The following is a 92,897-nucleotide window of genomic DNA, read 5'->3' on the forward strand; positions in this document are numbered from 1 at the left end:
TTGATGGTCTCGTACTGAGGGTTCGTCTTGGCGTGGTCGCTGACTTGCGCCGGGTTCACGTAGTACGTGATTGAAGAAATCCAATGCTCTGTGCGCGGCTGCTGCGAATGTTGCGAGGAGTAGATGCGGTCGAACGTCACTAGCGCCGTTCCACGCGAGACGACTGCATTAGAAATTCGCTCTTGCGTCATCGAAGTGATGGTCACGTTATTAACCTGCACTTCGCTCGGCTCTAGCTGGCCGCCGATCACCTGCGTCGTAAGGTGATTGTTGTTGTCGTCATTGATGAGCTGCGAAGCAAGCGGGCCGGATAGGAAGTAGTAGTTCATCGGGTATTTCTTCGCGATGGTCTCCCTGTTGAGGGTGTGCCGGTAATTGATCCAATCGGTGAGGTACGTTCTGATCTCCCCCTCGCGCGGGCTGTAGTTCAAATCGCTGTACTGGATGGCCTGGGCACGGCCCGCGTCATCGATTCGGACATAACGATTCAAGGTGGGGCGGCTTGAAATCAGGACGATGCCAGCAGTGAGAGCAAGAGAGAGAGCCGTAAGAGTCCCGATTGCCAACCTTGCGATGCTCCGCTCCCTGTAATGGGCTGCATATACCTCGTTGGCGATCTGGTCGGCCTCGACGTGCTGCCGGAGTGTGAGTGAGCTAATTGACTGGGCTTGTGTGGACATTTTGCCTCCTCGAATTCATGTTGTTGTTGTGAATGAGTACCCCTGTATGCACGAGGCTTTCGATAACGAGTCCGGCGAAGAAGATCACCATGAGGATCTTGAACGGACGGGGAAGACGCTTGTAGAGGTACCAGAGAGCGATCATGACGACTCCTGCGAGTTTTTACTTCAAAATTGCGAGGGATTCGGCGAGCTGTGCCACTTTTCCGGCTGCGCCCGCACCGCCTCCGAAGATCGTTTGAGTGATTGTGGGCACCAGTACCAGATTCAAGATGAACGCAACGAAGATGGCTAGGAACGGGATGAGGTTAGCGATCCAATTGGCGATGCTGTAGTTACCCTGAAAGGTCTGGTTGATGAAGTTGATGAGGAATTGAGACCACACGTAGATGAACGCGGCGGCGACGGCACGAATCATCGCGAAGCTCGCCAGGACCTCCACGAAGTGCAAGAACTTGCCGCGAAAGGTTTCGGTGAGATAGAGCGGGATAATTAGCGGGCCAAAGAGTGCGGTGACGGCATAGAAGATGAAGGCGCTGCAATTGAGCAAAAAGAGCACGCCGGACGCCAATCCCAGGAAACCCTCGACAAGCATGTAGACGAACGCTTCGACAGGTGACGTGATCGATGGAACCGGGGTGTTGTGCCCCGCTGTGTTGATGATGGCGTTGAGTTGGTTGAGGGCGTTCTGGTCAAGAATCTGTGCGATCTGTGCTCCGATATAGGAGAACATCCGGTTGAATCCGAAGCTCGCGCCTGGCAGGTTAGTCGTCCAGTAGTGTTCGATTACGAGGCAGAAGAGGAAGCGAAAGAGAAACACTTTCACTTCATCCAAGCTGACCGATGCGTGACCGCCTAAATGAGCAGACCACGGAGACATCCGCACTGCGATTCCAATCAGAATCATCGTGGCGATGAACGTAAGCAGCAACATCCCGAAGTTGGACAGTGCCCCGCCGTTCTGCAAAGTAAGGTCTGAGATGCTTTGAGAGAACTGGCCCAGCCAATCTACAAATCCGGGTGTGGTGTTCATTGGGGTTGCTCACTTTTCTTGGTGTGGAATCGCCGTTTGGTCGGCTTAATGCGTCTTCGTTGCTTCAAGCTGTCTGCGGTAGTCTTCGTCGTCCTGCTGAATTTGCTTTTGTTCGCGTAACTGTTTCGCCTGGTGTGCCCGGCTGATCGAAAGATGGACAAATCCGGCGCTGGAAACTGCCAGCGCCGCAAGAAGGAAAAACAAGAGCTTCATGCTGAACGGCTTCATTGGTCTGCTCCGGTCAGTAGTAGGTTGTCCACGTCTGCGAGCCGCCACCGATATACGTCGGGTTGTTGGCCTGCTGAGTGATGCGGAAGTTGGCGTCGTTGATCGTCTGTGAGGCCTGGTTCCGCTTGTCCATGTTGGCGACGGCGGACTGCGCTGCGAGGCAAGCCTGGAGCTGGCCCTGTGCTTGTGCCTCCTGCAGCTGGTGCGAGTTGGACATTGTGAGGAGGTTGAGTTGCTCAACCTCGCTGTTGGTGAGAACGGACGTATCGTAGATCGAGTTGTCGAGCGCCGTATTCGCTGCCGTGGCATTTGTTCTGGCCGCGTTGTAGGCTCCCACCGCTCCAAGACACTGCGTCGATGCCGCGTCCATCGCCTCAATGTGCGCCAGCGTCGACAGACGGTCACTGGCTCCTACGATCTGGTTCCCCCAGAAGCTCGACGACGTACCGGAGATCGCGAGATTCATGATCTTCCATACAGTGCTTGCGTTCTGGGATTGGCCGTTCAACTGTGATTGCAACCCACTGGTCTCGCCATACGTGTTTTGCACGGACGAGTTCATGAGGGCGTTCTCTGCGGTCCTCCAAATCTGCTTCGAATTGAAATACTTCAGGTTGTTGAAAATGGTGTTGTAGGTCGTGATGGACTGGTTGTAGATCTTGAGTGCAGTCCCGGCCATCTGAATGTCCTGCGTGAGCTGCTGAGCGAGCGTTAGGTTGGTTTGAGACCCTTGCGCGATCCTCGTTGCCTGGTTGCTGAGTCCCTTTGCCTCATTGAAAATCTGCTGTGTTGCGTGGGCTGACTGAGTTGGATCGAAGACGACACCGCCAAACTGAGCGTGTGCCGGGACCGAAAGGGACATGGCTCCCATCGCTGCTGCAATGGCGATCCATCTTCCGTAGATGAGCCGTTTCATGGGTGCTCCTAGAGGGTCGGGTTGACGCGATGCTCCGCGTAGGAGGGGATGAGAATGTCTTTGCCGATGTACACACGCGCACGAGTTCCCTCTTTAAGCGTGATAATCGGTAGCCGATTGAGGAAGTGATTTAGGATCTGTTCGCTCTCCTGGCTGGTTTGCGAGGAGATGCCGTTGCGGATTTGACTATCTGGGGTTAGAACGCTGCCCGTGTTGCCGATCTGCGCGAGTCCTCCCAGGCCCCCGATAGCGGCGGCTGCGGCAAACGCTTGAAGATAGCCGTGGTCAACCTTGGTTGCGAGGCCTGTGGTGCCGATCTGGTCGAGGCCTGCGTATTTGTCGATGTCGATCGAAAATCCATCCGGGCATACAGCACGATGGAAGACGACCGCGAGTTTATGCTGCTGCTGGCTACTGACAGCCTGCACCTGGCCGATGAGACGGGTGCCTTGGGGCAACAAGAGCTGCTGATGGTCATGTGAGTAGTAGTCAGTGGTGAGCATGATGAGAACCGGCCCAGCCATCCCGCCGTCTGCGTGGTTGGTGACGACGCCCTCAAGAACTGTTCCCTCGAAGACGCGGTAGAGCTTGCCGCCGTACTCGTCGAAGTCGTAAGCAGCCATCGGGTCTTTGGCTTTGGCTCCTGCTGCCTTCGGCTCCGGGGTTTCGCCATCGGCTACATCGGTGACATTCTGGGTAGCAATTACTGTCGGCCCGCTGACTGTCGGTGAGGTGCCGCTTGGTTTCTGCTCGTGCGTCTGGAAGTCAATGGCTACTGTGTCGCTGTTGAGTGCGTCGACGCGGCGCTTTTCCCTTTCGGCGGCCTGTTGCTTGGCTTGTGCCCTGGCCTCCGCCTGGCCGGATGTCTGGTTGGGGGCGTTTGGACTGTTGCCGTAGATGGCCCGGCTCTGTGCTGGCGTCATCGGGGCGCTTGAGTCTGCCTCTGGGGTAGGAACCGCCCTCTCTTGGGCCTGCAGAGCATCAAGAGCCTGTTTTAGCTGGGCCTGGTCTGCATCGCTCTTTGCGATCATCTGCTGTTGCTTCTCAAACCCTGATACTTGTTGCGGGTCGGCTGTGGCGGGCCTAGCCTGAAGCGTGCTCTTCGTGGCTTCCTTCTTGTGGCCGCTACTCATGGCGTTGTAGGCGGTCGATACACCAATCAGCAGTACAGCACCGGTGAGGGCGATGACGATCGGCAGGGTCTTAGAAATGGGCGCTTTCGAAATGGGCTGCTGGGGGACGGTTTCCATTAGTTGGCCTCCTCGCGATGAAACTCAACCTTGGACTTGCCGATCGCGACGTACCCGTTCTGGAGGAGCTTCGGCACTGTGTAAAGACCGTTAGCGAAATCGAAGTTGATGATTGAGCCCTTCTTGTCCTTCAGCTCGTAGACCACAGGCGGCTCTTCGAACTTGCCCTGGATGTAGGTGAATTTCCCGTCGTCCCAAATCTGCCTGACACCAAGCGCCTTGGCCTTCGACTGGTCCCAGCTATAGTCAAAGTGCAAATTGCTCGGATACGTGCTGGCGTACTTCTCCTGCGCGTCCTGAGCCGTCTTGTGATCGGCACTCGCCTTCGCTTGGGCCTCGGCGAGTTCCTTCTCTAAGCGGTCCTGCTTTTCCTTGACCTCCGCGACCGGAACGAAGACGGGGGCCTCGGCCAGCTTCTTCTGAGCCTCTTTGTCTGCGGGGACTAGGAAGACAGTGGAATCAAAGCTCGCGCTCGGGTCGCCCGAAACCTCTTGCAACTCCAGTGTGTAGTCGTTTCCGTGGTCAGAGATGATGTGGACGTTCGTCGTGCTTTTTGCGGCGGCGGCCTTCGGTTTCACGCTGATAAAACGGCTGGCGACGTGCCCGGCGTTGAAGATCCAATCGTCGGTGTTTCCTCCGAACACCGTTGCGACCTTCTCTTCGGCGGGCAGCTCCAGGAGCGTCGATTCATTGAGGCTCGTTCTGATGATTGGCGGGGCGGAGGTTGCGCTCACTTCGACCGTACGAGGAGCCTTCTGTTGTGCTGTGGCCGGGGGCGCAGCATGGGCGGTGACCGCAAGCGTGAGGCTCGCGGCAATCAAGAGTGGTGTTTTCATTAGGTCGGTCTCCCTGGATGAATAAAAGCTGTGGTCGTCAAGCAGTCCGCTAGCGCGGAACTGCACTATGCGTCTTCGCCTGAAACAAAGCGGGTAATTCCCTCGTGTAACCCCCACTTCTCGATGAGCCTTCCCCGCCGCGCCTTGTCTTTTGGTTTGGTCGAGAACATCGCATAGCTGCGGGGATCGAGATTGAGCGTGACAACTTTGGTCACGCCGTCACGCCGCATATAAAGGGCCTCACGCTGGCGTAGGCCCTCGAAAAGGGTGAGCTGCTGCTCATTCATCTTGAAGAGCTTGCCGTAAAAGTCCCGGTTGAACGTCGCATCGGGAAGTAAGAGAAACGACGTGCAGGAGTTGACGATGCTGTCCGCGTTCACTCCAAGATCGTTGGCAGACTGAGCGATCATGGTGACGCCGCCGAGGTTTTTTCGAACCTGCTTGATGCTGGCGAGCGCACCCTCCAGCAGCTCTTTGTTCTGGAGGTTCGAGAAGATCTCTTCGATGACAACGTGCTTGGGGACACCTAGATTCTTCGGGTCATACAGAACGTCGTCGATCCGGCGCAGCAACCAGACCATGAGGGGCTCGATCAGGTCGGGGTAGTCTTTTGCCACGCCCGCAAAATCCCAGCACTGGATCTGCGAAAGTCTAAGCGAGTCCTCAACGTTGTCGAAAATGGCGTGATAAGCGCCCTTGTCTATCCATTTAGCCAGGTATCGGCTTAGATGTTTAGGCAGGAGCAGGTTTGAGAGTCTGCGGTTCTGTGGGTCAAGGTGATACATGCCCTGAACCTCTTTGAACACCGTGTCCTCGTCCTCTGGGCTCAACGTCGCGCCGCCGTTGGTGAGCAGCATCTTGACGAAGTTGTAGAGAAACTTCACATTTTTCTCAGTGGGCTCTAGCGCAAATGGGTTGACGCGCGGGCCGTCCAGACCAACCTTGTCCACCCTGCCGCCATACAGCTCGACCATGCTCTCGTAGCTATTGCCGATGTCAAAGATGTAGACGAAGCCGTTGTATTTGCGCTCCAGCGCGAGCATCTGGTTTGTGTGGACGGATTTGCCCTTGCCCGGTGGCCCTATCGTGAGCTGGACTCGCACACCCTCAACAAAGACATCCTGGAAGAAGGGGGTTCCCTGCCTTGTCTCCAGAACATTTAGATACTCATCGTCCAAATCGTCAGAGACCAGATGCCCGATGTGAGGCGCAAAGACTGGTGACAGTCGGGCATGATGATCTTCGCCCAGCCACAGTGGATAAACGCTGTATCGGTGATTGGCCGGAAACATCGCATAGAACGCGGAGAGATTGCCTAAGCTTTCCTCAATGATGTTGGCCTGAGCATCGACGAAGATCCGGTGCACAACCGGAATGTTGTCGTGTAGCTCGGCGGCGCTACGGGATGACAGTAGGAGCCGGGCGGTGTACTCGCCCTGCGCCTTCTTATTCAACTCGGAAACGATCAATCCGAGATCATCAACGCCATCGGTCGCAGCCTTTGCACCCACCCCCTCATTGAGTGCGGCGAAGTTCTTGCCAGCCATCAGGCGTTGAAAAATTCCTACCTTGAAGAACTCAATCCACTTCTCTTGTGCCCCAATCTCCTTACGGACCGATGAAGTCGACTTCGGACGCCACGTTGTGCAGAACACGCTATCGCATGTCAGATTGGTGAGCCCATTGAACATGCAAGGCTGTGACGTTGCGGGTGTGCTGGAAAGCGAAAACATCTGGACGTACCGCTTCCCCACTCGCAGATGGTCGGGCTGCCATGAAACCGCACTATTGGCGATCTGCTGATCGACGCCCATGTCTGAAACAAGCCGGGTGTGCCCCGCCCACTCCTCCAGATTGAAAAGCTCACAGAAGAACTTGAAAGTCTGGTCTTTCTCAAGAAGCTTGATACCGATCTCCTGGCTCAAGTGGGTCTCGAGGATGGACGCGGCCTTCTGCAACTGCCCCAACAGCCTTCCGTTCTCGCTAGCCTGGTCTTTCGGCTTCGTCGCGAGTGGGTTGATTAGCTCGGGCTCGAACGTTAGGCACCAGTGAAGGTCGATGCGTCTGAACTTTGCCGTCTTGTCGAGGAAGTCCAGCCGATCGTCGACGAAGGACTGAGTAACAGGATGCTTGTAGTTCTTCTTCCTGGGAATCGCAAAACCGGATGTCACCCGCATGTATTGATAGAGGCATGAACCCTCTGGAAGCCCACGCAGTCCGCCCTCGATCGCGCGGACTCGTGCCTCGACATCGGCGTCCGTAAGGCCTTCGTCGTCGATTCCCTCAACTGAGAAGAGGCATCCGTAACCTCTCGTCTTTGTTGCGAACACGGTTGGGCTAACGAAGCGGGCGATAGGCACGATGCTGTTTGCTGCCTTCGCATCGGTGAACCATTGATTAGCGTTTGCGCGGGTCATAGTAGCTCTTCTGCGTGAAGCTCAAGCCCCACAGTTGAAACATCTTTGGGTGTTTGCGGACGATGAACCAGCATCCGGCAGTGATGACAATGAAGATCGCGATTGAGAGAAGATAAAACCGAAGGAGGAGAACCAGAATCGACACAATCACAATGAACATCCAGATGGGCAAGCTGAGACCCAGCTTCTCTCGGGGTTTGTTGAGTGCCTGATTGATCGCTAGTGGTTCTCCTCGCTTCGTTATCTGCATGGTTAGGCCATCACCTTCGTTGCGTGGGCAATAACCATGGAGAGGGACTGCCCGGTGAGTGATCCGACCCACTGAGGGGCGAACCCGATAACGATTCCGGCAAACAGGCCGCCCGCGATGGAAATGAATCCGGCGGAGATGTTCCGGCCCATGAACTGGAACACGCCCACCACGATGCCGATGACGACGGCGATTGAAGCTCCAAGCAGGCAGGATTTCTCGACGGTTGACATTGCTGTCGTTACGCCGCTGAGATCGACCGTTCCTTGTGCGTGGGCAGCAGTCGAAGCGGCTAAGGAAACAAGGAGTGTAAGAGCGCGGCGGACAACCGTTGAGAACGCAGGTTTAGAGTGGAGAGTCATAGATTAAATTGAGCTCCTTCGTTAGTTCCTAAGGTTTGGCGTCTGCCGAGGCGTCCGGCAGTCGCAGTTGCTGGAGTTGGAGACGCGGTTCCGCGACCCGGAGGCGTGTCCGGATCAGGTTGCTGTGTGTTGTTCGATCGTTCGCTGCAACGGTCCGCTTAGAAGGCTTTACGCCAAACGTGACCAGGGAGTCGGGTTACCTGCGAGGTTTCAGGATTCGTCATCCTGCGGTTTACATCGTGTTGACGGGCGCCTTTTGCCAGCCAATGAACGTGAGCTTAGGAGCTCAGATGGTCTATGTCCAATGACCAATTTTCATAACAGGACCAGCCCTTTCAATCATTTCCTGTAAACAAGAACACGCCTCCCAGCGCATCTGGAGGCGTGACACGAGGCCTGCTTATGTTGACATCTACGATCTTGGTGGAGATCGTGAGACGTGGAATGGCTTCCTCTTGAGCGTGCGTTCCAGACGCATCGCCCAAACTGATGTGCTGCGGCTTCGTAGCGACGGGAGGTAAAGGAGGGCTGTGTCTAAAGTCCACTTGAGTCGCGAGAATGGCCGCGTGACTAGACCTTTCGGGATATCGCTATGCTCTCGAACGAGAGTCAACCCGAGACCCGCCTCAACCATCTCGAATTGTCCGTTGATGGATGAGGCGAACAGGGGAGCGCCAGTATCTACTCCTTCCCGTTCAAGGAACTTCATCAAGTTGAGATGGGCTTTCGAGTGGGCGCCCACCGGTTGAAAGACCCTGAGACGGCCAGTGATCTGCGAAGCCTCGATAGCGGAGCTTGCCGCTAACGTATCGTCCGATCTCATGCACACCAACATGCGCTCTTGAGCGAGTGTCACGACTCGGGTGGCTGGTTCAGCGGAAGGTAGCGTGACGATGGCAGCATCGATTTTGCCAGATGCGAGGCGCTCCAGTATCTGCTCTGTCGGTGCGAAGACAGTCTTAACGCCGGAAGTCGGATATAGCTTGTGATAGACCCGTTCTGCGATCGCCACAATGCGCTTATCAGCAGCCGTCTCGCAACCTACCAGCAAATCTCTGGGCTCCCGACCGTGCATTCGTCGAAGCTCCTGTAGCGATTCCTCGTGGAGTTCAAGGATTGGTTGAGCGTAATCGAACAACTGAAGCCCACTCGCAGTCGGGCTGACCCGATCGGAATGCCGGAAGAACAACGGTGTTCCGAGCCGATCTTCAAGCTCACGGATCCCTTTACTAATCGCGGATTGGGACACATACAGTTTGCCCGCCGCTCGAGTGAAACTTTGATGACCGAAAACTGCAACGAAGTAACGGAGGTGCCGGAACTCAATACTATGCATGAAAACGGACTCCAGGTTGACTCAGCGTGAGTGGTTCGAGGTGCCGAATTGCTTTCGCGTTACGGAAGATGCACAGAACGCCGTTCGCGAGGTGGACTTCAGTAATCGTGTAGGCATTGCAATAATTCTTGGTACCTAGATTTCTAGGGTACCTAAGTTCTACTGAAGAATGCCGGAGAAGTGCGCCTCGTGTCAAACATTGGCCAAGGAACCACGATTCGTCACGCAGCCGTGGTGACGTCAAGGGACTTCTCACCTGTCGTGTGCTAAACCATAGAAGGGATGTAACAAACTGTTCCAGGTGGCCGATGCAATACACGTACGAATTGTTTTTGAAAGAGCTGGGCGCGAGACTAAAGCAGATGCGGAAGGAGCGCGGCTGGACGCTAAGAACGATGGTGGTTGAACACAAGTTCCACGCCACGCATTGGCAGAGCTTTGAAAGCGGAAAGGCGATCTCCGTTCCGTCGCTGCTGAGAGCGTGCGAAGCCTTTGACGTACCTCTTGAGGATCTCGTACGCGGCTTAGGACGTTTCGGGACGCCCGAGACACAATCAGACCAAGAGAGCTCGGTTACCGCACCGACCCCAGCGAAGAGATCCGATCGTTCCAAACAAACGGCGAGAGGCAAGAAGCGAGACTAATCGTCTTCCTCTGATTTCAATACTTCTTCTCGAACCTCGTCAGCGTTGTCGACTTCCTCGGCCTCAGTGGAGATTAGGCCACAATCGAAGATCGGGATGCGGCTTATGACGAAGCCATCGATGAGTTTATTGAATTCCTTATTCACGGTTTCTTCGTCGGTTTTCTCAATCAACACAAATGCAGCAACTCGTAATAAAGACATCAATTTTGGGCCCGCAAAACTCTTCACATTAGCGTTCTGCCCCAGGATAGCAAGTTAGGTTCCCTTCCAGAAATCGGTAAGCGCGAGAAATACGATCGCTCGTAACGAAACTGCCTTACCTTGGTAAGCCAAGCAAATCGGTAGGACTCTTACTGCGGTCCGCTACCTACGTGTGCACGCCTGAACAAGCCGAAGTGGCAACGCTGCGGGCGACGCACTCAACTCGCCCGGCTCTGCATAGAGGGCGGGAAATTCTATTTGCTGTGTCGATATCGATTGGCAAGCCGACCTTGTTGACAGAGATCAAGGTACTTTAAGACCGTTGGAATTTGGTTGCGCGATCTAATGGCAGATTTCGGAGCGCACTGTTCTCCTGCTTCAACCCTAGATCCGTCCGCACGCTTCTTGTGCTCCCAACCCAGAATCTCCTGCGGGCGACTTTATGAGCGAACGTTCAAGGAGATACCTGTTGCGAACGACTCGTGGGCATATTGGTGGCAGGCGAGGTGGTCCGTTCCACGGCGCAACGCCACGGGTCGTTCCGGCAGGATTACGCCATGACGGGGGATCGTACGACGTGCTGTGCGGTCGATGGCCTCGGTTGCCACTAATTCGTCTGGCAGTGTAGCCGTTTTTTGCCGATCGGCCTGTAGATAAATGCGCAGCGCTGGACACGATGACGGGACATCGGGACGTGGCTCTGCCTGGCACAAACACCTTTCTTCTCGTCCCGTCTTCCCCTCGCTAAACGCAGAAGACAGCGCGTCATCGAGGTCGACATAAGAGGTTCTATGGCATGTCGCATGAATTCGGCGGGGCGGTTGGCCAAGATCTCATTCTTCCGCGTCGACGCATAGTGAGCTTCTTGATCGCTCCTGCTTTCGCAACTTCTGAGGGACCGAAAGTCCTGTTGGGATGTGGGGCAAAGTGTGTTTGAGCTGGACAACCGTCCTATTCTTAGCGTGGTGAACGATCTGTCCTTGTTCAGCTTTTGTATTCTGGCGACATGTTTGGTGCTTGGCGGTCCGCACAGAGATGGAGCCATTAGGGGGTAATTTGCCAAAGGGACTGGGTCTCTAGAACAGATCGCCCTGGGGGTTCGCTGTGCTCCATTCCTCGAGACCAGAGAGACGAAGTTCTTGCGCGACCTCGCGGCGAAGGCGGCGGGTGAGCTCGGCGAGGCGGGCTGCTGGGGTCAGGCGCTCGAGAAAGTTGGCCGTGTCGGGATCTTTCCGCAGACGACTGGAAATCCGTTTGAGACGGGCGTTCATCTTGTTTCCCGGGAATTGCTCGGTGAGTGATGCGTCTACCTTAGACGCGGTCCAGCGTTCGTACTCTGCCTGGAGCTGCATCTGGGCTAGATTTCGGGAACTCTCCTGGTCGGCTTCGCGGGCGCGGCGGCCCTCTTGCGCGAGGCGATTCCTTTCATCGGCAAGCTTCTGACGACGGGTACGAAAGGTGGCGGGAATCTGTTGCTCGGCCTCGACGAAGGTGAGATGAGGTAGCCGGCGGGATTCTTGATGGAGCCCCTGGAGTCGGACTCGATCTGGTAGGCCACGTATTCGACCCGTTCGAGGAGACCGATGGGTTCCAGCTTGCGGGCGAGTTCGGCGGCCTTGGCTTCGCTTACTCCGTTTTCCACGCGAGCTACGCGGGTGAGTTCCCTTGAATCCGACAGAGGGACATCGTTGGCGGCGGCCGCGAAGGCGAGCTGCTTGCGCTGGGTAAGGACGAGGACATCCTTCATGGCGCGGGCCGGCGTAAGAACGAGCTTGTAACCCTGCTTAGAGCTCATCGGCTTGATGTCCCAGCTCTTGAGGTAGCCGATGGAGACGAGTTCGTTCGGGGAGAGACCCATCGTCACGCGGATCTTCGAGACGTGTTCATAGCTGCGGATATTGAGCAGAGCGCAGAGCTCGGCGTAGTCCTTCTCCACTTCCCTGCCCTGGCTGGCGTAGAACCAGAGATAGAGATAGACGAAGATACCCTTGGCAGTGGGGCGGGTGAGCTTGCGGTACATGTTGAAGTCTTCGGGGACGACGAAGGACTCGTTGAGATTTCAAGGAGCCAGTCTTCGAGCTCGACCTCGAACATGTCGACCTTGTTTGAGTTATCAAGATTGCTGGAACCGAGGCGGGTGAAGCTGCGAAAGACGTGGACCGTCTTGTTCTGTAGTGCTTACGGAGCGAGGAGTAGATGACCTGCTCCGAGGTGATGGTGGTGTCCGCCATGCGCATGCCCCAGCTATTGAGGGCTTCGTAGTTTTCGCCGGAGTCGCACTGGCCAAGGATGTTGAGGAGGCTGTAGCCGGAGAAGCGGATGGGATTCGAGATGGCGCCGGTGCGGAGCTTCTGCTCCATGGCGAGCTTCATGAAGGCCATGTACTTATCGCGGTCGGAGGTTGAGGGGAGACCGAGAGCATCCGAGGAACGAAATTTGGCAGAGACCTTATCTTCTTGCCGTCGCGGTTCATCCACTGCTCGATGCGGCGGCGCGAGCTAAGGGCTTTGCCACGGCGCTCGTGGGCGCCGAAGAAGCCGATCTGGAGAAGATTTTCTCGAAGCGGATGAGATCAACGGCATCAGGCATGGTGACGAGCTTGGCCTGGGCGGACATTTCGAATTGGTGAGAAGTTTCCCATTGCTCAGGAAAGTCGAATGCCACCAAAGTTGCGCGCCTCATGACTTTCTGAGCACAACTCCGTGGAACTTGCGCGCCGTGTACTCGGAAGGACGATACGAAAGGTCGGAACCAGCTATGACCATACTCATGGCTCGACGATTCTGTACCTGGAAGAACGTTGTCCACGTGCCCGGAAGGACGACTGTTGTGTACTCGGAAGAACGACAGATAATACTTTGACAGTGATGTGGGACAAGTGGAGGCTGATTTTTTCTTCGTTTCTCGGAGAGCTATAGGCCTGTACCCGGAAGAACGATGTTGCTCGCCAAAAAACAACTCAACTGTACCCGAAGGAACGACAGGTACATACCAGGAAGGACGATTAACTTGGGTGCCGAGGTTAGGTAATGCGTACCCGGAAGGACGACGGAGGTATCAAGCAAAAATACCGAAACCGTACCCGGAGGAACGAAACTACATGGCTTATTGAGGGTCGTAGCGTACCCGGAAGGACGAATTTATCGTACTCGGAAGGACGACGAAGATTGTCGAGCGCAGACGGAGTGTACCCGGAAGGACGATTTCGGACGACTGGCCTGGAGACGAACTGTGCGTCCATCATTCAGAGGCATATCTCGCCCGCTCATCTACCACCAATTTTCTGATGTCGATCAAGTGCTGCTATACCATCCAGTGGGACGGAGAGGCCATCTGCGAGGCTCCGTGACTGAAAAAGAGTAGGGTTTGTTCTATAGGACTCCTGGAGCGTCAGGTAGAGCCCATCTGAGCATCCAGTGAGAGGCTGTATCCAAATTATTTAGTCTTTGCGATCCACACTTTTTATCGTTCATACAGTCTTGCTTAAATCATGTTCTTCTTGAAAAACATCTTGAAACATCTTGCTTCCTTTAAGCAGTCTGTTTTTGTACCCGGAAGGACGAAAGAATATACCCGGAGGAACGTTCGTAATACCCGGAGGAACGAATGCCCAGACTCGGAAGAACGTCGAACCGTACCTGGAAGGACGCCGGTGCTTGTGGATTATGGTTGTTGACCCAATCACCCGATCCGCCTAGCTGCCTTACCTTGACGAAGAAGATATGTACCACCTGTCGGGGGCGCCACCTTCAGTCCGGCCTTTGTGACTTCTGCATTTAGCTCCGGCCATATCTGGATGAAGAACTTAATAGCATCGGCGAAGCGTTGCTTAATCCGACGCGGATTGGAGTCGCTGCTCCCGAGTTGCTCCCGGATCGATTCCCAGGGAATGACCGAAGGGCTATTTGCCGAGAAGCACCGCCAATAGAGAAATGTGCAGATGTCTTGCAGCTGAGCATTCCCACGTGTTTGGATCAGTAGTTCTGTCGGAACAGGTACGTGATGTTTGATCAGATCGTTAAACAAGCCCTCCCCGATCTCAATTCCGTACTTGCTTTTGTTCGGCAAGGGGAGCAGTTCTTGTCCGACGTTTTCAGCGTTCAGGTCCATGCTGGAAGGTAGACGGGTTGAGCTAAACGCCGACATGTTCGCAGTATCGTTCCGACCGGCACCTTTCCTCGAAACAAAGATCCCCAACGCACGGAGCCTATCAAAGCGATGGCGGAGGTCAGCGTACGCTTTACCGCCGGTTCCGGTCATACCCAGGTCGGTCATAAACTGTTTCGCGGTGTCCCAGCTCACGTAGCGGCTCCCGGACTTGACAGCCTTATCGAGCAAATAATGCAGCAACAAGCGGTCTGACCCGAAGGGCATGTCGGTCGAGGCATCTTGTGCAGTGAACGTTACAGTGACCGTGCTGCCATCTCCCAAGCGAGCTTTACGTGAAACTTGGCGCTCAGCAGTGCGCGAATATGGCAAGCCACACATAATCAGGGCTTGGGCGAGCTGCATTACGTCAGTTTCGTCCGACTGAAGGGCGATTCGAGTCTCGGCACTCTTCATCGCGCGACTGCTCCTCGCGCTGATCACCTCAGCTTTGTGGTCTCTCTTCGGCTTCTGCGGAGGGTTGCTATGTACAACAAGCTCCTGATCGACCGGCACGAAACGGCCTTCCGCGTCTGCGCGGACTGCTACCCGCTTCCGGGTCCCGGCGAGTACTAGAACTCCCATGTCGTTTTCACGGAACTCGCTTATTGTCATCAGTTCTCTGGCTTCAGGCTTCGTCATCTTCTGTCCTTCTCGACCTCTCACTGCTCTTTCAGCAAAAAACAAATATCGTGTCCAGCAAACTCGCCGTTAGTGCATACCCACTCTCTAGCGGCTTTGCTCATCCAATTTGATTCAGTATGATAGTCATACTGTCACACTGAATCACTCGATTTTCAGAGATCGGTGGCCCAATTATCAACACCTACGAGGTCGGGAACCTGGTGGAACGCTTTGTCGTTGGTGACGAGGACGGCTCCCAGTGAAATTGCATGAGCGGCAATCTGCATGTCGAGGGGACCGAGGGTCTTTCCCATCGCCTCTTGTCTGGCCCGCAAGGGTCCGTACGCCGCAGCCTCTTCCCTCCCCCACGGCTGGACGGCGACGAGCAGAAGAAACCAGTTCAAAAGTCGCATCCGCTGTTCCCCTATCCCAGATTTTGCGATGCCATAGAGCATCTCCGCCTCGGTCACTGCGGAAATGCAAGCCAGCTCGCCTACCTGAAGAGACAACATGCGCTGGCGCGTAGCCGGTGACTTACCTTTGAGAAGATAGCTCGCCATGTTCGTGTCGAGCATGTAGAGCTGGCTCATAGCTCTTCACGAATCTCGGCGGTACCTTGTGCCCGATTAGTTAGGAAGTCATCGGGAAATGGGTTCTCGTCAATGGCAGCGAAGAACTCGTGCCAACCTCCGGGAGTTTGCGAGAGTATAAGATCCCCGGTTTGGGGATCACGGCGCACGAAGACCTCTTCGGCTGAAAAGCGGTACTCGGCTGGAATCGTGACGTGCTGACTGCGTCCGCTCATGAAGACTCGTGCTCTGGCAACTTGGAACATACATTCACCTCAAACTGCTATCCATCATTGCTATACAGCGGAAACATGTCAAGGCTGAAGACTATTCGTGCGCGTAAACGCATTAATTCCGTGCGGCTAGAAGTGCATTCTTGCTATTGATAGCATGCGTTATTCGAGATCCGTACACCGTACTCCTCTTCGTGAAAGCGCGACCAGGCAATTCTCGCTGTTCTCTTCCCACTGTTCTTCGTCGGCGACTAGTCCGACCGTCAAGTCGCGCCGATGCATCAACGAGCCGGTCAATAGGTCTATTAGCTCGTAGTAAGACGGAACGGTCCGCGTATCAGCCCTTCAGGAAAGGTGCGGCCGGCGATCATGGAGTGATTGGTGGCTTCGCACATTGTCCAAGGCTCAGTATTCCGACGTCGAAAGTTTCGATCGGCAAAAGTCTGGAGAAAGTGAAACTCATACTGTCACACTGTCGGCGGCTAGCGATCAGAAAACCTCTATGCCGCTAACGCTCGGCGAATCTGCGCACCCGTTCGCCGAGCAGACGTCTTCTGTTCGGAAGAGCTGCGATAAACCTGATCGCACGCCTACAGTATGACTGTCCTACTTTCTTGTGGCATGCGTAGAAGTCCGCTATAAGTCATGAGAAGGCTAGTGCAGCAACCTCCAGATCTCTCCATCCAGAAACTCATACTGTCATACTCTCTTCACTGAGCAGCGAGCGATCGAGACAGCAGCTGACCATCCAAATACGGTGCCCGAATCAATGGGTAGGGATGACACTCCTACAGCCAGATTATCAACGGACGAACCGCCTCATGTGTGCTCCTACTGTCCTACTCTCATACTCTCAAATGGAATGGCCGGTGGCCTGCGGATTGTCTAAGACTCAATATCCCGCCATCGAAAGTTTGGATCAGCAAAGTCTAGCGACGGTGAAACTCATACTGTCACACTTTGCGCTGCTGTGATTAGACAAATCAGTTCCGCTAGTGCTCGACGAAATGCGCATTTTTTGCCGATCAGTGGGGCTTCGTTAGAAAAGCCGCAACAGATCTGTCCCAAAACTCCTACAGTATGACAGTCCTACTCTGCTACAGCGCGGAAGGAAAGCCGCTATAGGTAAAATGAGAAGCAAGTAAGTGCAATAATCCCAGACATGCCAATCAGAAACTCACACGATCTTGATTGACGGCGCTTAATCGAGACAGTGCCTGATCGTCTAGACATTGGGCCTATATTGATGGTTAAGTATGACACTCCGACTGTCACACATCACAAACTAACTGGCGGTATTCGCACCTACTCTCATACTCTCATACTTAATAGTCAACGAACGCAGGTTAGAAGTCCCGCTGAGACTTCATCCGAAATCTATCGGACAGTGTGATAGTAGGTACTCATCCAAGTGCATTGTTAGGAATCCATGCTTATCGCCCGGTGTATGAGAGTATGAACCTAAGCGTTTAGGAGAGTATGACTTGAAAATAGCCTTCTTGGCCAAAAAGGGTGGGGCAGGGAAAACCACCTCAAGCCTCCTCGTGGCGGAAGCCTTGAGGCAGGCTGGTAACCACGTAGCCTTACAAGATTTTGACAAACAGGGTTCAAGCACAAAGAGCATTCGGCACTCAAGATCCGAAGTAGAAATAGCTGTGCCGAAGAACCAGTACACCTACATCGTCTTCGATACCCCTCCTAATCTCGAACACGCGGCTAGTTTGGTTGCGGTTCAACAAGCGGACGTAATTATCATTGTGACCGGACAGACAGTCGTTGACTTCTGGGAGGTCAGCGAAGCGGTGGAGTTTGCAGAGAAGACAAATCCCCGGGCAGCGGTCCGCGTCCTCATCAATCGGGTGAAATCAGGAACCATTCTGGCTCGCAGCGTAGACGACTCAGTGGCGGCCCTAAAAATCAAAGCACTGAAGACCCAAATACCGGACCGGCAGGTCTTCGCTCATTTCGTCGGTGGAGGAGGCTGGAACGTACTCGATCGCAGCGCTCAAGCGCTCGCGGGTCAATTGGCTTTGGAGATCGTCAGTCTTCCACAAACTTCTCTGGTGCAGGGAAGCAAAGAACGAGCGAGGGCATAACCGGTACCCATGGCAAAAGCAAAATATCACCCGCTCCAAGCCATCAAAAACGACCCACTCGCCAGCCTCAAAGCGGCGACTACCGAACGAGTCGACTCTGAGATGTCTTTGACCCAGCAAAATCCAGGAACTCCGGATGGCAATCTAGCGCCGCGGAATAACGGTCCAGCCACCATCCAAGCCCCGCCGTCCCAAGCAGCCCGGCCGCAGCTGTCGAGTGCGCCCGTCAAACCGCTCTCTTCATCACTGAAGCCGTCCCGAAATACGGTTTATCTCTACCCGGAGGATTTGACCAAACTGCGGCAACTCAGCGGCTACGCGTCCACTGAGCATGGAGTTCGAGCCAATGACAGCATGATCGTGCGCGCTGCACTTTCCCTTATAGAAGCCGACGTTAGGTTTCTCCATGCGCTTAGAGATGCCGAGCTATCCGATCGAAGGCGGACTTCCAGGCGAGGTTAGGAGAAAGACCGCATCGGTTTGGACAGAACCACATGGACCAGTCTCGAACACGGTTGCTCTTGTGCTAGGAATAGCTGCGCGATCCCGCACTAACGCCTCTAGGCAATTCTGCGGAGATGCTGTTATTGCACCCGATAATCACGTTATCGTCACATTATAGTTGAGTGACACTTCAAATCAGCATCTGGCAGGGAAGTGACGAAAATGCCGCTGCAACGGAAGCGCGGCTGATGGACCTGGTGCTCGACGGGGTCACCTCCGGGCACTCCCGTCGGTCCTACCGCACCGGGCTGGCACGATTCTTCGCCTGGATCAGGGTCGCAGGGCAGGGGACCGGCTTCACCAAAGCTGTCGTCCAGCAGTACCGGGCAGCGCTGATCGCCGACGGACTCTCCGCGTCCACCATCAACCTCCGCCTTTCGCCCATCCGGAAGCTGGCACGTGAGCTGGCCGACAACCAGATGCTCGACCCGAAGGTCGCTTCGGCGGTCGAGCGTGTGCCTGGAGTCGAGAAGCGGGGAACCCGGATCGGAAACTGGCTCATGAAGGATCAGGCCAACCAGCTGCTCAATGCTCCTGACGCCGAGACGCTGGCTGGTAGGCGTGACCGGGCGATGATCGCTCTCCTGCTCGGTTGTGGTCTGCGCCGAGGGGAGCTGCTCCGTCTCGACGTCGGAGACCTCGAGCAGAGGGAAGGGAGGTGGGTCATCCCGGACATGCTCGGGAAAGGCAACCGGGTCCGGACCGTCACCGTCCCCGCAGGAGCCAAAGCCCGCATCGATCTCTGGCTTGAGGCGACGGGGATCACCGCCGGGGCGGATCTTCCGGCCGGTCAACAAGAGCGATGTCATCATCGGAACCGAGATGAAGGACGACAAGGCGGTCTGGAGGCTGGTCCTGCGCTATGCGAAGCAGACCGAGCTGGGTAAGCTGGCTCCTCACGATCTCCGCCGCACCTGTGCAAAGCTTTGCCGCAAGGCCGGTGGCGACCTCGAGCAGATCCAGATCCTGCTTGGTCATGCCAGCTTGTTGACCACAGCGGCCTACCTGGGCACGGAGCAATCCCTGGTTCATGCCGTCAATGACGCGATCGGACTCGAAATGCGGTAGAAGCGTCCGGTTTTAGCTTCGGGACCGCGCGGTTCCAGACAGCACTTCGGGGTCGAAATTGGTCAAAACGCCGTTTTGGGCGCGACGGGATCACTGACGACACTGCGACTTACGGAGACTGACTGATCTGACTGCTGTTCAGCGGCTACTTCTTTGGACAATCGCTGCAATCAGGCCAGCTCTCGCGATGTTGGTTCCACCAAGCTCGCGCTCTGAGCGTCTGAAGTGTCGGTAAAGAGGTGGGGCCTTCCCGAGTCGGCCCGAAACTCACTCCGGTCAGTTCCTCCAGAGCAGTAGCGGCGATATCTTGAGGTACCCAATCAGGATCTTCGAGATAGCCCGCGATCGCGGGGACATCGCTTCTGTCACCCAGGCTCCCAAGAGCTTGAAGGAGCCATAGGCGGGTCTGCCCGGTGAACAAGGGAAGTTTGGCTCGTATGGAGGGCACCGCCGCTTTGATCCGAAGAGTTTTGAGGGGTAACGAGGCTTGTTCGACGGCCCCAGGATCTTGTTCTGCCACAAACATCGTTAACAGGTCCGGAACCGCTGATCGAAAGCCAAGGTCTCCGATGACTCTGGCCGCATTAGAACGGACTAAGACATCTGGGCTTCTCAAACTGTCATCTAGAAATCGTGCGCAGCCAGCAAAATGTACGTCCCTCATCCCTCGCATCGCCATCCAGCGTGTGTCCGTCGAGCGGGTACTCTCCGCTAGGTGCAAAAGAGCGGGGCCAGCATTTGGATATCGCTGAGTGATACTCAGCAAATCTTGCTCTTTCTTTGCAAGGTCGTGTTCCTGGTCAAAGCTCCTCAGAGCCGTAGGTAAAGTCCGCATTGACTGGCTAAGCAAGGAGCTTTGGGCGGCAGTATGCTGGGCGGCATCCTCGAGAAAGCCAAGAACGGACGCCGCGCGCAAAAGGCCGATTCCCGACAGTGCGACAACAAAAACAACACATTTCGAGCGGCTCGACATGCCTTTAACTATCCTCCTTCCGCTTAATTGGACGAGGGCTGAGCGCTCGGGGGAGCCATAGGTCCTGATACAAAACGCCGTCATCGTCACCTGCGCACCGACGCTCCCGCAAACTCGCGTTTTCGGCAACATCGGCGATTTGGTCGTACTTGACGAGTCGAAGTTTCCCATAACCCCGTTGTTCAGGGAACGGCAGGTGCTAACTGGCTTTAGGAACCTCCCATAGCGTATTCAAGTGCGATCGTCGTCTCGACCTCCACTGGCACTCCATTGATGAGATAAGGTTTATAAACCCATTGCTTGACGGCTTTCGAGAAGCTCGTTTGCAGTAATTCGGGTCCACTGATCACCCGTAGCTTTTTGACTGTCCCATCCGTACCAATGATGACTCGCAGTACTACAAGTCCATTGATTTTTCGCCTTTTCGCTTCCTTTGGGAACTGAGGATCAACCCTTTTTACTAGATCTTTTGCCAGTACGCCGCTTGAAACTCGCACCGGCGCATTTACCGTCGGCTCCTGCATAGGGCACGGCATAGTCAACACGAAAGTCAATAGCAAAGCGAGCGCCGTCATTTACTGACGAATTCTAAGCCCTGGAGCGCTGCTTGGGAATATGGCGAGCAGGCCCGCTCCCGGAAAGTCGGGGCGGTCTCAACCGGTCGATGCAACACCATCTGATTTAGATCATTTCTCGGAGGTGGTGTTGATGAGACGAGGAAGACAGTTTGGCCTTTCTGCGGAGCAGAAGGCGGAGATCTGGCGGCGTTGGAAGGCAGGGGATTCGTTGCATGAGATTGGTCGAGCCTTCGACAAGGACCATGGCTCGATTCAGTTCCTGTTATCGAAGCACGGAGGGATTGCTCCGGCGGTCCGTCGCCGGTCGCAGCGTACGCTCACGCTGGCCGAGCGGGAAGAGATCTCGCGAGGCATGGCTTCTGGCTCGTCGATTCGTGAGATAGCCAGGGGTCTCGAACGGCCAGCGTCTACGGTGAGCCGGGAGGTGGCGCGTCATGGTGGCCGTCTGATGTATCGAGCCAGTGAGGCTGATCAGAGAGCCTGGGACTCAGCACTTCGGCCTAAGAGCTGTTGGCTTGCCCACCACAGGAAGCTGAGCTTGGCCGTGGCCAGTAAACTGATCCTGGACTGGTCGCCGGAGCAGATTCCCGGTTGGTTGAAGAGACGATACCCCAACAACGAGAGCATGCGCGTGTCCCACGAGACGATCTACCGCAGCTTATTCATTCAGGCTCGAGGAGTGCTGAAAAAAGAGCTGATGCAGCACCTGCGCTCCAGGCGGCAGATCCGCCGCTCGGTTCATGCCAAGGCTGCCGGCCAGTCCCGAGGTCAGATCGTCGATGCCATCTCTATCAGGGAACGACCTGCAGAGATCGAAGACCGAGCCATCCCTGGCCACTGGGAGGGAGACCTGCTCAGCGGCTCCGGCAACAGTCACATCGCGACCCTGGTGGAACGGCACTCGCGCTTCACCATCCTGGTCAAAGTATCCAGCAAGGACACGGCGACCGTCGTTGCCGTGCTCACTCGGCAAGTTCGGAAGCTGCCCGCTTCGCTGAGGCGCTCGTTGACCTGGGACCGTGGCCTCGAGATGGCCAAACATAAGACCTTCACAGTGGCCACGAAGGTGAACGTCTACTTCTGTGATCCGCAGAGCCCGTGGCAGCGCGGCACCAACGAAAATACCAACGGACTTCTAAGACAGTACTTCCCCAGGAAAACCGACTTATCCGGCTACTCCCAGGCAGACCTCAACAAGGTAGCCCTGCGACTCAATCAACGCCCGCGCAAAACGTTGGACTTTGAAACTCCGGCTAGTAAACTTCATGCCAGTGTTGCATCGACCGGTTGAGACCGCCGGTGTTATCGGCAACTTCGGTCATCGGGACACCCCGGATGGGTCGAGGCTGGTCAAAATGCCGTTTGCGAGCGTCTAGATCGGGTGCCGACGACGATTTTGACGCTGCCTGCCCATTTACCACTACAACGTTGCTTTTGAATCCAGCCGCTTTCCAACACACCCGATTGTTTCGCGCTTCTGGGAGGTTTGGATTGATCGACAGCGCTTTCCCGAACTGGTATGTAGTGGCCTATCGCCATGCTGACAGCATAATGGAGCGAAGGGGGCCTTCTGTGTCTCCATGAAATCACGGTCTTGGCATTCTCGGTCGTAGGGTAGCGATCGAGTTCAGGAAGAGGCGGACAGCGGTCGAGGTTTCCAACAATGCTTCTGCTGGCTCAAGACACCTTGAAAGACATGCAGAACTGACAAAGGTTTGACAATTGCAACTCCTCACTCGTCTTTAGAAGACCCGACTAGCCTATAAGCTGGCAAGAGACGTAGGAGGACCGTATGAAGTTCGACACAGCACAGTCAGCCGTCGCGCTCGTATTACTTAGCCTCGTCTCGTTGTCGCCGCTTATGACCTGGGCGGAAGATGCAGATTTGCGCTACGCTATCGGCACCGTCTATTACGCTGAGGGAAGTGAATTCAAGGCTGTTGAGAAGGAAGCAGCTCCACAGAGCGGACGGGGTATTTATTCTGCGAAGGTGAAGGGAGCGCACGCGGCGCTCCGCCTTCAGGCAGAACCGCATCAGGTATTTCGCGTATGCGGCGTCGATCCCACCCGTTACAAGCTTTATAGGTTCAGGTCAGATGCAAAGACCCGGATAATCACAATTGCGACCAATACACTGCTAGGTGGTTACAAGGTGGTACTTCCAGAGTCAGAAATCCAGATAAAGATCGAACAGGCAGATAATGGCTGTTTTACACTCACAACACAAGAAACTCTGAAAGATGGCGAGTTGGGCTTCAGTCCTGTGGATTCGTTGGATGCCTTTATGTTTGGAATCGGAAGGGTACCAGAATCGAGGTAGCGGACAAGACCACTAACTCCAGCGAGGTCGCATTGTCGGCAATCACGCATGATGAACCGTCCAATCGGGTTGATGTTGCCCGGCTACGTGTCGAGCGGAGGGTACTCGGAGTCATAGGAGTCCCGGGAGCCCCTTCGAAAGGCCAACCCGGGGGAGTCTCTGGCCCCATCCTCACCGAGGGGAATGCAGCCAGGCCGAAGCGTGCTGCCGCAACGTAGGGAATACAGCCGATGGCCATCCGGGCGAACTTGCCGCCTATGACTGTAAGACCAAGGTGTTCATCCAGCGATAGAAGTCGAAGCTGCCGATAACGCCGTTTTCATGGAACGAGCGCTCCTTCGCGTTCACGGCTGGATCAACATTTCTGGTGAGTTAATCAACACGCGAGTAGGGCTGACTCGGACTGCCCGGGGCAGGTTCCTGTTCCCACTTTGCCGCTTGTAATCCAGCTCTACGGTGCAGATTCTTGTGTGTGCATCCTCATTCGCATGCCAACCTCGAATATAGGTGAGCGCACCAGAACGCAAGAAGTCTGGTCCCTTCACAAAGGAGATTTTGCCTAGACTTCCATCGCGTAAGAAGGTGACCTTCACGAAGACCGGACCTTGTACGTGGGCTGCATAAGCGATGGGCGGATACAGTGGTTCTGCTGTCTCCGTGACTGTCATTGAGCTGCACGCCTTGTCCTGAGCCCTTGCAGAGGCCGCTGTGATACTAAGCGCGAGGACCACAAGTATCCGGAATGGTAAGTGCAGTTGGAGCTTCATCGGTCCACCTCGAACAGAATGAACGAAGTATAAATCGGCTGCAGGAGGTACCTCCCGCAAAGTCGGGGTTTTCGGAAACGTCGCTAGGATTGCTCATCGTGCAGGCTCATCCTTTTCGAGAAGCCAGAGAGAATACTGACCCAAGGTCATACCTCCGGGGTCATCGATCCCTTTCCTGTTGGGTCGCGTACTCAGCTCGTCTTTTATCCCGCTGAGGAGATCGTCTGGAAGCTCCTCAGCCCCGTGCTTCTCTACCTGCACCCCTGTGTTGTCCTCGTAGACGATAGCGACGAGATCATATCGCTCGTTGCAGACCTCCGCCTCTAGGCGGCCAGCTTCAGGGTTGCCAGTGAGAACGACTTCCATCATTCCGCCAATGCTACCTCAAATGACAGTCGCTCCTCCGAAGTCGGTTTTGTCTGCAAGTTCGGGAGCTCTGGGTGTCCGGAAGCGGGTCGGATAGGGTCGGAAGGGGCGAGGTTTCCTAGAACGTCGTTCAGGGCCACACTCAACGGCGTCGATTGTTGGTGCCGACGTTTGCCATGGCCGCACACCCTATGCTCGCGACGACGAAGAGTAAACTCTCGTTGTCAGCTATAGCATTCCGAAGTCGAAGGTCTTCGCCCCACGGGCAATGTCCAGGGTTTCCAGCGAGCCCAAACGGCGCTCTTGGAGGGAATCTTCGTGGCCCCGATCTCTGCATGCAATAGGCTTCGAATATCCTATTCCAGAGGCCTAGGAATGTCCCGACGTCATCCGTTGAAGCCGATTGCAAGTAGTTCACGGGCTAAAATTCAGCGACTGATGTCCGATGCTCTTCAACACCACAACGCAGGTCGACTCGATGATGCGGCCAAAATCTATCGTGAAATCCTCGCGCTCGATGATCACCACGCCGACAGCATCCATCTTCTTGGACTTATCTATAGTCAGGCCGGTCTGAAGGATCGGGCAGTCGAGCTGATTGAGATGGCTATCTCTCTCAAACCTCATGTGGCCGCTTACTTTTGCAACCTTGGAAATGTCCTGCAAGATCAAGGGCGATGGCAAGATGCAAAGAGAGCATACGAACGCGCACTGGCGTTAGATCCAAGTTCAGCTGAGATTTACGTGAGTTTAGGACATCTCCTTGCAAGTCAAGGAGACCCGGGCGAAGCCATCATGCATTATGAGAAGGCGCGGTCCCTAAAGCCTTTGTTGCCTGAGATCTACTGCAATTTGGGATCTGCGAACCAACAGATGGGTCGTCTACCCGATGCTCTGGAACAATTCACACGTGCGGTCCACCTCAAACCTGACTTTCCACAAGCACTCTACGGTATGGGAGCGGTTCTGCATGCGCAGGGGCGGCTACAGGAAGCCAAAAAGCTATACCAAGACGTCGTAAAGATCCATCCGACGATGGCTGAAGTCTACAACAATCTCGGTAACATCTTAACGACGGAAAAGCTCTATGATGACGCTGCCCTTAATTTTGAGCGGGCCCTAACGATCAACCCTCACCATGCAGAAAGTTATTATAACTACGGAAACAGCCTTCAGGCCCAATACAAGATGGATCTGGCCATACTGCAATATGAACGTGCAATTGAACTCCGGTCTGATTTTGTCGAGGCCATCTTCAACCTTGGTAAAGCTCTTGAGAAGCAGGATCTGTCTCGTGAGGCCATCGCTCAGTACAAGCGTGCACTAGCGTTAAAACCGGACTATATCGAATGCCTCACTAGTCTCGGGACCGTCCTGAGTGGTCAGGGAATGTATTCCGAGGCTCTCGAACAGTATGCCAAAGTGCTATCGTCCGATCCCAATAACGCTACAGCCTACTGTAACTTGAGTGACCTGCTCTTGGTGATAGGCAGTTTTGATGAGGCTGTCGTCTTCCACGAGGAGGCGATTTCCAGGCGCCCAGACTTTGCGAATGGCTATTGTGGACTTGGTTCTACCCTATTCAGAAAAGGGGAGATCGCCCGGGCCAGAGAGTCTTTCGAGAAGGCCCTGATTCTGGATTCCAATCATGCCCAGGCGAAGCTCAACCTCTCCATGCTTCAATTGCTCGTGGGAGATCTCCAGAACGGTTGGAAGAATTATGAAATTCGCAAAGAGCTGCGGCAGTATAGGTCGCAGCATTTCATCCAGCCTCAATGGGACGGGGAAGCTCTCGATGGCACTCGAATTCTCATTCATGCCGAGCAAGGGCTGGGGGATACCCTGCAGTTCCTACGCTATATCCCCTTGGTTGTCGCGGCAGGGGGCACGGTCATCCTCGAAGTTCCAGCAGCACTGCGGGATTTAGCGGCCAACATTCCCGGAATCACCGAGATCCTCTCGGTCGGTGATCCTTTACCGCCCTTCGAGATACATTGTCCTCTTATGAGTCTGCCGTTGGTGTTCAAAACCACACTAGAGACCATACCTGCCACAGTTCCCTACTTGTCTATTGGGGCTGAAGATCGCCTACAGTCCGCTTCCTATGCGTGGCCTGCTGATGGGCTACGAGTTGGCATTGTCTGGACGGGCAATCTGAAGAACCTTACCAACAAGGATCGATCGCTTCCTCTTTCCGCCCTGGATCCCCTTCGCCACATTCCTGGGATCCAACTTTTTTCACTTCAGCTCGGCCAGGACTTAGCCCCGCAAAGTGGCAGTGAAGGCAGACTGACTGACCTCGCGTGGCTCGCAAGCACCATGCCTAGTACGGCAGCCGTTATGGAGCATCTTGACCTTGTGATCTCAGTCGACACGTCCCTCGCTCATCTAGCGGGCGCTCTTGGCAGGCCGACCTGGCTTTTGCTGCAAGCCGCAAATGATTGGCGATGGCTTGAAGGAACTTCCGATAGTCCCTGGTACCCGACGATGCGTCTTTTCCGACAGCGAACCCTCGGAGATTGGGGAGAAGTCATTGAAAGAGTTTCAGATGAACTCAAAGATCTGGTGTTCCACAGAACAACATAGGAGGATACGCAGTTCCATTACCAAGGCTTGTTTCCGACAACGCCGTTTTGCGGGAGCCTGTTATCTGACCATCCAGGTAGTCAGGCATTCCAGGTCGGGCTTTGCATAAACGCCTCCGTCCTTCCAATGCCGAAGGATGCGCTCAACGGGAGGGCGAAAGAGGGCCGTATCGGGCGAAAGAGAGATATGCTCAAGTCCCGACACGGTCATCTCTCCTCCCGGACTGGTATCGACCACCTTCAGCACAAGGCGCATAGGCGCGGAGGTCCAGACTTCGCGGACTGAAATCTCTGGTTTGTCAGTTCCATGGAGATGGATCGTTGTCGTCCTCACCCCGTTCGCACGGATTCCCTCAATGTCATGCTCACCGATGTCCTGGACGCTGATGCCAGAATCCGGGTCGTCTCTTGGAGTATCCTCCAGGACCGAGGTGAGCCGCTCCGCCTCTGCGACCTGGCCGCTTTGCAGATCGACCTTCACGTACTGTGTTTTGTCGCCGATCTCACCATCTGTCCAGTGCCACATTAGCCCCGCTATCGGATCGAAGAGTGATGTAAACCAGTAGTCACAACGTGACAACTTCCCGAGGATGGAAGGTCGCAGTGCTCGTCGAAGGAACGGGTACCACTTAGGAAGATTCGGCCCTCAGCATCGCGGGCCAAGAGTGCATGGCCTTTTTCTTCGATGTTCTGAGTAGTGCCGTCTTTCGCAACCCGTATCGTGCGGTTGAACCTGACAGCGGAAAATGGATGCTGACTAACAATTGTGGCGGAGGAGAGACTCTGGGCAGGCTCTCTGGATTGAGCAGACGCGGCGCCCCCGAACGCAGCCAGCTTCAAGACACAGACGAAAAAAGCCAACTGTAAAGGGTGTCTTATGCGCCGCAACTTAAGGGTGAAGCTGGTTCCCCGCATTCTGGTACTCCGGTCGTCTGAGGGTAGTGACGGTTGGACTTCAGAAAAGTCGTGTTGTCGGCAACTTCGGTCCTAGCGGCACCAGGGTAGCTTGAAGTTGGTCAAAACCCCGTTTTCCATGCACAAGTCGCCTAATTAGTAGGCGAACAGGCTCCTCTTGCATGATGCGAGGGCGTCCGATTGAAACGCAAATGATCAGACTCCAGCGGACTCTTCGGAAAAACGACTCCTGCGTTTCGCAGCATATCCTCGTCGGCTTCCGGCATCCCGGGTGGAATGTACGAGGCCCAATATTCGGAAGCTGCCGCATTTGTCGTGAGCACGAGGTTGTTCATCAATGAAAGGCTTTCTCCAGGGCGAAGAACCTTCCATTCCTTAAGCCGATCTAGTATCGGCTGATAGCCGAAGTCTTTGAAGCATCCGGAACCAAGAGCGCTCCCGGCAGAGTTGGAGTACTTCAATTTGAAGCGCAGTGAAACAGTCCCGTGTGGAACGTCGCCGCAATTGAGGGATGGCATAGGAAGGCGAACTTCATGACTACTTTTGTTAAGGATCACGACTTCGAAAGACTGCGGGATCTGCTTGTGAACCGAATCAGGCTGAATGCGCAGTTCCAAGTCGGTCGCAGGGGTATTGGTCTGCGTACGTGCGACGCCGAAAGGAATTAAGCTAAGGGCCAAAACAGCTTCGAAGATGCTCAACATCTTCATGCACTGGATCCTCCTCAGATGGCGTTGAGAAATGATAGCGCTGGCATAGAGTCGAAGCGCCAAGACGACGGTCCTAGAAAGTCGATGTTGTCGGCAACGTCGAGGTTCGGCTGTTGGAACGCTGACGTAACCGGCTGAAAGGTCCATTTCAGGAGTAAAAGCCAACCCGTGAGTTTTCAATGTGCTCGTTTCAACGGCATCGCTATAGTTCTTGCCAGCAGATAAATGGATCAGTAGGTGTGGATCTGAGATCGCGAAGAAGATCGTATGTCATTGCCACCATTGTGCAAGAGCAGGTGCGAAAGCCACTTTGGCAGCCCGATCCCCACCTGTAGACCGTTCAAAAAGAATCGCAGCCAGGAATGCAGAAGCAAGACCGCGAAATGGAAAAACCGCGCAGCAGGTCTACCGTCTCCAACCGCGCTACCGCCGCGCCATTGCTGAGTCATACCTTTTACAGCGCTGGTTCCGCCCGCATTCGCTCTTCAGCAGAGCGGCTTGATCTGGATTCGACCATATCCCTCAACTGCATAAATGGGCGCTCGATCAGTAAATGCAGTACACCGGCAGCAGCGAAGCAGGTTGTAAGAAAAACAACGCTCGCTTCAAAGCTTCTCCCAACAGTGAGCGTGGGAAAGTAAATCTGGTCCATGTGGACGATCTCTTTATGGGTGAGATAGAGACTGAAAGCAAGTGTCGCCAGCAACTGTGTACCCGGTATTCGGTAACGGTTTAGCAAGCCTTCAGTGCTCAGGCTAGATGCCACGATGAGACCTAAGCCGCACGCAAGAAGTGGGTACCCGACCACCGTTCCCCACGCGGGAGATCCGGTCAATTTTCCAAGACCATTATTGCGGAACATCCACATGACGGCGAGTACGAGAACCATACCCGAGAGGAGAGATGCGTGGCCATGCCGGCTAAGCGACTTCCACCACTGCGGACGAAAGTTCTTCACGAGCGCCAGAGTGACACCTACGGAAAGCCCATCGAGACGCATGTACGTCTGGTAGTAGATACGAACGAAGTACCTGTCTGTGATGTGCGTGATCGCAACCGCACGAGCCGCTAGGCCAAACGCAACTACAAAGGCTAGTAAGTAGGACGTTCGTCGGAACGAGCGTCGACGCATCATCGCCATCACGAGTAAAGGAAGAATCAGATAGAAATGTTCCTCAACGCAGAGGGACCATGCGTGTGAAAACGCTCGGTACTGAGGTTGAAAGAAAATGTTTTCAGTGAAAGTGAAGAATTCCCAGGCAGGTGCAAGGCCCGGTTCTTCTCGCCAAGCTGGAACCCACAGATAGAGCAGCAGCACGGCGACGTAAGCAGGAACGATGCGAAACATCCGCCGCTGGTAAAAAAGACTTATGGAGAATTTCTCCCCGTTTGCGTAAGACTTGAGTAGCTGATTCCCGATCAGAAAGCCGCTTAGAACGAAGAAAAGGTCGACACCCATCCAGCCGTATTGCTCAACAAGGACCATTTTCTCAGGGAGAACATCCTGGAGATGAAAGAGCATCACAGCTACGATTGCGACAGAACGAAGAGTGTCGAGGCCATGGAATCGCGCGGACTGGAGTGGATGCATTCAGCCTCTCGTATGAATCGGTTAACCAGCCCGGCGTGTGAGGCCCAATGCGTAGACAAGCTAGAGTCTAGGCCCGCTGCCTGTTATTAAGCTCCAAGATCCCGTGCGAACCACTCTCGGCAACAGTGTGCACAAGGAAGGACCTGCAGGTCGTTATCGCTCACGTTCAAGGCGGGATGAAAGGGTGCAGTCCTAGCGGCCCAAGAAGCGTCGGTCGGGCTTCAAGCTGCCGCCATTCGATGGGAGAAATCACACACGACTACTCCGGTTGTCAGAGATGATTGCCGAAAACGCCCCGTTTTCCTTGAATCTTGTGATTGACGACAGAGCAGTCGGTAAAATCAGCAACGTGATCTCGATCCTGCATGAGCGTGAATACAAGACTCTCGGCGACATCGAGATTCGTGAGACGGACTGGCAGAGAATTCGAGAGCGCGGGCGGCTGCGGTTTATGGCCGATTGCTGTCGGTCATCCATATCGGGCAGGGTCGGGCTTGTGCTGATGCTCTCATCGGTGGAAGGCCTACACAGCTTGCACTCCATTGATACATCAGCTTGGCTCCTGCTTCTGTTTGGTGCGTATGCACTCTCAGCGAGCATCATCTACTCGGCCCGTGCTTGGGGCCGTCTTGAGCGTAGGTTTGATCGAAGTTGGCGATAACCCCGTTTGCGGGGAGCAAGTTGAAGAGGGCCTAGTATCTTGGTTGTAGCCGACGATGACCAACCAGCGCATTAGGACCAACAGTAATGGTTCGGAGTTGATTAGAGCGCGCTTTGCGCTCCGCCTCTCTGAGATTGGCTTTATCCGCAACGGAGACTGGTTTGTCCTTCGGCTGAGCTCTGATCTACGCGGCTTGGTCTCCTTCAACTTTGCCGCGCACCGTGAAGACCACTTATTGGGCGTTTGTCCCATCGTCAGTCTGGAGTTCTGCTCCATCGCTAAGAAGCTCAACGAGCTCACAGACAACCCTCTCAGCAAAGTTCAACCGTCGCTCAGCTGTGGCTTGGGATACCTGATGCCGGAAGGCCGCTGGCTCGAGTGGCTGTTCAATCCTGCTTCCGCCGACGTCGATGAGAATGACCACATTGCCCAAATATGCGAAGCAATACATACCTACGGGCTCCCCTTCTTCGCTGATAACCGATCGGTGGACACTCCGATAGAGAACCTGATCCATCATCGTTTTTCATTTAAGGATCGTGCGTCGTTCCACTTGCCTCTGGCATACAGCCTGAGATTTCAGTGGTCATCAGCGTTAGACCTAGTAAGGAACACACAGTCCGAGATGTTGGGCCGAACCGACGAGGCGGCGAAGTCGTTCCGATCCTTCGCGCAAAGATTTATCGATGAAATTTCGATTATCGATTTGTGAAACTCTTTGAAAGTCGGTGTTGTCGGCAACTTCGGATGCCGATAGCTGGCTAGCTCCTCCGTGGTATTGCGCCTCCCTTGGGTTCACCTTAGCCTGTTGTGGTATGCAGAACTCTGTCCTCCCTCCAGGCCTCAAAGAGCAAGCAGGAGAGCAAACTCGAGAACTCTTTGGGCCGGGCTACACCTCTTCCTCGTGGGATGTCTCAGGTTCAAGCGAAGATCGCTCCCCGCAGTCTCGGCCGCCGGACTCCTCTGTTCGCAGAAGGCTTCGTATCATCATGGGCGGAATTGTGATTGCATTCGGGATCGGCGCTTCGGGATATCGAATGATGAACCACGGCTCGAGCTCACGACCCAGGCCGTGGAGTCACGGCGGCGCGGTTGCGCTGCCGAGCGAACTCTCCGGGACAGGACGAATCTATCTGCTCCAACTCGGTTCCCACAAGGATCCATATGCCGTTGTCGAGATGGCGAGTTGGCTTCGTGGGACCTACTCGCTCGACACCCAGGTGCTACCGCCAGAGCCGCTGAGCGATGCCACCTATGATCACTCTCGTCACAGCTACGTCGCAGAGCGAATCAACGATCAGATCAAGCGCGACCACCCTGGCCTGGCGGCAGATCCGAATGCTGTTCTCATCGGGTTCACCGACGATAAAATGTATTCGGTGACGGAACGCTACAGCGACACCTTCTCGCAACGCGACCACCGCACCGCCATCATCTCCTCCGAGGGCATGCAATATAAGACGTGGTTCGGTCGGGGGGCAAACTGGAAGACTCCGACTTCGGTGCTGCTGCAAAACCGTCTTCGGCGCATCCTTCTTAAGGACGTCGCAGTCCTGTTCTGGCATCTGCCGCTCAATGATGACCCTGGCAGCCTCCTCTACTACCGCCTTAATCCGAATCTTCCCGGCAACGACGTCTTCGAGTCCGATCTTGATCCAGTCCATTCACCCTGGGGCCTGTACGTCGCCGATCCTTGCATCGTCTTCACTCATAGCCCGGAATCGTCTCTGACGATCACAAATCCACTCATCCAGCAGTGTGATTATGCTGAGAGCGCTGGTTCGCTGCAATCCGCCCTCGCCACGCCGGATCATCCGCCGGACACCTCTGAGGAGCGCATCGAACTCCGTCTTGCCAATGGACTGCTCACCGAAAAACATACCGATTTTTTCCTGCCCGGCGCTATTCCAATTAGGCTGGAACGTGCCACCAGCAGTCGCTGGCAGATGGCATCGGCTTTCGGTATGAGCGGCAGCCATAACTACGATCGCTATCTCGGCTCCTTCGACGGAATGCGGCACATGGTAATCGCGAGCGCTGGAAGCAGCGATGTCGGACTCACGCGACATCCTTCGTGGCTGCCTCTGCTGCTGCTCAACACATGGGTTGATTCAGATTTGTCGGGCAGTGCGCTCAAGCTGCGTTGGGTAGCCAGTCCGGCAGAACACTTCGATCTGACCCGCTACAACGGTGAGGTTGACTCCTACCTGCCCTGCACCGACGTCGAGGTCTGCTACCTCAACGCCTACGAGGATGCGACCGGACAAAAGCTCATCTTCGAGCGTGACTCGCAACGCAACCTGCTGAGTCTTCGCGCCTCCAGTGGAAGCTGGGTGCGGCTGACCCACGATTCAAATCCCGAAGTAAAGATCCGTGTCACGGAGATAAGCGATAGCCAGGGGCGCAAGGTGAAGTATGCCTATAACCAGAGAGGCCAGCTGTCGGAGGCGGCCTATCCCTCGGGCGAAGTGCTGAGCTATGAGTACGACGGCGCCCAAAACCTGCTCAGCGTAGCGTCTAGTCTCGGCGGCGGGCCGAAGCTGCCACTCATCACCAATCGCTACGAACGCGGCCATCTGGTCGCTCAGACGTTGACTGACGGACATACCTACAGGTACGCCTTCCTGGAAGTCTCAAACGGTGTGATCGCCCGCGCTCAGGTCACAGCTCCAGACGGCACGCTATTTCAGATCGCGTTCGGCCGGGATGGAGCAGCCATCCACGCGGATGAGCAAGGGTCGGAGCATTCGCTTACGAAGGTTGCGCGTACGAGTTTCGGGGCGCTGCCGCAGACCGAAGTGACGACACCTCTCATACGGATGTAGGTTCGTTGTCTCTTGCAGCAATCTCGACACATCCAACGGCGATAGCCGGCCGCAGTTGGCCACAAAGCCGTTGTCAAGGCGTTGGGAGCAATGGCTCAGACACTGCGTCCCTTGGCCTTTGGTATCATCTGCCACATGTCGCGAGTGAAGAACGGGATTGCTGAGAGCTACCCCTCTCTGGCAACAAGTACAGTCTTCCTCCCAGCTGAAGAATCATCGGATCTGCGGTTGATGGGCGAACTCGCCGCCCATGCGATAGATCTGTTCGAGGCTGGCGACGTGGAAGACGTTCGACCCGCATTCCACTTAGCCGAGCTGTTCCTTGCTTCTACTCTTGAGGCAGAACGTGATGCAGCAGCACTCGGCTTTCTCGAGACCATTCAAAACATAGCGTCTCATCGAACCTATGGGATGGCAGCCTTTGAACAGTTCTTGGGTGCCGAATCCCAGGTTGCGTTGGCTAAACTCATGGAAGTATGGCGAGGAAAGGCAAGTCTTGCCGAAGCGAACTTCTCCGAAGGAGTTGTTGGAGAACGTGGAAAACCCAGAGTTGCACAAAATCATCGAGCAAATGACTCGCGAGTAGCGTTCCCGCAAAAGTCTTAGTTGTCGGCAAGTTCGCCTCCCAGAGGGCTGTTTAGGTTTCTGGGCAGAACTTAAGGGTCGAAGTTGGTGAAAACGCCGTTTTGCATTCGGTTCCTTAGGTCAGGATGAGCTGCAACTTGAGAACGAGCATCCTTGAACGTTCCAAGGTAGTGCTAACGGCCCGATCAAATGTCATCGCACTTGGAAATCGCGCGTACTGAGGCGGTTGGCTATCGGGATTTCAGCTGGTCGATGAAGGCAATGACCGAGGGGGCAGACCAGTCGGCAGCGGCGGTGTGTTTGGCTACCATGCGACCGTCGCGGTCGTATAGGAAGGTTGAGGGGAATTGGTGGAGCTGCATGCTGGGTGGGATGTCGTCGTCGTGGGTCAGATAGAAGGGCAGGTTGAGATGGTTACGGCGTGCATAGGAGCGGACGGCGGTCGGTGAGTCCATGCGGGACACAATGAGGAACTCTACATTGGGATCGTTGCGATAGTGGTCGTACAGCTTCTGGACTGTGGGCATTTCGGCTATGCACTGGATGCACCAGGTCCCCCAGAGATCGAGGAAGACCACCTTGCCCTTCGTGGAGGAGAGGTGAAGGGGCACGCCATCAAGGGTACGGTAGACGAGGTCAGGAGCGGATTGCGGATTGTAAGCGAGCTGGGGAGGCTGCTCGTTGGAGGCGATCTTGTGTACAACAAATTTAAGAAAGACGAAGCCGATGATGATGCTGAGGACGGTGAGCGTCAGGAGAGCGAGTACCACTCTGCGTAGAATCGTCGGCACGGCTCATCTCCTGGTCGAGATTAATGTACATCTGCGGGTGGGCGTAGTTGAAGCCTTTATTCGGAAGACCGAAGTTGGTCAAAACCCCGTTTCCAGGGCAGATGCCAGCGACAACGCGACTTGTGAGTCTTTGACGGGTCATAGGACGTGTGCGCTGCTCTAGCCAGACGAGTTCGGGCCAGCAAACTTCTTTGAGATTTTCTCAATGTTCTTCAGCTTGCTTCAGAGATCCATCCGATTGTCAGCCTTCTTCCTTCTTGCGGTTACCGTTGGGGAAGCTCAGAGCAAGGAAGCTCCGCTCCCCCCGGACGTGCCTGCGCTGGAATGCAGGCCCCCTGCCGTGTTCAACTTCGACGGCCTGCGTGTCTTCAGCGGCACAGCCCCGGTCCTGATGACGTTTCACTGCGGGGACAAGGGCAGTGAAGCCGCCGCCTGCCACGCCGAGTATCTCGACCCAGCCAGGCCTGACGAATATCAAGGCGATCTCATCGCTCCCGGTGCGACCCAGGACCGTTGGACGTGCGCCATGGTGGGCGGATGGTCGGGTTGGATCCCAACCGATCGGCTGGTGCCCGTCCCGTCGACTCCCGCCATCACGACGGAACAGTGGCTCGGAACCTGGGTCACCGGCCATGCACGCATGCACAGTGACCGGCTGGTCGTTACGCGCAGTGCCGAAGGCCACGGCAAGATCCACGTCGAGGGCAGGGCGTATTACACCAACATTGCGCACAATGTGCATACCGGCCAGGTGAGCGGCGACGCCGTCGCCATGGGGCCATTTCTCCACATCCTCGATCACGGCGAGTTGCCAGATTGCGTCCTTGATCTGAAGTACGACCTTGCCAGCAAAACCTTCCGTGCCGTCGATAATCAGCTATGCGGCGGTTTCAACGTCACGTTCGATGGAACCTGGCATCAGGCGAACTCGAAGAACTAGCTTTGAGCAAGAGCATTCTGCTTCCAGCGCGTGAGTTGCAGAGGTCTGGAGTCATCGGGACCCAGAGAACGCATTGAGTGTGACTGATCCCGGCTCCTGGAGCAGTTGGTTTCCCATAACTCCCGTTTTCGAGGCGGGCGTTGCTGTAGCAGCGGGTAAACTGTCAGCGAGACACTGATACACCCCACGCTGCCATGAAAAATCTCTTCGATCCTGCTCTGCTCAAAGACATAAAGCAACGCATAGGCCGTCTAGACCCCGACAGTGAACGGCAATGGGGTCAGATGCCGGTCACTCAAATGCTTTCGCATTGCACTGCTGGCCTTCAGATGGCCATGGGCGTCATCAATCCGAGGCGGGCGCCCTTTCCTGGGAATATAATCGGCCCACTCATCAAACCGATGGTTTTCGGCAATGATAAGCCGATGCGGCGTAACTCGCCCTCTGTGCCGGAACTTTTCTCGGAGATCTCCACAGCAAGCGAGTTCGACCGGGAGCGGAACGAACTTACCGAAACCGTCGAGAGATTCGCTTCAATGGGCGAATCGTGCTGCTCGCAACATCCACATCCTTTCTTCGGGCAGCTCAAACCACATCAGTGGGCGATCCTCATGTACAAGCACCTTGACCACCACTTGTCGCAGTTCGGTGTCTAGGTAGTCGGCTGCGGCACCCCGCAGGCAGCTCTTTCCTTGAAAGTCGTTTCAGGGAATACAAGCCAACCCAAGACACCTTGAAGCGTGCGGCTTCAGCGATTAGGGGATGTGCTGGAACTTGGCCGACTGCTATTCCGATGAGGCAACGGAAGAGAGGAGCCTTGCGGGGTAGCCTTCAAATAACCTGCATCGACGAGGTCCTCCAACGTCTGCGGAGATCGGCCCAAGTCTTTCAGATAATTCTGCATAGCCCCGAGCACGACTCGGTTATCCTCTTGACGAACAGCTTCCTTCGCTCGTTCGACCGCTGCACTTACCAGTCGAAGACTGGCAGCGATCGCTCCCAAAGCAATTAAAGAAACACACAAAACGAGGCAAAGCTTCGTAACACGCGGTTTCATGAACAGATCCTCTATCTTGTTCGACTATGGCGTTACCCACGACAAATCCGGTTGTCGTGAGGGAGACGTCCGAAAAGTCGGGGTTGCCGGCAACTTCGGTCCTAGCGGCACCAGGGTAACTTGAAGTTGGCCGAAACACCGTTTTTTTGGGGACCGCGTCCTTCACCTCGGCGCGTGTCTACCTTTTTGCATCTGCAACGCGGATTTATTGTTCTACTGTACTGTCATGCCGACTTTCTACAGACCGACGCAATCGCGCCATAAGCGTGTGATCTATCGGTCGATTGACCCGGACGAGCCGCGAAGACGAACCATTACGCGCGTTATCGTCGCGGTTTTGATGTTCTTGTCATGGTGGAAAGGCTAGTTGCTCAAAGCGCCGTTTTCAAGGAGCTCCGCAGGAGTTCAGCCGCCCGGAGTATTCGGGACTCTTACAGTCCAGATGCGTGAGTGCGTTTCAGGGAAAGCTTGATCGTTCATGCGATCGAAGATCAACATCGCTGGATCGAGCCATCGTAGATCGAGTGTCGTGTCTCGTGTTGGTTGTGTGACCCGGATACTCTCGTTCTGCCCTCGGTGGATGACCCAGACAGAGGCTTCTCCCCAGAAGGTGAGATCCGGCCTGACGCTCATCGGCTGACTAAGGAAGGTAACGTAAGCAATCGAACGACCGTCAGGGGAAGGCACTGGCAGATAGCCGGACACCTTTCTTCCTACTTCTTCGACGCGTGCACCATCGGGGGATGTGACATAAATAGATCCGCCCGTAGAGAAGCACAACGCCGAGCTGTCGGAAAACCACGGATTCCAAGATGGTTTCATATAGTCCCAGTTGGCGTCAGGCGAAATCTGTATATGACCGAGCGCCACGCTTTTCATGGTGCTCACGTTATAAATCGCAAGCTCCCCACCATTGCTGGCTATAGCGATGTATTGCTCGTTTGGGGAGGGCACAACAAGACTGTCCAGCGGGACTTTGACTCCCAACTTTCCCAAGGGTCCTCGTGGGGTTTGAAGGACGCTACTTCCGTTTACTTCATCAAGCCACACAAAAGTCCGCTGTGTTGCGAGATAGGTGACCCTCTCCGCAGGTTGCGGACCGTTCTCAAGATCAACCTTGAGAGAGCCGTCTTCTCTCAAGCCCTGATCATTACAGAGCCCAAAGTGCCAGTCGCGAGTCCACCATCCCCAACGAGCCGTGCAGGATGCCCATCGCTGAAGCTTGAAACGATGATCGGTTTCACGGACGTGCCGCAGCCCATGGCCCGCGTCATGCCGGGGAACTCTTGCCCTGCGTGAAAGTACAAATGATCACCAGGTTGAAACTGGTGTGAATTCACCGCTGCCATAGTTTGCCAAGCATGGGAGGGTGACTGACCAGAATGCGTGTCTTTGCCGTCTCTCGCGTCTACATAGAAAGTGTGACCAGAGGTGGCATTCGCACTTGAAACGGGTGCCAAGAAACACGCGAGGATGTAGCCGATAGAGACTCTACAAGGCAGCATTGGTATCTCCAACCTTTCATGTGAACAGCAGAAAGCGTCATATCTGAACGCACAAAGTCGAACGCCAGAAGGTTATGACTCGAATGAACGAGACTTCCAAGTTCATGTTGAGCGTGCCCTCAAGCTCAAAGGGTTAGAAAAACAGACGGGCTGACGCTTGCATCTCGCGGTTGGGATTCGTTCTTGTGATCTTGCCATGGTCACCGTGGATGAAAATGTAATGCGTGGCGCTCCGGTCGTTGCCGGCACTCGAATCCCTGTTGCCGCCCTATGGGAAATGCTTGCCCAAGGCGCGACTGCTGAAGAGATCGCGGACGGTCATCCGTCTTTGAGCGCCGAACAGGTTCGACTGGCTCCTGTTTACGTCGCTGCTCATCCTCGTCGGGGCCGGCCAGCGTCCCGGCCATGGGCAGAGAACTCGACCCAAATTAGAAAGACCCTGGTTCCGATTGGAGCGGCAAGGGAACGATGACCTTTCTGATCGACGAATGCCTTCATCTATCCCTCGTGGGCGTGGCGGAAGAGCGGAACCACCAAGCGCATTACCTTGTTTATCTAGGAATGCAGGGATGGAAAGATCCCGATGTGTTGAAAAGGGCTGCCGAGCGGGACTGCACGCTCGTGACCAACAATGCCGCAGACTTCCGTCGTTTGTATGCGGAGCTGGATCTCCACGCAGGGCTAATCATCATTGTTCCGAACGTGACACCGAAGCGGCAACAGTCACTTTTTGAGGCAGTCTTAGGTCATCTGGGTAAGCGAGCTTTGGTGAACACCGTAGTAGAAGTTGCGTTTGAGGAAGATCAAATTGCCATCATTGAGTACGACTTGCCAGATTAACGGTGATGTAGATGAAGGGAGAGGCGAACTGATCTTTTGCAGACCAACGAGCTGCGTACCCAGTTCGTCACCCAATCGTTCGATGGGTGGCGAACTGAATTCTTTTTGCCGGAAGAACGGTAGCGGTCCTGGTCGCAGCGTCCACTCGCCGGGTTTTAAGAACGTCATCTGGCACGCTGATGCGTTACGGGCCGCAATATCCGGCAGGATGATCGTTTGTAGGCGCAGGTACATCTGCATCAGGGATGATGTGCCTCGCGATCGCACGGCGTGTCAGGTTAAGGCCTCGCGGCTCAGGCCGGCTTCAAGCCGGTTTATAGAGGTGGAGGAAACCACGTTGCAAGCCCACTACGACTGCCTGCGTACGGTCATTCACATCAAGCCTTGTAAGGATTACGCTGACGTGGCACTTCACCGTCGATTCTCGTATTCCCAAGGCAAGCCCAATCTCCCTGTTGGATTTGCCTTGGGCAAGCATCTCCAGAACTTCGCATTCACGTGGGCTCAGACACGTCTCGGCCGTTCGCTCTGCCAAAGACTTTGACAACGGTACAGGCACATATTTCCCGCCTCCATGCACTTTGCGTATCGCGGCCACAAGCGTCTCCGTCGGCAACCCCTTGATCAGATAGCCTCTCGCGCCGGCCTTCAGGCTGCGATGGACGTCTTCGTCACCTTCATAGGTGGTGAGGATAATAACCCGCGTGTCAGGATGCTTGCGACCGATTTCCAAGAGCGTCTGCAATCCACTTATTCCAGGTAAACGCAAGTCAAGAAGGACGATGTCGACCGGCTGACCAGCCAGATACTTTAATCCTTCCTCGCCAGTGCCCGCAAAGGCGACCGCTTTCATGTCTTTGCAATGGGCCATCATGGCTGCTACGCCAACCCGCATAATGGGATGATCATCGATGATTAGAACCCTAATCTCCATTGCGAACTGCTCCTGTGTGCTTTGACGCGAAAGTGTAGCATGCGATTCGGGCTTGGTTAACATGCCTCAAAGCTTGGTTAGCACGCCAGTAAGTGGAAGTGTGATGCGGACCACAGTTCCCGCTCCCAATGCACTTTGAATCTGCAGTTGGCCGCCGAAACCGGAAATCCGCTCCCGCATGCCCTGGATGCCAAAGTGATCCTGTGGTTGCACAGCTTGGGGGTGAAATCCTAAGCCATCGTCCGCAATGACGATCTCCAGGATGGTCGGCAGAAAGCGAAGAGTCACCTTGATGGATTGGGGACGCGCGTGCAGAATAGCGTTGAAGATAGCTTCCCGCACCGACATGGCGAGCGAATGGGCTGCTCGTGGCCCTAACGAAAGCACCTCTCCCTCCACAAGTAAGGACGTCTCTACCCCGTGCTCCCGCGTGCTTCGTCTCGTCATGTCTTCAAGAACAGAAATCAATGCGACGCCCTGCTGCTTGTCCGTCCTCAAGTCCATAATTGTCTGACGAGCCTCATCCATGGTCGCCCTTAGTTGAGTCGATGCATACTGAATCATGTGAAGGCGGGATTCAGTGTCTTCAACGTCGCCGCTTGAGGCTGCATGCAGGAGAGCAGACACACTGGCACATCCTTGTAAGACCGTGTCATGCATCTCTTGCGCGATACGTGTTCTCTCCGCAACGACTATCTGAAAGTGCTTATGCAACCGATTAAGCCGCGTATAGTAAGCCAGAACAAGAAGGCCTGCGAGGGCCAGAATACCGACGGTGCGAAACCAGACAGTATCGTAAACCGACCGTTCCTTGAAAACGCCGAGGGCCGCAGCCACCTTCGATGAATCCCGGCCACCGCCCCATAGCTCGACATGAAACACATAGTGCCCAGGTGGGACGTTTGTATAGGTGGCAATCCGCTGATCGGGTTTCGCCAGGATCCAGTCTGGGTCGAAACCATCCAGCTTGTAGCGAAATCGCCATCGGTCCTGCGGGTGAAGGGAAACCAATTCGTACGAGATTTCCACTCTGCCGTTCCTCGCGGGTAGTCTTAGAAACCCTTCCGGAACCACAGTTTTGCCGTCCACGGCAACTGAATCGATATGCAAATGGGCTATGGCTGGTTTTGCGTCCTGGTCTGGCTGGATGCTCCACACCCCGTGCGTTGCGGGAAACGCAGCTCCATCACCGTGCAAGAGTACACCCGAAGGCTGTGTGCCGCCGTATAGCTGCGCGATGCCGGAAGCCCGATTCGCAGTGAAGGTGCGGACGGAAATCAAACTGTGCGCCGAAGTTGGTTCATGGGTCAATTCGTCACGATCCATCAGCATTACGGCGTATGGGCTGCTGAGCCACAATCGCCCACGGTTATCCTGAAGAATGCAATAAATCGTGTCGCTGACTAAACCTTCGGCTGTTCCGAATCTAGTAACGTTGCCAGCCGAGTACCAGTAAAGCCCCGCGCCAGCCGTTCCGAACCACATACCCTCAGAATCCTCAAGAATCGACCACACCTTTGCTTGTGCCAAAGCTAGTGTGGCGGTGTCACTTAGGAACGCGCCGCTCCTCATGTGACTGAGGCCATGGTCGGTTCCAATCCAAATGTCTCCACTACGGTCTTCCACAATGGAACGGATGCTGTTGAATGTCAGCCCATTACTTTCCTTAAACGACCGAAACACATCATGACTTAGGTGTGACATCCCGCCGTCAGTACCGATCCAAATGCTGCCGTCTCGTGCTTCTGTAACGCACCGGATGTAGTTATTGACCAAGCCCTGGCTGGTGTCATAATGAACGGTTCCAATCGAAGTTACATGGTAAAGCCCGCTTCCGTTGGTCCCGATCCACATGGAATGATCGCGGGCGTGGTACACGCCGCGGATCAGAGAACCCCTTACGCCAGCAATGCGGCGGCGCGTGACGTTATCTCCATGGACATGAAAGAGTTCGGAGGAAGGTGCCCACAGATCTCCCCCAGCATCCATTGAGATTGTCCCAAAGTCGGAGTCGGCGTTAGCAGGAAATTGAAGCACACGCATAGAAGACGCGCTAAGACGCGTCAGGCCCTTCCGGGTACCAACCCAGATGCTGTGTTCACTGTCTCCTGAGATCGACAGGACTGTATTGTCTATGTGCGTCTTGGTCTCGGCAAGACGTGCAACCTTCCGATCGCGGATAATGTAGACCCCATCGGTGATAGAGCCTGCCCACAGGTCGCCGCTTTGGTCTTCATACAGCGTGCGAATCGTTCCCCGTGGTCCGTTGATGCGGATGAACTCCAAAGCTCCGGGAGGAAGGCAAAAGAGACCTTCAATGGTGCCTGCCCATATTGAACCGTCATGGGACTCCAGCAGCGCCCGAATATGAGTACGGCTATCTTTCGGATCAAGAACAAATTCCCGCGCATGCCCTTGGATGCTGGCGAAGAGTTGCGATCCACCAATCCATATCCGGCCGGAACGATCTTCTAAGACTGCATCCACAGCGGAACGATCTTTCGTGGCCTCAGTAGACGAGACTGCGGGCACGCCCAGCTCCTGGTTTGCAAGGACAAGGTGATCATCTTGCACTCGGAACAGGCCTGCGTCCGTAGAGACCCAGATGACTCGATCAGGGCTTTCGTACAGCCCAAGCACGAAGGCGCTCCCAGGGATGCTTCTCGAGATGTAGCTGCGAAAGTTACCGCTGCTGTATTTAACCACTCCTCCGCCATCCGTTCCAATCCATATGCTTCCATCGCGGGCGACCAACAGGTGCCGAATGTTGTCGTCGGCTATGGCTGGCGTGTTCGCCCGGGTGAAGTTGCGGAATCGGGTGCCATCAAAACGCGCCAACCCGCTGTCAGTCCCAACCCACAGGTATCCGTCCGGCGATTCGACAACGGCATTTACCGTCTGGCCAGGAAGTCCGTCGCCCCTCTGCCACGAATCAACCGAGTACGTGTGTTGTCCGTTCTGGAATCCGAACTCAGCGAGCATGTTGCCTGGTGTCTTCTTCTGCGCGGCAGAAGAGAGAAGAGCAAATAAGCAGAGCCAGCAGAGATGAAGGACTGGACTACTTAAGGAAGCGCGACGCGTTCTTTGTGCCCAACCGATTCGAGCAGAGCGAAACACGAGGATGGACAACAAATACTTCTGCATGCACGCACGTTCGTCGTCACATGCGTCGGACCCACAAACGCTATCGGTGGGTAGCACATGCATATTGGTGCAACATCTTCTCACGAAACCTATTCGCTTGACCAGCATCGGCATCCGCGAATGAGTCCCGATTCTGCAGACACAGTTGAACGCCATTCTGCTCCAAAGCCAATGCGGGCACCGTTGATGTGCCTGGACCGCCGTTTGGGTTAATGTTCTCAGAAGGGGAGGCTCATGTAGTACTTTCGGCGGATACATGGCAGGTCGAAGGTGCGTAGCCTGATACGGATGAATAAGTCGAAAGAGACTGCGCAATCTGAATTAACCCGACGCGAGTTTATGAGTGGTGCGGTTATGGCTGTGGCCGCTTCCAAGGTGCCTTTCGACTTTGGTTCTGCAAGGAACGTTGAACGTGAATCTTCGTCTCGCAGAAGTAGCTTCGACAGTGACTGGCGGTTCGTAAAGGGAGACGTACAGGGCGCACAGTCTCCAGACTTCCATGATGAGCCGTGGAGCATCATCAGTGTGCCTCACGACTGGAGCATCGAGGGCGAATTTCGTGAAGATGCCCCAGGTGCCGGCTTCTGTGCCTACTTGCCCACCGGCATTGGCTGGTATCGCAGACACTTCGCGGCTCCGCCTGTTTCCAAGGGCGGAAAACTCATCCTCCAGTTCGATGGGGTGTATCAGCGCAGCGAGGTGTGGATCAACGGCCACTCCTTGGGAATGCGTCCGTATGGGTTTATCAGTTTTGCGTACGATCTCACGCCCTACTTGCATGCAGGCCGCCAGCCGAATGTTCTTGCTGTTCGCGTCGATAACTCGTTACAGCCAAATTGCAGATGGTATTCTGGCTCAGGCATATACCGGCACACATGGCTGCTGACGACAGAACCTGTTCATATCGCACAGTGGGGAACCTGCGTCCGGACGCCGCAAATCTCCACGAACAGTGCGACGGTTGAAGTGTCTACTCGTGTGCAGAATGATCTCCCGCTACCGGCCGTCTGCTCCGTGCGTACCTTAATCCAGGACCGGGACGGCGCGACGGTAAAGGATTCCGCGGCTAAAGCTGAGATCCCTGCCGGAGGTGAGCTTACCTTTGTGCAACGCGTCGAGGTCGCATCTCCGAAACTCTGGTCCGTTGTCTCGCCGTATCTTTACTCTGTTCATCAGGTCGTGGAACATGACGGTCGAGCGGCGGATGCATCAACGACCCCGCTTGGTATTCGCTCGATCAGTTTTGACGTGGACAAGGGCTTTCTGCTGAATGGCGAACCCGTCAAGCTGAATGGAGTTTGCCTCCACGGAGACGCGGGCGCGGTAGGGACAGCAGTTCCTGAGCGGATGTGGGCGCGTCGCCTTGCTCTGCTCAAGGATATGGGGTGCAATGCAATCCGTTGCAGCCACAATCCCCCAGCGCCAGAGTTTCTTGACTTGTGCGACACCATGGGCTTCATGGTGATGTTCGATGCCTTTGACGAGTGGCACGGGGCTAAGGCGCAGACAACGCAGTACGGTTATCACAAGTACTTCGATGAATGGGCGTATCGCGACCTGAAGGACATGATCCTGCGCGATCGCAATCATCCCTCCATCGTCATCTGGAATGCAGGGAACGAGGTGCCGGATCAGGGTTCGGCGCGCGGAGTCGAGACTCTCCGCACGCTGAAAGGAATCTTCTACTCGGAAGATCCGACTCGGCCTGTCACTGTGGCGTGCGACATGATAGCGGCCGAGCCACATGGAGCGTTACCGGAGTTTTTGGCCGAGCAGGATGTCGTTGGCTATAACTATGTAGACCGCTGGCGCGACAGACGAGAGAAGTTCTATAGCATCGACCGGCATCAGTTTCCCAATCGGCGCTTCATCGGCACAGAGAGCGTCGCTTTGAGAGCTCCCCGTGGCTCCTATAAGATCGGCGCGGAATCGGCCGTATATGTCGAGAAGAGTAGCAACCTGCTGGTCGAGGTCGAGCAGTTGCAACGTTTTATTCAGACCTATGACTACGTGAGCGGCGACTTCATTTGGACAGGAATCGATTACCTGGGGGAGGCGACATGGCCGGCAAAGGGATCTTCCTGTGGCGTGCTTGATACCTGCGGCTTTCGCAAGGACAGTTACTACTTCTATCAAAGCCTCTGGACCAGTAAGCCTGTTCTGCATCTTTCTCCCCACTGGAACTGGAAGGGGCATGAAGGCACGGTTGTCTCGATTCTCTGCTATACCAACTGCGACACCGTGGAACTCTTTGTGAATGGCAAAAGCTGGGGAGTAAAAGGGTATGCATTTCCAAGTCCGGGCATGGAAGAGCACTATGCGAACTACCCGGCACGCGCAAAGGTACTGCAGACCACGGCCGATCTTCATCTGTCCTGGGACGTACCCTATGAAGCCGGAACGGTAAAGGCCGTGGGCACGAAGAACGGGCAGGTTGTCAGCACGGTGGAGGTTGCAACAACAGGGGAGCCAGCACGGCTGTTTCTCTCATCAGATCGCGTAACACTCGATGCGGATGGCCGCGATGTAGCTCATGTGACAGTGGAAGTGCGGGACAGCAATGGGCGTTGCGTTCCGACTGCTGACCATGCCGTAACCTTGCAGGTTCGGGGAGAAGGCAAACTTCTCGGCATGGACAATGGCGATCCAGTAAACCACGAGAGCTATAAAGGCACGCAGCATAGCGTGTTCCATGGTCTGTGCCTTGCACTTATCGGCACCACAGAGCGTGCCGGAGCAATCGAGATTGTGGCGTCTTCGCGCGGGTTGGCGCAAGCCGCTCTTACATTGACGACGCGGCGCTCATAGGGTCTGCTGAGAGGCCATGTGCAGGTGAGGAATCGAACAGGCCATCGCTCGACGTGAAAAGATGGCGCGCATAGAGGAAGGCATGGTTGCATGGACTTACTAAGGGTTACAGAGAGGTTCGGATGCGGATCGTACAGGAAGTACCTAGCGACGGTGGTGGTGAGTAAACGGCCCAAAGGAAACGTTCTTCTAGCAGCTTTCCTCGCGTTCGCCACTGTCCTGCAGGCGCAATCGCCGCGCCGCCCCGTTGACTACGTGAATCCTCTCATCGGTACTGCCCCCATCACTGACAAGCAATACCTGGGCAGCAACCCGGCGCCGGGCGAGGAGCTTTACTCCGGGACTGTGAACCCGTGCGCCATGGTCCCAGATCCAGCCGGGTACCTTTGTGTGGGTCCTGTAACGGGCTTTGACGGCGCGTATCACGTGCGCGGCTCGGGGTACCGCTTTGATGACCCAACGATCATGGGATTTACGCAGATGAACGGCGAGTACAGCGATGAAAACCGGCTGTTGTTCATGCCGACGGTCGGCGCTATCAAGACCTCTCCGGGCACCCGCACCGCTCCAGGTTCGGGGTATCGCTCAACCAAGGATTCACAAAGCGAACGGGCATCGGCAGGATACTATTCCGTTTCCTTGGGGACGTATGGTGTTCGAGTGGAACTGACTGCGACGGCGCACTGTGCCTTCCACCGCTATACCTTCCCCGCATCGCAGCAGGCGAACATCCTCGTTGACTTAGGTACTGCGCGTCCCGCGGTCACGAACGCCTCTGTTTCCGTCGTTGGCAAGCACACGCTTGAGGGGTCTCAGACCGGGCGTAACAGCACCGTCTACTTTCGTGCCGAGTTCAGCAAGGACTTCGCGTCTTCGGGAACATGGAAGGATGGTGCTGTAACTGCTGGAAGCTCCGAGGCCAGCGGAACTCCTGTTGGCGCCTATCTCACATTCGACACTTCAAACCAGGAGCAGGTCCTTGTAAAGGTAGGCACGTCTACCGTTAGCCTGGCTGATGCGGCTGCCCATTTGAAGAAGGAGATGCCGCAAGAAGCAGACTTTGAAGCCATCAAAGGCCAGGCCAGGGCACTCTGGAGCCAGATACTGGACCGGATGGTCGTAACCGGCGGGTCCGCGCGCGATCGGGTTAACTTCTACACCGCTGTGTATCGTACGGCTGCCGGTCCAAAGTATTCGTGGTTTCCGTTCTACGATTCCGCTGGAATGATTCTTGCTCGAGGAGACGATTGGGTTTCCCGACGGATGGCAGGCAAGGGAAGTTTCTGGGGATGGCACTGGGGCGGTGGATACTGGGGCCCCGGAAACGTGTCAAGCCTGCTGGGTTTGTACAAGATAGGCTTTCACGACCTTGACCTGAAGGCTGCGTATCAGGACCTGCACAACCAGGCCATGAACGGCGGTGGCCCGGCAGGGGCAGCCTATCGTAAGTATGGATACATACCTGCGGACCTTGGAGTCAGGGACTATGTCAATCGTTCCATCGGGTTGTCGATGGATGACCGGTCCATGTCTGAGTTGGCCAGGCTCGTTGGCAATGAAACTGATTCTGAATTCTTTCTGAAGCGATCACAAAGTTACAAGACACTCTACAACCCGTCGGTTGGGTTCTTTGCGCCACGTCATGCAGATGGGTCCTGGATGCCTCCCTTGGATCCCGTGGAGCCTCACGCCGAAGACGTGTATCGAGAAGGCAACGCATGGAATTATCTGTGGTTCAACACGGTCGACATGCCTGGACTCATCGATCTGCTGGGTGGTCCCAGCAGGTTTGCCGCAAGGCTGGACACGTTCTTTTCCGCACCCTATCAGCCGAAAGTACCGCTGCGTGACCTGACAGGCGTCATCGGTTTATATTTCCATGGCAATGAGCAGTACCGGCACGTTCCCTACCTCTATAACTATGTCAAGCAGCCGTGGAAGACGCAGGCGCTGGTTCGCAGAATCCAAACCGAGTTATACCGCCCAGTCCCCGCTGGCTTATGCGGCATGGACGATTACGGGGATCTGGAGGGCTGGTATGTAACCAGTGCGCTTGGATTCCTCCAGGTGGATCTCTCAAGCAAGGTCTATGAGATCGGAAGTCCGATTTTCCCGAAAGTGGAGGTCAAGCTGCCAGGAAGAAGCGGAGGCACCTTCGTGATTCAGGCGAACCACGTTTCGGCAGACAATAAGTACATACAGTCGGCCAAGTTGAATGGCAGACCACTTAATGTTCCCCGCTTAGATCAAGCAGACATGGTTGCGGGCGGCAGCCTCGTTTTCGAGATGGGTCCAAAGCCGAACTTTAACTGGGGAACGGGTAATTAGCCAAAGCCGGTCAGCTGCCGACGTCCTGCGCGTCCGTGGAAGCTCTGATACGCAAATGGAAGTCGTCGCCTCTTGCCGGGAACATGGCTCAGAGGCAAGTGAGAGGCTTGGCCTTGGAGCAGACGTTCGTTCGAAGTGAACATAAGTCTTCCGCGGAGGCAGTTCCGGTTTGGCGCCTCCACTGGTCCGCTCTTAACGCGACGCCGCGGACATCCATGGTGATCGACACCGTGAGCAAAGCCGTGCTGAACCCGCTACGTGAACAACGCATCGCTATGTTTGACGCGTTGCACCTTCCGTAGCACCAGCACGCAGGTTCAGGGCTGCAGCGGCAGAAAGCGCGGACTGAAGGCATGCCGGATATGCACGGGGTCTCCGGCCGGGTTGAGCACCCCTGTATCCGGGTTGATGGCGAAGACCGCGGCGGTGTCACTGTCGTGGTTGGTAACCAGCAGCCAGCGGCCACTGGGATCGAAGTCGAAGTTGCGCGGCGTTCTGCCTCCGGAGGGGATGTCCTGCAGCGGAGACAGCCGGCCAGAGGCCCGGTCGATGGCGAAGACAGCAACGCTGTTGCGTCCTCGATTGGTGGCGTACAGGAATCGTCCGTTGGGATGGACCCTGATCTCGGCGCTCGTGCTCACGCCCTTGAAGTCAGCCGGCAGGGCTGAGATCTGCTGTTTCTCGTTCAGCGTTCCGCGCTTTGCATCCCAGTCATACAACAGGATGGAGCTTCCCATCTCCGTGATCAGGTAGGCCCACCTGCCGTTTGGGTGAAAGGTGATGTGGCGCGGGCCGGAGCCCTGTGGCGCCTGGACCGTCTCCGGATCGGATGGTGTGAGCGATCCCGTTGCGGCATCGAACCGGTAGATAAAGATCTTGTCCAGGCCAAGGTCGGCAACCAGCACAAACCGGTTGGATGGGTCCACAAGGATGGAGTGCGCAAAGGCACGCGTCTGCCGCAGCGGATTCACGCTATGGCCGGTGTGCTGTATGAAGGCGGTGCGCTCTCCAAGGGTGCCGTCCGGTCGCAGGGCGTAAGCGGCTATGTTTCCACCCTGGTAGTTCGCCACGAACGCGAAGCGTGCTGTCTTATCCAGGCTGATGTAGCTGGGATCGCCGCCTCCGCTTGGCTTCTGGTTCAGCAGCGTGAGATGTCCGGTTGCGCGATCCACAGCGTACGCAGCGATGAACGCCGGAGTGCCGCAGGTGTACAGGAACCGGTGTGACGGATCGAAGACAAAGTACGCTGGCGCATCCGCCTGCAGCATCAACTGCGGATCGGTAAGGTGACCGGTTGCGGAGTCGAACCGGCCGATAGAAAATCCCTCACCTGGCCCGCTCGAGTGCGAGCCGAACACGACCGCCAGGTTCTGTGCGTGGGCAGCCAGTCCGAACGAGAGAGCAAGGAGGCTGCCCGTAATTCGCAACGCCAGATTAAGCATGAGGACACCTTCGAAAACAGTTGAGTGCTACACTGCGGAAAGATGGCGCGTCATTACCCCGGTGCGCCCTGCATGACAACGCTGTCATTCTCCATTGAGTATGCCCCAAGTTCGAGGGATACCGCTGGAGAGCGCCTAGGAACCGATACCTTCCAACGCTTTGGAGTGCCTGATGGAAACCTTGCGACATGTACTGCGCACCGCCGCTATGCTTGGGCTTGCGGCCTCGATCTCAGCCGAGGGGCAGAGCACTGCGAAGCCCGACCTTACCAAGGAACCCACCCTCTACGTAATCGGCTATGCGCATCTGGACACCGAATGGCGCTGGGAATACCCACAGGTTATCGATGAGTACATCCGCAAGACCATGCAGGACAACTTCCGTCTCATTGAGAAGTATCCGCACTATACGTTCAACTTCAGCGGAGCCAATCGCTACCGTTTTATGAAGGAGTACTTTCCCGCGGACTATGCACGGGTAAAGCAGTATGTTGCCGACGGCCGGTGGTACCCGGCGGGCTCCTCCATGGAGGAGGGCGATGTGAATGCTCCCAGTGCGGAGGCGCTCATCCGCCAGGTGCTGTATGGCAACAACTGGTTTCGCAAGGAGTTCGGGAAGAGCAGCGCGGAGTACATGCTGCCGGATTGCTTCGGTTTCCCTTCCTCTTTGCCCAGTATTCTTGCGCATGCGGGGGTGAAGGGATTTTCCACGCAGAAGCTGGTGTGGGGATCGTCAGCCCCTGGAGGCGGACAGGAATCGCTGGAGAGGACGCCGGAAGGAACTCCGTTCAACGTGGGCGTCTGGGTGGGTCCGGACGGCAGGAGCGTCCTCGCAGGGCTGAATCCCGGGAGCTACAACGGCACCATTAACACGGACCTGAGCGCGCCGCTTCCGCCTGACGCTGCCAACCCGGAACTCGCCGATATCCAAAAGAAGCTCGCCACGCTGAATGACACCATGAGGCAGAACCGGACTGCCGGCCGGCCCTTCAGCCAGAAGGATCGTGAGGAGCGCGACCTGCTTCGCAGCCGGCAGTCACAGATCACCACATGGCAGAAGGAGCATTCGCTGTCCCGGTTCCAGGGCGACTGGGCTGCGCGGGTGATGAATAACGGCAAGGTCACCGGCCTGTTTACGGATTACCACTACTACGGTACCGGTGATGTCGGAGGTGCTCCGCGCGAGGATTCCGTCAAGCGCCTGGAAGCCATCATCACCAAGGGCAGCGTGAGTCTCGCAGGCGCAGACGCTCCGGTGAATGTCGGCGATGGTCCCGTGCATGTCCTTTCCGCGAAGGCAGATGACATGTTCCTGAACATCACACCGGCGGAGACGGAAACGCTGCCGCGCTACACCGGCGAAATGGAGTTGACGAACCACTCCGCCGGATCTCTGACATCGCAGGCGTATCAGAAGCGCTGGATCCGTCACCAGGAATTGTTGGCGGACGCGGCGGAAAAATCGTCCGTTGCGGCCCTGTTGCTGGGAACGCGCACCTATCCGTTGCAGCGTTTGAACGATGCGTGGACGCTGACCATGGGCGCGCACTTCCATGACATCGCGGCGGGCACCGCCACGCCCCGAGCGTACGAGTTCGCGTGGAACGATGATGTGATCGCAATGAACCAGTTTGCCGGTGTGCTGCAGAGCACGGTACAGGGTGTTGCGTCCTCCCTGAACACCTCTGTGAAGGGCGTCCCGGTGGTGGTCTTCAATCCGCTGAACATCGCCCGTGAAGATGTTGTGGAGGCCAAGGTCAACTGGCCCACGGGAGTTCCCAGGGCCGTCCGCGTGCTCGGTCCTGACGGTAAGGAGATCCCGTCGCAGATCAGCGGCGACAGCGTCCTCTTTGCGGCCAGCCTGCCGTCGGTAGGATATGGTGTCTTCGATCTTCAACCCGCATCGTCGGCCCCCCGGACGTCGTCGTTGAAGGTATCGAAGACGGGGCTGGAGAATGACTTTTACCGCGTCACACTGAACGATGCGGGAGATGTGACCAGCATCTACGACAAGACGGTCAGCAAGGAGATGCTGGCTGCTCCGGCCCGTCTTGCGCTTTCCTACGACAATCCCGCGCAGTGGCCCGCATGGAACATGGACTGGGACCAGGAGCAGGCCGCGCCAAAGGAGTACGTCTCAGGACCTGCCGCCATCCGCGTGGTGGAGAACGGGCCCGTCCGCGTTGCTGTGGAAGTGTCGCGCGATACTGCCGGTTCGCACTTCGTGCAGACCATTAGCCTGTCCGCTGGCGACAGTGGACGGCGCCTTGAATTTGGAAACGTCATCGACTGGAAGACCAAGGAATCAAACCTGAAGGCGACGTTCCCGCTGGCCGCGTCCAATGACATGGCCACCTACAACTGGGACATCGGAACCATCGAGCGGCCCACAGCCGAGCCGAAGAAGTTCGAAGTGCCGTCGCACCAATGGATCGACCTGACAGACAAGTCCGGAACCTTTGGCGCAACCATCCTTACGGACAGCAAGAACGGTTCAGACAAACCGACGGACAACACCCTGCGGCTGACGCTGCTTCGCTCCCCGGGGGTCAAGGCCGGCTATCCTGACCAAGCCACACAGGACTTCGGCCACCATGAGTTCGTCTACGGCTTCTCCGGTCACGCCGGTGGATGGCGCGATGCGCAGACGGACTGGCAGGCGCAGCGGCTCAACGCTCCGCTTTACGCCTTCCAGGCAGCCAGGCATGAGGGTTCGCTCGGCAGGACGTATTCGCTCCTGAAGGTCAGCAATCCACGCATCCGCGTGCTCGCGGTGAAGAAAGCGGAACTCAGCGACGAAGTGATCGTGCGCCTGGTGGAACTCGACGGCAAGCCGCAGCAGGATGTGAAGCTTTCGTTCGCGAAGAGCATCACCAGCGCGCGCGAGGTCAATGGGCAGGAACAGCCGGTTGGCGATGCCACAGTCCGCGACGGCGTTCTTCCAACATCCTTCGGGAGCTACCAGCCGCGTTCGTTCGCGGTACGCTTTGCCGCGCCGGTACCGGTGGCAACTTCGGTGCACTCCACGCCTGTGGCGCTGGCGTATGACCTCGCGGCCGCAAGCAGCGATGGACAGGCTGCCACGGCGGGCTTTGACGGCAAGGGCAACACCTACCCGGCGGAGATGCTGCCCTCGCAGATACAGTTCAACGATGTCAGCTTCCAGTTGGCGGCCGCGAAGACGGGATCGCCAAACGCCCTGACGGCGAAGGGGCAGACCATTGCACTGCCCGCGGGCCGGTTCAACCGTGTGTACATCCTGGCCGCTTCTGCCAGGGGCGATCAGCTCGCAACCTTTACAGTCGGCACCAAGGTGGCGGACGTGACGATCCAGGACTGGGGTGGCTATATCGGCCAGTGGGACAACCGCAAGTGGAGTTCCCCGGACATTTCGCACGATCATTACGGCGACATGGTCGGCATGACACCGGGTTTCATCAAGCGTTCCGACCTTGCGTGGTACGCAAGCCATCACCATGATGCCACCGGCCGGAATGTCGATTATTCCTACTCATATCTCTTCGCCTATGGGATAGACGTTCCCCCCGGGGCGCGGACGATCCAGTTACCCACCAACGACGCAGTCCGCATCATGGCCATCTCTGTCGCGAATGAAGATGCGGCGATCACGCCTGCGCACCCGCTGTACGATGTTCTCCCGGCAGCCGCGGGCGGCGGCAGGACACAGTAGTACCCAACGAACTTCGGCGGGAGGATAGCGATTGAAACGCCACAGCACGGAAAGGTGCGGTGCAGGGGACGCCGCACCTGGAGAAGCAGGAACAGCCACGCATCGGGTCGCTACGCCGCGGCAGGGAGGACATACATGCTGCATACCTTGACGCGCCGCTCGTTCCTTGCAGCCTCCGTTCAATCCGTCGCAGCCGCCCGCTGGTGCACGGCAGAGGAACGCTCTGGAACGCTCGTTTACATGAGTTCAAGCGATGCCAAGGCAGGTGGCGGCATCTACGTTGGGCGCTGGAATGCCCATGACGGCACCCTCGCGGGATACAGGCGGGTCGCGGACATCTCCACCACGTTCATGACGGACAATCGCGGCGGCGGTGAGCGGTTCCTCTACGCGGGACACCAGACGGGCAAAGACATAGGCGGCTTGAGCGGATACAGGATCGCACTCGATGGCGACCTTCAACCGGTGAACACGGTCACGGCCCCGGGCGCCAGCTTTTCTCATCTCGCCTGTGACCGTACCGGGCAGTGCATCGTCGCACCGAACTATGCCGCGGGCTTTACGTTGTCGGCAAAAATAGCCCAGGATGGACGGCTCAGTGACTTCATCTCGAACATCCCGCAGCAAGGCAATGGTCCGATTGCCGACCGCCAGGCCGGACCCCATCCGCATGGTGTTGCCATCGCGCCAAACAATCGGTTCGCCTACATCAACGATCTAGGTGCCGACCGTATCTTCATCTTCCGGTTGGATGCTGCCGCGGGAACGATTACGCCGGCTGATCCGCCCGCGTTCGTGATGCCTGCGGGTTCCGGGCCGCGCCACCTGGCGTTCCACCCAAACGGCAGGTGGGCGTATTCCATCAATGAATTGAACTCAACCCTGACACTCTTCCACTGGAGCGCCCAGACAGGAGCCCTGACGGCCATTGCCACCACACCGACGATGAGCAGCGGAGGAGATGTCGCGCATAACCGGGCGGGCGAGATCGCCTTTGATCGTGAGGGGCATTTTCTTTATTGCTGCAACCGGGGTGCGGTTGAGGAGCTGCCCATCTTCCGCGTGGGACCGGACGGACGCCTGACGTTCATTGCGCGTACTTCACTTCATGGGACGGAGGCCCGTCACTTCGTTGTCTCGACCGATGACGGCTTTCTGCTTGTGGCGAACCAGTTCAGCAACGCCGTGAGCATATTTCAACGAGACCGCGGAGCGGGATTATTGTCTCTTCGCAATCAGACCTACCCGCTTCGCGGGGCTTCGTGCGTCGTCTTCGTTTAAGGGCTTGCAGCCGCAGGACTCGCGTGCGATGAACCTGGTTGGCAACACAATGGACTGTTGGGTCTTCGGGCCGGTTCCCTTGAGGCGCTGGATCAGCAGTCGCGCTGCCTCGTAGCCGAACTCTTCCGTAGGTTGGCGGACAGCCGATACGGTTGGATGGATCATGTCCGCCAGGTCGAAGTCATCAAAGGAGACAAACGCAACATCCTTGCGCAGACGCTTGTCATTGTGCTTCAAGCCACGCAAGGCCGCGATGGTGCAGACCCAGTTCATGGTGATCACTGCATCCGCCTTGTGCTGCTTCAAAACAACTTCGTCGAGCCACTCCCGCGTGATAGAACTCTCATGCTCCACAAGCGCAATCCTGGACTCCAGTCCCGCTTTGCGCATGGCGTCCCGGTAACCAGCGATGCGTTCCACGGAGGTGTGAAGCCAGGGGCGTGTAGAGAGCGCAAGAATCCGCTCATACCCGTGTTCGAGCAGATGCTGGACCGCGTTCCTGACGCTGCGCCGGTTGTCAATCATCACGGAATCAAACGAAGCCTTGCGCATCGGCTGGTCCAGTGTGACCACGTGGAAGTCAGGCGGGATGATGTCCAGAAAGTTGCTCTTGGGACTGCCCACCGGCGAGATGATGAGACCTTCAATCTGGTGCCGAATCAGGCTCTCCACCTCGGAACGCTCCACGTCGGGGTCCCACCCGGAGCTCGCCAGGATCACAATGTAGCCGTTAACACGGGCAACCTCCTGAACGGCCTTGACTGCATTGAAGGCGAACGGGTCAGCCAGGTTCTTGACTACCATGCCGATGGTCGCAGACTTTCGTGCCTTGAGTCCGCGGGCCAGCTCATTCGGGCGATAGCCCAGGTGGGCCATGGCTCTCTGCACTTTCTCCAGGGTGCTGCTGCTCACGGAGACTTCTCGGTTTAGAACCCGCGATGCCGTCTTCAGGGACACGCCTGCCTCGCGGGCCACATCGACCAGCGTAACGGAGTTCGAACTCCTGGCTATACCCATGCAGAGGCATCCTCGTTGCACGGCAATCATACCTGACGAAATGAAGGCCAGACTGCGCGGTCGAGAAGCAGGACCGACGGTCAAGAGTCGGCGCCGCACTCTGGACAACGTTGTCATCTTCCAGTATTTTCTTCCTACAGTCAGGCGTGCCATTCAGCAAGCGGGCTACTCCTCAAAGCAGACAGAGACCCTTCATGACGAATCTCACACGCCGAAGCGTGATCAAAAGCGGGATCGCGGCCTCCGCAGGCATTATTGGACCAGGTACGGTGTTTGCGGCTGCGGAGAGCGCCGCCGGCGCGCAGGCAGGCAAGCCGGTCCGGGAGCCTGCTCCCGGCGAGCCGCTTTCCCCGCGTCAGAGATTGCTGCTCGACTTCGGGTGGAGCTTTCACCTTGGGAATGCAGACTCAGCAGCGGAAGATTTCAGTTATGGCTTGCCGGCAGTGGAGGGGACCTTCGCCAAGTCAGGGCAGATCGTCGGCCACAACAACGTGAAGAATGGCAAGGTGAGCCAACTGCCGCGTGATGACAGCGGCTGGCAGACCGTCGACTTGCCGCACGATTGGGCGCTGGACCTGCCCTTTGTGTCCGTGGAGGGGCCATTCGTTTCGGCACACGCTGCCCATGGAGGCAAGCCGCTGGGCCGCAACTTCCCCAAGACAAGCATCGGCTGGTACCGCCGCAGGTTTGATGTTCCCGCTGAGGACAAGGGAACGCGGATCAGTCTTGAATTTGACGGTGTCTTCCGCGATTGCTTTGTTGTGCTGAACGGCTTCCTCCTTGGCAGAAACTTCAGCGGCTACTCTCCGTTCAGCTTCGACATCACCGACTTTGTCGAGTATGGTGGCACGAACCTGATTGAGGTGCGTGTCGACGCCACGTTGAACGAAGGCTGGTATTACGAAGGCGCCGGCATCTATCGCCACACCTGGTTGACCAGGACGCGGCCGCTGCATGTTGCGCAGTGGGGAACTACCGTGCGGTCGGAGATTCGTGGCACGGGTGCGGAGGTCACGATCGAGACCGAGTTGCAGAATGAGAGCGACGCTCCGGCACGTGGACCGCTGGTGTATACCGTCTCCGGTCCCGCTGGCGAAACGGCCGCCACGGTTCGGGGCAAGGCGTTTGAGATTGCGCCGTGGAGCAGCCTCACCCTGAAGAACGCGGTGCCGGTGGCACAGGCGAAGCTGTGGTCGCTTGACACGCCCAACCTGTATCGCGTGTTTACACAGGTGGAAAGCGACGGCGCTATCGTGGATCATGATGCGACCACCTTTGGCATCCGGTCCATCCGCTTTGACCCGGACAAGGGCTTCTTCCTCAACGGGGAACCCGTCAAGATCAAAGGAACGTGCAATCACCAGGACCATGCCGGCGTAGGCATCGCAGTCCCGGATGCGATTCACGTGGAACGTGTCGCCGCGTTGAAGAAGATGGGCTCCAACGGATGGAGGGCAGCGCATAACACCGTCGCCGCGGAGGTGCTGGATGCCTGTGACCAGTTGGGCATGCTGGTGATGGCGGAGGCGCGCATCATGTCTTCGTCGCCTGAGGGGTTGAGCGAACTGGAGCGGATGGTGAGGCGTGACCGAAACCACCCCAGCATCGTGATCTGGTCCCTTGCGAATGAAGAACATTACCAGGGCAACGACACCGGCGCCCGCATCCTCACCAGCATGAAACGGCTGTGCAAGCAGCTCGACCCCACCAGGCCTCTGACGGGTGCAATGAACGGCGGATGGGGCCACGGCATCTCGGGTGTGGTGGATGTGCAGGGCTTCAACTACTGGAACGGCGCAGCTGAGGCAGACCCGGCAAAGAACATTGACGAGTTTCACCGCAGCTTCCCGACATCGCCAACCATCGGAACTGAGACCGCAAACGGCAAGAGCGCGCGAGGCATCTACGCTACGGACCCGGCACGGGGCTACGTCACCGGGTATCCGGCGGGCTGTGAGGACTGCAGGATGCCTGCGGAGATATGGTGGGCGGCGTACGACGAGCGCGCGTTTCTCAGCGGTGGATTTACCTGGGTGGGCTTCGACTACCGCGGAGAACCGAAGCCTTACGATCGCGTGGCCACCAGTTCGCAGTCCGGCATCCTGGATACGTGCGGATTTCCGAAGGACATCTACTTCTATTACAAGTCATGGTGGGGCAAGGACCCTGTGCTGCACCTCTTCCCGCACTGGAACTGGGCAGGCAAAGAGGGCGAGGCAATCGATGTGCGGTGTTACTCCAACCTGGAGAGCGTCGAACTCTTCGTCAACGGAGTAAGTGCCGGGGTGAAATCTCCGAAGCGTAACTCGCACCTGCATTGGCCTGTGACCTATGCTCCCGGAGCGATCGAAGCACGCGGCATGCGACAGGGTAAGGTCGTCCTGACCGCGCGCCGTGAGACAACCGGCCCCGCAGCGCAACTTGCCCTGCTGCCGGGCAAGGCAGCTTTCCGTGCGAATGGCGAAGATGTTGTCTCTGTCGCCGTAGAGGTGCGTGACGCACAGGGCCGCATGGTTCCCACAGCCTCCAACACCATCCACTTCTCCCTCTCTGGAACAGGCAAGATCATCGGTCTGGGCAATGGCGATCCAGCTTCGCACGAGGCGGACCGTCCCGCCTCCACAACGTCCGCATCGCGCAGCGCGTTCAGCGGACAATGCATGGTCTTCGTCCAGGCGGCAAAGCAGGCAGGAACCATTGAGCTGAGCGCTTCGGGCGAAGGCCTGAAGCCAACCGTGGTGAACATCACCAGCACGGCGGAGACACCGCGTCCTGCGGTTGCGTAAGCCACGTACGAGGGGGGACACCGGAGATGAGTATGCAGTTCACGCGCCGCGGCATGATGAAGACGGGCCTCGCCGCATCAGCCGCTTTGATTGGATCGAACGTTATCGCCTTCGCGGAGCCGACGTCCGGCAACGAACCGGTTAAGGCAGACAACGTCTGGCTGCAGCCTGCTGGCGGCACGGATGTTTCGCACTCGCCCCGCCAGCGATTGCTCCTGGACTTTGGCTGGCGCTTTCGCCTGGGCGATGCGAACGACGCCATGAAGGACTTCCGGTACGGCGCGCCGACCCGTGAGGGCACCTTTGCCAAGGCTGGGCAGAACTGGCTGCACAACGCCAAGGACGGGCCGCTGCAGCACAGCTTCGATGACAGCGCCTGGCGATTGATCGACTTGCCGCATGACTGGGCGGTGGAGCTGCCCTTTGAGCCGATCGAAGGTCCGGACGGCTCCGTCCACGCGGCACATGGCGGCAAGGCGCTTGGCCGTGAGTATCCCGCCACCAGCATCGGCTGGTACCAGCGCACCTTTGACATACCAGCCCCCGATGAAGGTCTGCGCATCTCGATTGAGTTCGACGGCGTGTTCCGCGATTCCACAGTGCTGTTCAACGGCTTCTACATCGGACGGAACCTCAGCGGCTACGCGCCCTTCAGCTTCGATGTGACCGATTACGTCAAGTACGGCGGCAGCAACGTCATCACCGTCCGCGCAGACGCCACGCTGAACGAAGGCTGGTACTACGAGGGCGCCGGGATCTACCGGCATACATGGCTGGTGAAGACGCATCCCCTTCACGTGGCGCAGTGGGGCACCTGCGTGCGCAGCGAGGTCCGGGCCAAAGGCGCACGCGTCTCGGTGGAGACGGAGCTGCTCAACGAAAGCGATACGGCGGCTCACGGCCGTCTGACCTCGAAGATACTTAGCCCGGATAGCGCCCTTGTAGCGACTGTTCCGGCACGGCCATTTGAGATTCCAGCCTGGGGCACGGTAACGGTGACAAGCCAGGTGCTTCTGGCGGAGGCAAAACTGTGGTCCGTGGAAGAGCCATACCTGTACAAGGTGGCCACGCAGGTGGAGAGCGGCGGCCGCATCGCAGATGAACATGGCACGACCTTCGGCATCCGGTCCATCCACTTTGACCCGGACAAGGGCTTCTTCCTGAATGGCAAGAGCGTCAAGATTAAGGGCACATGCAGCCATCAGGACCACGCCGGTGTCGGCATCGGCGTACCGGACCGCATGCACTATGACCGGGTTGCGCTGTTGCGGCAGATGGGATCGAACGGCTGGCGGACCGCGCACAACCCCGTGGCGGCAGAGTTTCTGGACGCGTGCGATCAACTGGGCATGATGGTGATGGCGGAGACGCGCATCATGGCATCCACGCCCGAAGGCCTCAGCGAACTGGAGCGCATGGTCAAGCGCGACCGCAACCACCCCAGCATCGTTATCTGGTCTCTTGCCAACGAGGAGTACTTCTACCAGGGAACTCCCACGGGCGCGCGCATCATCGCGTCCATGAAGCGCGCCACAAAGAAACTCGATCCCACACGGCCGGTAACCGGCGCCATGAACGGCAGTTGGGGCAGGGGCATGTCGTACGTTGTGGACGTGCAGGGCTTCAACTATTTCAACTCCGGCATCCCCGACGAGAAGCGGCCTGCTGGCCGCGCGGAAACCGCGGATATCGACGACTTCCACGCCAAGTTTCCGAAGCTGCCAACCATCGGCACGGAGATGGCGAACGGCAAGAGTGTACGCGGCATCTACGAGACGGACCCGAAACGCGGCTATGTGGCCGCCTATAAGCCCGGCTGCGCGGACTGCAGGACTCCCGCCGAGACGTGGTGGACAATCTTCGACGAGAGGCCGTTCCTGGCGGGCGGCTTTACCTGGGCCGGCTTCGACTACCGCGGCGAACCGACACCGTACGATCACGTCGCCACCGGCTCTCAATCCGGCATCCTGGACATATGCGGCTTCCCGAAAGACATCTACTTCTACTACAAAGCATGGTGGAGCCAGGAGCCAGTGCTGCACCTCTTCCCCCATTGGAATTGGCAGGGTAAGGAGGGGCAGGCGATTGACGTGCGGTGTTACTCGAACCTTGACAGCGTGGAGCTCTTCGTCAATGGCGTCAGCGCGGGCACGCAGTCGCCAAAGCGCAACTCGCACCTGTACTGGAGCGTCGTCTATGCGCCCGGGGTGATTGAAGCGCGCGGAATGAAGCAGGGGAAAGTTGTCCTGACCGTACGGCGGGAGACGACCGGCGCGCCGGCGCAACTGGCGCTGCTGCCGAACCGGACTTCCTTCCAGGCCAACGGAGAAGACGTGGTCTCCATTGCGGTGGAGGTCCGCGACGCGCAGGGCCGCCTGGTTCCAACGGACTTCAGCAAAGTCCACTTCTCTCTCTCAGGGGCGGGCAAGATCATCGGCGTGGGCAATGGCGATCCCAGCTCTCGCGAGGCAGACCGTCCCGCGTCTGCCACGTCCGCGGAGCGAAGCGCATTCAGCGGACAATGCATGGTCTTTGTGCAGTCAATCAAGCAGGCGGGCGCGGTGGAACTGCAGGCCTCAAGTGAAGGCCTGGCAAGCGCAGTTGCGACACTTCACAGCACGGCAGATGCAGCCCGGCCGGCCGTTGTATAGGAATGGGATCGTACAGGCTTGCAGCATTCTGGCTGGAGCCTGAAACCAAAGTAAGCTGACACTGCACGTGATTCGTCGGCGATGTTGTTCTGAGCGGCACGGAGGAAACACCTTGAAGGCACCGAAGCTCCTGATCCTGATTCCGCTTCTCCTCTCCAGCGCGTTGCGCATGGAAGCACAGAAGCGGCCGGTGGAGTACGTCAACACGTTCCTGGGGACGGCTCCGCTGACCAATCCTGCGGACATCGGGTTTAATCCGCCATGGCGTGTGTGGGCTGGCCTTGTCTTTCCTGGAGCGTCTGTACCCAACGCGATGGTTCAGCTCAGTCCCATTACCAAATTCGGCAGCGGCGCCGGTTACGAGTACGAGAACAACGTGATCTATGCCTTTGCGCACACCAACAAGGGGCATTGGAACCTGTGCAACATTCCCATGCTGCCCGTCAGCGGCGACGTCACTCCAGAGGACTTCGGCTCGCCCTTCAGCCATGCCAAGGAGTCGGCGCATCCCGGCTACTACCAGGTCTATCTCGACCGGTACGGCATTAACGCCGAGCTGACCTCAACCCTCAGGACCGGCTATCACCGGTATACCTACAAAGACAGTGCTCAGCCGAAGAAGCTGATCGTGAACCTTGCGCGTTCCAACGAGCGCATCCGCGACTGGAAGATCGAGCAGGACGGCGACAACGCATTCAAGGGCGTTCAGGTCGCGAGCGAGAAGGTGTACTTCTACGCCGTGTCGAACTACAAGATCAAACAGATCGAGATGCTGAAAGGCGAGAAGGCACAATTGCCCGTCGTTGACATCGCAGGCGGCAGCGGTCCGGTGGAGATCAGGATCGGCCTCTCGTTCGTGAGCATGGACAACGCAAAAGAAAATCTTCAGAAGGAACTTGGCAGCAAGAGCTTCGACACCGTCAAGGCTGAGGCATCCGCCACCTGGCAGGCACTCCTGTCGAAGATACAGGTCTCCGGCGGCACGGAACGTCAGAAGGAACTCTTCTACTCCTGCCTGTACCGCTCATTCCTGTGGCCCGCCTTGCGGAGCGATGTAAACGGCGAGCACGTCGACGAGAAGGGAGCGGTGGTTAAAGCAAACTTCCAGTACTACACGCTGCCATCCCTCTGGGACGACTACCGAAACAAGCTGGTCCTGCTGGGCATGATCTCTCCTGACGTTACTGTCGACGTCATCCGCTCACTGGTAGAACGTGGTGAAAAGACCGGGTTCATTCCAACGTTCTTCCACGGCGATCACGCCGCGCCGTTCATCGCAGGCTCCTATCTGCGCGGGCTGCGAGGGTACGATGTCCGCAGCGCCTACAACCTGCTGCTGCGCAACGCCACAGTCGAGGGTGGCACCAGGCCCTACATCCGCGAATACATGGACAAGGGATTTATCTCCGATCCGGATGTGTCTAATCCAATCGTAGAGACCAAGGGCAAAGCGGGTGTCACTAAGACACTGGAATATTCTTACGACGACTATTCCGTGGCCTTGCTTGCGAAGGAGCTGAACGACCAGCCGAACTACGACATGCTGATGAAGCGGTCACAGAACTACAAGCACATGTTCGATCCGTCCACCGGCCTGATGCGGGGGCGCTTGGACAACGGCGAGTGGATCAAGAACTTCAACCCGCAATACCCGTACTACGAGTACATGTACCGCGAAGCCAACGCCTGGGAATCATCGTTCTTCGCGCCCCATGACACGGACGGCCTGATCGGCTTGTACAAGAGCAAGGCCGACTTCGAACAGCACCTCGACTCCTTGTTCACCATCCCCTGGAACCCCAACTACATCGCGGAGAACATCAACTCGTTCATCGGGCAATACTGCCAGGGAAACCAGCCCGACCATAGCTTCCCCTTCCTTTACTACTTTGTAGGCAAGCCGGAGAAGTCGCAGGCAATCCTGAACATCATCATGAGCCGCTTCTATGGCATGGGCGAGCAGGGGTTGGCCTTGTCTGGCATGGACGATGCCGGAGAAATGTCCTCGTGGTATGTATTCACAGCGATTGGGTTGTACCCGTACTCTCCCGCGGATCCCAGGTACATTGTTTCCGTGCCCCTGTTTCAGAAAACCACGTTCCGTCTGAACGAAGGCAAGACACTCACGATCCTGAAGAAGAACGCAGGCGAACGGATCACCGGCATCACGGTCGGCGGCAAGAAGGTGAACGGCTATTTCGTCGACCACAGTGAGCTTGAGGCCGGCAAGGAACTTGTCATCGCAACGCAGTAGCAACACAGGGAACTGGACAAGGTAAAACAGCAATGGGAGATGGGATGATGATGAATCGAGTCCGCAGTTGGATGGGTGTTGGCGCGCTGCTGGGATGCACGCTCCTTGTGCAGGCGCAGAGCCTGCCCCGGAGCACACCGGAGGCGGAGGGCATTCCATCAAGCGCCATCCTGGAGTTTGTGCAGGCTGCGGACAAGAACGTGGATACGTTCGACAGCTTCATGGTCCTGCGGCACGGCAAGGTCATTGCAGAGGGCTGGTGGAAGCCGAACTCCGCCGAAGCTCCTCACATCCTGAATTCCGTCAGCAAGAGCTTCACGTCCACCGCGGTTGGACTAGCCATCCATGATCACAAGCTGAAGCTGGACGATCGCGTGATGAAGTTCTTTCCTGCAGACGCTCCGCCAGATCCTTCGGCGAACCTGCAGGCCATGACGGTACGTGATCTTCTCACCATGTCCGGCGGCCACGAGGTGGAGCCGACGCGTGACGGCGGACCCTCCGTAAAGCAGTTCCTTGCACAGCCTGTCGTGTTTCAACCCGGTACCCACTTCCTGTACAACACCATGGGCACCTACGTGCTCTCGTCCATCGTCACCAAGGTCACGGGGCAGACGGCGCTTGAGTATCTCAAGCCGCGTCTCTTCCGTCCGCTGGGCATCGAATCTCCCCGCTGGGATGCCAGCCCGGAGGGTAATTCCCTGGGCGGCTACGGCCTGTACCTTCGCACGGAGGACATCGCCAAGCTGGGGCAGCTCTACCTGCAGAAGGGCAAGTGGAACGGCAAGCAGTTAGTTCCGCGTAAGTGGGTTGAGCAAGCCACGTCCAAACAGATCGACAACGCGAAGGAAAGCCACTCGAAGATCGGCCCCGACTGGATAGAAGGGTACGGCTTCCAGTTCTGGCGCTGCCGCCACAATGCCTACCGCGCAGACGGAGCAGGCGGCCAGTTCATCGTCGTCATGCCGGACCAGGACACGGTCGTCGCCATTACCGCGGACACCGGCAACATGCGGGGCGAGCTGAATGCCATCTGGGACCATCTTCTTCCCGGCTTCGGTGACAAGCCGCTACCTGCTGACCCCGCAGGGCAGGCAAAGGTGAACGAGGCGATCGCAGCGTTAGTAGCGCACCCGCATAAGAAGAACTGACACAGCAGGGAAGGTAACCGCACCCATGACAAATGTCTTCGCTAGAAGTGTCTCGCTGCAACAATGCATCACATCAGGAGTGCTATGAACCGGCGTCAGTTTGGTCAATCGATCGCAGCCACTGTCATGGGAGGAGCGCTGGCCCGTTCCGTCGCGCAGGTAGCGGGGCCCGCCGTTTCGGAGCCCAGGTTCTCCTGTGAGATCGCGATGCTGAAGCTCCCCTCCTTCGACCGCTGCATTGAAGTTGTCGCTGAAGCGGGATACCAGGGAGTAGAACTGACGGGCTACTTCCAGACATGGGACGCCGAAGAGAAGCGCCGTCTCATGGCCAAGATGCGCTCCCTGGGCGTCATGATCGACATGCTGAGCGGCCTTCAGGCCAGCTTCGCCATTCCCGGCCAGAGCGAAGAGTTCGTCACCCGTGTAACGGAACACTGCCGCATTGCCAAAGGACTTGAGTGTCCGCAGATCAATATCAAGTCAGGCAAACGCCTCACTGCGGTGGATCCAAACGCGCAGCTCCAGGCAGCGGTCGATAACCTAAAGCGTGCCTCCGATGTTGCGGAAGCAAGCGGCATTAACATCGTGATTGAGCCGATCGATCTGATCGAGAACCCCACCATTTTCCTTACGTCGGTACATGACGGGTTTGACATCGTGCGTGCCGTCAACCGGCCAAATGTCAAAGTGCTGTACGACTTCTACCACGAGCAACGCGGCGGTAACCTCATCGAGAAGCTGGAACAAAACATCGATTGGGTCGGCCTGGTACACATCGCAGACGTTCCCGGACGGCATGAGCCGGGCACAGGCGAAATCGACTACACCAACATCTATCGCACTTTGGGCAAGCTGCACTACAGCCATTTCATCGGCATGGAGTACGCGCCAACATCTGATCCCGTCGCCTCGTTGCGAAAGACGAGACTGGAAGCACAGCAGGCGATGGCAAAGGGTCGTAACATCGCCTGACACGAACGGAGTATGTTGCGCAGATCAAGAGGACGCAAGGCATGACCATGACACATCAACGATGCACCCTGGCCGTTCTGCTGTGCCTAAGTACACTTGCGCCGGCTCTTATCGCGCAAGGCAATTCCAAGAGGCCGCTGGACTATGTGAACACGCTGGTTGGAACCGCGCCTCTCGATCAGCCAAAGCTGATCGGCAATGCGCCGCCTCCGGGCGAGCAGTTGTGCTCAGGGTTCACCAGTCCCGCTGCCACGCTTCCGCACAGCTCCACGGAACTTGGCCCGATCAATGCGAATCTCGATGTGCACTATCTTGCCGGCGTCCGCGCCACCTATTTTTACCCAAACCGGATGATCTATGGCTTCTCCACAGGCACAGGCGGCAGCCCGGTCCTTATGCCCGTTGTGGGTGACTTCACCGTGCCGCCCGAGCGCAGCGGTTCTGTCTATGACAAGTCGCGCGAGAAGGCGTCAGCAGGCTATTACAGCGCCTACCTTGACGACTTCCACACTCAGATTGAAATGACTGCGACCACCTGGACCGGCATCTTCCGCATCACGTTTCCCGCGTCGGACCAGGCCAACATCCTCCTTGACCTTCGCCGCAACGGCGGTGCCGTGGAAGTGGTTGGGGACCGTACCCTTCGCGGCCACAGCGCAGATGGCAGAAGTTACTTCGTCGCGGAGTTTTCAAGCCCCTTCCGGACCTTCGGCACCTTCAAGCAGAATCCACCACGCACGCCGCGCGATCCTCTCATCGGATTCGATGATGTCAATCCCAGCGATCGGTCCATCTCCGGCAACTATGCCGGTGCGTACCTGCGTTTCTCCACCACGGACAAGCAGCAGGTCCTGGTGAAGATCGCTTCCGGCACAAGCTATGAGGCTGCCGAAGCGCGCCTGCACGCGGAGCAGCCAGGATGGGACTTCGATGCGATACATCGTCAGGCGGAAGGGGCGTGGGCAACCAAGCTAAACGCCATTGAGGTAAAGGGCGGCACGGAAAAGCAGCGGCAGCTTTTTTACTCCTGCCTGTACCACTCGCTGTACAGCCCTCGCCTTCTCGCACGCAGCGGTGAAGAGTTCAAGAACGCGCAGAATGTCGCTGAGAAAGCGACATACGACCGCTATGGAGCCGTACCCCTATGGGACACGGGACGCAATCAGATCGTGTTGCTTACGCTTCTCGAACCCCAGACCAAGACGGACATCCTCCGCTCAGAGTTGGACGATGCGCGCGAACGTGGCTACATGGAAACCTCGTTCCACGGCGACAACGCTGTCTTCATGTATCTCGGAGATTGGGAGCGCGGCCTTACGTTCGATTGGCCCGGCGCCTACGAGTATCTTCGAAAGAACGCCATGGATCCCAAGGGACCACGCGGGTATCTGGCGGAGTACATGCAGCAGGGTTGGATCTCGGATATCATTCCCGTCGGCAATCCGAGCCCTCCCTACGCCGGTGGTAAGGCAGGCGCGGCCACCACACTCGAATACAGTTGGGACGACTATGCGCTTGCCCTGTATGCGAAGAAACTGGGCAAGACAGACGACTACACCATGTTCCTGCAGCGCGCGCATAACTACAGGAACGTCTTCGATCCTTCCGTGGGGTTCATCCGCGGTCGCACACAGGACGGCGCGTGGATCTCTCCGTTTGATCCGCGCGAACCGTATTACAACTTCATGATGAAGGAAGCCTCGGGATGGTCGACACTCTGGCTCGTCCCCCAGGATGTGCAGGGGCTTGAGACTCTTCTGGGTGGCCGCGAGAAATTTGCTGCCAAGCTGGATGAGTTCTTCTCCACACCGTACACCGCCAAGGGCATCTGCAGGGATTGCACCGGAGTGATTGGTCAATATGTGCACGGCAATCAACCCGACCAGGAGGCCGCCTATTATTACGACTGGGCAGGCCAGCCGTGGAAGACGCAGGAACTTACGCGAAGGATCCTTGCGCAGATGTACGGCAGCGACCGATATGGATTGGCGTTTCCGGGCATGGACGACCAGGGCTCGACCTCGTCCTGGTACGTGATGAGCGCCCTGGGCTTTTACCCCGTGGATCCCTCAAGCCCGAACTACATTCTGGGCAGCCCCATCTTCGATGAGGCCACACTCCACATGGGCAACGGTCACGACTTCAAGGTGGTTGCGAAGAACAACTCCGCCGGGAACCAGTACATCCAGTCCGCAACGTTGAACGGCAAAGCATGGAACAAAACCTGGTTCAGCCACGCCGACGTTGCAGATGGAGCTGTGCTTGTTCTTACCATGGGGCCGCAACCAAATCGGCAATGGGCAAGCGCTCCGGATGCTGCGCCGCCGTCGATGTCCGACAGCCGCTGAAAAGAACGTTGGATGTTGGGGCAGGTCGTACCAGAACGATGTAGTGAAAGGGTGTCACTCTTGACAAGCTTGTTGCCAACCATCCCGTTCCTTTCCAGCTTGCCAAAGCTTCGTGTATTAGTCGCCTCATGTGTCTGGGTGGGACTTACGCTGTCTGCAGCTGCGCAGCAACCGTTCCAGACGCTCCTGGTCGGGGTCGATCATCGGGCCGATGTTACAAGTCTCAACGGTGACTGGCACTACCTTGTCGACTATCCGCCCTTCCGCGCGCTCTATACGGGAAGCGGCGCGATTAATGATCGCGGCTATGCCATGAACAGCCACCCGGACATCACGAGCGGGCCACACAATGACGAATACGACTTTGCCACGGCTCCTACCCTGAAGGTTCCCGGTGACTGGAACACCCAGGTTCCCCAGTTGTTCAACTATGAGGGAGTCCTCTTCTACGAGCGCGATTTTGATACCACCCCCAAATCCGGCACCCGCACCTTTCTGCACATCGGAGCGGCCAACTACCGCTCGCATATATGGGTGAATCGGAAGCGGGTCTGCGATCACGAAGGCGGCTTCACTCCATTTGACTGTGAACTGACAGGTGTCCTGCATGCGGGATCGAACTTCGTTGTGATCGGGGTCGATGCCAACCGACTGCAGGACGGCATTCCATCCGTTGGATATGACTGGTTTAACTACGGCGGACTGACCCGAGACGTTTCGCTGGTCACCGTGCCTGCCGCCTTCATTGACGACTACGACGTCCATCTTGCCCATGGTTCTTCCTGGCAGCCGGGCAACACGGAGTTGTCGGGATACGTGCATGTGCTGGGTGCGGCCGCTGGAACGTCCGTTACCGTTGACATCCCTGAAGCACGAGCCAGGACCTCTGCCACCACAGATGCCGAGGGCAACGCACGGTTCAGTGTGAAGGCCGCGCGCCTCTCGCTTTGGTCACCTGACTCGCCGAAGCTCTACAAAGTGACTCTTTCCTCAGGCACAGACAGGCTGACGGACGAAATTGGCTTTCGCGACATTCGTGTGGATGGTATCCGCATTCTGCTCAATGGCAAGGCGGTCTTTCTCAAAAGGGTGAACCTCCACGCAGAGGCGCCCATCCGGGGAGGCCGGGCAAACAACGATCAGGACGCGGCCACCATGTTCGGCTACCTGAAGGACCTGAACGCCAACTTTGTTCGGTTGTGCCACTATCCCCATGACGAGCGCATGACACGCACCGCAGACCGTGAAGGCATCATGGTCTGGTCCGAAATACCGAATTACTGGGACATCTCGTTCAAGAAGCCGGAGGTGTACGCGAAATCGTCTGCCATGTTGAAGGAGATGATTCGGCGCGACCGCAACAAGGCTTCCGTGATCCTGTGGTCTCTCTCAAACGAAACGGGCAACAAGCCCGAACGCACGAAGTTCCTGGCCGGCCTTGCTGCTGAAGCACGGCAGATGGATCCCACGCGCCTGATTACTTCTGCCCTGAATACCGACCGCAGAGAAGGCGGCAAGGGAATCCTGGAGGATCCACTCACCGATCTTCTAGACGTAGTTGGTATGAATGAGTACATGGGCTGGTACGGGGACAAAACGGAGGACGCCGATACCATCCAGTGGACGCTTCCGCAGAAGCCATTCATCATGAGCGAATTCGGGGCAGAAGCCCGGCTGGGCAACCATGGTCCTGTAACGCGGCGCTGGACTGAGGAGCAGCAGGCGTATATCTACAAGCATCAGCTCGTCATGTTCGCAAAGATCCCGCAACTTCGCGGAACCACGCCTTGGGTGCTGTTGGATTTCCGCTCCACAACCCGTAACATACCGATTCTGCAGGATGGGTATAACCGCAAAGGTTTGCTCTCGGATGACGGGAGGAAGAAACAGGCCTTCTTCATCATGCAGAAGGCGTACAAAGAGAACACGGTGGGCAAGCCTGAATAGAGCGCGGCATCGCGCTCGCGGCCGGAGCTGTCCTCAAACTACGCGTGCATCCTGCTCGTTACATCAAGGTTCAGCGCAGGTGAGTGCGTCAATTGAAGGAACCCGTGGCTGCACATTCCTCCGAACGATGACAAACGTCGCGCGGTAGCTTCGCCGTCATTATGGCGTTATCGATCACCTGTGCCTACCTGGTATCTCCGGGTCATGTTTGAGAACCATTGACATCGGCTTTTCTAAATTGCGTTCAGCTGCCCATCGATTTCAGAATGCTCTCAAAGAGCAGCCCAATGCAACGGATCACTTACCAAGCTTCGCTCATGCAAGATAGGTGGTATGTGGAACCCTAGCCGGGCGCACATACCACCCCTTTCCGCAACGCGGTTAGAAGATCAGCTTTGCGCCCAACTGCAACTGCCGTGGTGGGTAAGCGCCATTCAGACGGCCGAACCCGCTGTCGGAGATGTTGGAGTCCAGGCCGGAGTAGTTGGTCTTATTTAGCACATTGAACGCATCCGCCTGAATCTTCAGCCGCAACGGCTCCCGGAAGGCGAAGAACTTCGAGACCGTCACGTCGCCCTGCTCCAGGCCGGGGAGAATGACGGTTCCAACGCCGGAGTTGCCGAAGCGTCCCGTCGGCGCCGGCGCAAATGCGGCCGGGTTAAGCCACTGCGCCTGGTGAGAGGCGAGTGTAAACCGGTTGTCTTTCAGGTACATTGCGCCACCCAGATAATCGGCCCTGCGGCCCCCGGTTGCCGTGTTGCCGGAGATGGTCTGGTACGGTCCGCTCTGGATACGTGCCACGGCGACGATCTGGAAGCCGCCGATCGTCTCATGCAGGATCGCGTTCGTCCGGAACGAAGGAAGCTGCCAAACAACGGTCCCCACAAACGCGTGCCGCCGGTCAATGCCCAGCTCGCCGTAGTTGTACTGCAGGCTTCTCCAGTTCGCGGTGTCGCCGCCGTTGCTGGATGAATCACCCAGGGCCTTTGCGTAGGTGTAGCTCACCGTGTAGTTCAGCTGGCCCTTGCGTTTGGTCAGGTAGACCTGCAAGGAGTTGTAGTTGGTATTGGAATCACTCCGGTTTTGGGTGATGCCCGAGAAGCCTTTGTACGGGTTGAAGTAGTTGGTGCTGTAGGAGAGATCTGCCGCAACCGCGGTGAGGTCCGGATAGTTGATGTTGGGGGAACGCAGCAGGTGGTGGCCCACATTGCCGACATACGTAGTCTCCATCAGCATTCCAAGCGGCAGTTCCTGCTGTACACCAAGGCTGTACTGCTCTACATAGGGGTTCTTCAGGTTGGGATCGATGGCGCTGATACCCGCCTGCAGGCCGGTGTTGTTCGGTGTACCGGCGCTGATGTTGTTCAGGTTGGCAAGATCAAATTCAACATTCTGAGAGTATGGCTGAAGGTTCACCTGACTGAAGCCTACGTTTCCCTCGGTGCGGTAGTAGAAGGTTCCAAAGCCTCCGCGGACCGAGATCTTCTCCGTCGGCGCATATGCGAAACCGATACGCGGACCGAATGCGCCATGCATGTGATACAGGCCTCTCGGGGCCACGGCCGGAATCAGGCCATACGCTGCGGTGTTGATGTTGGGAACGCGGGACAGCTGGTCGGACGGAATCGGATCCGCGGTACGGACGAGTCCATTGAACGGGTTACCCGTGCCGGGCACCACCTTGCCGGTCGTTAATACCGTGATCGCATTCGCCGGTACATAGTAGGAAGGGTCGAAGTTGCCATAGTTGTTTGCCTGCGTATACATGGGCAGCAGATCCTGCCAACGAAGTCCGAACTCAAAGCTTAGTTGCCGGGCCGCTTTCCATGTGTCCTGTACGAAAGCCTCAGGCTGACTGAAGCGGAAGTGCCCGACCGGATCGGCATTTGCTTCCGTGTAGCTGCTGAACTGCCCAAGCAATGCATCGGCAATTGCCAGACCACTGGTCTTGGAGTTGCCGCTGGTGGTGAAGTTGAGGTTGCCATTGTAATTGGGCCGTCCATTCTGATCGACGCGGTTCCGGATATAAATGCCGCCGAACTTGATGAGGTGATTCCCCTTGACGATCGACACCGTGTCCCCAGCTTGGATATCCGTTGTCGGTGAGAAGAGCGAAAAGTATGGACCGGAGAATCCGCTGAATCCGGTCACGCTTACTGATGGGATACCGTTCGGGTATTCGCCAGCCCCGGGAAAGAGCTTGTTGTACTGAAACCCATAGGTCGATCGTTCCCAGTTCCTGCCGTAGGGGGGAACGTGCTGAGACACAAAACTAAAGTTGAACGTAGCCTGATTGATGATGTTCGGCCGCACATTCCATGTCTCCGACACAAGGTAGCTCTGTCCCGGGCGATTACGCGTCGTGGGCACCGTGGGCAGACCGCCACTGGAGAAAGTACCAAATGGGTCGATCAGGCTATTGTGATCGCTGATCCAGCGTCCGAAGATGAAGTTCTTGTCGTTGATCCTGTAGTCGAGCCGAACGATATCTTCGCGGAAGTTCAGCGGGTTCGACGGTGTCAGTATCAGGTTATTGCTGGGGAGTGAAGCCACACCCGCAGGCGAGTCAGTGAAAGCGCCGGTCTTTGTGAAAGTGCTGTACACGTTTTCTATCGCCTTGCCGTCCGGCGTGATGTAGGGCCCGATGTTGTTTCCGGGGATCGGCGTCGTCGTTCCCGGAAAGACCAGTTGAAGCGGCTTGCCGCCGGACATGAGGCCCGCGAAGTTGCCACCCAGCATGGCCGTGCTCGGCACGCTCAGGGTCGTGGGATTTTGCTGTTGCCGAAGGCGCTTGAACTCTTCTCCCACGAAGAAGAAAAGCCTGTCGTGTTTCAGCGGGCCTCCAAGAGCGTAGCCGAAATCGTTGTATACGAGGTGTGTCTTGAAGGTAGAGAAGAACGGTGTCGCATCGAATAGATTGTTCCGGAGGGACTCGAAGACCACTCCGTGAAAACTGTTCGTTCCGCCCTTGGTCACGATGTTGAAGGCAGGACCCGAGGTGCGCCCATACTCGGCAGAGAAATTCGAGGTCGCGATCTTTACTTCCTGGATGAAGTCGGGGCCGACATTGTTTACCAGGCTGCCGTTGCTGCCGGAAGCCTGGTTGTAGGCACCGTCCACCGTCAGGTTTGAGGAGTCGGCACGGTTTCCGTTGCTGGTTTGGTTCACGGACGACAGGCTCGTGGTCACCGAGAACACGTCCGGGTTTGTCACTACCGAGCCCGGTATCAACGTAATCAGCTGGATGTAGTTTCGCCCGTTGAGCGGCAGATTTTCCACCTGCTTGGTGTCGATGACATGGGCCACTTCGCCGCTGGTCGTGTTCAAGGTCTCGCCAGGCGCGGCGGAGACGGTAACCGTTTCAGTCGTTGTTCCAATTTCAAGATGGAAGTCTGACGATACGTGGGCGTCTGCCGTCACGGACAGCCCGGTCCTTTTCTCGCCCCGGAAGCCTTCTTTCGCAATCTCGATCGCATATTCACCGATGGGAAGATTGGTCTGGACGTAGAATCCACTTGCGTCGGAGATCAACGTCCGCACGGCTCGAGTTCCCAGGTTGGTGATCGTGATGGTGGCTCCGGGCACGGCTGCGCCGGATGCATCAGTTACGTTCCCTGCAATTTGCCCTAGCGACGTCTGGGCGTTGCCTACGGCGACACTGGCAGATAGTAGTGTGGCCGCAAGTGCTATATTTGTCATCCTTATGATCTGATTTCGCATGGCTCTCCTGGAGTTGAAGCAGCCTAAGCAGCCTGACAACGTTGTCATGTTAACTCTTTAGGCTGCGAAGGAACATATGCTCCTCGCGGGTTTGCTGTCAACGAGGAACCGATGAATTATCAAAACGTTTTGCAAATCCCAGATCCCGTCCAAGGGCGCGTGCTTGGTGAGCAGACTCACATACCTAGCCTCGTTGCGAAAAGCGGGCTGGCTTTGGCCGCAGAGGGTCATGTGCCAGAAGACGAGGCGGCGGCATTGCTTTCTGCTCAACACCTCAATTCTTACCGCCCGGTCGTCACCGCGACGTACACCGGCCAGAGCTATATCCTCCAAAGAAGTCAGAAGCGTACCGTCTGGTATCCGCGCCCAGCAGAACCGTCAGTGCATCCGATTCTCCGGCGACAATGCAACCCGCGTCGACGTGAAGCGCTCGTGCGCTCCGGGCTAAGGCAGGACCGGAGCCAGAGCCTTTCGCGTATGGCAAAATGGCTCCCGTTCGGCGTAATCTTGAAACGTTTCACGCGGTATGGGTGGGTTGTCTTTGCCTTAAGTTATCTGTATGCCTTACGATGAAGGTTTTTCTTGAACTTTATTGCCTTCGGAGATGCCTATGCGTTCGTGCCCCCGTCTTGCGGCCTTGTTGTTCCTCTGTGTGGCCTCGATTGCACACGCCGCCGAAACTGAAGTTCGGTATCTGTCCGGCGTGGGCAAAGACGATCCGGTAAAGTGGCAGTTCCTGTGCGATCACGGACCGAATGCAAACCAGTGGTCCGCCATCGGCGTGCCGTCCAATTGGGAGCTGCAGGGCTTCGGCATCTATACCTACGGCCGGGTCACACCGGCAGGAGGTTGGACCAAGGTTCACGGGGTCTATAAGCGCACCTTTACGACACCTGCTACGTGGCGGGACAAGGCCGTCATCCTGAACTTTGAAGGCGTGATGACCGATACGCATGTCACGGTCAATGGCCAATCCGCGGGTCCGCTCCATCAGGGCGGCTATTACGCCTTCCACTACGACATCACCAGCCTGCTCAAACCCGGCGGTCGGCCGAACGAGATCCAGGTCGACGTGGATGACGAATCCTCAGACGCCTCTGTCAATCGCGCCGAACGCCGTGGCGACTTCTGGAATTACGCCGGCATCTTCCGTCCGGTGTACCTGGAGGCCGTGCCGAAGACGTTCATTGAGCACCTGGCCGTCAACGCCACTGCGGCAGGCGTCCTGGAAGTCGATGCCAGGCTCGCCGACCGGCGCGCTGCGGAATCGTCCGGCGCAACGGTCAGTGTAGAAGCACAGGTGTTCGACCTGAGCGGCAAGCCGGTCGGAGAGCCGGTCACCCTTTCGAACGCAGCCTTCGGAGGCGTGGCACATCTTGCCGGAAAGATCTCTAATCCGCGACTGTGGACCGCTGAAACGCCCAATTTGTACCGGCTGGACGTGCGCCTTAAGGTAAACGGGGCCGTGGTTCACACGGTGCACCAGAAATTCGGTTTCCGCACCATCGAGGTCCGTCCCGGGAAGGGCCTGTTCGTCAACGGCAACCGCATCTTCCTGAAAGGTGTGGATCGCCATTCGTTCTGGCCCGATTCCGGCCGCACCCTCTCGGAAAAAATCTCCAGAGATGACGTCAACCTGATCAAAGAGTTGAACGGAAACGCGGTCCGTTCCAGCCACTATTCCCCGGACCGTCACTTCCTGGACGCCTGCGATGAACTTGGCCTCTATGTGCTGGACGAACTCACAGGCTGGCAGGCGAAGTACGACACCGGCGTCGGCAGGAAGCTGGTGAAGGAGCTGGTCGAGCATGACGTGAACCATCCCTCGATCCTCTTCTGGGACAACGGCAACGAAGGCGGTTTCAACTTCGATCTTGACGCCGACTACGCGAAGTACGATCCACAGGCGCGCTTAGTCCTGCATCCCTGGTCTGAGTTTCCCGTTGGCATCGCGGACACCAAGCACTATCCCACGTACCAGGGGCTGCAGCAGAAGCTCGCTGCCGATCCTGTCCTATTCCCCACGGAGATGCTGCACGGCCTATACGACGGCGGTGCAGGAGCTGGCATGCAGGATTACTGGGACGCCATTCTGAAGAGCAAGGCGGGCGCTGGCGGCTTCGTGTGGGCGCTTGTCGATGAAGACGTCAAGCGTGTGGACAAAGGCGGCATACTCGACTCTCAAGGCAACTATGCGCCTGATGGTATCGTCGGGCCGTACCGTGAGCATGAACCCAGCTTCAATACCATCAAGCAGCTCTGGTCACCCATCATCGTCGCGCCTCCTGACAGCGGGTCACATGCCTACACTGTGACCAACCGCTACAGCTTCCTGGATGCGGGCGGATGCACGTACGAGTGGCAGGCCATTGCGTTCCGCCGTCCCAGTGACGCACAGTCCGGGTCCATGGTGCTGACCTCTCGCATCGACCATGGCCGCTCACTGGCGCCCGGCGCCTCGGCAGCGTGGGATGGATGGGGACTCCCGGCATCCGCATCCGGACGCGGCAAAGCCAGGGCAGACGCCACCCGGCTCATCATCCGCGACGCGACCGGGCGGGTGATCCGGACCTATGTCTGGCCCGTCGAGAGCGCCGGAAGTGCACCGGACGCCACGGCGAAGCCCGGCGGCGGAGCGAAGCCTGCAGTAACGGAGACGCCGGAGGCATTCACCGCGAAGGCCGGCGATGTGTCCATCCAGATCGACAAGACCACCGGGCTGCTGGTGTCCGCCTCGTGGCAGGGACACACATACTCGCTGAAGAACGGGCCCCGCGTCGTTGCCATGGGACCGCGGCCGGTTCCGGTGCGCGGACAAACCACGCCTCCGCCGCAGCCAGCCACTGCGGAGCCCTCGAAGCTGGTATCTCTCACGCATGCCATGGAGGGCGACGATCTGGTCATCTCAGCGGCCTTCGACGGCCCCATGAAGATGCTGCGGTATCGTCTGAAGCCGAACGGTTGGCTCTCGCTTGACTACGTGTACGCCATGAGCGGCCCACACGAGTACTTCGGCATCGGCTTCGACTATCCTGAGGCCGAAGTGAAGGGCATGCGGTTCTTCGGACAGGGGCCGGATCCCGTCTACCAGAATCGCCTGGCCGGTGGAACTCTCGATGTCTGGCAAAGGTCCTACAACAACACCATGGTGGGCGACCCCGATGACCTGAAGCCGGGAGAACACTTTGACTACCCGGTGTTCAAGGGCTTCTACTCCGGCGTGCGTTGGGTGCAGTTCCACACCACTGAGGGCGAGATGACCGCTGCGGTGGAACAGCAGCCTGACTCGCCGGTCTACCTGCAGGTCTACGCGCCCAAAACGGCATCGGCCAAACTGCTTGGGCAGGTCGCCGTGCCGTTTCCGTCCACCGGACTTTCGTTCCTAAATGCCATTCCGGCTATCGGCAATAAGTTTGGCGGGCCGCAAACCATGGGACCCATGGGGCAGTCCGCCATCGCAACGGGTGAATACAACGGCCATATCAGCCTGTACTTCGGACAGTTGCCGAAACGGTAGCGTTTACCTGCTCGAATGAGCACAGTAGCGGGTGTTCTGCATTCAGACGCTTGAGTGCAGACGCCCAAAAAGGAGTTCCTGTCCGATGATTCCTGGTGCACCTCATCGCGATGCCTTGGCGCGGCCTTTCCGTTCGCTGCCCGCACGTCTCTGTCTCCTCCTAGTAGCGGCATGCGCCTGTTCGTCTGCGCAGGTGGATGTACTCACACAGCACAACGATGCTGCCAGAACGGGCGCGAACCTCCACGAAACGGCACTGACGCCGCGCAGTGTGAACCAGGTGGGCTTCGGCATGCTGTTCAAGCGCGCCCTGGATGACCAGCTGTACACCCAGCCACTGGTGGCGACCGGCATCCAGGCAGGCGGCGGCACACGGGACATCGTCTATGTTACGACCGTGAACAACAGCGTGTACGCCTTTGACGCAAACGACCCCGAAGCCGCCCCGCCACTGTGGCACGTGAACTTTGGCACGCCGGCAGACGTTCACAGCGCCGACTTCGGATGTCTGGACATCAACGGCAACATGGGCATCATCGGTACGCCCGTGATCGATAAGGCGGGCGGGATCCTCTATGTGGTCTCGCTCACGCGTGCAGGCGCGGCCGCCGGTTCGGGAACAGGGTACACACAGAGGCTGCACGCGCTGGACCTGGCCACCGGCGCGGATGTGCCGGGAAGCCCTGTTGTCATCAGCGCCCCTGCCTTCGATCCCCTCAGGCAGAATCAGCGTCCTGGCCTGATGCTGGCCAACGGCATGGTGTACGTGGGCTACGCCTCGCACTGCGACAAGGAGCCGTACCACGGCTTCCTGATGGCGTATGACACGAAGACGCTGACACAGGTGGGCGTCTTCAACACCTCGCCCACCGGATCGGAGGCCAGCATCTGGCAATCGGGGCAGCCGCCGTCAGTCGATCCCGAAGGAAACATCTTTGTCGTGACCGGTAACGGAAGCTGGGACGGCATTTCAAACTTCAGCGAGAGTTTTCTAAAGCTGTCGCCTCAGCTCAAGTTGCTGGACTGGTTCACACCGACGAATCACTTCGAGCTCGACAAGGGGGACACCGACCTCGACTCGTCCGGGGCGACGCTGATTCCGGGAACCCATCTCGTTCTGGGCGGCGGTAAAGAGGGCGTGCTGTACACGCTGGACACCCGCAACCTGGGTCACCTGGGCGATGAACATGCGTTGCAGCACTTCCGCGCCACCGCCTCACACCTGCATTCACTTGTGTACTGGAGCAGCGTCAAGAACGGGAACCTGCTCTATGTCTGGGGCCAACGGGACAAGGCCAAGGTCTACAAGCTGCAAGGCAACGCGGTCGCCGAAACGCCGTTGACCGAGAGAGACATCCCCAACGAAGGCCATCCAGGTGCAATGTTGTCGCTCTCGGCAAATGGTGACAAAGACGGAATCCTGTGGGCGGCAATCCACGCAACGGGAGATTCATGGCATGAGTCGCGTCCTGGTGTTCTTTATGCCTATGACGCCGACAACATACGCCACGAGCTATGGAACTCCTTGCAGACGCCAGCCCGGGACGACTGTGGCAGATACTCCAAGATGGCTCCGCCCACCGTCGCAAATGGGCGCGTATACCTGGCAAGCTTCGGCTCGGAGAACATCGGGACCGGTCAGTTCTGTGTCTATGGTCTGCTGCCACCCGCGGGTGCTGCATCGCTTGCTGCGCCGTCAGCGGTTACTGCAGCGGTCGCTGCAAAGCGCTTGATGCTTACCTGGGCTCCAGTGCAGGGTGCGCTTGTGTACCGTGTCCTGAGAAAGAGCACGCTCGACCCCAAGGCGAAGACTGTAGCGATGGGACTTACCAAGCCCTCCTATACAGAACCGGCGCCTGAGCGCGGGGAGTCGATGTCGTATTCGGTAGTTGCTGTGGCTGCGGATGGACGGGTCAGTCCCGTTTCCGGCTCCGCGACGATCGCTTCGCCCAAACGCAAAGAGATGGAGGATTAATCATGACGCTAGGAGTTCGTCTTCTCGCGTGCCTGTTGGTCGCATGGGGCACGTCCGTTGCACAAACACAGGGCAGCGCCCGTAGGTCCTCGCCGTTGCCCGGCAAGGGGCTGGCTGAACATGACTTCCTGTACGCCGGGGAATCGCACGAGCGCGCGCTCTTTCTGGTGCGGCAAGGGAAGGTCGTCTGGTCGTACGACGACCCTGCAGGCAAGGGCGAAGTCAGCGACGCAGTGAGGCTTTCCAACGGGAATGTTCTCTTCGCCCACCAGTTCGGCGTCACCGAGATCACTCCAGAAAAGAAGGTTGTCTGGAACTATGACACTCCGGCCGGTCATGAAGTCCACACCGCCATGCCTATCGGAAAGGACCGCGTCCTCTATATCCAGAACGGCAATCCGGCCGTGTTGCGGGTCGCAACATCGTCACAAATGTGACCGAGCACGAGGTCACGTTGCAGACGAAACATCCCGACAGCACGCATGGGCAATTTCGTCACGCCCGCCTCACGGAACAAGGCACGCTGATGGTGGCGCACATGGATTTGAACAAGGTCGTGGAATACGATTTCGACGGGAAAGAGCTCTGGTCCTTTCCGGCAGTCGTTCCATGGGGCGTCACGCCCCTGTCGAATGACAACGTTCTGATCACGGACCGGGAAGGCGTGCGCGAGGTGACGCGCCGCGGAGACATACCCTGGAGCTTCCGTCCGTCCGACACACCCGCTTACCCGTTTACCAGTCTGCAGCAGGCGTGGCGGCTGCCAAACGGCAACACTGTGATCAACAACTGGATCAACGAGTGGACCGAGACGCCGACAAACGAACCGGGTTCCGTGCAGGCCATTGAACTCACACCCACAAAGCAGGTGGTGTGGGTACTCCAGTCATGGAACCCGCCGGCGAACCTGGGACCAGCCACAACCATACAGTTTCTTGGCATCGGCCCGGCAGCGGAGGACGTTCACTTCGGGCCACTCCACTAGACGGATCGCTCAACGCAGCAGATATCAAGTGAAGAACTGACCCTGGCATGTAGCAGCGATCGCTACCAGGAGTGGACAGCGACCACTTCGGTGGAGATTGGGACCTGATTGATGACCGTGGTGTGCAACACGAGTTGCAAATTCCTCTTCTCCCATCCTCTTGGGAGAGATCCCGTAAGTGCGTTCATCTTCTCCGCGTCGCAGATAAAATTGGCTGCTGCCTGGTTGCTGTAGGTGTTGATACCGGCAATAAAAAGGGCAAAGCTGCCAGTGACCGAATTCGGGATCCGAGACACAATCACGTAGTCTTCGCCCTTTACCCCGTCGGTGCTATTGGATTGGACCCAGACAAGCTTGTGTTGCTGATGATCCACAATTCCACCCTGGTCCAGGCTGTAGCGAAAGCTATCGGTGAGTTCCAAAGTCCACATATTGCTGAACCCACCAATAAGGACCGTCGGCGACGCATGCAGGTCAGTGACGGTGAGATCGCTTCCGTAACGGAGGTCGTATTTCTTGCCCAGGCGGGTCAGTGTCGATGCCACCCGCGCAACAGCGGCCACGTCGCCAAGCCCAATCAGCGAATTATTGGAGACCAGAGAGCTCTGGTTGAGCAGCTTGCCATTCTGGATGTCAGCAATCAGCCCAGAGTTTGCGTTCGGAACACGATGTTCTGATTGGTAATTGCTGATGAACCCTGAGGAGAGGTAATAGGTATAGCTGCCACCGAAATACACGACCGCGTCTTTGGGGCTGCTGGTGAATGGGCTCCAGAAGCGATTGAAGGTGAGTTCCGCCCGCATGTGAATAATCTCGCGCTGTGAGAACCACGCAATCGCAAGCAGACCTGCCAGTAGCAGAGACCATCTCCATGCTGACCATCTGCCCGCCCGCAGGACCAATGGGGCCGGTCCCGCAAGAACCTCCGGCTCAGACGGATCCGGCAGAGCCACCGTGTCCATAGGGGGAAACTGGGGTTGCCATGCTACACCAGCGTCTTCGAGCGGGGAGGACAGGGAATCCGATCGGGATGGAAGCTCTATCGTCTCGAATGTAGCTCGATAGGAGCCATTGGGGATGTCGATGCGAATTCCGCTGCGCGGCTCGCCCTTTTGCATATAGTGCTGCGCTAAACGCTTACGTACCTCTGCAGCCCTGGAACGGACAACGGGATCGTTTCCTGTGTCGTAGTCGGGAGCTCTGCCAAAGACCTCCGATCCAATGACGCGCTCGCGAAGCATGTTTCCTTCACCGTTCAAGGTGTGCTTCACGATGTAGCGCAGCAGTGCCTGACACTGCTTGCTGGAGCTAAAGCTGTGGCCATGCAGAAGCTCTTCAAGGGCCTGTTCTGCAAGAATGGCGTCGATCTCGACAATCATGTACTGCATCTCCGAGACTTTCCAACGGGTGCGTTCGATGCAGAGCGAAAGCTCGCACTGCCGATTGGCGGCATGCAGAAGAGTACTGTACTCCCGAAAAAGAGTACAGCACCCTCCCGCAAATTATTGAAAAAGGAGGCTAAGCCAAGCCGCGAATGGGTGCAGCACCGTATTCGACCTAACGGTCCTCTCATCACGGGAGTTCTATTGGGCCGCAACTAAGGATCGGATCCGAACGTCGCGGACCGCATCATCTGCGCACGACGGATTCAAAACCGACACCAAACTACCGAGCACATGTGGTTCCCCAATTGGAAGGTGAGGTCCAAAATGAACGTCCAGCGCACATTGCTGCCGCTAGTCATCCTGTTGTCGACTGGCTTGGCGAGAGCTCAACAATTCACCGGGAGAGTGACCGACCCTACTGGAGCCGTCGTCCCGAAGGTGACCATTACTGCGCGCAACATCGATACCAATGTGAGTGCCAAGACACTGACAACGAACTCCGGCGACTACACCATCCCCTATCTCAAGGCCGGCAACTACACGGTGACCGCTGAGGCGAAGGGCTTCGAGCGTGAGTTGCACACGGGAATCAATCTGCAGGTCGAACAGACAGCAACAGTGAACTTTTCCCTGAAGATCGGGAGCATGACGGAAACCGTGACCGTTAACAGCGATCCGCTGATTGATTTCGGAAAGGCGGATGCGGGTGAGGTTGTGGAAAATACGCGCGTCACAGAGCTGCCTCTGAACGGCCGCGATCCGGGCATGCTGTCCATCCTGACGGCCGGCGTGACATGGAACCAGGGAAGTTTGCAGTATCAGCGCCCGTTTGATGACACGCAGGCCAACACGGCCATCAATGGCGGCGGCTCCGGTAATGTGGAACTGATGCTGGACGGAGTTTCCAACGAAGCGTCCTCAACGAACAATACCGGCAACGCACGCATTGCCTATGTGCCACCGGTGGACTCGGTTCAGGAGTTCAAGATCATCACCAATGCATACGACGCGCAGTTTGGACGCAACTCCGGCGGCGTGGAGGACGTGATCCTGAAGTCCGGCACGAACTTCATCCATGGCGACGTGTACGAATACGCCCGCCGGACCTTTCTGGATGCGAATACGTGGCAGAACGACTACAAGATCGCCACGGCGCTGCCCGGTTCCAGCGTGTCTCAGTTCTCCACCCAGAAACACAAGCTCGATCAGTACGGCTTTGAGCTTGACGGCCCCGTCGTGATCCCTAAGCTCTACAACGGGCGGGACAAGACGTTCTTCGCGATGCAGTATGAGAACTGGAACGAGATAGAGCCCAATACCATCACCGATTCTGTCCCGGATCCGGCCTGGCTAACCGGTGACTTTACCAACCTACGGTATTGGAACGGCTCGTCCTATGCTCCCATCAGCCTGCTTGACCCCATGAACATCACCCAGAACGCGAAGGGCACCTATGTGCGTGTTCCTTTCGGCCCGACCGACAGCATCAATCCGACACCTGCAGCGAACATCATTCCCGCTTCACGCATCAATCCGGTCGCGCAAAAGATACTCTCTTTCTACCCCAAGCCCAACACCGCAACGGCCCCGGGCACCAATCCCTTTGCCAACAACTACACAGTTGCGGCGCAGGATACGGACCGGTACCGCAACGCCCTCGCGAAACTGGACCAGAACCTATCGGCCAAAGACCGCTTGAGTTTCCACTATGGATACTGGGAACGGGTCGAGATTCGCAGTACGAACGGCTTCACCAACGATGCGGGTAATGGTCAGCTGCCCCATGGAGAACGCAGTCACACGTTCACGCTGGAAGAGACTCACACAGTAAGCCCCAACCTGTTGATCGACTTTCGAGCCAACGTATCCGTAAGAGCCGACTACTCCATTGGGGGCCCGCGCTTCGATCCAACGACCCTTGGCTGGTCTCCAGCCGATGTGGCCGCTATGGGAACCGCTGCCGCGTCCGAGTTTCCCTACATTTCCGTGAGTGAATTTGCCTCCCTGGGTACGAATAGCGATGGGCAAACGGTCAGCAATTCTCTCCTCCTGTTTCCCTCGGCGACCTGGGTCAAGAATAAACACTCGATGCATTTTGGACTCGACGCGCGCTTCCAGCAGTCGGCTGACAACATCGTCGGGGGCGGCAACAATCTTTGGGTGGATCGCACCTGGACCCAGACGAACTGTGGCAGTTGTGGCTCGTGGGACCCCGCCAGCGGCAATTCCATTGCGTCGTTGCTTCTGGGCAATCTGACGTCAGGCTCCAACACCATCAACACAAAGACGTTCTGGTCTGCGCACTACTGGGCTCCGTTCTTCCAGGACGACTGGAAGATTACGAAAAACCTGACACTGAATCTCGGCGTGCGCTGGGACTTCGATCCCGCCCAGACTGAGCGGAATAACTTTGGTAATTACGCGTTCAACACCACGGCTGTGAATCCGATCAGCTCTCAGGTATCGGTTCCCGGCTATTCGCAGATTCTTGGTGGGATTACGTACCTCGGCGTCAACGGCAATCCTCGCGCACCGTTTGCACTTAGGAAGTACAACATCCAGCCACGCGTTGGCTTCGCTTATGCCTTGAACAACAGAATGGTGCTTCGCGGAGGCTTTGGTGAGTCCTACAGAAGCCCTCAGAATGCCGCCTCTTCGTATGGCTACAATGCCACCACCAATTACCAGGCGAGCGATCCTACCCATCCCGGCAGTACCTACCCCAACCTCGCAAATCCCATCAGCCATCTCTACTCTTCCGTGGTTCAGCCTACGGGAAACTCGCTGGGCATGTTGGAGCAGCTGGGACAGAACCCTTTTTTCCTGAATCCTAATTACAAGATTCCCAGCTTCTGGACGTATTCCCTGGGGATCCAGCAGCAGTTGTCTAAAAGCGACACAATCAGCATCGCATATGTGGGCAGCCGCCTCTACAACGGCGACAGCAGCGATAACATCAACCATCAAAGTGCGTCGGCCTATGCGCCCTGCAACCCTGCGTTGGGCGGACGGAATGAAGTCTGCAGCAACAACAATCCCCAAAACACATTCCTTGGGGTGAATGGCTTTCAAGGCTCGAACTATTACGACCAGACCACGATCAATGGTCTGAACTTTACACGTCCGTTTCCGGAGTTCGGGGATATTACGGAGTATCAGCTGAATGATGCACGTACCTGGTACAACTCCCTTCAGGTTACTGGAGCTCATAAGTGGAACAACTCCCTTACCATGCACGGCACCTGGACTTGGTCCAAACAGATGGATTCAGGCGGGTTTGCCGATACGGTCTACCGCGTTCCATCCAGGAGCATCGACGGAAACGATCGGACCAACCGCGTCACTCTTTCCGGAGTGTATCTGCTGCCTGTGGGACGCGGGCGCAGCTTCCTGGGCACCGCAAACCGGATTGTGGATGGAGTGATCGGCGGATGGGAGCTGGGCAGTCTGTATGTCTTCCAGACGGGCACGCCATGGGGTGTGCCAGGTGGGACCAATTTACTCAATAGCCCGTACGTGCGTCCTCACATTCAAAGGGACGATGGCTTCATCCGGCTGGTTGCACCGTGCGCGGAACAGTACAAGGAAGACAACTTGGGACGGTACAACCTGGTGAACCTGCCGTATGACTATGACGGTACCTGCACCCAGGCGAACTTTCTGGCGGTACCAAGCTACGGAGAGACGACGAACACGGTATATACGGGTATTCGCCTCCCCAACGTCCACCAGTTTGACGCCAACCTCTCCAAGAACTTCCGGCTGGTGGAAAGAGCTTCCCTGCAAATCCGCCTGGAAGCGTTCAACGTGCTTAATCATCCGCTATGGTCGGAGTCGCCCGATAGCAATACGAACGATTCCACGTTTGGACTCATACAAAAGGGACCGTCGGGACAGAGTAATCTGCCTCGCCAGGTTCAACTATCGGCGAAGGTAAGCTGGTAGTTGTAACCCGCCAAATCGCTTTCCCCAGTCGATGCCGGTTCATCGACTGGGGAGTCAGCTTGAGCCGCTGTTCCGTCCTGCGCTCCTGCAGCTGCCTCTACTGTGGGCTGGGGAACGTTCGGTGAACGGCATCCACGAACTCCCTGAAATGTACCGGTGGCCGAACAAGGAATGCCTCGAGTTCACGATTCGCAGGCTGGGTATTGCCCGGACGTTTGTTTTCATAGGACCCGTATATCGGGAAGGCCCACAAATCATCACTCCTTAGGAACAGTTGATGCATATGCATTACAAAGCCAGGTTGATCCCAGCCCTCCTCATACTCCTTGCCCTCACACTCACACTGCGGGCGCAGACCCCGTCAATACCGCCCGAGGTTGAGAATGAGGCCATTCTTGGCATTCACAAAGAGCCCTACCACGCCACGCTCATGCCGTACAACGATCGTATGGAGGCGCTGGCGGCTGACCGCAAGGCTTCGAGCTGGGCCCGCACGTTGAATGGCTCCTGGAAGTTCCACTGGGTTCCGCGGCCAGAGGAGCGCCCCGTCGACTTCTACAGGCTGAGCTTTGATGTGAGCGGCTGGAAGGATATCCCTGTGCCCTCCAATATGGAGGTGCAGGGTTATGGAACCCCCATCTATACGAATTTCACGTATCCCTTCAAGAAGGACTGGCCCAGGGTCACCGGCGAACCTCCGCGCGAGTTCACCACGTATACGGAGCGCGATGCCGTCGGCAGCTATCGTCGCGAGTTTGACGTTCCGGCGAACTGGAAGAGCCGGCGTATCTTCGTCACCTTCGACGGTGTAGACTCGGCTTTCTTTCTCTATGTCAACGGCAAGAAGGTCGGATACAGCGTGAACAGCCGCAATCCTGCGGAGTTCGATCTAACCTCCTATGTGATTCCCGGCGCAAAGAATCTGATCGCCGTAGAGGTGTACCGGTTCAGCGCGGGCAGCTACATGGAAGACCAGGATATGTGGCGGCTCAGCGGCATCTTTCGCAACGTGACCCTGTGGAGCGCGCCACAGGTTCATGTGCGGGATTTCTCTCTCACGACGGACCTGGATCCCGGCTACCGTGACGGAGTTCTCCGCGTGTCCGCGAAAGTCCATAACTACTCCGCTGCACCGCAGCCGGCACGCCGTCTCCAGGTGGAGGTTGTGCCTCGCGGACAGACAGCGAGCATCGCACAGACGGAAGTCGACGTTCCCGCGCTGGCGGCAGGTGAGGAGCGGCAGGTTTCCGCTTCGCTCCCGGTTGCAAATCCTGCAAAGTGGACGGCGGAGACGCCGAATCTTTACACGGCGGTGCTGTCGTTGAGCGGCGGTGGAGGCGCGCCTGCGGAGATGCTCTCGGCGCGCACAGGGTTCCGCAAGATCGAAATCAAGAACGCCGTCTTCATGATCAACGGCGTGCCGGTGAAGCTGAAGGGAGCGAACCGTCACGAGAACTGGCCCGACACGGGGCACACCGTTTCAGAGGATCGCATGATCCGCGATCTGGAGTTGTTGAAGCGGGTGAATGCGAATCACGTGCGCACTTCGCATTACACAGACGACCCGCGGTGGTATGAGCTTGCGGACGAGTACGGCATTTACCTTGTGGCTGAGGCAAATGTCGAGTGCCACGGCTACATGAACGTGCTGGACCGGGAGCCGCGCTACGAGCCGAGCATCGTGGACCGCAATGTGGCGAATGTGGAGAACCTGAAGAACCATCCCTCGGTGGTCATCTGGTCGCTGGGCAACGAATGTGGCGGCGGCAGCAGCTTCCGGACTGCGCTCTCGGCGGTGCGGGCAATCGACAGCACACGGCCCACGCACTATGAGCCCTTCGGCGGCGGGGCAAACCTGCCCACCGACATTGAAAGCCACATGTACACCAGCCCGCAGGAACTGCAGGCGGCGGGCGAGGATGTTAAACGCACCAGGCCGATCTACCTCTGCGAATATGCGCACGCCATGAATAACTCCATGGGATCGGTGGGCGATTACAACGACCTTTTCGACAAGTATCCAACGCTGATGGGCGGAGCCATCTGGGAATGGGAAGACCAGGGACTGTGGAACGGCCGCGATCTCAATCACCAGTACATGGCATACGGCGGCGGGTTTGGTGATTTTCCCAACGACAAATACTTCATCCACAAGGGTGTTGTCTTTTCCGACCGCACACCGAAGCCTCATTACCCTGAGCTGAAGCGTGCGTATCAATGGGTAAGCTTCACCCCGATTGCTCTGGATCGCGGAACGATCGGCGTCCGGAACAGGTATGCGTTCACCAACCTGAACACCTTCGTGCCGCACTGGACCCTCAGCGAAGACGGTATGACCATCGACGGTGGCACACTTCCTCCCATCGACGTGGCACCGGGCGCGAGCTCTGAGGTGACGCTGCCCATCCGCCGCATGTCCCGGAAGCCTGGGCGCGAGTACTTCCTCCAACTCTCCTTCGAGCTGGCAAAGCCGGAGCTCTGGGCAGATGCGGGATATCCGGTCGCGACAGAGCAGTTCGTACTGCCCGCCGCACCTGCCATAACGAGGGAGATTGCACAGTCGGACGTACCTGCATCCCTGAAACTTGCCCAGGACGACAGGTCCATCACCATTACGGGTAATTCGTTCCGCGTTGCGTTTGACAAGAGGCAGGGGACCATCTCGCAGATCGAGCGGGGCGGCACATCGCTGTTGATGGAAGGTGGCGGGCCGAAGCTCTACCTGTGGCGTGCACCCCACCGCAATGACGATGAGTGGGCTTCCAAGGCGTGGGACAAGTACGGGGTCAATCAGCTGCAGACATCGGTGAAGAGCATCAAAGCAACCCAACTGGGTGGCTCGCAGGTGCTAGTGGAGGCCACGCTGCTGGAGCAGGGGCGCCAAGGTTGGTCGGCAACCTACACGACCGCGTACACCGTTTCAGGCGACGGCTCCATTGCGGTGAAAAACAACTTCGTACCTGCGGGCGAGAGGATTCCGCTGGCACGGATCGGTGTGCGTCTCATGCTGAACACTGCCTACAACCGCTTCACCTACCTGGGACGGGGACCCATGGAAAATTACTCCGACCGTGATCGCGGATCGGACGTTGGGCTGTACTCCAGCACTGTGCAGGAGCAGCTGACGCCCTATCCCAAGCCGATGGAGGCGGGGAACCATGAAGACGTCCGCTGGGCTGCGCTGGGCGGCAGCGGTCTGCCATCGCTGGTGGCCGTGAGTGAGGGCAAGCTGCTCCAGGTCTCCGCCTTGCCGCTCCGTGATGAAGATCTCGATCAGCCGGCTCATGCGGAGGACCTGCCGCAGAGTACGTCCACGGTGCTCACGCTGGATACACGCACGCTCGGCGTCGGTTCCAGCAGCTGCGGACCGAAGCCCCTACCGCAGTACATGGTGTGGTCCGATCCAACGGAGTTCTCCTATGTGCTGCGGCTGTTGCCCACCGGCGATCATCAGTACAGCGATGCGGCGAGACTGCAGACGCTGGCGCAGTCACAGCCATCTGCAACCAACGCGAGATAGCGTGTGATCGGCCTGTTCTGCGCGGTGTCGCTTCACTCACGTCGGTGACACCGCGCAGTTGCCATCGCTACGGCCTTGTCTGGCAGATCTGCTGACCACTCGCGGGCTCGGCGCATGCAGGCCATTCGTTGCCGCTATCGCCCTTCTGGAGCAATGCGGATGAGCCGACCGTTAGCACTGTCCTTAATTGCCCACAGAGCACCGTCAGGCCCTTCCTGCACGTCCCGCATACGCTGGTGTTGTTCCAGCAGAAGGCGCTCTTCTCCCACAACCTTTGTGCCGTCAAGAACAAGCCTGCTGATGTGCTCGCCTGCCAGTGCTGCAACGAATAGATTGTTGGTCCATTCCGAGACTATCTTGCCGTCGTAGAACGTCATGCCACTTGGCGCAATGGTTGGGTCCCAATAGTAGACAGGCTGTTCCATGCCGTCTGCAGAGGTCAGGCCGTTGGCAGCTTCATGGTTCGCGTGGAGGTAATTGGCGCGGTCTTCGCTTTGCAGATGCCCGTCAATCCGCGTTTTGTCATAGTTCGTTCCATAGGCAATCACAGGCCAGCCATAGTTGCTGCCGGCGCGAATGAGGTTGATTTCATCGCCTCCATCAGGACCATGCTCGCTCTCCCACAGGTCACCGGTTGCAGGGTTGATCGTCAGCCCTTGTGGATTGCGATGACCATAAGACCAGACTGCGGCGATGGGGTGATTTTCGGCCTGCTGGTCCCGATCGGATGGATTTCCTGGTTTTGCTTTGCCCTCTAGCGTCACGCGCAGGATCTTACCCATGTACGAAAACAACGATTGGGCATCGCATCGGGTGGGGCAAAAGAAATGCTCACCCAGCGAGATGTAGAGAAAGCCGCCTCTGCCGAACATTAGCCGGCAACCGTAGTGCGAGGTCTGCAGAAGGGACGGGGTAACGCGCAAAATTGTCGTGACGTGCTCCACATGCTCATCGTCAGGGGTAAGCGTCGGCGCTGCGATGACGACGCCGTTGTCCCTCACCTGTCCGGTGTTCACATTTCCTTGGACCGGGCTGTTATAGGGATCACTCCTCGGCTCCACGTACGAAAATAGATGGTCCGATTCTCCGGAAAGTGCGGATCCAGCGCCACATCCGGCAGTCCGGCATCTCCGCCGTGGTGCACCGGCGGCAAACCTACGACGCTCTTTTCAACCGTTCCGTCTTGCTGTCCACCACACGCATGGTGCCGACCTTCTCCTTCACCAGGATCTTTCCGTCGGGTAGAAACGCGATTCCCCACGGCTGGTTCAATCCTGTCGTCATCACCTTCGCCGCGTAGTGCGCCCTTGTGACCACTGCGGGCGCCCGCGTCTGTCCTGCAAAGGCGGGCACCTGTCCCCTGCCGATGGGCGGCCGCGTCTCCAGCGGCTGTCCCGAGACGGGCGGCACCTCAGGCGGACGGTTCCGGGCACCTTGACACCGGCACCATTCGTATACTGGCCCGAAGCCCGACTGCACGGAACACTCGCCAGGAGTGCGACCGTCATCAGTATCGATCCTCGTCTCGGGTGTTTCTAAGTGACATCCTGCGGGAACCCTCCACTTTCATTGGCTGTTAGATGTCCACCTGAACTAGGTGCGTTTGCGACTGAAAGCGTCACAACGTCTACGAGCGGACGATTGGGGTCGGTTGGAGGACGTGGAAGGCGCCAGAGGCACGTCTGCGGATGCCACTTAGTTCTGGCACAGAGAGGGGATGCAACGAAGTTTTCTTCAGGCCCGCGACTGTGTGGATTGACGGTCTCAAACTGCTGCGATGCTGACAGTGTGTCGGCCAAACGGTAAACGTCAACTCTGCACGGCTGCACAACACCGGTTAGACTGACACTTCTTCATGGAAAGGCAAACGCATGCGTTCTAAGACTTTTTTGGCAAAGGACCCATTCTGGACGCGCCGGCAGTTCGTTCAGATGGGAGGGTTAGCCGTAACCGCGGGTGTGGCCACGTCGTGGCCGGCACTTTCGTTTGCATCGTCACTGCCATCGCATCCTGCCGGGACCTATAGCAACCCGGTGATCGCGGGTGACCATCCCGATGCGGGTGCTATCCGCGTCGGCAATGACTACTACCTGGTCCATACCACTGACCACTTCTCGCCGGGCCTGCTCATCTGGCACTCACGCGATCTGGTGCACTGGAAGGCTGCGGGAGCGGCGCTCGATGCCTACTATGGAGCCGTCTGGGCGCCCTTCCTGTGCGAATACAAAGGGTTGTTTTACATCTACTATCCCTGCGACGGCAAAATCTTCGTCGTCCAGGCACCGCATCCGTTGGGACCATGGAGCAAGCCAGTCTCCCTCGGTATCGGCGGGATCGATCCCACACACGGTGCCACTCCGGAAGGCCGCCGTGTCCTCTATCTGGCGGGCGGAGGGATGGCAGAGCTTTCAGACGATGGACTCTCCGTTAAGGCGCCGCCGCGCAAGGTACTATCTGCGTGGACCATCCCAGAAAATTGGCAGGTAGAATGCGAGTGCCTGGAGGCACCCAAGCTGCTGTTCCATAGCGGCTACTATCACCTGACCGTGGCAGAAGGCGGAACGTCAGGACCGCCTACGAGCCACATGGTGCTCTCGGCCCGCAGCCGCAACATTGACGGGCCCTGGGAGTGGTCGCCACACAACCCCATCGTTCACACTGGCAGCAGCGCAGAGACGTGGTGGTCGCAGGGGCACGGCCGCTTGGTGGACGACGCGGACGGTTCTTGGTGGATGACGTATCACTCCTACCGCAACGGCGCCCAGAACCTTGGCCGCCAGGTTCTGCTGCTGCCGATGGAATGGACTGAGGACGATTGGTACAAAGTGCGTGACGACGTCTCAGCCGGGAACCCCATTCCCAAGGCTCACCTGGAACCGGGACCCTCCGCGGACACGGCTGGCGCGTTCTCCGGCACAGCACTGGATCTGCAATGGCAGTTCTGGAAGGGTTACGACCTCAACCGGGTGCGCCTGGCGGACGGCTCGCTCACACTCGCCGCCCACGGCGACAGCATCCAGACCACATCGCCGCTCACGCGCGCCGCCACGCACCCAAGCTACACGGTTGAGGTTGACATCGAGATCACGCCGGGCTGCGAGGCAGGATTGATCCTCTTCTACGACAGCACTCACCTCTGCGGACTGCGCCTCACCTCGGACCCAAACACCCGATCGCCTGGCAAGACCTTCCTCGTGAACGGCGGACGAGCAACCCTGCGGATCGTCAAAACGGACCAGGTCGCAGACTTCTACTATCATCTTCAGGACGGACCCAACGCGGGCAAGTGGACGCACATCCGCGATTCACTGGACGTCACGACTTATCAGCAGAACGCGATTGGAGGCTTTCTTGATTTAAGGCCCGCTTTGTATGCCTGCGGCACTGGATCAGCGACCTTCCGGAACTGGAAATACCAGCCGAAGTAGCGAATCCACGGAGGTCGAACATCGGCGAGGTGAGCTAGGCTGGTTAAAGGTATCGTCAGTGTGTGGAAGATCCTGGACGAGAGGGCCTTCGGCATCTACCTGGTTCATTATGCCTTCGTGACATGGCTTCAGAATTGAGAGGTGGCTCGGGGAAACTGAACAAGGGCTTAGGTGGAGGATCTCGTCTGAAGTGGCCTAAGATGGCCTGAAAGAGGAGATGGAATGAGCAGACGTCCCCGTCGGAACCACACAGCGGCATTCAAG

66 protein-coding genes (1 of these 66 running past the window's edge) are annotated in these 92,897 nt (G+C 57.2%); 33 read left to right on the plus strand and 33 right to left on the minus strand.

Annotated elements, in window-relative coordinates; translation table 11 throughout:
• The 11 genes from GRAN_RS23900 to GRAN_RS23945 all read right to left on the minus strand — a co-directional run.
• Positions 1-680, minus strand: the 5' portion of a protein-coding gene (locus GRAN_RS23900; protein WP_128915587.1) for a VirB8/TrbF family protein. Its footprint begins 97 nt before the window's first position; only the first 680 of its 777 coding nucleotides appear in the window; its start codon is at positions 678-680; its stop codon lies beyond the left edge, outside the window.
• Positions 655-825 (minus strand): hypothetical protein, encoded by a 171-nt coding sequence (locus tag GRAN_RS25660; protein ID WP_161571145.1) that lies wholly within the window; start codon positions 823-825, stop codon positions 655-657. The genes GRAN_RS23900 and GRAN_RS25660 overlap by 26 nt, the downstream gene beginning before the upstream one ends.
• 18 nt (positions 826-843) lie before the next feature.
• A complete protein-coding gene (locus GRAN_RS23905) occupies positions 844-1,713 on the minus strand; it encodes a hypothetical protein (protein ID WP_128915588.1) in 870 nt (289 codons plus the stop codon).
• Between the two features lie 45 nt (positions 1,714-1,758).
• Positions 1,759-1,941 (minus strand): hypothetical protein, encoded by a 183-nt coding sequence (locus GRAN_RS23910; protein ID WP_128915589.1) that lies wholly within the window; start codon positions 1,939-1,941, stop codon positions 1,759-1,761.
• 13 nt (positions 1,942-1,954) lie between these two features.
• Positions 1,955-2,857 carry a hypothetical protein gene (locus tag GRAN_RS23915; RefSeq protein WP_128915590.1) on the minus strand — a complete coding sequence of 301 codons (903 nt, stop codon included), beginning with the start codon at positions 2,855-2,857 and terminating at the stop codon, positions 1,955-1,957.
• Positions 2,858-2,865: 8 nt separating this feature from the next.
• The gene (locus GRAN_RS23920) at positions 2,866-4,107 is read right to left on the minus strand and encodes a TrbI/VirB10 family protein (RefSeq protein WP_128915591.1); all 1,242 of its coding nucleotides are present in this window, start codon (positions 4,105-4,107) and stop codon (positions 2,866-2,868) included.
• Complete coding sequence (locus GRAN_RS23925) at positions 4,107-4,943, minus strand: TrbG/VirB9 family P-type conjugative transfer protein (RefSeq protein ID WP_128915592.1); 837 nt, start codon at positions 4,941-4,943, stop codon at positions 4,107-4,109. The genes GRAN_RS23920 and GRAN_RS23925 overlap by 1 nt, the downstream gene beginning before the upstream one ends.
• A gap of 65 nt (positions 4,944-5,008) precedes the next feature.
• Positions 5,009-7,360: a VirB4 family type IV secretion system protein gene (locus tag GRAN_RS23930; RefSeq protein WP_128915593.1), complete on the minus strand. Its 2,352-nt coding sequence runs from the start codon at positions 7,358-7,360 to the stop codon at positions 5,009-5,011.
• A complete protein-coding gene (locus tag GRAN_RS23935) occupies positions 7,341-7,604 on the minus strand; it encodes a VirB3 family type IV secretion system protein (RefSeq protein WP_128915656.1) in 264 nt (87 codons plus the stop codon). The genes GRAN_RS23930 and GRAN_RS23935 overlap by 20 nt, the downstream gene beginning before the upstream one ends.
• 8 nt (positions 7,605-7,612) lie before the next feature.
• Positions 7,613-7,972 carry a hypothetical protein gene (locus GRAN_RS23940; RefSeq protein WP_128915594.1) on the minus strand — a complete coding sequence of 120 codons (360 nt, stop codon included), beginning with the start codon at positions 7,970-7,972 and terminating at the stop codon, positions 7,613-7,615.
• Positions 7,973-8,384: 412 nt separating this feature from the next.
• Positions 8,385-9,308 carry a LysR family transcriptional regulator gene (locus tag GRAN_RS23945; protein ID WP_128915595.1) on the minus strand — a complete coding sequence of 308 codons (924 nt, stop codon included), beginning with the start codon at positions 9,306-9,308 and terminating at the stop codon, positions 8,385-8,387.
• Positions 9,309-9,616: 308 nt separating this feature from the next.
• On the opposite strand from GRAN_RS23945, the gene GRAN_RS23950 reads away from it, so the two are divergent.
• A complete protein-coding gene (locus GRAN_RS23950) occupies positions 9,617-9,952 on the plus strand; it encodes a helix-turn-helix domain-containing protein (RefSeq protein WP_128915596.1) in 336 nt (111 codons plus the stop codon).
• On the opposite strand, the gene GRAN_RS23955 is transcribed toward GRAN_RS23950, so the two are convergent.
• The 6 genes from GRAN_RS23955 to GRAN_RS23975 form a co-directional block, all read right to left on the minus strand.
• On the minus strand, positions 9,949-10,182 hold the full coding sequence (locus tag GRAN_RS23955; RefSeq protein ID WP_128915597.1) for a hypothetical protein: 234 nt from the start codon (positions 10,180-10,182) through the stop codon (positions 9,949-9,951). The two genes, GRAN_RS23950 and GRAN_RS23955, sit on opposite strands and share 4 nt — an antisense overlap.
• Before the next feature lie 1,049 nt (positions 10,183-11,231).
• Positions 11,232-11,507: a hypothetical protein gene (locus GRAN_RS26520; protein ID WP_241655131.1), complete on the minus strand. Its 276-nt coding sequence runs from the start codon at positions 11,505-11,507 to the stop codon at positions 11,232-11,234.
• Between the two features lie 5 nt (positions 11,508-11,512).
• The gene (locus GRAN_RS26525; RefSeq protein ID WP_241655132.1) at positions 11,513-12,175 is read right to left on the minus strand and encodes a hypothetical protein; all 663 of its coding nucleotides are present in this window, start codon (positions 12,173-12,175) and stop codon (positions 11,513-11,515) included.
• 1,661 nt (positions 12,176-13,836) lie between these two features.
• Positions 13,837-14,943, minus strand: coding sequence for a replication initiation protein (locus GRAN_RS23965; RefSeq protein WP_128915598.1), 1,107 nt, complete (start codon positions 14,941-14,943; stop codon positions 13,837-13,839).
• A gap of 155 nt (positions 14,944-15,098) precedes the next feature.
• Positions 15,099-15,515, minus strand: a complete 417-nt coding sequence (locus GRAN_RS23970; protein ID WP_128915599.1) for a type II toxin-antitoxin system VapC family toxin — start codon at positions 15,513-15,515, stop codon at positions 15,099-15,101.
• The gene (locus GRAN_RS23975) at positions 15,512-15,730 is read right to left on the minus strand and encodes an antitoxin (RefSeq protein WP_206662840.1); all 219 of its coding nucleotides are present in this window, start codon (positions 15,728-15,730) and stop codon (positions 15,512-15,514) included. The genes GRAN_RS23970 and GRAN_RS23975 overlap by 4 nt, the downstream gene beginning before the upstream one ends.
• Before the next feature lie 1,481 nt (positions 15,731-17,211).
• On the opposite strand from GRAN_RS23975, the gene GRAN_RS23980 reads away from it, so the two are divergent.
• The 3 genes from GRAN_RS23980 (at position 17,212) to GRAN_RS26805 (ending at position 19,395) form a co-directional block, all read left to right on the plus strand.
• On the plus strand, positions 17,212-17,823 hold the full coding sequence (locus GRAN_RS23980) for a ParA family protein (protein WP_128915601.1): 612 nt from the start codon (positions 17,212-17,214) through the stop codon (positions 17,821-17,823).
• Positions 17,824-18,515: 692 nt separating this feature from the next.
• Positions 18,516-19,214, plus strand: coding sequence for a tyrosine-type recombinase/integrase (locus GRAN_RS23985; RefSeq protein ID WP_128915602.1), 699 nt, complete (start codon positions 18,516-18,518; stop codon positions 19,212-19,214).
• On the plus strand, positions 19,150-19,395 hold the full coding sequence (locus tag GRAN_RS26805) for a tyrosine-type recombinase/integrase (protein ID WP_128915603.1): 246 nt from the start codon (positions 19,150-19,152) through the stop codon (positions 19,393-19,395). Before GRAN_RS23985 ends, GRAN_RS26805 begins: the two co-directional genes overlap by 65 nt.
• Positions 19,396-20,577: 1,182 nt before the next feature.
• On the opposite strand, the gene GRAN_RS24000 is transcribed toward GRAN_RS26805, so the two are convergent.
• Positions 20,578-20,943, minus strand: a complete 366-nt coding sequence (locus GRAN_RS24000) for an energy transducer TonB (protein ID WP_128915605.1) — start codon at positions 20,941-20,943, stop codon at positions 20,578-20,580.
• Between the two features lie 133 nt (positions 20,944-21,076).
• On the opposite strand from GRAN_RS24000, the gene GRAN_RS24005 reads away from it, so the two are divergent.
• Together GRAN_RS24005 and GRAN_RS24010 are read left to right on the plus strand one after the other, a co-directional pair.
• Entirely contained in the window at positions 21,077-22,237 is a 1,161-nt protein-coding gene (locus GRAN_RS24005) for an IS30 family transposase (RefSeq protein ID WP_128915606.1), read from the plus strand.
• 501 nt (positions 22,238-22,738) lie between these two features.
• Positions 22,739-23,266 carry a hypothetical protein gene (locus tag GRAN_RS24010; RefSeq protein ID WP_128915607.1) on the plus strand — a complete coding sequence of 176 codons (528 nt, stop codon included), beginning with the start codon at positions 22,739-22,741 and terminating at the stop codon, positions 23,264-23,266.
• An 860-nt stretch (positions 23,267-24,126) separates the two neighbouring features.
• On the opposite strand, the gene GRAN_RS24020 is transcribed toward GRAN_RS24010, so the two are convergent.
• On the minus strand, positions 24,127-24,402 hold the full coding sequence (locus tag GRAN_RS24020) for a hypothetical protein (protein ID WP_128915609.1): 276 nt from the start codon (positions 24,400-24,402) through the stop codon (positions 24,127-24,129).
• 372 nt (positions 24,403-24,774) lie between these two features.
• Here GRAN_RS24020 and GRAN_RS24025 point away from each other — a divergent pair, with 372 nt between their 5' ends.
• Positions 24,775-26,985 carry a tetratricopeptide repeat protein gene (locus GRAN_RS24025; protein WP_128915610.1) on the plus strand — a complete coding sequence of 737 codons (2,211 nt, stop codon included), beginning with the start codon at positions 24,775-24,777 and terminating at the stop codon, positions 26,983-26,985.
• Positions 26,986-27,045: 60 nt separating this feature from the next.
• On the opposite strand, the gene GRAN_RS24030 is transcribed toward GRAN_RS24025, so the two are convergent.
• From GRAN_RS24030 to GRAN_RS24040, 3 genes are all read right to left on the minus strand, one after another.
• On the minus strand, positions 27,046-27,510 hold the full coding sequence (locus tag GRAN_RS24030) for a hypothetical protein (protein ID WP_128915611.1): 465 nt from the start codon (positions 27,508-27,510) through the stop codon (positions 27,046-27,048).
• A gap of 520 nt (positions 27,511-28,030) precedes the next feature.
• Positions 28,031-28,609: a hypothetical protein gene (locus GRAN_RS24035; RefSeq protein ID WP_128915612.1), complete on the minus strand. Its 579-nt coding sequence runs from the start codon at positions 28,607-28,609 to the stop codon at positions 28,031-28,033.
• 454 nt (positions 28,610-29,063) lie between these two features.
• Positions 29,064-30,200, minus strand: coding sequence for an acyltransferase family protein (locus GRAN_RS24040; RefSeq protein ID WP_128915613.1), 1,137 nt, complete (start codon positions 30,198-30,200; stop codon positions 29,064-29,066).
• Between the two features lie 277 nt (positions 30,201-30,477).
• On the opposite strand from GRAN_RS24040, the gene GRAN_RS24045 reads away from it, so the two are divergent.
• From GRAN_RS24045 to GRAN_RS24060, 4 genes are all read left to right on the plus strand, one after another.
• Positions 30,478-30,861, plus strand: coding sequence for a hypothetical protein (locus GRAN_RS24045; RefSeq protein ID WP_128915614.1), 384 nt, complete (start codon positions 30,478-30,480; stop codon positions 30,859-30,861).
• A gap of 55 nt (positions 30,862-30,916) precedes the next feature.
• Positions 30,917-31,573, plus strand: a complete 657-nt coding sequence (locus tag GRAN_RS24050) for a hypothetical protein (protein WP_128915615.1) — start codon at positions 30,917-30,919, stop codon at positions 31,571-31,573.
• Between the two features lie 277 nt (positions 31,574-31,850).
• The gene (locus GRAN_RS24055; RefSeq protein ID WP_128915616.1) at positions 31,851-33,686 is read left to right on the plus strand and encodes an RHS repeat domain-containing protein; all 1,836 of its coding nucleotides are present in this window, start codon (positions 31,851-31,853) and stop codon (positions 33,684-33,686) included.
• Positions 33,687-33,776: 90 nt separating this feature from the next.
• Entirely contained in the window at positions 33,777-34,292 is a 516-nt protein-coding gene (locus GRAN_RS24060) for a DUF7674 family protein (RefSeq protein ID WP_128915617.1), read from the plus strand.
• A 209-nt stretch (positions 34,293-34,501) separates the two neighbouring features.
• Here the strand turns inward: GRAN_RS24060 and GRAN_RS24065 are convergent, their stop codons facing one another.
• On the minus strand, positions 34,502-35,062 hold the full coding sequence (locus GRAN_RS24065) for a TlpA family protein disulfide reductase (RefSeq protein ID WP_128915618.1): 561 nt from the start codon (positions 35,060-35,062) through the stop codon (positions 34,502-34,504).
• A gap of 238 nt (positions 35,063-35,300) precedes the next feature.
• On the opposite strand from GRAN_RS24065, the gene GRAN_RS24070 reads away from it, so the two are divergent.
• Positions 35,301-36,002 carry a hypothetical protein gene (locus tag GRAN_RS24070; protein WP_241655133.1) on the plus strand — a complete coding sequence of 234 codons (702 nt, stop codon included), beginning with the start codon at positions 35,301-35,303 and terminating at the stop codon, positions 36,000-36,002.
• A 194-nt stretch (positions 36,003-36,196) separates the two neighbouring features.
• A complete protein-coding gene (locus tag GRAN_RS24075) occupies positions 36,197-36,658 on the plus strand; it encodes a DUF1569 domain-containing protein (protein WP_128915620.1) in 462 nt (153 codons plus the stop codon).
• A gap of 806 nt (positions 36,659-37,464) precedes the next feature.
• Here GRAN_RS24075 and GRAN_RS24080 read toward each other — a convergent pair.
• Complete coding sequence (locus tag GRAN_RS24080; RefSeq protein WP_128915621.1) at positions 37,465-38,055, minus strand: TolB-like translocation protein; 591 nt, start codon at positions 38,053-38,055, stop codon at positions 37,465-37,467.
• Positions 38,056-38,760: 705 nt separating this feature from the next.
• Here GRAN_RS24080 and GRAN_RS27195 point away from each other — a divergent pair.
• The gene (locus tag GRAN_RS27195; RefSeq protein WP_128915622.1) at positions 38,761-39,036 is read left to right on the plus strand and encodes a DUF433 domain-containing protein; all 276 of its coding nucleotides are present in this window, start codon (positions 38,761-38,763) and stop codon (positions 39,034-39,036) included.
• Positions 39,033-39,404 (plus strand): DUF5615 family PIN-like protein, encoded by a 372-nt coding sequence (locus GRAN_RS24090; protein WP_128915623.1) that lies wholly within the window; start codon positions 39,033-39,035, stop codon positions 39,402-39,404. Before GRAN_RS27195 ends, GRAN_RS24090 begins: the two co-directional genes overlap by 4 nt.
• Before the next feature lie 304 nt (positions 39,405-39,708).
• Here the strand turns inward: GRAN_RS24090 and GRAN_RS24095 are convergent, their stop codons facing one another.
• Entirely contained in the window at positions 39,709-40,338 is a 630-nt protein-coding gene (locus GRAN_RS24095; RefSeq protein WP_128915624.1) for a response regulator, read from the minus strand.
• Between the two features lie 66 nt (positions 40,339-40,404).
• Positions 40,405-43,482 (minus strand): sensor histidine kinase, encoded by a 3,078-nt coding sequence (locus tag GRAN_RS24100; protein WP_161571149.1) that lies wholly within the window; start codon positions 43,480-43,482, stop codon positions 40,405-40,407.
• Positions 43,483-43,770: 288 nt separating this feature from the next.
• Here GRAN_RS24100 and GRAN_RS24105 point away from each other — a divergent pair, with 288 nt between their 5' ends.
• Together GRAN_RS24105 and GRAN_RS24110 are read left to right on the plus strand one after the other, a co-directional pair.
• On the plus strand, positions 43,771-46,290 hold the full coding sequence (locus GRAN_RS24105) for a glycoside hydrolase family 2 TIM barrel-domain containing protein (protein WP_128915626.1): 2,520 nt from the start codon (positions 43,771-43,773) through the stop codon (positions 46,288-46,290).
• Positions 46,291-46,380: 90 nt separating this feature from the next.
• Positions 46,381-48,618: a GH92 family glycosyl hydrolase gene (locus GRAN_RS24110; protein ID WP_128915627.1), complete on the plus strand. Its 2,238-nt coding sequence runs from the start codon at positions 46,381-46,383 to the stop codon at positions 48,616-48,618.
• 317 nt (positions 48,619-48,935) lie between these two features.
• On the opposite strand, the gene GRAN_RS24115 is transcribed toward GRAN_RS24110, so the two are convergent.
• Complete coding sequence (locus tag GRAN_RS24115) at positions 48,936-50,060, minus strand: lactonase family protein (RefSeq protein ID WP_128915628.1); 1,125 nt, start codon at positions 50,058-50,060, stop codon at positions 48,936-48,938.
• Positions 50,061-50,232: 172 nt separating this feature from the next.
• Between GRAN_RS24115 and GRAN_RS24120 the strand changes: the two genes are divergently transcribed.
• The gene (locus tag GRAN_RS24120) at positions 50,233-53,751 is read left to right on the plus strand and encodes an alpha-mannosidase (protein ID WP_128915629.1); all 3,519 of its coding nucleotides are present in this window, start codon (positions 50,233-50,235) and stop codon (positions 53,749-53,751) included.
• 135 nt (positions 53,752-53,886) lie between these two features.
• Entirely contained in the window at positions 53,887-55,032 is a 1,146-nt protein-coding gene (locus tag GRAN_RS24125) for a lactonase family protein (RefSeq protein WP_128915630.1), read from the plus strand.
• Here GRAN_RS24125 and GRAN_RS24130 read toward each other — a convergent pair.
• On the minus strand, positions 54,970-56,049 hold the full coding sequence (locus GRAN_RS24130; RefSeq protein WP_161571150.1) for a LacI family DNA-binding transcriptional regulator: 1,080 nt from the start codon (positions 56,047-56,049) through the stop codon (positions 54,970-54,972). The two genes, GRAN_RS24125 and GRAN_RS24130, sit on opposite strands and share 63 nt — an antisense overlap.
• 194 nt (positions 56,050-56,243) lie before the next feature.
• On the opposite strand from GRAN_RS24130, the gene galA (GRAN_RS24135) reads away from it, so the two are divergent.
• From galA (GRAN_RS24135) to GRAN_RS24165, 7 genes are all read left to right on the plus strand, one after another.
• Complete coding sequence (galA, locus tag GRAN_RS24135; RefSeq protein WP_128915632.1) at positions 56,244-58,835, plus strand: beta-galactosidase GalA; 2,592 nt, start codon at positions 56,244-56,246, stop codon at positions 58,833-58,835.
• A 32-nt stretch (positions 58,836-58,867) separates the two neighbouring features.
• On the plus strand, positions 58,868-61,486 hold the full coding sequence (gene galA, locus GRAN_RS24140) for a beta-galactosidase GalA (RefSeq protein WP_206662841.1): 2,619 nt from the start codon (positions 58,868-58,870) through the stop codon (positions 61,484-61,486).
• Between the two features lie 112 nt (positions 61,487-61,598).
• Positions 61,599-63,740, plus strand: coding sequence for a GH92 family glycosyl hydrolase (locus tag GRAN_RS24145; protein ID WP_128915634.1), 2,142 nt, complete (start codon positions 61,599-61,601; stop codon positions 63,738-63,740).
• A gap of 44 nt (positions 63,741-63,784) precedes the next feature.
• On the plus strand, positions 63,785-64,891 hold the full coding sequence (locus GRAN_RS24150) for a serine hydrolase domain-containing protein (RefSeq protein WP_206662842.1): 1,107 nt from the start codon (positions 63,785-63,787) through the stop codon (positions 64,889-64,891).
• Between the two features lie 84 nt (positions 64,892-64,975).
• Positions 64,976-65,863 carry a hydroxypyruvate isomerase family protein gene (locus GRAN_RS24155; protein ID WP_128915636.1) on the plus strand — a complete coding sequence of 296 codons (888 nt, stop codon included), beginning with the start codon at positions 64,976-64,978 and terminating at the stop codon, positions 65,861-65,863.
• A gap of 41 nt (positions 65,864-65,904) precedes the next feature.
• Positions 65,905-68,211 (plus strand): GH92 family glycosyl hydrolase, encoded by a 2,307-nt coding sequence (locus GRAN_RS24160; RefSeq protein ID WP_241655134.1) that lies wholly within the window; start codon positions 65,905-65,907, stop codon positions 68,209-68,211.
• Positions 68,212-68,223: 12 nt separating this feature from the next.
• Positions 68,224-70,158 (plus strand): glycoside hydrolase family 2 protein, encoded by a 1,935-nt coding sequence (locus GRAN_RS24165; protein WP_128915637.1) that lies wholly within the window; start codon positions 68,224-68,226, stop codon positions 70,156-70,158.
• 381 nt (positions 70,159-70,539) lie between these two features.
• Here GRAN_RS24165 and GRAN_RS24170 read toward each other — a convergent pair whose 3' ends face one another.
• Positions 70,540-73,878, minus strand: coding sequence for a TonB-dependent receptor (locus tag GRAN_RS24170; protein WP_128915638.1), 3,339 nt, complete (start codon positions 73,876-73,878; stop codon positions 70,540-70,542).
• A 610-nt stretch (positions 73,879-74,488) separates the two neighbouring features.
• Between GRAN_RS24170 and GRAN_RS24175 the strand changes: the two genes are divergently transcribed.
• From GRAN_RS24175 to GRAN_RS24190, 4 genes are all read left to right on the plus strand, one after another.
• Positions 74,489-77,395, plus strand: a complete 2,907-nt coding sequence (locus GRAN_RS24175; protein ID WP_161571151.1) for a glycoside hydrolase family 2 protein — start codon at positions 74,489-74,491, stop codon at positions 77,393-77,395.
• 85 nt (positions 77,396-77,480) lie between these two features.
• Positions 77,481-79,370: a PQQ-binding-like beta-propeller repeat protein gene (locus tag GRAN_RS24180; protein WP_128915640.1), complete on the plus strand. Its 1,890-nt coding sequence runs from the start codon at positions 77,481-77,483 to the stop codon at positions 79,368-79,370.
• Between the two features lie 2 nt (positions 79,371-79,372).
• Positions 79,373-79,807 (plus strand): PQQ-binding-like beta-propeller repeat protein, encoded by a 435-nt coding sequence (locus GRAN_RS24185; RefSeq protein ID WP_128915641.1) that lies wholly within the window; start codon positions 79,373-79,375, stop codon positions 79,805-79,807.
• A 17-nt stretch (positions 79,808-79,824) separates the two neighbouring features.
• The gene (locus tag GRAN_RS24190) at positions 79,825-80,355 is read left to right on the plus strand and encodes a hypothetical protein (protein WP_128915642.1); all 531 of its coding nucleotides are present in this window, start codon (positions 79,825-79,827) and stop codon (positions 80,353-80,355) included.
• 62 nt (positions 80,356-80,417) lie between these two features.
• Here GRAN_RS24190 and GRAN_RS24195 read toward each other — a convergent pair whose 3' ends face one another.
• Positions 80,418-81,743 carry a hypothetical protein gene (locus GRAN_RS24195; RefSeq protein ID WP_128915643.1) on the minus strand — a complete coding sequence of 442 codons (1,326 nt, stop codon included), beginning with the start codon at positions 81,741-81,743 and terminating at the stop codon, positions 80,418-80,420.
• A gap of 321 nt (positions 81,744-82,064) precedes the next feature.
• Between GRAN_RS24195 and GRAN_RS24200 the strand changes: the two genes are divergently transcribed.
• Positions 82,065-85,685 (plus strand): TonB-dependent receptor, encoded by a 3,621-nt coding sequence (locus GRAN_RS24200; protein ID WP_161571152.1) that lies wholly within the window; start codon positions 82,065-82,067, stop codon positions 85,683-85,685.
• A gap of 277 nt (positions 85,686-85,962) precedes the next feature.
• A complete protein-coding gene (locus GRAN_RS24205; protein WP_206662843.1) occupies positions 85,963-89,205 on the plus strand; it encodes a glycoside hydrolase family 2 TIM barrel-domain containing protein in 3,243 nt (1,080 codons plus the stop codon).
• Between the two features lie 134 nt (positions 89,206-89,339).
• Here the strand turns inward: GRAN_RS24205 and GRAN_RS24210 are convergent, their stop codons facing one another.
• Genes GRAN_RS24210 through GRAN_RS24220 form a run of 3 tightly spaced genes read right to left on the minus strand, consistent with a single transcriptional unit; the run spans position 89,340 to position 90,615 of the window.
• A complete protein-coding gene (locus GRAN_RS24210) occupies positions 89,340-90,221 on the minus strand; it encodes a PQQ-dependent sugar dehydrogenase (protein WP_161571153.1) in 882 nt (293 codons plus the stop codon).
• Positions 90,218-90,466: a PQQ-dependent sugar dehydrogenase gene (locus GRAN_RS27200; RefSeq protein WP_421800880.1), complete on the minus strand. Its 249-nt coding sequence runs from the start codon at positions 90,464-90,466 to the stop codon at positions 90,218-90,220. Before GRAN_RS27200 ends, GRAN_RS24210 begins: the two co-directional genes overlap by 4 nt.
• Positions 90,361-90,615, minus strand: coding sequence for a PQQ-dependent sugar dehydrogenase (locus tag GRAN_RS24220; protein ID WP_128915647.1), 255 nt, complete (start codon positions 90,613-90,615; stop codon positions 90,361-90,363). Before GRAN_RS24220 ends, GRAN_RS27200 begins: the two co-directional genes overlap by 106 nt.
• Before the next feature lie 461 nt (positions 90,616-91,076).
• Here GRAN_RS24220 and GRAN_RS24225 point away from each other — a divergent pair, with 461 nt between their 5' ends.
• Entirely contained in the window at positions 91,077-92,633 is a 1,557-nt protein-coding gene (locus GRAN_RS24225) for a family 43 glycosylhydrolase (protein WP_128915648.1), read from the plus strand.
• The last annotated feature ends 264 nt before the right edge of the window (positions 92,634-92,897 follow it).

This window comes from Granulicella sibirica, assembly GCF_004115155.1.
Lineage (GTDB): Bacteria > Acidobacteriota > Terriglobia > Terriglobales > Acidobacteriaceae > Edaphobacter > Edaphobacter sibiricus.

What these genes read in the sequence shown, in the direction of transcription:
- GRAN_RS24010 (WP_128915607.1), top strand. Translation starts at nt 22,739, where the DNA reads ATGAAGTTCGACACAGCACAGTCAGCCGTCGCGCTCGTATTACTTAGC.
- GRAN_RS24110 (WP_128915627.1), top strand. Translation starts at nt 46,381, where the DNA reads ATGGACTTACTAAGGGTTACAGAGAGGTTCGGATGCGGATCGTACAGG.
- GRAN_RS23970 (WP_128915599.1), bottom strand. Translation starts at nt 15,515, where the DNA reads ATGAGCCAGCTCTACATGCTCGACACGAACATGGCGAGCTATCTTCTC.
- galA (WP_206662841.1), top strand. Translation starts at nt 58,868, where the DNA reads ATGCAGTTCACGCGCCGCGGCATGATGAAGACGGGCCTCGCCGCATCA.
- galA (WP_128915632.1), top strand. Translation starts at nt 56,244, where the DNA reads ATGACGAATCTCACACGCCGAAGCGTGATCAAAAGCGGGATCGCGGCC.
- GRAN_RS24115 (WP_128915628.1), bottom strand. Translation starts at nt 50,060, where the DNA reads ATGCTTAATCTGGCGTTGCGAATTACGGGCAGCCTCCTTGCTCTCTCG.
- GRAN_RS24050 (WP_128915615.1), top strand. Translation starts at nt 30,917, where the DNA reads ATGACCAACCAGCGCATTAGGACCAACAGTAATGGTTCGGAGTTGATT.
- GRAN_RS24185 (WP_128915641.1), top strand. Translation starts at nt 79,373, where the DNA reads ATGACGCTAGGAGTTCGTCTTCTCGCGTGCCTGTTGGTCGCATGGGGC.
- GRAN_RS24160 (WP_241655134.1), top strand. Translation starts at nt 65,905, where the DNA reads ATGACCATGACACATCAACGATGCACCCTGGCCGTTCTGCTGTGCCTA.
- GRAN_RS23915 (WP_128915590.1), bottom strand. Translation starts at nt 2,857, where the DNA reads ATGAAACGGCTCATCTACGGAAGATGGATCGCCATTGCAGCAGCGATG.
- GRAN_RS23950 (WP_128915596.1), top strand. Translation starts at nt 9,617, where the DNA reads ATGCAATACACGTACGAATTGTTTTTGAAAGAGCTGGGCGCGAGACTA.
- GRAN_RS24155 (WP_128915636.1), top strand. Translation starts at nt 64,976, where the DNA reads ATGAACCGGCGTCAGTTTGGTCAATCGATCGCAGCCACTGTCATGGGA.
- GRAN_RS24095 (WP_128915624.1), bottom strand. Translation starts at nt 40,338, where the DNA reads ATGGAGATTAGGGTTCTAATCATCGATGATCATCCCATTATGCGGGTT.
- GRAN_RS24030 (WP_128915611.1), bottom strand. Translation starts at nt 27,510, where the DNA reads ATGTGGCACTGGACAGATGGTGAGATCGGCGACAAAACACAGTACGTG.
- GRAN_RS26520 (WP_241655131.1), bottom strand. Translation starts at nt 11,507, where the DNA reads ATGCAGCTCCAGGCAGAGTACGAACGCTGGACCGCGTCTAAGGTAGAC.
- GRAN_RS23925 (WP_128915592.1), bottom strand. Translation starts at nt 4,943, where the DNA reads ATGAAAACACCACTCTTGATTGCCGCGAGCCTCACGCTTGCGGTCACC.
- GRAN_RS23905 (WP_128915588.1), bottom strand. Translation starts at nt 1,713, where the DNA reads ATGAACACCACACCCGGATTTGTAGATTGGCTGGGCCAGTTCTCTCAA.
- GRAN_RS24175 (WP_161571151.1), top strand. Translation starts at nt 74,489, where the DNA reads ATGCGTTCGTGCCCCCGTCTTGCGGCCTTGTTGTTCCTCTGTGTGGCC.
- GRAN_RS23965 (WP_128915598.1), bottom strand. Translation starts at nt 14,943, where the DNA reads ATGACGAAGCCTGAAGCCAGAGAACTGATGACAATAAGCGAGTTCCGT.
- GRAN_RS24125 (WP_128915630.1), top strand. Translation starts at nt 53,887, where the DNA reads ATGCTGCATACCTTGACGCGCCGCTCGTTCCTTGCAGCCTCCGTTCAA.
- GRAN_RS23945 (WP_128915595.1), bottom strand. Translation starts at nt 9,308, where the DNA reads ATGCATAGTATTGAGTTCCGGCACCTCCGTTACTTCGTTGCAGTTTTC.
- GRAN_RS24180 (WP_128915640.1), top strand. Translation starts at nt 77,481, where the DNA reads ATGATTCCTGGTGCACCTCATCGCGATGCCTTGGCGCGGCCTTTCCGT.
- GRAN_RS26525 (WP_241655132.1), bottom strand. Translation starts at nt 12,175, where the DNA reads ATGTACCGCAAGCTCACCCGCCCCACTGCCAAGGGTATCTTCGTCTAT.
- GRAN_RS24150 (WP_206662842.1), top strand. Translation starts at nt 63,785, where the DNA reads ATGATGATGAATCGAGTCCGCAGTTGGATGGGTGTTGGCGCGCTGCTG.
- GRAN_RS24225 (WP_128915648.1), top strand. Translation starts at nt 91,077, where the DNA reads ATGCGTTCTAAGACTTTTTTGGCAAAGGACCCATTCTGGACGCGCCGG.
- GRAN_RS24035 (WP_128915612.1), bottom strand. Translation starts at nt 28,609, where the DNA reads ATGAAGATGTTGAGCATCTTCGAAGCTGTTTTGGCCCTTAGCTTAATT.
- GRAN_RS24075 (WP_128915620.1), top strand. Translation starts at nt 36,197, where the DNA reads ATGAAAAATCTCTTCGATCCTGCTCTGCTCAAAGACATAAAGCAACGC.
- GRAN_RS23930 (WP_128915593.1), bottom strand. Translation starts at nt 7,360, where the DNA reads ATGACCCGCGCAAACGCTAATCAATGGTTCACCGATGCGAAGGCAGCA.
- GRAN_RS23940 (WP_128915594.1), bottom strand. Translation starts at nt 7,972, where the DNA reads ATGACTCTCCACTCTAAACCTGCGTTCTCAACGGTTGTCCGCCGCGCT.
- GRAN_RS24045 (WP_128915614.1), top strand. Translation starts at nt 30,478, where the DNA reads ATGATTGCCGAAAACGCCCCGTTTTCCTTGAATCTTGTGATTGACGAC.
- GRAN_RS24200 (WP_161571152.1), top strand. Translation starts at nt 82,065, where the DNA reads ATGAACGTCCAGCGCACATTGCTGCCGCTAGTCATCCTGTTGTCGACT.
- GRAN_RS24000 (WP_128915605.1), bottom strand. Translation starts at nt 20,943, where the DNA reads ATGACGGCGCTCGCTTTGCTATTGACTTTCGTGTTGACTATGCCGTGC.
- GRAN_RS24105 (WP_128915626.1), top strand. Translation starts at nt 43,771, where the DNA reads ATGAATAAGTCGAAAGAGACTGCGCAATCTGAATTAACCCGACGCGAG.
- GRAN_RS24020 (WP_128915609.1), bottom strand. Translation starts at nt 24,402, where the DNA reads ATGATGGAAGTCGTTCTCACTGGCAACCCTGAAGCTGGCCGCCTAGAG.
- GRAN_RS27195 (WP_128915622.1), top strand. Translation starts at nt 38,761, where the DNA reads ATGGTCACCGTGGATGAAAATGTAATGCGTGGCGCTCCGGTCGTTGCC.
- GRAN_RS23975 (WP_206662840.1), bottom strand. Translation starts at nt 15,730, where the DNA reads ATGAGCGGACGCAGTCAGCACGTCACGATTCCAGCCGAGTACCGCTTT.
- GRAN_RS23985 (WP_128915602.1), top strand. Translation starts at nt 18,516, where the DNA reads ATGGACCTGGTGCTCGACGGGGTCACCTCCGGGCACTCCCGTCGGTCC.
- GRAN_RS26805 (WP_128915603.1), top strand. Translation starts at nt 19,150, where the DNA reads ATGAAGGACGACAAGGCGGTCTGGAGGCTGGTCCTGCGCTATGCGAAG.
- GRAN_RS24195 (WP_128915643.1), bottom strand. Translation starts at nt 81,743, where the DNA reads ATGCAGTACATGATTGTCGAGATCGACGCCATTCTTGCAGAACAGGCC.
- GRAN_RS24165 (WP_128915637.1), top strand. Translation starts at nt 68,224, where the DNA reads ATGTTGGGGCAGGTCGTACCAGAACGATGTAGTGAAAGGGTGTCACTC.
- GRAN_RS24100 (WP_161571149.1), bottom strand. Translation starts at nt 43,482, where the DNA reads ATGCAGAAGTATTTGTTGTCCATCCTCGTGTTTCGCTCTGCTCGAATC.
- GRAN_RS24005 (WP_128915606.1), top strand. Translation starts at nt 21,077, where the DNA reads ATGAGACGAGGAAGACAGTTTGGCCTTTCTGCGGAGCAGAAGGCGGAG.
- GRAN_RS24120 (WP_128915629.1), top strand. Translation starts at nt 50,233, where the DNA reads ATGGAAACCTTGCGACATGTACTGCGCACCGCCGCTATGCTTGGGCTT.
- GRAN_RS24170 (WP_128915638.1), bottom strand. Translation starts at nt 73,878, where the DNA reads ATGCGAAATCAGATCATAAGGATGACAAATATAGCACTTGCGGCCACA.
- GRAN_RS25660 (WP_161571145.1), bottom strand. Translation starts at nt 825, where the DNA reads ATGATCGCTCTCTGGTACCTCTACAAGCGTCTTCCCCGTCCGTTCAAG.
- GRAN_RS23920 (WP_128915591.1), bottom strand. Translation starts at nt 4,107, where the DNA reads ATGGAAACCGTCCCCCAGCAGCCCATTTCGAAAGCGCCCATTTCTAAG.
- GRAN_RS24040 (WP_128915613.1), bottom strand. Translation starts at nt 30,200, where the DNA reads ATGCATCCACTCCAGTCCGCGCGATTCCATGGCCTCGACACTCTTCGT.
- GRAN_RS24055 (WP_128915616.1), top strand. Translation starts at nt 31,851, where the DNA reads ATGGGCGGAATTGTGATTGCATTCGGGATCGGCGCTTCGGGATATCGA.
- GRAN_RS24205 (WP_206662843.1), top strand. Translation starts at nt 85,963, where the DNA reads ATGCATATGCATTACAAAGCCAGGTTGATCCCAGCCCTCCTCATACTC.
- GRAN_RS24090 (WP_128915623.1), top strand. Translation starts at nt 39,033, where the DNA reads ATGACCTTTCTGATCGACGAATGCCTTCATCTATCCCTCGTGGGCGTG.
- GRAN_RS24060 (WP_128915617.1), top strand. Translation starts at nt 33,777, where the DNA reads ATGGCTCAGACACTGCGTCCCTTGGCCTTTGGTATCATCTGCCACATG.
- GRAN_RS23910 (WP_128915589.1), bottom strand. Translation starts at nt 1,941, where the DNA reads ATGAAGCCGTTCAGCATGAAGCTCTTGTTTTTCCTTCTTGCGGCGCTG.
- GRAN_RS24130 (WP_161571150.1), bottom strand. Translation starts at nt 56,049, where the DNA reads ATGGGTATAGCCAGGAGTTCGAACTCCGTTACGCTGGTCGATGTGGCC.
- GRAN_RS24025 (WP_128915610.1), top strand. Translation starts at nt 24,775, where the DNA reads ATGTCCCGACGTCATCCGTTGAAGCCGATTGCAAGTAGTTCACGGGCT.